General features: G+C 35.0%; 116 protein-coding genes, 1 tRNA gene, 1 rRNA gene, 1 other RNA gene, 2 pseudogenes and 2 other annotated features (2 of these 123 cut by a window edge). Of the genes and pseudogenes, 17 read left to right on the top strand and 104 right to left on the bottom strand.

Annotation, left to right across the window (positions count from 1 at the left end; genetic code table 11):
• The 3 genes from PY770_RS02925 to PY770_RS02915 all read right to left on the bottom strand — a co-directional run.
• A 16S ribosomal RNA gene (locus tag PY770_RS02925) occupies positions 1 to 497 on the bottom strand; it reaches 1,081 nt to the left of the window's first position.
• A gap of 345 nt (positions 498 to 842) precedes the next feature.
• Entirely contained in the window at positions 843 to 2,114 is a 1,272-nt protein-coding gene (locus PY770_RS02920) for a dihydrolipoyl dehydrogenase family protein (protein WP_275046096.1), read from the bottom strand.
• A gap of 46 nt (positions 2,115 to 2,160) precedes the next feature.
• Positions 2,161 to 3,173 (bottom strand): IS3 family transposase gene (locus PY770_RS02915; RefSeq protein WP_275046072.1). Its coding sequence is split into 2 segments (ribosomal slippage): positions 2,161 to 2,978 and positions 2,978 to 3,173, totalling 1,014 coding nucleotides; the frame shifts between segments, so codons are not numbered across the junction.
• A 489-nt stretch (positions 3,174 to 3,662) separates the two neighbouring features.
• Here PY770_RS02915 and PY770_RS02910 point away from each other — a divergent pair.
• On the top strand, positions 3,663 to 4,739 hold the full coding sequence (locus tag PY770_RS02910; RefSeq protein WP_103429115.1) for a hypothetical protein: 1,077 nt from the start codon (positions 3,663 to 3,665) through the stop codon (positions 4,737 to 4,739).
• A gap of 73 nt (positions 4,740 to 4,812) precedes the next feature.
• Here PY770_RS02910 and PY770_RS02905 read toward each other — a convergent pair whose 3' ends face one another.
• The 5 genes from PY770_RS02905 to PY770_RS02885 all read right to left on the bottom strand — a co-directional run bounded on the left by PY770_RS02905 (position 4,813) and on the right by PY770_RS02885 (position 9,665).
• A complete protein-coding gene (locus PY770_RS02905; RefSeq protein ID WP_103429116.1) occupies positions 4,813 to 6,429 on the bottom strand; it encodes an ArnT family glycosyltransferase in 1,617 nt (538 codons plus the stop codon).
• Between the two features lie 100 nt (positions 6,430 to 6,529).
• The gene (locus PY770_RS02900; RefSeq protein WP_163601608.1) at positions 6,530 to 7,330 is read right to left on the bottom strand and encodes an energy-coupling factor transporter transmembrane component T family protein; all 801 of its coding nucleotides are present in this window, start codon (positions 7,328 to 7,330) and stop codon (positions 6,530 to 6,532) included.
• The gene (locus tag PY770_RS02895) at positions 7,323 to 8,183 is read right to left on the bottom strand and encodes an energy-coupling factor transporter ATPase (RefSeq protein ID WP_156843388.1); all 861 of its coding nucleotides are present in this window, start codon (positions 8,181 to 8,183) and stop codon (positions 7,323 to 7,325) included. The genes PY770_RS02900 and PY770_RS02895 overlap by 8 nt, the downstream gene beginning before the upstream one ends.
• On the bottom strand, positions 8,168 to 8,998 hold the full coding sequence (locus PY770_RS02890) for an energy-coupling factor transporter ATPase (RefSeq protein WP_103429119.1): 831 nt from the start codon (positions 8,996 to 8,998) through the stop codon (positions 8,168 to 8,170). The genes PY770_RS02895 and PY770_RS02890 overlap by 16 nt, the downstream gene beginning before the upstream one ends.
• A 70-nt stretch (positions 8,999 to 9,068) precedes the next feature.
• Positions 9,069 to 9,665, bottom strand: coding sequence for an ECF transporter S component (locus tag PY770_RS02885; RefSeq protein WP_103429120.1), 597 nt, complete (start codon positions 9,663 to 9,665; stop codon positions 9,069 to 9,071).
• Between the two features lie 183 nt (positions 9,666 to 9,848).
• Between PY770_RS02885 and PY770_RS02880 the strand changes: the two genes are divergently transcribed.
• From PY770_RS02880 to PY770_RS02870, 3 genes are all read left to right on the top strand, one after another.
• Positions 9,849 to 10,949: a M24 family metallopeptidase gene (locus tag PY770_RS02880; RefSeq protein WP_103429121.1), complete on the top strand. Its 1,101-nt coding sequence runs from the start codon at positions 9,849 to 9,851 to the stop codon at positions 10,947 to 10,949.
• Positions 10,950 to 11,089: 140 nt separating this feature from the next.
• Positions 11,090 to 12,448 (top strand): FAD-dependent oxidoreductase, encoded by a 1,359-nt coding sequence (locus PY770_RS02875; protein ID WP_103429122.1) that lies wholly within the window; start codon positions 11,090 to 11,092, stop codon positions 12,446 to 12,448.
• Positions 12,449 to 12,538: 90 nt separating this feature from the next.
• Positions 12,539 to 12,889: a DUF805 domain-containing protein gene (locus tag PY770_RS02870; protein WP_103429123.1), complete on the top strand. Its 351-nt coding sequence runs from the start codon at positions 12,539 to 12,541 to the stop codon at positions 12,887 to 12,889.
• A 59-nt stretch (positions 12,890 to 12,948) separates the two neighbouring features.
• On the opposite strand, the gene PY770_RS02865 is transcribed toward PY770_RS02870, so the two are convergent.
• Both PY770_RS02865 and PY770_RS02860 read right to left on the bottom strand, forming a co-directional pair.
• Complete coding sequence (locus PY770_RS02865; RefSeq protein WP_275046071.1) at positions 12,949 to 13,926, bottom strand: ArgE/DapE family deacylase; 978 nt, start codon at positions 13,924 to 13,926, stop codon at positions 12,949 to 12,951.
• A 4-nt stretch (positions 13,927 to 13,930) separates the two neighbouring features.
• Positions 13,931 to 14,086 (bottom strand): hypothetical protein, encoded by a 156-nt coding sequence (locus PY770_RS02860; RefSeq protein WP_163601606.1) that lies wholly within the window; start codon positions 14,084 to 14,086, stop codon positions 13,931 to 13,933.
• A gap of 389 nt (positions 14,087 to 14,475) precedes the next feature.
• Between PY770_RS02860 and PY770_RS02855 the strand changes: the two genes are divergently transcribed.
• Positions 14,476 to 14,700 (top strand): ACT domain-containing protein, encoded by a 225-nt coding sequence (locus PY770_RS02855; protein WP_144011133.1) that lies wholly within the window; start codon positions 14,476 to 14,478, stop codon positions 14,698 to 14,700.
• 102 nt (positions 14,701 to 14,802) lie between these two features.
• On the opposite strand, the gene PY770_RS02850 is transcribed toward PY770_RS02855, so the two are convergent.
• The 14 genes from PY770_RS02850 to cdaA form a co-directional block, all read right to left on the bottom strand.
• Entirely contained in the window at positions 14,803 to 15,459 is a 657-nt protein-coding gene (locus tag PY770_RS02850; protein WP_103429125.1) for a class A sortase, read from the bottom strand.
• An 82-nt stretch (positions 15,460 to 15,541) separates the two neighbouring features.
• Complete coding sequence (locus PY770_RS02845; protein ID WP_103429126.1) at positions 15,542 to 16,945, bottom strand: MFS transporter; 1,404 nt, start codon at positions 16,943 to 16,945, stop codon at positions 15,542 to 15,544.
• 106 nt (positions 16,946 to 17,051) lie between these two features.
• Positions 17,052 to 18,446: an asparagine--tRNA ligase gene (asnS, locus tag PY770_RS02840; RefSeq protein WP_103429127.1), complete on the bottom strand. Its 1,395-nt coding sequence runs from the start codon at positions 18,444 to 18,446 to the stop codon at positions 17,052 to 17,054.
• 45 nt (positions 18,447 to 18,491) lie between these two features.
• Positions 18,492 to 18,696: a binding site (T-box leader), on the bottom strand.
• A 40-nt stretch (positions 18,697 to 18,736) separates the two neighbouring features.
• Positions 18,737 to 18,976: a hypothetical protein gene (locus PY770_RS02835; protein ID WP_103429128.1), complete on the bottom strand. Its 240-nt coding sequence runs from the start codon at positions 18,974 to 18,976 to the stop codon at positions 18,737 to 18,739.
• 20 nt (positions 18,977 to 18,996) lie between these two features.
• Positions 18,997 to 20,040, bottom strand: coding sequence for a lactonase family protein (locus tag PY770_RS02830; RefSeq protein WP_103429167.1), 1,044 nt, complete (start codon positions 20,038 to 20,040; stop codon positions 18,997 to 18,999).
• A 75-nt stretch (positions 20,041 to 20,115) separates the two neighbouring features.
• Positions 20,116 to 20,430 carry a hypothetical protein gene (locus tag PY770_RS02825; protein ID WP_056958252.1) on the bottom strand — a complete coding sequence of 105 codons (315 nt, stop codon included), beginning with the start codon at positions 20,428 to 20,430 and terminating at the stop codon, positions 20,116 to 20,118.
• A 16-nt stretch (positions 20,431 to 20,446) separates the two neighbouring features.
• Complete coding sequence (locus PY770_RS02820; RefSeq protein ID WP_014081844.1) at positions 20,447 to 20,581, bottom strand: hypothetical protein; 135 nt, start codon at positions 20,579 to 20,581, stop codon at positions 20,447 to 20,449.
• Between the two features lie 66 nt (positions 20,582 to 20,647).
• Positions 20,648 to 22,462 carry a glutamine--fructose-6-phosphate transaminase (isomerizing) gene (gene glmS, locus PY770_RS02815; RefSeq protein WP_103429129.1) on the bottom strand — a complete coding sequence of 605 codons (1,815 nt, stop codon included), beginning with the start codon at positions 22,460 to 22,462 and terminating at the stop codon, positions 20,648 to 20,650.
• A 283-nt stretch (positions 22,463 to 22,745) separates the two neighbouring features.
• A complete protein-coding gene (locus PY770_RS02810; RefSeq protein WP_275046070.1) occupies positions 22,746 to 23,060 on the bottom strand; it encodes an LPXTG cell wall anchor domain-containing protein in 315 nt (104 codons plus the stop codon).
• A 73-nt stretch (positions 23,061 to 23,133) separates the two neighbouring features.
• The gene (locus PY770_RS02805; RefSeq protein ID WP_225362462.1) at positions 23,134 to 23,736 is read right to left on the bottom strand and encodes a bacterial Ig-like domain-containing protein; all 603 of its coding nucleotides are present in this window, start codon (positions 23,734 to 23,736) and stop codon (positions 23,134 to 23,136) included.
• Positions 23,724 to 24,485 carry a hypothetical protein gene (locus PY770_RS02800; RefSeq protein WP_146039153.1) on the bottom strand — a complete coding sequence of 254 codons (762 nt, stop codon included), beginning with the start codon at positions 24,483 to 24,485 and terminating at the stop codon, positions 23,724 to 23,726. The genes PY770_RS02805 and PY770_RS02800 overlap by 13 nt, the downstream gene beginning before the upstream one ends.
• A gap of 624 nt (positions 24,486 to 25,109) precedes the next feature.
• The gene (gene glmM / locus PY770_RS02795) at positions 25,110 to 26,456 is read right to left on the bottom strand and encodes a phosphoglucosamine mutase (RefSeq protein WP_103429133.1); all 1,347 of its coding nucleotides are present in this window, start codon (positions 26,454 to 26,456) and stop codon (positions 25,110 to 25,112) included.
• Between the two features lie 23 nt (positions 26,457 to 26,479).
• On the bottom strand, positions 26,480 to 27,187 hold the full coding sequence (locus tag PY770_RS02790; RefSeq protein WP_103429134.1) for a CdaR family protein: 708 nt from the start codon (positions 27,185 to 27,187) through the stop codon (positions 26,480 to 26,482).
• Entirely contained in the window at positions 27,187 to 27,999 is an 813-nt protein-coding gene (gene cdaA, locus PY770_RS02785) for a diadenylate cyclase CdaA (protein ID WP_103423586.1), read from the bottom strand. The genes PY770_RS02790 and cdaA overlap by 1 nt, the downstream gene beginning before the upstream one ends.
• Before the next feature lie 192 nt (positions 28,000 to 28,191).
• Between cdaA and PY770_RS02780 the strand changes: the two genes are divergently transcribed.
• The gene (locus PY770_RS02780; protein ID WP_168852568.1) at positions 28,192 to 28,857 is read left to right on the top strand and encodes a DUF1361 domain-containing protein; all 666 of its coding nucleotides are present in this window, start codon (positions 28,192 to 28,194) and stop codon (positions 28,855 to 28,857) included.
• A gap of 18 nt (positions 28,858 to 28,875) precedes the next feature.
• Here PY770_RS02780 and murB read toward each other — a convergent pair whose 3' ends face one another.
• Entirely contained in the window at positions 28,876 to 29,772 is an 897-nt protein-coding gene (gene murB / locus PY770_RS02775) for a UDP-N-acetylmuramate dehydrogenase (RefSeq protein ID WP_041817670.1), read from the bottom strand.
• A 107-nt stretch (positions 29,773 to 29,879) separates the two neighbouring features.
• Between murB and PY770_RS02770 the strand changes: the two genes are divergently transcribed.
• Complete coding sequence (locus PY770_RS02770; RefSeq protein ID WP_168852570.1) at positions 29,880 to 30,650, top strand: exodeoxyribonuclease III; 771 nt, start codon at positions 29,880 to 29,882, stop codon at positions 30,648 to 30,650.
• Positions 30,651 to 30,663: 13 nt separating this feature from the next.
• Complete coding sequence (locus PY770_RS02765) at positions 30,664 to 31,197, top strand: 3'-5' exonuclease (RefSeq protein WP_103429138.1); 534 nt, start codon at positions 30,664 to 30,666, stop codon at positions 31,195 to 31,197.
• A gap of 19 nt (positions 31,198 to 31,216) precedes the next feature.
• Here the strand turns inward: PY770_RS02765 and PY770_RS02760 are convergent, their stop codons facing one another.
• The 11 genes from PY770_RS02760 to gap all read right to left on the bottom strand — a co-directional run bounded on the left by PY770_RS02760 (position 31,217) and on the right by gap (position 41,889).
• Positions 31,217 to 31,699, bottom strand: a complete 483-nt coding sequence (locus tag PY770_RS02760; RefSeq protein WP_103429139.1) for a GNAT family N-acetyltransferase — start codon at positions 31,697 to 31,699, stop codon at positions 31,217 to 31,219.
• Positions 31,692 to 32,165 carry a tRNA (adenosine(37)-N6)-threonylcarbamoyltransferase complex ATPase subunit type 1 TsaE gene (tsaE, locus tag PY770_RS02755; RefSeq protein WP_014081835.1) on the bottom strand — a complete coding sequence of 158 codons (474 nt, stop codon included), beginning with the start codon at positions 32,163 to 32,165 and terminating at the stop codon, positions 31,692 to 31,694. The genes PY770_RS02760 and tsaE overlap by 8 nt, the downstream gene beginning before the upstream one ends.
• A 6-nt stretch (positions 32,166 to 32,171) precedes the next feature.
• Complete coding sequence (gene pta, locus PY770_RS02750; protein ID WP_275046069.1) at positions 32,172 to 33,158, bottom strand: phosphate acetyltransferase; 987 nt, start codon at positions 33,156 to 33,158, stop codon at positions 32,172 to 32,174.
• 9 nt (positions 33,159 to 33,167) lie between these two features.
• Positions 33,168 to 33,860: a uracil-DNA glycosylase gene (locus PY770_RS02745; protein ID WP_103429140.1), complete on the bottom strand. Its 693-nt coding sequence runs from the start codon at positions 33,858 to 33,860 to the stop codon at positions 33,168 to 33,170.
• A gap of 100 nt (positions 33,861 to 33,960) precedes the next feature.
• Entirely contained in the window at positions 33,961 to 34,434 is a 474-nt protein-coding gene (gene smpB, locus PY770_RS02740; RefSeq protein ID WP_014081830.1) for an SsrA-binding protein SmpB, read from the bottom strand.
• 14 nt (positions 34,435 to 34,448) lie between these two features.
• The gene (rnr, locus tag PY770_RS02735) at positions 34,449 to 36,749 is read right to left on the bottom strand and encodes a ribonuclease R (RefSeq protein WP_275046068.1); all 2,301 of its coding nucleotides are present in this window, start codon (positions 36,747 to 36,749) and stop codon (positions 34,449 to 34,451) included.
• 123 nt (positions 36,750 to 36,872) lie between these two features.
• A complete protein-coding gene (gene secG, locus PY770_RS02730; protein WP_395350402.1) occupies positions 36,873 to 37,094 on the bottom strand; it encodes a preprotein translocase subunit SecG in 222 nt (73 codons plus the stop codon).
• A 158-nt stretch (positions 37,095 to 37,252) separates the two neighbouring features.
• Positions 37,253 to 38,572, bottom strand: a complete 1,320-nt coding sequence (gene eno, locus PY770_RS02725) for a phosphopyruvate hydratase (RefSeq protein ID WP_139562405.1) — start codon at positions 38,570 to 38,572, stop codon at positions 37,253 to 37,255.
• An 85-nt stretch (positions 38,573 to 38,657) separates the two neighbouring features.
• Positions 38,658 to 39,422 carry a triose-phosphate isomerase gene (tpiA, locus tag PY770_RS02720; protein ID WP_056958217.1) on the bottom strand — a complete coding sequence of 255 codons (765 nt, stop codon included), beginning with the start codon at positions 39,420 to 39,422 and terminating at the stop codon, positions 38,658 to 38,660.
• Positions 39,423 to 39,580: 158 nt separating this feature from the next.
• Entirely contained in the window at positions 39,581 to 40,798 is a 1,218-nt protein-coding gene (locus PY770_RS02715; RefSeq protein ID WP_056958219.1) for a phosphoglycerate kinase, read from the bottom strand.
• 86 nt (positions 40,799 to 40,884) lie between these two features.
• On the bottom strand, positions 40,885 to 41,889 hold the full coding sequence (gene gap / locus PY770_RS02710) for a type I glyceraldehyde-3-phosphate dehydrogenase (RefSeq protein WP_014081824.1): 1,005 nt from the start codon (positions 41,887 to 41,889) through the stop codon (positions 40,885 to 40,887).
• A gap of 242 nt (positions 41,890 to 42,131) precedes the next feature.
• On the opposite strand from gap, the gene PY770_RS02705 reads away from it, so the two are divergent.
• Positions 42,132 to 42,203, top strand: a tRNA-Arg gene (locus PY770_RS02705).
• Between the two features lie 144 nt (positions 42,204 to 42,347).
• Positions 42,348 to 42,941, top strand: a complete 594-nt coding sequence (clpP, locus tag PY770_RS02700) for an ATP-dependent Clp endopeptidase proteolytic subunit ClpP (RefSeq protein WP_103429146.1) — start codon at positions 42,348 to 42,350, stop codon at positions 42,939 to 42,941.
• Positions 42,942 to 43,000: 59 nt separating this feature from the next.
• Here the strand turns inward: clpP and whiA are convergent, their stop codons facing one another.
• The 19 genes from whiA to PY770_RS02605 all read right to left on the bottom strand — a co-directional run bounded on the left by whiA (position 43,001) and on the right by PY770_RS02605 (position 65,147).
• Positions 43,001 to 43,933: a DNA-binding protein WhiA gene (whiA, locus tag PY770_RS02695; protein ID WP_056958225.1), complete on the bottom strand. Its 933-nt coding sequence runs from the start codon at positions 43,931 to 43,933 to the stop codon at positions 43,001 to 43,003.
• Between the two features lie 15 nt (positions 43,934 to 43,948).
• The gene (locus tag PY770_RS02690) at positions 43,949 to 44,953 is read right to left on the bottom strand and encodes a gluconeogenesis factor YvcK family protein (RefSeq protein ID WP_014081821.1); all 1,005 of its coding nucleotides are present in this window, start codon (positions 44,951 to 44,953) and stop codon (positions 43,949 to 43,951) included.
• Positions 44,953 to 45,834, bottom strand: coding sequence for an RNase adapter RapZ (rapZ, locus tag PY770_RS02685; protein WP_103429147.1), 882 nt, complete (start codon positions 45,832 to 45,834; stop codon positions 44,953 to 44,955). The genes PY770_RS02690 and rapZ overlap by 1 nt, the downstream gene beginning before the upstream one ends.
• Before the next feature lie 196 nt (positions 45,835 to 46,030).
• The gene (locus tag PY770_RS02680; RefSeq protein ID WP_163601152.1) at positions 46,031 to 46,696 is read right to left on the bottom strand and encodes an ATP-binding cassette domain-containing protein; all 666 of its coding nucleotides are present in this window, start codon (positions 46,694 to 46,696) and stop codon (positions 46,031 to 46,033) included.
• A gap of 326 nt (positions 46,697 to 47,022) precedes the next feature.
• The gene (gene uvrA, locus PY770_RS02675) at positions 47,023 to 49,878 is read right to left on the bottom strand and encodes an excinuclease ABC subunit UvrA (RefSeq protein WP_139555196.1); all 2,856 of its coding nucleotides are present in this window, start codon (positions 49,876 to 49,878) and stop codon (positions 47,023 to 47,025) included.
• Between the two features lie 12 nt (positions 49,879 to 49,890).
• The gene (gene uvrB / locus PY770_RS02670; RefSeq protein WP_163601151.1) at positions 49,891 to 51,894 is read right to left on the bottom strand and encodes an excinuclease ABC subunit UvrB; all 2,004 of its coding nucleotides are present in this window, start codon (positions 51,892 to 51,894) and stop codon (positions 49,891 to 49,893) included.
• Between the two features lie 120 nt (positions 51,895 to 52,014).
• Entirely contained in the window at positions 52,015 to 52,947 is a 933-nt protein-coding gene (gene trxB / locus PY770_RS02665; protein ID WP_056958236.1) for a thioredoxin-disulfide reductase, read from the bottom strand.
• A 12-nt stretch (positions 52,948 to 52,959) separates the two neighbouring features.
• The gene (locus PY770_RS02660) at positions 52,960 to 53,466 is read right to left on the bottom strand and encodes a thiol peroxidase (RefSeq protein WP_056958237.1); all 507 of its coding nucleotides are present in this window, start codon (positions 53,464 to 53,466) and stop codon (positions 52,960 to 52,962) included.
• A gap of 116 nt (positions 53,467 to 53,582) precedes the next feature.
• On the bottom strand, positions 53,583 to 54,461 hold the full coding sequence (gene galU, locus PY770_RS02655; protein ID WP_275046067.1) for a UTP--glucose-1-phosphate uridylyltransferase GalU: 879 nt from the start codon (positions 54,459 to 54,461) through the stop codon (positions 53,583 to 53,585).
• A gap of 18 nt (positions 54,462 to 54,479) precedes the next feature.
• Positions 54,480 to 55,496, bottom strand: a complete 1,017-nt coding sequence (locus PY770_RS02650; RefSeq protein ID WP_103429153.1) for an NAD(P)H-dependent glycerol-3-phosphate dehydrogenase — start codon at positions 55,494 to 55,496, stop codon at positions 54,480 to 54,482.
• A 10-nt stretch (positions 55,497 to 55,506) separates the two neighbouring features.
• Positions 55,507 to 56,322, bottom strand: a complete 816-nt coding sequence (gene lgt / locus PY770_RS02645; protein ID WP_103429154.1) for a prolipoprotein diacylglyceryl transferase — start codon at positions 56,320 to 56,322, stop codon at positions 55,507 to 55,509.
• A complete protein-coding gene (gene hprK / locus PY770_RS02640) occupies positions 56,322 to 57,284 on the bottom strand; it encodes an HPr(Ser) kinase/phosphatase (protein ID WP_056958033.1) in 963 nt (320 codons plus the stop codon). Before hprK ends, lgt begins: the two co-directional genes overlap by 1 nt.
• A gap of 32 nt (positions 57,285 to 57,316) precedes the next feature.
• Entirely contained in the window at positions 57,317 to 57,667 is a 351-nt protein-coding gene (locus PY770_RS02635) for a phage holin family protein (protein ID WP_103429155.1), read from the bottom strand.
• 51 nt (positions 57,668 to 57,718) lie between these two features.
• The gene (locus tag PY770_RS02630; protein ID WP_275046066.1) at positions 57,719 to 58,876 is read right to left on the bottom strand and encodes a PDZ domain-containing protein; all 1,158 of its coding nucleotides are present in this window, start codon (positions 58,874 to 58,876) and stop codon (positions 57,719 to 57,721) included.
• Positions 58,877 to 58,891: 15 nt separating this feature from the next.
• A protein-coding gene (gene prfB / locus PY770_RS02625; protein ID WP_103429157.1) for a peptide chain release factor 2 occupies positions 58,892 to 60,002 on the bottom strand; the annotation gives its coding sequence in 2 pieces (ribosomal slippage) (positions 58,892 to 59,929 and positions 59,931 to 60,002; 1,110 coding nt in all).
• Positions 60,003 to 60,049: 47 nt separating this feature from the next.
• A complete protein-coding gene (gene secA, locus PY770_RS02620; protein ID WP_275046065.1) occupies positions 60,050 to 62,413 on the bottom strand; it encodes a preprotein translocase subunit SecA in 2,364 nt (787 codons plus the stop codon).
• 135 nt (positions 62,414 to 62,548) lie between these two features.
• Positions 62,549 to 63,082 (bottom strand): ribosome hibernation-promoting factor, HPF/YfiA family, encoded by a 534-nt coding sequence (hpf, locus tag PY770_RS02615; protein WP_275046064.1) that lies wholly within the window; start codon positions 63,080 to 63,082, stop codon positions 62,549 to 62,551.
• 87 nt (positions 63,083 to 63,169) lie between these two features.
• Positions 63,170 to 63,724, bottom strand: a complete 555-nt coding sequence (locus tag PY770_RS02610; protein WP_139562335.1) for a ComF family protein — start codon at positions 63,722 to 63,724, stop codon at positions 63,170 to 63,172.
• Positions 63,725 to 63,836: 112 nt separating this feature from the next.
• Positions 63,837 to 65,147 (bottom strand): ATP-dependent helicase ComFA, encoded by a 1,311-nt coding sequence (locus tag PY770_RS02605; RefSeq protein WP_103429161.1) that lies wholly within the window; start codon positions 65,145 to 65,147, stop codon positions 63,837 to 63,839.
• A gap of 40 nt (positions 65,148 to 65,187) precedes the next feature.
• Between PY770_RS02605 and PY770_RS02600 the strand changes: the two genes are divergently transcribed.
• Both PY770_RS02600 and PY770_RS02595 read left to right on the top strand, forming a co-directional pair.
• The gene (locus tag PY770_RS02600) at positions 65,188 to 65,826 is read left to right on the top strand and encodes a YigZ family protein (RefSeq protein ID WP_041817652.1); all 639 of its coding nucleotides are present in this window, start codon (positions 65,188 to 65,190) and stop codon (positions 65,824 to 65,826) included.
• A 148-nt stretch (positions 65,827 to 65,974) separates the two neighbouring features.
• A complete protein-coding gene (locus PY770_RS02595; protein WP_103429163.1) occupies positions 65,975 to 67,717 on the top strand; it encodes an ABC transporter ATP-binding protein in 1,743 nt (580 codons plus the stop codon).
• Positions 67,718 to 67,761: 44 nt separating this feature from the next.
• Here the strand turns inward: PY770_RS02595 and PY770_RS02590 are convergent, their stop codons facing one another.
• From PY770_RS02590 to PY770_RS02550, 9 genes and pseudogenes are all read right to left on the bottom strand, one after another.
• Entirely contained in the window at positions 67,762 to 69,600 is a 1,839-nt protein-coding gene (locus tag PY770_RS02590; RefSeq protein ID WP_103429164.1) for an APC family permease, read from the bottom strand.
• A gap of 15 nt (positions 69,601 to 69,615) precedes the next feature.
• On the bottom strand, positions 69,616 to 70,038 hold the full coding sequence (locus PY770_RS02585) for a hypothetical protein (protein ID WP_275046063.1): 423 nt from the start codon (positions 70,036 to 70,038) through the stop codon (positions 69,616 to 69,618).
• A gap of 120 nt (positions 70,039 to 70,158) precedes the next feature.
• Positions 70,159 to 71,778, bottom strand: a complete 1,620-nt coding sequence (groL, locus tag PY770_RS02580; RefSeq protein WP_014081801.1) for a chaperonin GroEL — start codon at positions 71,776 to 71,778, stop codon at positions 70,159 to 70,161.
• A gap of 38 nt (positions 71,779 to 71,816) precedes the next feature.
• A complete protein-coding gene (groES, locus tag PY770_RS02575; protein WP_014081800.1) occupies positions 71,817 to 72,101 on the bottom strand; it encodes a co-chaperone GroES in 285 nt (94 codons plus the stop codon).
• 111 nt (positions 72,102 to 72,212) lie between these two features.
• Positions 72,213 to 72,515 (bottom strand): DUF3021 family protein, encoded by a 303-nt coding sequence (locus PY770_RS02570; protein WP_275046062.1) that lies wholly within the window; start codon positions 72,513 to 72,515, stop codon positions 72,213 to 72,215.
• 44 nt (positions 72,516 to 72,559) lie between these two features.
• Positions 72,560 to 72,985: pseudogene (locus PY770_RS02565) on the bottom strand (ATP-binding cassette domain-containing protein); the annotation flags it as partial.
• Positions 72,986 to 73,204: 219 nt separating this feature from the next.
• Positions 73,205 to 73,789 carry a LemA family protein gene (locus tag PY770_RS02560; RefSeq protein WP_103429199.1) on the bottom strand — a complete coding sequence of 195 codons (585 nt, stop codon included), beginning with the start codon at positions 73,787 to 73,789 and terminating at the stop codon, positions 73,205 to 73,207.
• Between the two features lie 31 nt (positions 73,790 to 73,820).
• Complete coding sequence (locus PY770_RS02555) at positions 73,821 to 75,332, bottom strand: TPM domain-containing protein (RefSeq protein WP_275046061.1); 1,512 nt, start codon at positions 75,330 to 75,332, stop codon at positions 73,821 to 73,823.
• Between the two features lie 19 nt (positions 75,333 to 75,351).
• Positions 75,352 to 76,002, bottom strand: coding sequence for a redox-sensing transcriptional repressor Rex (locus tag PY770_RS02550; RefSeq protein ID WP_275046060.1), 651 nt, complete (start codon positions 76,000 to 76,002; stop codon positions 75,352 to 75,354).
• Positions 76,003 to 76,108: 106 nt separating this feature from the next.
• Between PY770_RS02550 and PY770_RS02545 the strand changes: the two genes are divergently transcribed.
• Positions 76,109 to 78,085 carry an ABC-F family ATP-binding cassette domain-containing protein gene (locus tag PY770_RS02545; RefSeq protein WP_156843392.1) on the top strand — a complete coding sequence of 659 codons (1,977 nt, stop codon included), beginning with the start codon at positions 76,109 to 76,111 and terminating at the stop codon, positions 78,083 to 78,085.
• Between the two features lie 27 nt (positions 78,086 to 78,112).
• Here PY770_RS02545 and PY770_RS02540 read toward each other — a convergent pair whose 3' ends face one another.
• The 21 genes and pseudogenes from PY770_RS02540 to PY770_RS02440 form a co-directional block, all read right to left on the bottom strand.
• Positions 78,113 to 78,715: a DUF1648 domain-containing protein gene (locus PY770_RS02540; protein ID WP_275046059.1), complete on the bottom strand. Its 603-nt coding sequence runs from the start codon at positions 78,713 to 78,715 to the stop codon at positions 78,113 to 78,115.
• Positions 78,712 to 78,981 carry an autorepressor SdpR family transcription factor gene (locus PY770_RS02535; RefSeq protein ID WP_014081794.1) on the bottom strand — a complete coding sequence of 90 codons (270 nt, stop codon included), beginning with the start codon at positions 78,979 to 78,981 and terminating at the stop codon, positions 78,712 to 78,714. The genes PY770_RS02540 and PY770_RS02535 overlap by 4 nt, the downstream gene beginning before the upstream one ends.
• An 85-nt stretch (positions 78,982 to 79,066) precedes the next feature.
• On the bottom strand, positions 79,067 to 80,107 hold the full coding sequence (tsaD, locus tag PY770_RS02530) for a tRNA (adenosine(37)-N6)-threonylcarbamoyltransferase complex transferase subunit TsaD (RefSeq protein ID WP_041817643.1): 1,041 nt from the start codon (positions 80,105 to 80,107) through the stop codon (positions 79,067 to 79,069).
• A 19-nt stretch (positions 80,108 to 80,126) separates the two neighbouring features.
• On the bottom strand, positions 80,127 to 80,726 hold the full coding sequence (locus PY770_RS02525) for a GNAT family N-acetyltransferase (RefSeq protein WP_056958076.1): 600 nt from the start codon (positions 80,724 to 80,726) through the stop codon (positions 80,127 to 80,129).
• Positions 80,710 to 81,435 (bottom strand): tRNA (adenosine(37)-N6)-threonylcarbamoyltransferase complex dimerization subunit type 1 TsaB, encoded by a 726-nt coding sequence (gene tsaB / locus PY770_RS02520; RefSeq protein ID WP_103434388.1) that lies wholly within the window; start codon positions 81,433 to 81,435, stop codon positions 80,710 to 80,712. The genes PY770_RS02525 and tsaB overlap by 17 nt, the downstream gene beginning before the upstream one ends.
• Before the next feature lie 12 nt (positions 81,436 to 81,447).
• The gene (locus PY770_RS02515) at positions 81,448 to 82,191 is read right to left on the bottom strand and encodes an acyl-[acyl-carrier-protein] thioesterase (protein WP_139554945.1); all 744 of its coding nucleotides are present in this window, start codon (positions 82,189 to 82,191) and stop codon (positions 81,448 to 81,450) included.
• A gap of 9 nt (positions 82,192 to 82,200) precedes the next feature.
• Positions 82,201 to 83,085: a 16S rRNA (cytidine(1402)-2'-O)-methyltransferase gene (gene rsmI / locus PY770_RS02510; RefSeq protein ID WP_275046058.1), complete on the bottom strand. Its 885-nt coding sequence runs from the start codon at positions 83,083 to 83,085 to the stop codon at positions 82,201 to 82,203.
• A 5-nt stretch (positions 83,086 to 83,090) separates the two neighbouring features.
• Complete coding sequence (locus tag PY770_RS02505) at positions 83,091 to 83,417, bottom strand: DNA replication initiation control protein YabA (RefSeq protein WP_014081788.1); 327 nt, start codon at positions 83,415 to 83,417, stop codon at positions 83,091 to 83,093.
• Positions 83,418 to 83,422: 5 nt separating this feature from the next.
• On the bottom strand, positions 83,423 to 84,451 hold the full coding sequence (holB, locus tag PY770_RS02500) for a DNA polymerase III subunit delta' (protein WP_014081787.1): 1,029 nt from the start codon (positions 84,449 to 84,451) through the stop codon (positions 83,423 to 83,425).
• Positions 84,451 to 84,777 (bottom strand): cyclic-di-AMP receptor, encoded by a 327-nt coding sequence (locus tag PY770_RS02495; RefSeq protein WP_056958086.1) that lies wholly within the window; start codon positions 84,775 to 84,777, stop codon positions 84,451 to 84,453. Before PY770_RS02495 ends, holB begins: the two co-directional genes overlap by 1 nt.
• A 9-nt stretch (positions 84,778 to 84,786) precedes the next feature.
• Positions 84,787 to 85,428, bottom strand: a complete 642-nt coding sequence (gene tmk / locus PY770_RS02490) for a dTMP kinase (protein WP_275046057.1) — start codon at positions 85,426 to 85,428, stop codon at positions 84,787 to 84,789.
• A 113-nt stretch (positions 85,429 to 85,541) separates the two neighbouring features.
• Entirely contained in the window at positions 85,542 to 87,473 is a 1,932-nt protein-coding gene (locus PY770_RS02485) for an ABC transporter ATP-binding protein/permease (protein ID WP_275046055.1), read from the bottom strand.
• Between the two features lie 143 nt (positions 87,474 to 87,616).
• On the bottom strand, positions 87,617 to 88,387 hold the full coding sequence (locus tag PY770_RS02480) for a MerR family transcriptional regulator (protein WP_275046054.1): 771 nt from the start codon (positions 88,385 to 88,387) through the stop codon (positions 87,617 to 87,619).
• Positions 88,388 to 88,494: 107 nt separating this feature from the next.
• Positions 88,495 to 89,391, bottom strand: a pseudogene (locus tag PY770_RS02475) (GRP family sugar transporter).
• Between the two features lie 136 nt (positions 89,392 to 89,527).
• Positions 89,528 to 89,773: a YaaL family protein gene (locus PY770_RS02470; RefSeq protein WP_014081782.1), complete on the bottom strand. Its 246-nt coding sequence runs from the start codon at positions 89,771 to 89,773 to the stop codon at positions 89,528 to 89,530.
• A 9-nt stretch (positions 89,774 to 89,782) separates the two neighbouring features.
• Positions 89,783 to 90,382: a recombination mediator RecR gene (gene recR / locus PY770_RS02465; RefSeq protein WP_014081781.1), complete on the bottom strand. Its 600-nt coding sequence runs from the start codon at positions 90,380 to 90,382 to the stop codon at positions 89,783 to 89,785.
• A gap of 13 nt (positions 90,383 to 90,395) precedes the next feature.
• The gene (locus tag PY770_RS02460; protein WP_081462397.1) at positions 90,396 to 90,716 is read right to left on the bottom strand and encodes a YbaB/EbfC family nucleoid-associated protein; all 321 of its coding nucleotides are present in this window, start codon (positions 90,714 to 90,716) and stop codon (positions 90,396 to 90,398) included.
• A gap of 13 nt (positions 90,717 to 90,729) precedes the next feature.
• Positions 90,730 to 92,457: a DNA polymerase III subunit gamma/tau gene (dnaX, locus tag PY770_RS02455; protein WP_103429186.1), complete on the bottom strand. Its 1,728-nt coding sequence runs from the start codon at positions 92,455 to 92,457 to the stop codon at positions 90,730 to 90,732.
• Positions 92,458 to 92,569: 112 nt separating this feature from the next.
• Positions 92,570 to 92,668: signal recognition particle sRNA small type (gene ffs / locus PY770_RS02450), an RNA gene on the bottom strand.
• Between the two features lie 35 nt (positions 92,669 to 92,703).
• The gene (gene tadA / locus PY770_RS02445; RefSeq protein WP_014081778.1) at positions 92,704 to 93,171 is read right to left on the bottom strand and encodes a tRNA adenosine(34) deaminase TadA; all 468 of its coding nucleotides are present in this window, start codon (positions 93,169 to 93,171) and stop codon (positions 92,704 to 92,706) included.
• Positions 93,172 to 93,175: 4 nt separating this feature from the next.
• Complete coding sequence (locus PY770_RS02440; RefSeq protein ID WP_014081777.1) at positions 93,176 to 93,781, bottom strand: class I SAM-dependent methyltransferase; 606 nt, start codon at positions 93,779 to 93,781, stop codon at positions 93,176 to 93,178.
• A 150-nt stretch (positions 93,782 to 93,931) separates the two neighbouring features.
• Between PY770_RS02440 and nrdH the strand changes: the two genes are divergently transcribed.
• The 3 genes from nrdH to nrdF are packed head-to-tail and all read left to right on the top strand — an operon-like array spanning position 93,932 to position 97,411.
• Entirely contained in the window at positions 93,932 to 94,171 is a 240-nt protein-coding gene (nrdH, locus tag PY770_RS02435; protein WP_275046052.1) for a glutaredoxin-like protein NrdH, read from the top strand.
• A gap of 41 nt (positions 94,172 to 94,212) precedes the next feature.
• Positions 94,213 to 96,381, top strand: coding sequence for a class 1b ribonucleoside-diphosphate reductase subunit alpha (gene nrdE / locus PY770_RS02430; RefSeq protein WP_139562329.1), 2,169 nt, complete (start codon positions 94,213 to 94,215; stop codon positions 96,379 to 96,381).
• A 13-nt stretch (positions 96,382 to 96,394) separates the two neighbouring features.
• Entirely contained in the window at positions 96,395 to 97,411 is a 1,017-nt protein-coding gene (gene nrdF, locus PY770_RS02425) for a class 1b ribonucleoside-diphosphate reductase subunit beta (protein ID WP_180337704.1), read from the top strand.
• A 44-nt stretch (positions 97,412 to 97,455) separates the two neighbouring features.
• On the opposite strand, the gene PY770_RS02420 is transcribed toward nrdF, so the two are convergent.
• The 19 genes from PY770_RS02420 to PY770_RS02330 all read right to left on the bottom strand — a co-directional run bounded on the left by PY770_RS02420 (position 97,456) and on the right by PY770_RS02330 (position 114,742).
• Positions 97,456 to 98,382 (bottom strand): L-lactate dehydrogenase, encoded by a 927-nt coding sequence (locus PY770_RS02420; protein WP_103429183.1) that lies wholly within the window; start codon positions 98,380 to 98,382, stop codon positions 97,456 to 97,458.
• Between the two features lie 64 nt (positions 98,383 to 98,446).
• Entirely contained in the window at positions 98,447 to 99,358 is a 912-nt protein-coding gene (mmuM, locus tag PY770_RS02415; RefSeq protein ID WP_041818062.1) for a homocysteine S-methyltransferase, read from the bottom strand.
• Between the two features lie 10 nt (positions 99,359 to 99,368).
• Positions 99,369 to 100,745, bottom strand: a complete 1,377-nt coding sequence (locus PY770_RS02410) for an amino acid permease (protein WP_163600940.1) — start codon at positions 100,743 to 100,745, stop codon at positions 99,369 to 99,371.
• 381 nt (positions 100,746 to 101,126) lie between these two features.
• Positions 101,127 to 103,679 carry a bifunctional lysylphosphatidylglycerol flippase/synthetase MprF gene (mprF, locus tag PY770_RS02405; protein WP_163600939.1) on the bottom strand — a complete coding sequence of 851 codons (2,553 nt, stop codon included), beginning with the start codon at positions 103,677 to 103,679 and terminating at the stop codon, positions 101,127 to 101,129.
• Positions 103,680 to 103,767: 88 nt separating this feature from the next.
• Positions 103,768 to 104,130 (bottom strand): 50S ribosomal protein L7/L12, encoded by a 363-nt coding sequence (gene rplL / locus PY770_RS02400; RefSeq protein ID WP_014081768.1) that lies wholly within the window; start codon positions 104,128 to 104,130, stop codon positions 103,768 to 103,770.
• Between the two features lie 35 nt (positions 104,131 to 104,165).
• The gene (gene rplJ / locus PY770_RS02395) at positions 104,166 to 104,675 is read right to left on the bottom strand and encodes a 50S ribosomal protein L10 (protein WP_014081767.1); all 510 of its coding nucleotides are present in this window, start codon (positions 104,673 to 104,675) and stop codon (positions 104,166 to 104,168) included.
• 26 nt (positions 104,676 to 104,701) lie between these two features.
• Positions 104,702 to 104,821, bottom strand: a sequence feature (ribosomal protein L10 leader region).
• A 59-nt stretch (positions 104,822 to 104,880) separates the two neighbouring features.
• On the bottom strand, positions 104,881 to 105,573 hold the full coding sequence (gene rplA / locus PY770_RS02390; RefSeq protein WP_163600938.1) for a 50S ribosomal protein L1: 693 nt from the start codon (positions 105,571 to 105,573) through the stop codon (positions 104,881 to 104,883).
• A 95-nt stretch (positions 105,574 to 105,668) separates the two neighbouring features.
• Positions 105,669 to 106,094: a 50S ribosomal protein L11 gene (rplK, locus tag PY770_RS02385; RefSeq protein ID WP_041817634.1), complete on the bottom strand. Its 426-nt coding sequence runs from the start codon at positions 106,092 to 106,094 to the stop codon at positions 105,669 to 105,671.
• A gap of 126 nt (positions 106,095 to 106,220) precedes the next feature.
• On the bottom strand, positions 106,221 to 106,775 hold the full coding sequence (gene nusG / locus PY770_RS02380) for a transcription termination/antitermination protein NusG (protein WP_056958119.1): 555 nt from the start codon (positions 106,773 to 106,775) through the stop codon (positions 106,221 to 106,223).
• A gap of 107 nt (positions 106,776 to 106,882) precedes the next feature.
• On the bottom strand, positions 106,883 to 107,059 hold the full coding sequence (secE, locus tag PY770_RS02375) for a preprotein translocase subunit SecE (protein WP_163600937.1): 177 nt from the start codon (positions 107,057 to 107,059) through the stop codon (positions 106,883 to 106,885).
• Between the two features lie 13 nt (positions 107,060 to 107,072).
• The gene (rpmG, locus tag PY770_RS02370; RefSeq protein WP_014081762.1) at positions 107,073 to 107,222 is read right to left on the bottom strand and encodes a 50S ribosomal protein L33; all 150 of its coding nucleotides are present in this window, start codon (positions 107,220 to 107,222) and stop codon (positions 107,073 to 107,075) included.
• A gap of 12 nt (positions 107,223 to 107,234) precedes the next feature.
• Positions 107,235 to 107,849 carry a hypothetical protein gene (locus PY770_RS02365; RefSeq protein WP_014081761.1) on the bottom strand — a complete coding sequence of 205 codons (615 nt, stop codon included), beginning with the start codon at positions 107,847 to 107,849 and terminating at the stop codon, positions 107,235 to 107,237.
• 163 nt (positions 107,850 to 108,012) lie between these two features.
• On the bottom strand, positions 108,013 to 108,552 hold the full coding sequence (locus PY770_RS02360) for a YacP-like NYN domain-containing protein (protein WP_041817633.1): 540 nt from the start codon (positions 108,550 to 108,552) through the stop codon (positions 108,013 to 108,015).
• 2 nt (positions 108,553 to 108,554) lie between these two features.
• The gene (gene rlmB / locus PY770_RS02355; protein WP_163600936.1) at positions 108,555 to 109,307 is read right to left on the bottom strand and encodes a 23S rRNA (guanosine(2251)-2'-O)-methyltransferase RlmB; all 753 of its coding nucleotides are present in this window, start codon (positions 109,305 to 109,307) and stop codon (positions 108,555 to 108,557) included.
• Positions 109,297 to 109,722 carry a Mini-ribonuclease 3 gene (locus PY770_RS02350; protein ID WP_056958124.1) on the bottom strand — a complete coding sequence of 142 codons (426 nt, stop codon included), beginning with the start codon at positions 109,720 to 109,722 and terminating at the stop codon, positions 109,297 to 109,299. Before PY770_RS02350 ends, rlmB begins: the two co-directional genes overlap by 11 nt.
• On the bottom strand, positions 109,722 to 111,140 hold the full coding sequence (cysS, locus tag PY770_RS02345; protein ID WP_163600935.1) for a cysteine--tRNA ligase: 1,419 nt from the start codon (positions 111,138 to 111,140) through the stop codon (positions 109,722 to 109,724). The genes PY770_RS02350 and cysS overlap by 1 nt, the downstream gene beginning before the upstream one ends.
• A 106-nt stretch (positions 111,141 to 111,246) precedes the next feature.
• The gene (gene gltX / locus PY770_RS02340) at positions 111,247 to 112,737 is read right to left on the bottom strand and encodes a glutamate--tRNA ligase (RefSeq protein ID WP_056958128.1); all 1,491 of its coding nucleotides are present in this window, start codon (positions 112,735 to 112,737) and stop codon (positions 111,247 to 111,249) included.
• 73 nt (positions 112,738 to 112,810) lie between these two features.
• Positions 112,811 to 114,193 (bottom strand): DNA repair protein RadA, encoded by a 1,383-nt coding sequence (gene radA / locus PY770_RS02335; protein WP_014081755.1) that lies wholly within the window; start codon positions 114,191 to 114,193, stop codon positions 112,811 to 112,813.
• Positions 114,194 to 114,205: 12 nt separating this feature from the next.
• Positions 114,206 to 114,742, bottom strand: a complete 537-nt coding sequence (locus PY770_RS02330) for a dCTP deaminase/dUTPase family protein (protein WP_103429176.1) — start codon at positions 114,740 to 114,742, stop codon at positions 114,206 to 114,208.
• Between the two features lie 147 nt (positions 114,743 to 114,889).
• On the opposite strand from PY770_RS02330, the gene rpiA reads away from it, so the two are divergent.
• Positions 114,890 to 115,343, top strand: partial view of a ribose-5-phosphate isomerase RpiA gene (rpiA, locus tag PY770_RS02325; RefSeq protein ID WP_139554935.1) — the 5' portion only. The gene runs 233 nt beyond the window's last position; 454 of the gene's 687 nt are visible here — the first part of the coding sequence; the start codon lies at positions 114,890 to 114,892; the stop codon falls past the right edge of the window.

Here is a 115,343-nt window from a genome sequence, read left to right as displayed (position 1 = left end):
TCTCACGGCTGTTCTTCTCTAACAACAGAGTTTTACGAGCCGAAACCCTTCTTCACTCACGCGGCGTTGCTCCATCAGACTTTCGTCCATTGTGGAAGATTCCCTACTGCTGCCTCCCGTAGGAGTATGGGCCGTGTCTCAGTCCCATTGTGGCAGATTACCCTCTCAGGTCTGCTACGTATCATTGCCTTGGTGAGCTATTATCTCACCAACTAGCTAATACGCCGCGGGTCCATCCAGAAGCACTAGCACAAAGGCCAGCTTTCAAACAAGAACCATGTGGTTCTTGTTGTTATACGGTATTAGCATCTGTTTCCAGGTGTTATCCCCTTCTTCTGGGCAGGTTACCCACGTGTTACTCACCAGTTCGCCACTCAGTCGGATCCAAAATCATCTTAGTGCAAGCACTAAGAATCAATTGGGCGACTTCGTTCGACTTGCATGTATTAGGCACGCCGCCAACGTTCGTCCTGAGCCAGGATCAAACTCTCATTTTAAAAATGAGAACTTTACTAGCTCTTATTTATTTGTTTTTGCAAATTGACATTGCATATTTGTTTAATCTTTAAACTAAGTTTAAAGATTATCCTTACACATATTGTAATCAAAATCTTGTTCAGTTTTCAAAGATCTACTCAATAACGTATCGTCACAAACGGTACTTTATTAATATATCACGTTGATCAAGAAAGGTCAAGAAATTTAATTAACTTTTTTAAATTAATTTATCTTCAAAAATTTTCCGCGTCAACAATATTTAACTATATACTAATGAAAATAAGATGTCAACAATTTGGTCGAAAAAAGTCAAAATATTTAACTGTTTATTTTACTTCATAAAATTACAATTTAGACCATGATTCAGAACCAATGGTTGGAAACAAACTAATCATGTGTTTAATCTGTTTAGGAGTTAGCTGGTATTCAATTGCAGGAAGAATCGTACTAATTGAATCTTCTGCTTGATCACTAACTTCAGTTGCTCCCACTAGCACCCCATGATTATCATAAATTAGTTTACTAGTTCCTTCATTTTCATTTTTAGTCATCTGAAACCAGTCAGTAGCCAAATCTACATCTTTAATAGTATATTTATTGGAATTTGTTTCATCCTCATCTACTGAAATACCCACTTGAGCAATTCTTGGCGTCGTAAAAACTGCACTTGGAACAGCTGGATAATCAATCGATTTATCAGTTACACCAGAAAATAAATCAGTTAGGTATTCTGATTCGAAAATGGCAGTTGGAGTTAATTTCCCAACCTTTTTATCTAATACATCACCAGCTGCATAAATACTAGGAATATTCGTTTGTAAATGATCATTAACCTCGATTCCTTGATGATTATATTTCACACCAACTTCATCTAACCCAATTCCTTCTACATTAGCTGGACGTCCCGTAGCATTTAAAACCCAATCAGCTTTAAAATCGCCTTGATTAGTTTTAACTATTAAGTCATCATCAATTTTTTCAATTGATTGAGGATTAACGTTAGTAACAAATTTAACATCTAATTCAGCTAACTTATTTAATACAACTTTTACAAATGGCTGATAGAATTTTCTCAAAGCAACGTAATGATGCATTAAAACCGTTACTTTGGTACCCAAAGCTGCAGCAATATTAGCAAATTCGAGTGCAATGTAACCAGAACCAATCACCGTCATCCGCTCGAGTTGGTTTTTTAAGGATAGAAAATCAGTTCCGTCATGAGTAAGTTCATTACCAGAAATATCTAATTTACGATAATGTGCACCAGTTGCAATCACAATTTTATCTGCAGAATATTCTTTATTACCTACTTTAATACTGTGGTCATCAACTAACTTGCCTTTGCCGTATATTAAATCTATTCCTGCATTAGTCATCATATTACCAATTGCTTCAGGCAATGGTTGAATCACTTCATCCTTATGTTCAACGTTATCTTTCCAATTAATTTCTGGAATTCCAGCTAATTCCGAGCCTTGCAATTCCTTAACATCATGTTGAGTGGTAGTAATCATATCAAGTAAAATTTTTGCATTACAGCCACGATTAGGACAAGTTCCACCAATCAAACCATCCTCAATTACACCAATTTTAAAACCTTTACTAGCTAAAGGAATAGCACCGTTAAACGTGCTCCTATGTCAATAAATGGCACAAATTTAGTTAGACAGCTATTCTAATTCTTTCCGTGTTGTACCAGTGAATATAATTTTCTGTTTTTAATACCACATCTTCAAAACTTGTAAATCTAGTTTGAAAGGCAAACTCACGTTTTAAGATTGAATGAAATGCTTCAATTGGACCATTGTCATATGGATGTCCTTTTTGTGAGTAAGAGTGCCTAATTTCATGTCCCTCAAGGACATGCTCAAATATTGAACTAGTATATTGGCTTCCCATATCTGAATGTAAATATTCTGGTTTTTTATTTTTCTTTAATGCTTCAATTAAAGTATGGCTTACTAATTTACTAGTCATATGTTTTGAAACCTTTTGAGATAAAATTTTATAGGTCTGGTCATCAAAGACGGTACTTAAGTAAACCCAGACACCTTTTTCTAATTGTAGATAGGTAATATCAGCACGCCAAATAGACTTTCCACTAAGATTTTTAATTAGATTTGGTCTTTGATCATAATCAACATGAATTCCTGGCTTTTTAAATCGTCTACACATAAGTGATCTAATTCCAAGCTCCTTCATCAAACGTGTAATTCTTCTAATACTAAAGTTAATCCCTAGCTCTCTTTGGAGAGCTACTTTAAGTCTTGGGGCTCTGTATGCTTTGTAGTTTTTAGACCATGCTTCCTTTAGGAATGGTTTGACTTTTTCCTCTAACATTTTTCTATAATTTGGAGTGTAATTTATCCAGTTATAATATGTTCTTCTGGGAACTTGAAGGGCCTTTAAAATAATAGTAAGGCGATGATTCTCAGCTAAAAATCGGTTGATTAATGGTAAATGTGTTTCTCGTTTGACTTTTTCCCTAAGATCATCGCCGCTGCTTTTAAAATTTCATTTTCTTCCTTTAAATCCTCATACTCTTTCTTTAGTTTTAAAAAGTCTTTTCTTGTGATTGGTTTTCCATCATCTACAGAGACTAATTTTTCATCATTGTACAAAGCCACAAGGCTTTGTTTAAATTCTAGTGAATATCTTTTTGAACGATTTTTCATATAAAAAAACTCCTATCTGATTATAATTTCACACAAATTGTCTAAGTATTTGTGTGCCAATTATCAGTATAGAAGCAAAATAACGTAACCGTTGATTTTCAAAACCAACCATTTTATGTATACTCTGCGACTGGATCAACAATTAACGTTAATTCTAATTCACAAGCAGGACGTTTAACAGTACAAAATGTTAACCTTCAAAATTCAGGTAGTTCAAATACTGCAAGTTGGATAGGAAGTAAATACTATACTACCAATAAAGGAATTTTATTTTCCTCTACTCAAAGCAATGGACCAACAGCAACTTCCCCAACAATTGTTTATAAAAATATTAACTATAATTTTCCTGGTGATTTAACTTATAATCAGCCACTGACTACAAACTCAATACCCGTTGAATTTCAAGGAACAAATAATTTTGTTACGGGGACAACGTCCAATCAATTAGCACAAATCCCTAACATCAAAGTAACCTCAGGAACGACCACCATGACTGGAAATGGAGCAAATACCTTTCCTTATGGACTAATTAATAATACCAATAACCAAGCTTTTCCAATTGAAATAGCTAATGGAGCAACTTTAAATCTTAATAGTAATTCTTCAAGAGGTCAGATGTTTAATTTTTGGAATAATAATCCACTCCAAATTAATAACTCCGGAACTCTAAACCTTAATGATAGTGGTACATCAGATGTATTTAAGGGTGTCAATGGGGTTGATTTAACCAACAATGGTCAGGTTAATTTAACAGCATACAATTCAATCTTTAACAGTTCCAGCATGGGAACAGCGCAAGTAAACATGGATCTATCATCTAATTCTCAAACGGTTTTAGCATCCACAAATAATGCTCCATTTTCAAATTTTGGGTCCTGGGGTTCTGGAAGTCTAATTAAATTCCATCCGAATGCTAAGTTCTTATCATATAGCGGAATGACTTATTCTGCCGGAGGATTAACCAATATTTTAGATGCTTACGTCCCAGTTGAATTTATCGATTCAGGTTCAGGATCAAATGGTTATAAAACTAACCAAGTTCCAACGAATGTAAATTCTTATAAGAATTTAACTCCGATTTCCAGTAAATATAACAGTGCAAATAAGGTTATAAGTTCTAGTGACTTATCTGTTTTTGATGCAAATGCCCTCACTTTATCTGGAAAAATTGCATTTGCCGATAATAATCCAAACACATACAATTGGGATTACTCCCTCGATAAGTTACCAACTCAGACTGGCTTTCTTCCACGAACAAGTAGTGATAACTTGAGTTTTAATGTGATTGATTCCATATCAAATAAAGCAAAATTCCAAATTAACGCTACTTATAAACCAAATCAAACCAATCAGCCATTTACAATGTGGTTTGTTAACCAGAAACAACAAAATCAATTAAATCAAAGTGCACAAACGATTTTAACCAGTGATCAAATGGATAAAAATGGTGATAATTACCAAAAGAATTTTACAAATGATCAAGGATTAGTCATTAAGACTAACAATAAAGCAAAATCTGGTCAATATTCAGGTGTAGTGGACTGGACCCTTCAGTCCGGAATTTAATTAAATAGAAAATGACCCACACGCTTTTATTTTGTGAAAGTGCATGGGTCATTTTTTGTTGATTAACCAAAGCTTATTTTAATTTATATAAAATATATTCCATATCATTACCTTGTGAAATTTGAGAATGATGAGCTCTCATTTCATAATTCTGGTTCAGAGCTTTTAATCCCCTACCATAGGCATTTTTCTTATATGTTGTTTCAATTTGATGTTGTAAATTACTGTTCGAAGTCGTTTTAACACAGATAACGACCCATTGCACTTTGCGGTGCTTAATTGCATTTGCAGCTGTATTCATCATTGTTGGTAACTTATGGTAAGAAATATTGTTTCGTTCAAAGTAATGAATTGTAGGATATGCCCCTGAAGTTGTATAAAATCCATTTTCTAAAAATCCAAACGCTAACAAGGTTGGTCTACCCTTACTTTCATGACGCATAATCCTTCCAAATTCGATTTGAGCAGAACTAGTTGGATGCTTAACACCTAAATTAGATGTGATTGCTGGATTATTGGGTATGAATCGTGAAAACTGTAAATTAGAGTTCACCGATAAAGTCATACATAAAGCGAATATCCAACTGAAAATGAACACACTTTGCCATTTTTTAAAGGCAGATAGTTTCAACTTGTGACTCAAAGCAATTATCAAAAGGACAAATAAAACTAAAATATAGGGAAAATATGACAACAAATAATATGGCCCAAACGTTCCCCCACATAAAGCCAAAAGAGCATTGGTAAACATCATAATCATTAATAATGATTTAATAATCCACCCTGCTAGAATTTTACGACTAAAGAAAACAAACAATAAGCCTAATACAATTACAAAAGTGATTACTGGGTTACTAAACAGTAATAATTGAACAAACGTCCAAAGTGACATGCTTAATCTTTCGAACCAGGTTCCATTTACGGATCCATATCTAAAAATATTAGTATAAAAATAAACGTTAAAGAACTGTTTTAATCCATGAACCATTTCAAAATAAATTAGCCAAGGAACGGTCGTTGTTAAAAACCCTAAACCACTTGACCAAATTAAATTACGAACATCATTCCAACGATGCTTAATTGTATAATACATGAACATAAAAATATAAAATGCAATCCATGAACCAAGTAAAGTGTATTTAGAGAAAAATACTATTCCAACTAAACATCCTTGAAAATACCAGGTCCATTTGGAAATTATAAACTGATGCTGTTGTGCTTTTAAACTAACATAAATCAACGATAACATTGCTGGATACAAAAAGAATTCAACCGTTGCCCCATAAGAATAATATGGTTCCATTAAAACAAAAACTGGTGCAAACAGTGCAATAACAAATGCAACCTTAGTGGATGAAAATAATTTTCCAATTTTAAAAGTTAGCCATAAAATCGCAAATAAAATTGCAATTTCAAAAATTGCAGATCCTAAGAAAGTATGAAAAGAAATTAGCGAGGCCAACCCATATAAAAGATAAACAAATGGTCCCTTTTGTTCAAAAACATCCTTGTATGGTACAAAACCATGCATCATTGCCTTTCCAACCGTCATATAATTATTATTATCGCCAGAATAGTTAAATTCATAAATCGGAGAACTATAAGATAATAATCCAATTAAAACGATACTTAATAATAGAAACATTCCGATAATTAAAAAAATAGATTTTTTTTGTAATTTTTCAATCATTATTTACACCTTTGTTTATTAATAAAACTGCCTAATTCACGTTAAAAAAGCCGCTCATATAGCATTATTCTTTTTTTTATTGCTGTCAATAGAATTTAGCTTAAAAATTAATATTTAAAGATAAGATTAAACCAAAAATTAATAAAACTACTATTAAAATTAAACTATCAAATTTACTCCAATTCGACTGGCGTATATGGGTACGATGTTTACCATCCGTATATCCCCGTAATATCATGGTTGCTGCTAATTGCTCAGCTCTACGAAAAACACTCATAAATAATGGTACTAAAATCGCAATATTACTCTTAATTCGTTTAATTATGGAACACTTTTCAAAATTTATTCCTCGTGATTTTTGTGCATTCCTAAGATTGTTAACTTCCTCAGTTAAAGTCGGCACAAAACGTAATGCAATTGCAGTAACTAACCCGATATCATCAAGGTTAACTCCCACAAATTTTAAGGGATAACAAATCCCTTGAATTGTTTGGGCAATTTTGGCTGGATTAGTTGTCATTAAATAGACAGTTAAAATCACTATGGCAACTAAAAATCGTAAAAATGCCAAGCTTGCGATTTGCAATCCAAAACTAGAAATCGTAAAAATGCCATAGTGCCAATAAATGGTTCCACCATTACTAAATAAAATTTGTAAAATTGAAGTTAAAAAAATCATATAAATAAAAAATTGAGTTCCTTTAATAAAGAAAATCCAGCCAACTTGAGAGACTTGAATTATTACACCGCAGATTCCCAATAAAATTATAAATCCAAGCAAATTATGGTTAATAAAGCTAGCAATTATTAGTAAAACTGATGCAATTAATTTTAATCGCGGATTTAGACGATAAATTAAGCTCTTACCAGGAATATATTGCCCAAAAATAAAATTATTCATGAGTACCTCCATTCGGCTTAAACTGCTTTAACAAACGATTAATTAGTTCAGTTTTGTTAATTGGCAATTCATTTTCAATCTGATGATTTTTCATTAACTTTAAATAGAATTGAGCTGCTTCTGGTAATTCAACCTTTGAATCATCCGTTGAAAATAATTCAATTGGCTTTGTTTGTCTGACTATTGCACCGTTTTTCATAACTACCACATGATCAGCAAATTCCGCCACATTTTCCATAGAATGCGTCACCATGATAATGGTCAATCCAAATTGACTTTGTAATTTTTTCAATAAACTCATCAAATTTTGATTACTAACATAATCAAGTCCGGCTCCAGGTTCATCTAAAACTAGTACTTTTGGTTCACAGGCTAGTACTCCTGCCAAAGCAACGCGACGCATTTGTCCCCCAGATAATTCAAAGGGAGCTTGTTCAAACAAATCTTTGTCAATTCCAACTTTTGCTAACCAAAATTTAGCCAACTCCACTGCTTCTTGTTCAGATTTACCAAAATTCAATGGTCCAAACATCACATCTTTTAAAACTGTTTCAGAAAACAGTTGGTTTTCGGAAAATTGAAATACCATGCCAACGTTTTTCCGGACTAAATTTAATTGTTTACTTTTAGTGTATTTGTCAATTACTTGGTTGCCAACTACAACTTCACCAGAAGTCGGGATTTCTAATCCATTCAACAATTTAATTAATGTGGACTTACCACTTCCTGTTTTTCCAATTATGGCCGTCAATTGATGTGCCGGAAAAGTTAGTGTAATGTTTTTCAAAGCAGTAAATGCCATGGGACTATTTAAATGATAAGTATAACCAACATTTTTTAATTTAATTTCCATAATTGTTTGATTAACTCCTCTTCATTTAGATAATCTTCAGAAAGTTTAATTCCATTTTTGCTAAAAGCTTGTTGTACTTGATACGTTAATGGAACTTCTAAACCACATTTTCTTAGTAATTCAGTTTGAACGTAAATTCGATTGGGATTGTCTTCTGCCACAATTTCACCCTGATTTAAAATGACGATTTTGTCTGAAAGCAAAGTTTCATTAATATCATGTGTAATCGCTAAAACTGTCGTCCCCTGTTCTTCGTGTAATCTATGAACAACCTTTAAAATTTTACTTCTAGTCGTTGGATCAAGCATACTAGTTGCTTCATCTAAAATAATTAAGCTTGGCTGCTGGGCTAAAACACTAGCTAAGGCTACTCGTTGATTTTGTCCTCCAGATAATTGGTTCGGAGCTTGATTAATAAAATCGTTCATTTCAACTGTTTCTAGAGCTTTTGCTACCCTTATTTTCATCTCAGAAGTTTTCATCCCTTGGTTTTCTAATCCAAAAGCGACATCGTCTAACACAGTTGAACTTACGAATTGATTTTCTGGGTTTTGAAAAACCATTCCAATATTTGATCGGATTTCATTTCCATTTTTATCATTCATAGTTTTTCCAAAAACTTGAATTTGCTGTTCTTCGTCATCTAATAATCCAACGATTAACTTTGCTAACGTTGATTTTCCACTTCCATTAGCCCCAATTAAAGATACCCAGTCTCCCCGATTAATGCTTAAATTAACCTTTTTCAAAATTAATTTTGTTTGGTTAGGATAATGATAAGTTAAATTTTTAATTTCAATTACTTTTTCATTCATTTTAAAAATCCTTTGTTAAATAAATAAAGAGCACTCCTCATTTAGAAGTTCTCTTTATTTTAACATGTTGTTATTTTATTTTACTGTGCTTCAACAATGGTAAACATACGATTGGAACAACTACCGCTGCTAATATCGTTTCTGGAATACTATTTGTTCCAACGGCAGTCATTAATACTTTTATAATTAAACTTGGATCACTAACACCATAAGCATGTGCTACAGCGGGGGTCCGATAAAACATGGCAATCATTCCTAAAACCAAAAAGGCATTCGTTAAACTACCAACTATTGCCGTAATAGCTAAAGAAATAGCCGGCTTTAATTTAGTTTTGGTTAAACCAATAAATAAGTAACCGGCCACAACGCCAATTAAAATTCGTGGCAAAATTGAAATAATTGGATTAGTAAAAACTAGTGGTTGTACGGGACTGGTGGGTGCTGTAAAAGCTCGAATAAATGATAAAATGCCCCAAACTCCACCAACAATTCCCCCATCAACTGGGCCTAATAAAATTGCAGCAATAATTACGGTGATATGAATCGTCGTTAAGTTAAGTGGTCCCACCGGAATATATCCAAATAGTGGAACAAAGTTTTGTACAATAATGATTGCAATGAATAACGCCAAAATTGAAATACGGTACGCTTTTGATTTTCTTAACACGAGTTATTTCCCCTTTGAATTAATACTCAAATTATACGCTAAAAATTGAGTATTTTTTGGATTAAATTATTTTCATACTGTTTAAACTGCATTTTATAATAACAGATTATCCAATATGTAACATCAATGGTTGTCTTTAAATTTCATTGTGCTAAAATAACGGAAAAACACGGAGGCTATAATATGGAAAAATTAAAAGAATTACAGAAATATGTTAAAGAACAAAACTTGGACGTCGCTTATATTAGTAATTATGAGGATGTTCAATATTTCACTGGGTTCGGTAGTGATCCAATCGAACGAGTTTTAGCTTTAATTGTTTTCCCAGATGCTGATCCATTTTTATTTGCACCAGCTCTTGAAGTGGAAGATATTCAAAAATCTGGTTGGCCTTACAAAGTTTTTGGTTATTTAGACCATGAAAAACCTTTTGCTATGATTGCTGACCATATTAAAGAAATCAATCCTAACCCAGTTAACTGGGGAATTGAAATGAACAACCTTGTTGTTGATCGTTTACACGCCTTAGAAAAAGAATTTCCAAGTGCCAACTTTAACCACGATTTAACTCCAGAAGTTCAACGACTTCACTTAATTAAAACGGATGATGAAATTGAAAAACTTCGTGCTGCTGGTCGAGAAGCTGATTTCGCTTTCAAAGTTGGTTTTGAAACCATTAAACCAGGTATTACCGAGGCAGATGTTGCCGCTGAGATTGAATATCAATTAAAAAAACGTGGTGTCATGCAAATGAGTTTTCCTACTTTAATTCAAGCTGGAAAACATGCCTCACAGCCTCACGGTGATACTAGTACTCGCAAAATTGAAGATAACGAATTAGTGTTACTTGATTTAGGAACCGTTCATGACGGATACATTAGTGATGCTAGCCGAACTGTCGCAGTAGGTAAATTAAATGATACTCAAGCTGATATCTATAAGGTCTGTCTTGAAGCCCAATTAGCTGCTCAAGCAGCAGTTAAACCTGGAATTACCGCCGCTGAATTAGATAAAATTGCCCGTGACATTATTGATAAAGCCGGCTACGGTAAATACTTCATTCACCGACTTGGTCACGGAATGGGAATGAGTGAACATGAATTTCCTTCAATTATGGAAGGAAATGATTTAAAACTTGAAGAAAACATGTGTTTCTCACTTGAACCAGGAATCTATATTCCAGGCGTTGCAGGAGTTCGAATTGAAGACTGTGTCCGAGTAACAAAAGATGGCTGCGAACCATTTACTCATACTGCTAAAATGTTGCAAACTGTATTTAAATAATCAGAAAAAGCTGACTTCGGTCGGCTTTTTTAATGAAATTTTATGATATGCTTTTCACAATTAGATTGTGTGATAATTAACAGCATGCTACAATCATTTATGTAAACGATCATAGAAGAACTCAAACGAGGTATGGATAAATGAAAGTTATTGTAGTAGGTTGTACTCACGCTGGTACTTTTGCAGTTAAGCAAACGATTGCCGATCACCCCGATGCAGATGTGACTGTATATGAAATGAATGATAACATTTCCTTTTTATCATGTGGAATCGCCCTTTACTTAGGTAAAGAAATTAAAAACAATGATCCCCAAGGGCTTTTCTACTCAAGTCCAGAAGAATTAAGCAATCTTGGAGCTAACGTCCAAATGCGTCATCAAGTTACAAACGTTGATCCAGAAACAAAAACAATCAAAGTTAAAGATTTAATCACCAACGAAGAAAAAACAGAAGCATATGACAAATTAATTATGACCACTGGTTCTAAGCCTACTGTTCCTCCAATCCCTGGAATCGATAGTAGTCGCGTTTACCTTTGTAAAAACTATAACGATGCTAAAAAGTTATTTGAAGAAGCTCCCAAAGCTAAAACGATTACTATCATTGGTTCTGGTTATATTGGTGCCGAACTGGCTGAAGCCTACTCAAACCAAAATTATAACGTTAATTTAATTGATGGTAATGAACGAGTTCTTTACAAGTATTTTGATAAAGAATTTACTGATATTTTAGCCAAAGATTATGAAGCTCATGGTGTTAACCTGGTTCTTGGTTCAAAAGTAGCTGCTTTTGAAGAAGTCGATGATGAAATTATCACTAAAACCCTAGATGGTAAAAAAATTAAATCTGATATTGCGATTCTTTGTATCGGTTTCCGCCCTAACACTGAATTACTTAAAGGTAAAGTTGCCATGTTGGATAACGGTGCAATCATTACTGATGAATACATGCATTCATCAAATCGCGATATTTTTGCTGCTGGTGATAGTGCCGCCGTTCACTACAACCCCACTAATTCTAACGCCTACATTCCTTTAGCTACCAACGCCGTACGCCAAGGGAGATTAGTTGGCCTAAATCTGACTGAAGACAAAGTAAAAGACATGGGAACCCAATCTTCATCTGGTCTTAAATTATACGGTCGGACTTATGTCTCAACTGGAATCAATACGGCTCTTGCTAAAGCCAATAATTTAAAAGTTAGCGAAGTAATCATAGCTGATAATTATCGTCCAGAATTTATGTTGTCAACGGATGAAATTTTAATGTCATTAGTGTATGATCCTAAGACTCGTGTAATTTTGGGAGGGGCGCTTTCAAGTATGTACGATGTTTCGCAATCAGCGAACGTCTTATCAGTATGTATTCAAAATAAAAACACGATTGACGATTTAGCAATGGTGGATATGTTATTCCAACCACAATTTGATCGTCCGTTTAACTACTTAAACATTCTAGGCCAAGCTGCTCAAGCACAAGCTGACAAAGCACATAAATAATTAGTTAAAAATGACAAAGTTAACCTAAATCCTTAACTTTGTCATTTTTTTGTTTTATACTGAGAAAATTGTTGTTTAGAAAGGAGTTTCATGATGATTAAAGCTTATCGTAATTTTTGGCACAATATTTTCAATTTTTTCGGAACCGCAACCCGGTTAGAATTTTTCACGCCCCTTATTTTTAATTTTGGGCTAGCAATTATCTTTGCTTGGATAATCGGCTTAACGGCTGGTTCAGTATTAGGTCAATTTGTGAAATCAGTCTACATGATTGTATTTGCATTGGTCTGGATTGGCAACCTTTCAGTGACAGTTCGTCGGCTTCACGCTTCAAATCATTCTGGTTGGTGGTTTTGGATTCAATTTGTTCCAATTGTTGGAACAATCTGGATTTTCATTTTAATGATTTTACCAAATACTGCAAACCGCTGGGCTAACTAAATTTTTAGCGAAAAAAGAGAAAGAACTAGAATTATAGTTCTTTCTCTTTTAATTTGGCGTTATTTTAGTCCTTCAATCATGAGCTGTTTATAAATCTCAATAAAATTAAAATACATGCTTTCATCAATGTATTCATTGGAACTGTGTAATGATTGGTTACCAGGTCCAAAAATAATCATTGGAAAATCATCCGGTTTATCGACCAAAAACTTAGCCGCATCTGTCGTATATGATCCACCGAATAAGGGAATCTTTTGATCAGTTACTGCTTCCCCAATTTTCTGCCCTAGTTTAATCAATGAATTATTTTTATCACCATCAACTGGTGGTAAATTCATTAAAATTTCCATATCAAATTGGTATTTTGGATCAGTTTTTTCTAATTGTTTAATTGTATTCTCAATGATGTTAATTACTTTTTTATTGCTAAAGTCATCAATTGTCCGTGAATTTAACTGAACTTCAGTCGTTCCAGGAATCGAATTAACTTGAGTTCCCCCTTGCATAACAGTGAAGTTAAATAAAAATTTACCAGTTTCTGGGTCAACAATTTCAGTATCACCAATTTCTTGATTAATCAATGTTACTAAATCAAGCATATTTTGCAAAGCATTATTACCTAAATCTGGCATTGAACTATGAGCAATTTTACCCATCGCTTTTAATTTAATGTCTAATGAACCTTTATGAGCATAGCAAATTTTGTAGCCAGTTGGTTCCCCAATAATCAAACCATCAACGTCATCCATGAAACCTTGTTCCGTTAATTGTTCCGCTCCAAACTCACCCACTTCTTCACCTAAAGTGATTAAAAGTCTAATGGTTCCCTTAAAAGGCATTTCACTTTGCTTCAATTCAATCATGGCAATTATCATGGCAGCTACTCCACTTTTCATATCGCAAGTTCCGCGACCATATAATTTGCCATATTTTCCCGTTAGTTGAAAAGGCTCAGTGTTCCAGTCACCAACAGCATCAACCACGTCTTCGTGTCCACTAAATGCAAGCACTGGGTGTCCGTTTCCAATCTCAGCCACTAGATTAGCTCGATGCGGTGGCATATTGGACAATTTCAGACTCAATCCCGTACTTGTCCAAAAAGGCCGCTAAATACTCGGCAACAGCTTCTTCATTGTCATTCATGGAACGAATTGCAACTAAGTCAGCTAACAGCTTAATTTTTTCATTTTTATTCATGATATTCGTCCTTTAGTTTTTTAAAGAATACATGAATTTTAAGTAAAAGTAAATTTTTCCATATTTTTTATAACAATATTGATATTTTATGTTCATTTTCTAATATCACTTGTTTTTAAAAAATAAACATATTATTATTAAATTATAATAACTTATCCTCAGAAAAGAGATGAATTACAATCGCTAAAAAATATATTGTTAACAAAGAACTCCTCCCAACTATTTTACCGAAAGTTGTCAAAGCATATAAATTATTAGACTCCGGAAAAGCTAAGAGTATCAGTAATGCCGCGAAACAAATTGGAATCAGTCGCGATGTAATTTATAAATATAGAGGTTTAATCTCTGACTATGATGACAGTGAGTTAAGTAAAAAAGTAATTTTCAGTGTGCGTATTAACGACCAGTATGGTGTCATGAGTAAAATCTTAACTGTCATATCAAAAAATGATGCGAGTGTAATCACAATCAACATGACTCTTCCAATTCATAAAGAAGCAGTCATTAATTTTACAATTGATACTCATCAACTCCGTGAATCGCTACATGAAATGTTAGACGAAATTAATGAGTTACCTGAAATTATAAGTGTAAATTTAATTTCAGCAGAATAAGAATTGAATTAACAAAAAAGAGAACTTACGATTTTTGTAAGTTCTCTTTTAAAATCAATTGAGTTAAAAATTATCTTTTTTGAATCAAATATTTATAATGCATCATTTAATTAATTCTCCCGTAACAACAATTCTTTCGGTAATTCCAGGGATTGGTTTAGTACAAGTAATTAAAGTAACTTGCTTTTTACCAGGTACATCATTTACCACACCAACATCTTTTTCATTAACATTCTTAACACTGGTAACTTTATATTTGTAAGTTTTACTCAAATCTGAAATTTCAATCAACTGGCCTTTTTTTGCCTTAGTTAATGGCGAAAATAAACGTTTAGGATCATCCATGTGATGACTTGCTAATGCGTAATTTCCTTGACCCATTTTTTGATTAGGTTTCATAGTTCCTGCACCTAAAAAGAGTGTTTCCGAATTCAATCCCTTATAAATTGGCAAATCGATTCCAACAGCAGGATATTTAATCTTACCAATGGCATTTTCATGGCTTGCCTTTTCACTCTCCATAATTGATTTAGCAGAAACGGCAGAAACCGCTTTGTAATTATAATTTCCAGATTTTGCTTTTCCTTTTTTAATTTCAGATTTTGTCAAACTATTTACTTTTTGTTCAGATCGCATTCCTAACCAAAAACTTTCAATTTGAGAATTAAAGGTTAGACACAAACCTACTACCAACAAAATAAATAAAAAGAGATAAGTAAATACTTTTTTGATTCGGTGTTTCTTTGTTTTAACTGTCATTTAAATTCTCCCTTAAAAAACAGGCCATTAAAATAACGGCCTGTTTTGTCTTATTTATTTTTATAATAGCACAAACTTAGAATTATTTACTATCTTTTTTCGTATTCCGAATCATCATTGCAATAACTAAACCAATAATGGAAATTACAAAGAAAGTGATATATACAGCGTGAAAACCGAATTGATTGGCAACTGGTAACGATTTACCTGAATTACTTGCCATCTTAGTGAAGTTAACTAGGATTAAAGTGGCTACTGTTACACCAGTTGAACCTAGCACTTGACGAATTGTCGTGATTACCGCAGTCCCATGTGAAATTAATTCATCAGGAAGTGAGTTGGCACCCAAGGTAACCGCAGGCATCATAACGAACGCGTTTCCACCTTCAATTAACATGGCAATTAAGATCATGCCCCAAATGTTTGTTAAATGTAAGCATGTTAATAATCCCCAACCAATCACAATCATACACATTCCAAAAATCATAGTTGATTTAAAACCAAACTTATCAGCTAAAGTTCCAGTTAGCGGATTTAAAAAACTAAGTAAAGCTGCACCTGGAACTAATGCCATTCCAGAAATAAATGGTGACACGTGAAGAACTTGTTGGTAATAAAGAGGGAAAATAATCGTTACCACAATTAAAGAAATGTAAGAAAACCCAGTTAAGAGAACTGATAGATCATAATTAAAGCTCTTCATTACCCAAAGATCTAATAACGGATTCTTAATGTGAAGTTGACGATAAACGAACAAAGTAAGCATTACTAATGAAACTACTAGAATAATACCTAATTCAGTGTAGTTAGCGTTTCCACGTCCAATTTCAGAGATGAAGTAAAGTAGCCCAACTAAACCTAAAGTATAGAAAATTGATAACCAATCTAGCTTAGTTTCTTTTCTTGCCATCACATCTTTCATAACGAAAAATGAAACAATCAATATCAAAGTAATTACGGTCATGAAGAAAACAAATAGTCCTCTCCAAGTGGTATAGTGCAACACAATTCCTGAAATAATTGGACCACATGCTAAAGCTGAACCCATGACTAATCCAGCTACTCCCATGATGGTTCCCCGTTTTTTCTCGGGGGTAATTTCTAGTAATACTGTTTGATATGAAGGGAAAAGTACCCCAACGGCAGCAGCTTCCATCACACGTCCAAGCATTACAATCGGAAAATTATTTCCCAGATAAATAATTAAAGTCCCAAAATCAAATAATATCAATACTAAGGCAAATAAGCGTTTAAAACTCATATTATTTAATAGCCATGGACTGATTGGCATCGTAATACACATGACAATCATAAAGCCAGTCGTTAACCATTGAATCGTGTCTGCTGAAACTCCAAAGTAAGTCATTAAAGTTGGATAAGCAGTTGATAACGATGATTGACTAATGGACATCGTAAAAGTTCCAATTAACATCGTTGCAATAAACAAGAAACGAGTTAAGGGACTCATCGCGTGTTTTGTTTCCATAAATTACATCCCTTTCAAAATCAGTCTATATTATAATTATTACAAATTACATTATACTATAATTTTAGCCATAAAAAAAGAACGCAAATTGCGTTCTTTAATGTTTTTAGAAATTAATACTACCTTGAACTCGAGGATAAGGAATCACGTCACGAATGTTATCCATTCCAGTAACATACATTAAAAGACGTTCAAAACCAATTCCAAAACCAGAGTGTTTTGTTCCACCATATTTACGAAGGTCTAAGTACCATTCGTATTCTTCACGTGGTAACCCAAATTCTTTCATTTTAGCTTCTAAGACATCTTCACGTTCTTCACGTTGGCTTCCACCAATTAATTCACCAATTCGAGGAACTAGTAAATCAACAGCAGCAACAGTCTTACCATCTTCATTATCACGCATGTAAAAGGCTTTGAAATCACGTGGGTAATCAGTAACGAAAACTGGTTTACCAAATACTTTTTCAGCTAAGTATTGTTCATGTTCAGAGTTAAAATCAATTCCCCATTTAACTGGGAATTTAAAGTCAACATCCGCTTTTTCTAATAATTCAATTGCTTTTGTATAAGTAATTCTCGCAAAATCTTCATCAACTGTTTTGTGTAGTAAATCTAACAAATCGTGGTCAACATTATCATTTAAGAATTGTAAGTCTTCTGAAGCATTCTCCAATAAGTATTGAACAACATACTTCAAAAGTCCTTCAGAACGATCTAAAACAGCTGGAAGTTCAGCAAAAGCCATTTCTGGTTCAATCATCCAGAATTCAGCAGCATGACGTTTAGTATGTGAATCTTCGGCTCTAAAAGTTGGCCCAAAAGTATAAACATCTCTAAATGCTAAGGCAAATGGTTCAACTTGAAGTTGTCCACTAACGGTTAAATTAGTTTCTTCACCAAAGAAGTCTTTACTGTAATCATTTTTACCATCATCCGTTTTAGGTGTGTCTTGATCATCTAAAGTCGTTACACGGAACATTTCTCCGGCTCCTTCAGTATCACTACTTGTGATGATAGGAGTATTAACGTACACGAAACCATTTTTTTGTAAGTATTCATGAATCGCAAATGCTGCTAAAGAACGAATCTTAAAGACCGCATAAAAAGTATTTGTCCGAGGACGTAAATGTGCAATTGTTCTTAAATATTCAAGTGAATGAGCTTTCTTTTGAAGCGGAAAGTCTGGATCTGACACCCCTTCAATGTCAATTGCTTCTGCATGTAATTCAAATGGTTGTTGAGCATCAGGTGTTTCAACTAATTTACCAGTAACTTTTAAGGTTGAACTAATTGGTAATTTAGTTACATCTTCATAATTATCTAAACCATCTCGTTTAGCAATTACCTGAATATTCTTGATGTATGTCCCATCGTTTAATTCGATAAACGCAATTTTCTTTGATGATCTTGTGGTCCGAATCCAACCAGAAACGGTAATTGATTCATCGCCAAAATCACGTGGCTTAGTATATAAATCTTTTACTAAAACGTCCTTCATGATAATCTCTCCTTTAATTTTTGACAAAACAAAAAGACTCCGTCTACAAGGGACGAAATCTTCGCGGTACCACCCAAATTGTTTAAATTAATAAACCAACTTATTTACAACGTTAACGAGCTGCAACCGTTGGCCTTTCAACCAAAATAACCTGGGATGTTGTTCACTTAGAAATCTAGTTAAGCTTTCACTATCCTTAACTCGCTACATAGAAATCAACTAAGCTACTATTCCACTGTTTGTCATATTTATCTTATTTAAAATATACAATACCAAACTTAATTTTGCAATTATTTATTTGAAGTAAAAAGCACTTCGTTAATTTGATGACGTAAATCACCAAAATCTTGAAAAGCTTCACGAACTGCATCGACGGGTTCTGCCCCATCGGTAACCTTTACAGCAGCATCTTGCATCAATGTCCGTTTGATTTCAATTTTTAGCATTTCCAAACGAGGAGTTAAGGGATAATCAGCAAAAATTTTGTCTAATTTTCCTTGAATTGCAATTTCTACATCACTTTCAGCCATGATAATAACTTCTTTTAAATTTATTTTCTAAGCATTACACAAGTTCCCTCTGGAACTGAAAAACCTTTTTGAATCATCGCTAATTTACCTGTATCAACATTTCGTTGGTACAAGGTTGCATTATTAGTATTTTGGTTAACTGCTACCACAAATTTTTGATCACTATTGAAAGTAAAATCACGCGGAAATTCACCTTCAATGGAAATTAATTGAATTAATTTTACATTTCCATCTTCTTGAATTTCAAAGACTGCTAAACTGTCATTGCCTCGATTTGAAACATAGACAAAGCGATTATCATTAGAAATGCGAATTGCAGCAGCTCCATTATGAGAGGTCCATTCTGCCGGAATTGTTGAGACGATTTGTTGAACCGCTAATTCACCAGTTTCTTCATTATAGTCAAGGACAGCTAGCTTACTTGAAAGTTCACCAACTAGATATGCTTTACCAGTTTTTTCGACAAATTGAATGTGACGAGGACCAAAACCAGGTTCCATTGTAGTTTCACTAACTAAATGAAGTTTGCCTTGATCTGATAAATCATAGAGATAAACCTTATCCAATCCAAGATCACAAACCGCAATCCGATTATCATAAGTTAAATCAATATAGTGAGGATGTGGACCGCTAGCTTGTTCAGGACGGGGACCAACTTCCCCAATATCATGAATTCGGTCAGTTTCAGTTAAGGTTCCATCATCGTTAATTTTAAAAACGTGGACATTTCCAGTATGGTAATTAGCCGTATAAACATTCTGATGAAGTTCATCGACAGTTACATAGGCAGGACTGCTACCTTCTTCAGTTACATCCTGAATTTCTTTAAAGGGAATGTTAGCACTGTCAAAAGCTAACAAACCACCCACTGTTTTATCATTTTTAAGTTCTTTATCAATCGCATAAACTTTATGAGCCTTTGATTCAGCCACATAAGTTGGTGAACCTGCCTTGGCGACCAATTCAGCATTTTGTAATTCTTTTTTGTCAGTATCTAATTCAATTTGATAGATACCTTGACTTTGATGTTTAGTATATGTACCAACTAAAAACTTTTCAATCATCATTGCTACTCCTCCAACTCTTTTTTTATATTATCCCATATTCAACGAGTACGGTAAAGAAAACGGTTTCACAAATTACCCAATATGGTTTTCGTGTAAAATAGCAGAAAACTCTTTATCCATTTCAGGAGTCTTTTTCCATTCCGTGAATTTGGTCATAGCTTCCGTAGGCATTTCATAATTTTCGTTAATATAATTTTCGTAATTAATCACATGAATTGAATGAGGAATATTAATTTGTAAAATGCGAACTTGCTTGATATAACCTCGTTCTGCCGCTAATTCAGCCCGACCATTTTGCACCATGTTACTAATTTCTAAGTATTTACTATCATCAAGTCTAGTAATTTCTTCAATTAAAGTTAATGTTTCATTACTCTTTTTTGTCATTTAATTCTCCACTATTTTACCAATGTTGTTTAGTGACTGACTTAACGCCTTTTCGATTGGCGTTTAATTTATTTTGTTGGTCTTTAAATTTATTCCAAGTTTCTTCTTTTCGATCGTGCTTTTTTTGTTTGTTGCGTTTTGTAAATTTCATTTTATTCACCTCAATTTTGCTACAAAAAAAGAATTGTTTTCACAATTCTCTTTTTAAAACTTAATTCTATTCTACAGTAACACTCTTGGCAAGGTTTCGCGGTAAATCAACGTTCAATCCTTTGTTTAAACTAGTATAATAAGCCAATAATTGGGCTGGAATTACACTAAGAAGTGGTGTTAATAGTTCATCAACATCGGGAATTACAAAAGTATCATCATCTTGTGCAAGACTCTTTCTCACAATGGTTAACGTCTTAGCACCACGAGCTGCGGTTTCCATCAAGTTACTCCGAGTTAATCCCGCAGTGAATCCTTGAGTAATAATTCCTATAACTGGAGTTCCATCTTCAATTAAAGCAATTGTTCCATGTTTCAATTCACCAGAAGCGAATCCTTCAGAATGAACATATGAAATTTCTTTTAATTTTAAGGCAGCTTCTAGTGAAACTGTGTAGTCAATTCCTCGACCAATGTAAAATGCTTGAGTGGCATTAACAAAATAATCTTGTGAAATTTCATCAATTTTGTCTTTTTCATCCACAATAGTTTGCATTCCTTGAGCAACCAAACTTAATTGTGCTTTAAGATCGAAGTCTTGTGCTCGTTGATCTCCAAGATGTTCCCCCAATGCTTTAGCCAAAATTGCTTCTAAAGCAATTTGAGCAGTATAGGCTTTAGTTGAAGCAACAGAGATTTCAGGACCAGCATCTAATAATAAAGTAAAGTCTGATTCACGAGATAAAGTTGAATTAGCAACGTTTGTGATGGTTAAACTTGGATAATGATCCTTGTTAACATTAACTAATACTTGGCGACTATCAGCAGTTTCTCCACTTTGAGATAAGAATAAAAAGAAAGGTTTCTTAGAAAAGATTGGCTTCTCATACGCAAATTCTGACGCAACGTGAACTTCGGTAGGAATGCCAGTCAAAGTTTCTAATTGTTTCTTCCCTACTAGTCCAGCATGATAACTGGTACCAGCTCCAACGATGTAAATTCGATCAGAATTTTTCATAACATCCAATAATTTTTCATCGATTACTGGAGTTCCATTTTCGTCTAAATATTTTTTAGAAAGTTTTCGCATTACATTGGGTTGCTCGTCAATTTCCTTAAGCATGTAATATGGATAAACACCTTTTTCAGAGTCACTTGGATCAACGTCAACTTCAAATTGTTCCCGTTCAACCGCATTGTTATCAGCATCAATCACCACGACGCTATCTGGTTTGACAATCACAACATCACCATCTTGAATTTCCATAAAAGTATGAGTGACGTCTAACATTGCAATTGAATCAGAACAAACCACGTTACAGTCATCGCCTAATCCAATTAATAAAGGACTCTTATTTTTGGCAACGTATAAAGTATTTGGTTCTTTTTTATCCATTAAAATAAAAGCATATGAAGAATTTTTTAATAAAGAAATTGTTTTATTAAAAGCATCTTTAGTACTCATACCTTCCTTAGAAAACTTGTCAATTAATTGAACTACTACTTCAGTATCAGTTTGACTGTGAAATTTAACTCCTTGAAGGTAATCATTCTTTAGTTGTTGGAAGTTTTCAATCACACCATTATGGACTAAAAAGAAACGTTCATCATCGGAAAATTGTGGGTGAGCATTTTCGATTGTAACTCCACCATGAGTTGCCCAACGAGTATGTCCAATTCCTGAAGTACCTTGAACTTCTGGTCCAATTTTCTTACGAAGATCAGCAATACTACCAGTTGTTTTAACCAAAAAGTCTGGTCCCTTTTCACTATCAATAAAAACACCCGCAGAATCATATCCACGATATTGTAACTTTTCTAAGCCATGTACTAAAATTTCAGTTGCATTATCATTTCCTGCAACTCCAACTACTCCACACATATTAAAATCCTCTTTTTAAAATTGGTATAGATGTATACCATTTAATTTTTATTTTTGCAACAACTAATATAATAGTGTTTTACCGAACTTGTGTCAATGATTTTGTCATAATTGGTATATGTCTAAAAGTCACAAAATTAAATCAAATCGAAATCTTATAAATAACTTTTTAAAAAGAGAAAATAAGACCCCCAGGCATAATTAGAAATATTTAAGATAGTGAATTATTTACTAACACCTAAAAATTTCCAAAAGCTTGAGGGTCTTAAATTTTAATGATTAATTAATTCTTTTTAAACTTCTTAAACCCAATCAATCCAAGAAATCCTAAGATACTTGCACCAATTAACTCTAGTAAACTTGCATTTTGTTGTCCAGTATTTGGCAAAGTACCAGATTTCTGATTGTTATTTGAATTTTCTTTTGATTGTTGATATTGATTGTTACCATTCAAATTTGTTTCTTTATTTTGTGAATCATGGTCTGAAGCCTTCCCATTGTCTGAGGCTTTCCCGTTATGGTTTGAATCATTGCCATTATCTGAGTTTTGTCCATTATGATTTGAATCATTACCATTGTCTGGCGTTTCTTTTGGCAAAACAATTATGTTAACTTCTTTGGTTTGTCCATCTGCTACAGTAATCTTAACTGGATATGTTCCAGCAACTTCATTATTTTACTTTTGAAGTATCAACCGTTACGCCAATTGCTTTACCATCTTCATCAATTACTGATGCTCCAAAGGCACTTGCGTCAGGAACTTTATCTCCAGCATGAATTGTAATATCCTTTGCAGTAACACTACTTCGATCTTTAAGTACGTGCAATGTCTTTTTGATCTTCAATCCATTAGCGATTGTAAAGGTTACATCGTAATCACCAGGTTCATTTGCTAATTCACCTTGTTGGTTCTTATCATCAACTGAAACTGTCACAGGAATTGGATTACCATTGTCATCAAGTGCAGTAGCTTTATAATCTGCTACACCTGTTGGAATCTTTTGTCCAACGTAAATGGTTGCATCTGAAGCTTTTAATTCAAAAACATTAACTGCAAACGTTCTAGAAACCATATCTGGTAAATAAGTATAGGTTACATGGTAAACTCCAGGTTTTTCATTGTTAAGATCAGAAGTAACCTTGATATCTGTAGAATCGAAAGGAACAACTATTCCTTTATGATCATAAACCTCAATTCCATTTGTAGAATAATTGTCACCAGTAAGGATATTTTGATCACTTGCCGCAGGATCAACAGTAACTACTTTACGAATTTGAATGTATAATCCTTACCAGGTACATAAGGAGTTCCATTTTGATTTACTAAGTCTGCTTGAGTTCCAGAAATTCTATATGCATAATAATCTGCTACTTTTCCATTAGTACCAACCCCTACTGAATAACCCAAATTAGCCAAATATTCCTTAATTTTACTTAAATTAACGTAAAATGAACCTCCAGTATAGGCTCTCGTATCATGCGCATTTTGTGGTCCTTGACCAAAGTTACTGATACTAATTTCATGATCAGCATTCATTTGAGGAATGATGTTTTGAACATCTTCAGGGGCAACTGTATATATACCATTACTATAGTAAGTTGCTAAGTACTTAGCATCGCTATCAGCTGGTGATTTAACCTGGTTAGCAAATCTAAAATATGCGGTTGCTGTACTTGCAGTATTCACATTACTATCGAAAAGCCAAGCACCAATGTTGTTAAAAGAATTATTATATAAATCTTGATCAGTAAGTCCACTTGCCTGAAGGTTAATATTAAAAGCAAGCTTTTCATTTGGCTTTAGCTTTCCTTTAATTTGAATTTGTCTTAAATTTGCAAAATTAGAACTGTCACCATTATAAGCTGGAAATACTTGAAAACGGGTCATATCAATTCCAGCATTCTTAATAATTTCATCAAGGGTTTCAGTTGTAACTAAGTTTTGAGAATTACCATAAGCATAAAATTTTGGCAATAAGATAGTTAATGTCTTGATCAGTATCAGTAGTGTTTGTAATTTCACTATGTTCAACTACTTGGCCTTTACTGTCATCATAATTAACAATTGATTCAGAATTTACAGCTGGTTGGTTTGAGGCTACATTTAATCCTTTTTCAACTGTGCCATTTGCGTCTTTGTAAGTAATATAAGTAGTTGAATCTAAGCCGTTGGTCGTTTGGCTAAAATTAGCTGATTTGAATCATTACTACTTTGACTGTCAGTTACTGGTTTTTCAGCTGGTGTAGTAACCGCTGCATTATTGTTAGCAGCGTCACCTACTGAAGTGGTACTGCTAGAACCATCACCATTATTAGTTGTATTTACAACTGCTTGACTAGCTTGGTTTGTATCTGCATGTGCGGATACAAAATAACCACTCCCACAAACGATGGTTGTCGTAGTAATTGCTGCAAAAATTCAGTTCTTTCCAGCTTTATACATTTTGTAATAAACTTTCTTGGAATTATTCATTCTTATTCGCTCCTCATATGCTTATTAATCAGACACGACTGTCCGTAATTGTTTTGTATAGTAACATATTAATTAACAAAAGTTAACTTTATATTAAAAAAATAATAAAGAAAATAAAAATTATAAAAAAGAACTTATTCCGATAAATTATCGGAATAAGTTCCTAAAAAGTTTTTATTTGTTATTCTTTTCAACTACGTTAGCAATTCTTTGCGCGTATTCGTTACTTTCTTTTTGGGTAGGTGCTTCTACCATCACTCGAAGTAAAGGTTCAGTTCCACTAGGTCTAACTAAAATTCGACCATCACCATGCATTTCTTTTTCTACTTCTGTGATGATATCTTTTACAGGTTGTGGATCCATGGCATGCTTTTTATCTTTAACGGTTACGTTCACTAAACTTTGAGGATATTTAGTAACTTCATCCGCTAATTCAGAAAGTTTCTTACCAGTTTCTTTCATAATTGACATTAATTGAAGACTAGTCAACATTCCATCACCAGTTGTTACAAAATCAAGAAAAACAATATGTCCAGATTGTTCCCCACCTAAGTTGTACCCATTTTTGTTCATTTCTTCAACAACATAACGGTCACCAACTTTGGTTTTAACACTCTTCATTCCATGAGCTTCCATGGCCTTGTACATACCAAGATTACTCATTACCGTAGTAACAATCGTATCGTGTTTCAAGCGACCATGTTCATCCATGTATTTTCCACAAATGTACATAATCTTGTCACCATCAACAATATTTCCCTTTTCATCAACAGCAATACAACGATCTCCGTCACCATCAAAGGCAATTCCTAATTGTGATCCATTTTCCACAACCATTTTTTGCAATTGTTCTGGATGCGTTGAACCAACGTTATCATTAATATTAATCCCGTTAGGTTTCGTGGCCATGGTTTTAAAATCGAGCTCTAAATCAGCGTATAATCGTGGCATTAATGCACTAGTTGCACCGTTAGCAGCATCAACAGATACTTTAATTCCTTCTAAATTATCCGGAATACTTTGGGCTAAAAAGTGAAGATATTTTTGACCAGCTTCATTATATGCAGCAGCGGTTCCTAACCCTTCTGCAGAAGGACGTGGTAAATTATCAACATCACTTTCAAGCATGGCTTCAATATCTTCTTCAATTTCATCAGATAACTTATATCCGTCTCCACCAAAAAATTTAATTCCATTATATTCAGCAGGATTATGTGAAGCAGTAATCATGACCCCTGCATCCGCGCTTTGATCACGTACTAAGTATGCAACTCCAGGAGTAGTAACTATTCCAAGTCGAATAACTTCAATTCCAACTGACAATAATCCAGCTACCAATGCATCTTCTAACATTTGACCTGAAATTCTCGTATCTCTAGAAACTAAAACTCGAGGTTGATGAGCTTCGGAACTACGTTTAGTTAAAGCATAGCCTCCTGCTCGTCCGGCACGAAATGCAAGTTCTGGAGTTAATTCTTGATTTGCAACTCCACGAATTCCATCTGTTCCAAAATATTTCATAACTTATCCATCCTAACTTTAATCTAATTACTATTCTTTTCAATTTGAAGTTTTACCATGGTGGTCGATGGTGAAATTACAACGTTAATTGTCCTTCCATGTTCATCGAGTGCATCAATTACAGTTGTTTGTTTAACGGATTTATTGGTATCACGATTTAATTTAACTTTAGCCATAACCTGGCTAATCTTCTTCATTTCATCTTTAGGACCAGTTACTTCTACTTTATTAACATCTTTAGAAACCTTGTTAACTTTATATCCACTTGCAATGTGCTTAGTCCGATACGAAACTTGAACGGGATAACTCTTATTTTCACGTTCTTGAATATTTACCGTAATTTTCTTAGGTTTGATATCGGATTTTAATTCCGAATTCAAGCCAGATTCTTTTAATTTAACGGTATGCTTGCCTGGACCCAAATCACTTAAGTCAGCTAAAATTTTAAAATTTTGCGTATTCGAAGTAGTCGCAACTAAAGCTGAAGGTCCAGTAAGCTCTACTTTAACCTTATTGGGATATCCAATTACAAAATACTTATCCGAATTAACGTTCAACTGGAGTGGTACTTCAACTTCACGAGTTTCGTTTGAAGTTAACTGTTGATCATCGCTTTGCGTACTAGAATTAATTTGGCCTAATTTATAATCATGCACCATAAAAAACAAAGCCAGAGAAATTACTAATGAAATAATTAAACAGAAGGGTTTACTTTCAAAAAATTTTTTCATTATTTACCTCCCCCAAAACGTTTGTTGAAAAATTCAGCAATTTCACTATAAAAGGTTTGGTGATTTTTATCATTAACAATCAATTGACTACGTAAGTATTTCAAATAATCATTTTGTGTCATTCCACGGAGTAATTCATTGTTTCTGGTGATGGAAACTTCACCAGTTTCTTCAGAAATCACAATGGTAATTGCATCAGTGACTTCTGAAATTCCAACAGCTGCCCGATGTCTCGTTCCTAATTCTTTTGGAATCAAATTACTTTGTGACAAAGGCAAATAGGAAGCAGCTGAGGCTACTCGGAAATCTTTAATAATTACGGCACCATCATGCAAGGGCGTATTAGGAATGAAAATGTTAATTAACAATTGACTAGAAACATCCGCATCAAGTGCAATTCCAGTTTCGATGTATTCTTCCAATCCTGTTTTCATTTGAATGCTCATCAATGCCCCAATTCTACGTTTTGACATGTATTGAATGGCACCATCTAATGCCTTGATTAACTTCTCAGCTTTGGCATTTTCCTGTTGTGATTGTTTAAAAATTGAACGACGACCTAATTTTTCTAATGCTCTTCTAATTTCGGGTTGGAAAACCACAATAATTCCAATTACACCCCAATTAATGACTTGATCTAAAATCCATGAGGTCATAGTTAGACCTAAATATAAACTGATTACTTTTGCAAGAATTAAAATTACAATTCCACGAAGTAATTGAATGGATCTTGTCCCGCGTAAGAGCATGATCAATTCATAAATCAATACCCATACGACCAGGATATCCAAAATGTTACTTAAATTATGCATTGTTAAAATGTTACCCCCAATCGATTCCCATCAGTCGGCATTCCTCCCTGAAAATATTCTTCCTTATTATACCACTATCAAAGATTCTCTTATACCTTGCTATTAAACTGGTGTAAATTAAAAAAACAAATTAATAGTTTTTTACCGCCATTTGCGGTTTAATTTAGCTATGATAAGTATGAGGTGATTTTTATGACAAAAAGCAAAATTTGGCAAATTAGATTATTTTTTCTAATTTGGCTGGTTTTTATTAAATTATTCATTAAAGATTCAATTTTTGGGTTTTTACTATTAAATACGTTTCTTGGTTACATCCCGATTGAAGTGAGTTTTCATATTGGCGATAAGCCAAAACAAAATATTATTGTATTTTGGCTTTTAACTTTGATTTGGTTAATGTTTTATCCAAATGCTCCTTATATTTTAACAGATTTACTTCATTTATCATGGTTACACCCCAATGGTTTAAATGGTTTGTTAAAATTAGATAGTCATATTTGGTTCTTATACACTAGCCTCTTAATCAGTGCATTAACTTGTGCTTTCATCGGATTCTGGGGAATGATTAATGTTGCTAAGGCAATTAACAAACGTTTGCATCTCGAAAATCGGTTTACTGATTTCATTATGACATCTTTATTGATTTTTTTGAGTTCGGTCGGCTTATATATTGGACGATTTTTAAGAGTACATACAGTTTACTTACTAGCAAATCCCAAATTCTACTTTAAGCTTTTCTTGAATATGTGGAATCAACAAATGGTGATTTTCGTAATTTTAATGACGATTATTCAATTAATTATTTACTGGATATATACAATAATTGCAACAAACAATTATAAAAAGGTTGAGAAATAAAATTTCTCAACCTTTTTTCTATGCTTTTCCGATAATCCGAACTTCTGTTTGTAAATGAATCCCTGAATCTTTAAAAACTGTTTCTTGAACATGTTTAATTACATTTAAATAATCAGTAGCTGTTGCATGATCAACGTTAACGATAAACCCAGCGTGCTTAGTTGACACCTCAGCACCACCAGAACGATAACCTTGTAATCCTGCATCATGAATTAACTTGCCAGCAAAATGCCCTACTGGTCGTTTAAATACACTTCCACAAGAAGGATATTCTAGTGGTTGTTTTGATTTACGTAAATAATTTAAGTGATCCATTTCTGCTTGAATTAAAACTTTATTACCTTTTTCTAATTTAAAGGTAGCCGCTAAAACCACTCCACCGCTATCTTGAATACTGCTATGCCGATAACCAAAATCCAAATCATCGTGACCCATTTCCACAATGTTGCCGGTATTCGTTAAAACAGTTGCTGATTCCAATATGTACTCAGTTTCTCCGCCATAAGCACCAGCATTCATGTAAACTCCACCACCGATACTACCAGGAATTCCAGCAGCAAATTCCATCCCAGTCAAGCCTGCTTTTTGTGCAACTTTGGTGGCTTCAATATATGCAGCTCCCGCTTCAGCAATTACGTGATTTCCATCAACATGAATGTCATTCATATCAGTTAAAATCATCGTTAAACCACTGATTCCACCATCACGGACAATCAAGTTACTTGCATTTCCTAAAACAGTCATTGGAATTTGATTTTCGTTAGCAAACTTTAATAAGGTTTCTGCCTCTTGATAATTTTTGGGAAAAGCCAAATAATCAGCTTTTCCCCCAGTTTTGGTCCATGAATAATTTGATAATGGTTCGTCTTTTAATATTTTAATTTCTTTAAATTTATTGCGTAAGTCAATTGCCATTTTTATTTTCCTTTCGTTAAGCATATATTATTTTATCACTTAAGAAGAACGAAAACCATTCAACAATGCAAGAGTGCTATACTAAAATAATTAAGGGGGTTAAAATGATGAATTTTATTACATGGAACGTTAATGGTATTCGTGCCATTTTGAAAAATAACTTTTATGAATTTTTTAATGCAGCAAATGCTGATTTATTTAGTGTTCAAGAAACCCGGGTTTCCCCAGGAGAAGTTAAATTAGACCTTCCAAGTGATTATTATCAATATTGGAATGATGCTGAACGTCCTGGTTATGCTGGAACCGCTGTTTTTACCAAGCATCAACCACTTAAAGTAATGTTAGGGTTAGATGGTAATGATCAAGATCCTGAAGGACGCGCAATTACCCTCGAGTATCCTAATTTTTATTTGGTAAATGTCTATGCTCCAGCAGCTGGAGAAGAATTACAGAGATTAACCTTTAAAGAAGAATGGGACCAAAAATTAATTACATTTGTTGATAAATTAAAAGCAACAAAACCTGTCATTATTAATGGTGACCTAAACATTGCTCATGAACCAATTGACATTTATGCACCAGAAGAACATCGTCATGCAGCAGGATTTACAGATGCTGAACGTCAACAAATGACTCAACTTTTAGATAGTGGCTTCACTGATATTTATCGTGCAACCCATCCTGATGAACCTAACAAATACACTTGGTGGAGTTATCGTGGCCATGCCCGCCGAGACAATCATGGTTGGCGACTAGACTACTTTATCATTTCTAACAATCTTGTCAAAGATGTTAAAATTACCACGATTATGGATACGGTTTCTGGATCTGACCACTGCCCACTACAATTAATTTTAAATAATTTAACCACCGAATAGGAGCTTAATAGAGATGAACTTTGTCGCAATTGACTTTGAAACTGCCGCTAGCCAGCGTGCAAGCGCCTGCTCGGTAGCTCTGACCGTTGTTCGTGATGATCAAGTTGTAAATGAATTCTATTCGTTAATTAATCCAGAAACTGATTTTAATTGGCGTAACATTCAAGTTCATGGGATTCATAGTGAAGACGTTGCTGATGCACCAACTTTTCCTGAAATTTGGGAAATTATCAAACCATTTTTCAGACGGAATCGACTCGTGATCGCTCATAATAACCGTTTTGACAATAGCGTCTTAAGAAAAAGTATTGAACGTTATCGTTTACCGATGCCTCACTATCAAACCTTAGATACTGTCAAAACCACTCGCAAATTTTATCCCAACTTTGAAAATCACAAATTAAATACCGTTAGTGTTAATTTAGGGATTGATTTGGAACACCATCACAATGCTTTGGATGATAGTTTAGCTTGTGCCAACATCCTCATTCATGAACACCAACAATTTGGTAATGATGCCATTCGCCCCTTTGTCACAACAATCTAAAAAGAATCTGAAGATTCTATTAATCTTCAGATTCTTTTTTCATCCAAATTGTTTGTTTAGTTTCAGATTGATTTTTAAATCCTAATTTATGATAGATATGAATAGCCGGTCGATTATCCTTTTTGACTTCCAAATTAAGTTTAGTCAATTTACTGTAGTTAGTCTGCCAATTGATTAATTCATCAACTAACATGGTTCCTAAACCAATGTTTTGAAAGTCATTTAAGACAGCAATCCCGATTTCACCAGCATCATCATTAATTTGTTGTACAGTACCAATTCCAATTAAATTCTCATCAGCTGTAGCAAGTAAAATAATATTAGTTCCAGAACCATTTAACAATTCAATTTGTTGTGCTTCACTTTGCGGAGTAACTTCATCAATCTCAACGTCTAATTCAAAAAAATCAGATTCACTTTGAAGTTGTTTTAGTAAAGCTAACATTGCACTAGCATCAATTGGTTCAGCTGATCGAATTCCAACTTCTACTTCATTACTCATCTAAACTTAATGCCCCCGACGCTAAAATATCATTAAAATGTTGTCCTTTTGCTGTAAATTCAATTTCACGATTGTTATCACCTAACTGATCTTGACGCGTAAATTTAAGCCTCAAATAATTAGCTGGTAGTTCATCTTCAGCAAATTTCGACCACTCCACGACGCTCACACCATCACCATTAAAATATTCATCTAAACCAAGTTCATCGCTACCACCGACTTCAAGTCGATAAACATCCATATGATAAAGGGGAATCCGCCCGTCTTGATATTCACGAATAATGGTAAAAGTCGGACTTTTAATATTTCTTTTAATTCCTAAGCCATTGGCTAACCCTTTGGTAAAGGTCGTTTTCCCTGCCCCTAAATCACCATCAAGCAACACGACATCGCCTGGTTGTAACTGGGCAGCTAACTCCTCACCTAAACGCTTAGTTTGACTAGGGTCTGTAACTGTAAACTTCATTTTGCTTTAATCCTTATCTGCTAATGCTTGAGTAGCAGTAATAATTGATACTTTATAAACGTCTTCAGCATTACATCCACGTGAAAGATCGGAAACTGGTTTGTTTAAACCTTGTAAAATTGGTCCAATTGCTTCAAAACCCCCCATTCTTTGGGCAATCTTGTAGCCAATGTTTCCAGATTGTAGTTCAGGAAAAACAAAGACCGTTGCGTGACCAGCAACTTTAGAATCTGAGTATTTCGCTTTGGCAACTGCAGGTACAAACGCAGCATCAAATTGCATTTCACCATCAATTGGCATTGCAGGATCCATTTCTTGAGCTAACTTAGTGGCATTATGCACTTTTTCTACCTCTGGACTCTTGGCAGAACCGTTAGTTGAAAAACTCAATAAAGCAACTCGTGGGTCAATATCAAATAGCCGAGCAGTTTTACCACTTTCAACTGCAATTTCAGCTAGTTGAGTTTCATTTGGGTTAATGTTGATGGCACAATCAGCAAAGAGATAACGTTGATCTCCCTTTTGCATTACAAATGAGCCACTAATTAAGTTAACACCGGGTTTTGTTTTAATGATTTGAAGAGCAGGACGCACAGTATCACCAGTTGGGTGAGCAGCACCTGAAACCATTCCATCAACATCATCCATATAAACCATGGTAGTTCCAAAATAATTAGGATCTTTAAGCCATTGAGCTGCTTGGTCAGCAGTAGTTTTTCCTTTACGTCGTTCAACAATTGCTTGTACCATTTGTTGACGAACTTCACCAGGAACATTTTCAATATCAACAATTTCAATGCCATCAAGTGATACGTTAAGAGCATCCGCCGTTTTCTTAATTTCAGCTTCGTTACCTAATAAAACTGGAATTGCTAAATCATCATTAGCTAAGCGACTAGCTGCTGAAATAATTCGTTCGTCTTCCCCTTCAGGAAAAACTAATTTAATTTTACGATCTTTAATTTTACTTTTTAAAATTTCAAATAAATCCATAATATTCTCCTATCGTTCCATTTCAACATTTTCCGGTAGTTGCCAATTGATTGGTCTTTCTCCCATAGCTTTCAAAGCAGCATTCGTCTTTGAAAATGGACGAGAGCCAAAGAATCCCCGATTGGCAGACAAAGGACTTGGGTGAGCAGATTCTATAACAATATTAGTATCAGTATTAATTAGATTAACTTTCTTACGAGCAGCATTACCCCATAATATAAAAACGACAGGCTCAGGTCGTTCAGATAATTGATGAATTGCATAATCAGTTAAATTTTCCCAACCTTCGTTACGATGTGAAAAAGCCACTCCATCTCGCACGGTCAAAACTGAGTTTAGCAATAAAACCCCTTGTTCAGCCCAGCTTTTCAAATAACCATGATTAACTGGTTTAATTCCTAAATCACTATCTAATTCTTTATAAATGTTTCGTAATGACGGTGGAATTTTCACACCGGGCTCTACTGCAAAACTAGTTCCAATTGCTTGATGTGGTCCGTGATAAGGATCTTGTCCTAAAATAACCACTTTCGTTTTGCTAAATGGGGTCCATTCGAACGCTTGAAAGATATGATTCATTGCTGGATAAATCTTATGATTCGAATATTCTTCCACCAAAAACTTTCGCAATTTTTGGTAATATGGTTTCTCAAATTCTGGCTCTAACACTGGCCACCAGTCGTTATCAATAAATCTTTTCACCCTTTTTCACCTCGTGAATATTTTAACATAGTTTTCACAAAAAAGTGATTGAACTCAATTAGAATTCAATCACTTTTTGTTTATTTAACTTTTAAACTGATTAATAATGTTTCATTACTCGATCAATTTGACGTTTTTGATCACGAGCTTTAATGTCGTGACGTTTGTCATATTCATGTTTACCTTTAGCAACACCAATTAGTACTTTTGCAAAATTATGTTTCAAGTACATTTTTAGTGGTACCACGGTTACACCTTTAGTTTGAACTGCATCAGAAAGCTTTCTAATTTCTTTCTTATGCAAGAGCAACTTCCGATTGCGTAATGGATCATGATTAAATTGGTTACCTTCAGTATATTCATTAATATGAATATTTTGAAGAAAGGCTTCTCCATTTCTAAAAGAAACGAATCCATCTTTCAAAGTAACCCGACGTTCTCTTACAGATTTTATTTCGGTCCCGGTTAATGCAATTCCTGCCTCAAAAGTCTCTTCAATAAAATAATCATGACGAGCCTTTCGATTGGTAGCCATTACATTATCGTTATTTGGCTTACTCTTCTTTTTGACCATTTTAAAATCAATCCTTATTTACGTTTTTTAATTGTAAAACTATGTGATGATTTATTTCCATTACCACGTTTTTGGTCATGGCTATTATTGCTCTTGTGGTTATTAAAACGACCACGGGTATGATTTTGTTGTTTCGGTAAAAGATCACTAATTGGAGTCTTTTCAACTTCAAGAATTTCAAAATCAACAGAACTTTGGTCAACATCAACACCAACACATTTAACTCGAACATCTTGTCCAATCTTAAAGGTCCGTTTTGTGTTACGACCAACTAAAGCCATGTACTTAGGTACATATTGGTAATAGTCATCTTTCATTCGACTAATGTGCACAAGTCCTTCAACCGTATTTGGTAATTCGATGAAAAGTCCAAATTTCATTACTGAACTAATTACTCCATCGTATTCTTCACCAATGCGATCACTCATGTATTCAGCTTTCATCATTGCATCCACAGCACGTTCAGTATCAACAGCCCGACGTTCTGTTTCTGAACAATGAACCGCTATTTCACCGACAACATCAGCATATTTAGCTTTAGTTGTGTCATTAATTCCGTTTTCTTCGTAGTAATGAATCAAACGGTGAATGAACATATCAGGGTAACGACGAATTGGTGAAGTAAAGTGAGTATAGTATTTAGCACCTAAACCAAAGTGACCAACACATTTATCACTGTACTTAGCTTGTTGCATACTTCTAAGCAACATTACTGAAACCATTGCTTCTACAGGTTTGCCAGCAACTTTAGATAAGATGTTTTGTAAGGTCTTTGGTTCAAGATGATCTGGATCAGCTTTAATGTTAATTCCAAATGCAGTTAAGAATTCAAAGAATTCCTTAACTCTTGTAGCGTCAGGCACTTCATGAATACGGTAAATGAATGGAACCTTAAGCTTATTGTAAGTTTCAGCAACCGTTTCGTTAGCTGCTAACATGAATGATTCAATTAAACGTTCTGCAGTTCCACGAGTTCTCAATTGAATATCAATTGGGTGTCCTTCTTTATTAACAATGATTTTTGCTTCATTATCATTAAAGTCGATTGCTCCACGTCTGCGACGAGCATTGTAAAGAATTTTATGCAATTCATTCATTGTTTCAAACATTGGAACTAAATCAGCATATTTCTTACGAGTATCTGCATCTTTATTTTCAATGATTTCGTTCACAGCGTTATAAGTCATCCGTGCTTTTGAACGCATTACACTAGGATGAACACGTGATTTAACAACCTTACCTTGAGGGGTAATTTCCATGTCACAACTCATACATAAACGAAGTTCACCTTCGTTTAATGAACAAATTCCATTTGATAAACGTCTTGGTAACATTGGAATAACTCGATCAGTTAAGTAACAAGAAGTCCCACGTTTGTATGCTTCACGATCAAGCATCGTTCCAGGCTTTACATAGTGACTAACATCAGCAATATGAACACCTAAATGATAGTTACCATTTGGTAATTTCCAAGCTGTAACAGCATCATCTAAATCTTTTGATTCTTCGGCATCAATAGTAACTAAGTCTTGGTCAGTAATGTCTTCACGACCATTAGTTTCTTCTGGGAGAACATGATCAGGAATTGCATCAGCTTCTTGCATAACATCTTCTGGGAATTGTGATGGAACATCATGTGCATATACAATTTGTAAAATGTCGATACCAGGGTCATCAACACTACCAATGATTTGCTTAGCAACCCCAACCATTGCATCGTGATGCTTTTCATTAGGATATTCAGTAATATCAACTAACACAACTTCACCAGGAGTGGGGTTAATTCCAGCATCAGTAACATAACATCTGTAACCAGCTAACTTTTTATCTTTTAATTTAATTTGACCAATGTAACCTTGATCATCTGTAGTTTTAAAGAATTCACCAACTACATGAGTGTAATGACGTTCAAGAATTTTGATTACTTTTCCAGCAGGGCCACGGTCACTACCCTTTTCAGCTGGTTTAGTGATTTGAACTTCAACTCGGTCTATGTTCATTGCATTCATAGTGTCATCTGGTGCAATAAAAGCATCTTCTGAATCATCATCAAAACCAACGAATCCGAAACCTTTTGAATTTGAGTGGAATACTCCTTCAATTTTCAATTCACTAGAATTGATTTTGAAGTTTCCATCATGAGTTACAACAACAGCACGTTCTCTTTCAAGAATGGCCAATTCTTGTACAATTAATTTGAAGGCAGCTGATCCATGATATTTCAATGCATCAGCAAGGTCTTCAACGCTATACGGTTTTTCTAGGTGAGATACAAGTTCATTCTTAATCTCATTTTTTAATTTATTATCTTCCAATATTTTTTCCTCTTCTACGTTTTACTTTATGTAATACATACATTATAAATGTTTTAATTTTTTCTTTAAATATTAAGCCCTTATAATACAAAAAAGCTCCTGTAATTAGACAGGAGCTTTTCTCTAATGCTGTGATATCCACATTAAAACTAATGCAATGGCAAAAAACAAAAAGCCTAAGATTATCGTAACTCTTTGAATAAATGATTCAAATCCACGTGATTTTGATTCTGAAAATAAATCGCTAGCGCCACCAGTAAATGATGACATAGCATCGTTATTTTTTGATGGTTGCATCAAAACAGCGCCAATAATCAATACGCTAACAATCCATAATAATATCATTAAGAAGTCAGTCAACGAAAATTCCTCCTACCCAAGTAAAAAGGGTCTATTAACTCATATAATCATTATATCACAGGTTTAAATATAATGCTAATTAGCATTATTAGGCACAAAAAAGAACCCCTAGCAAAGCTAGAAGTTCTTTTTAAAGGGTATTACTATTTGTTCATAATGTTTTCACGTGCTTGACGTGATAAGTTATAGAATGAGTGAATACCTTTGTATTCGGCAACTGAGCCTAATTGATCTTCGATTCTCATTAATTGGTTGTACTTAGCAATTCTTTCACCACGACTCATTGAACCAGTCTTGATTTGACCTGCATTAAGTGCAACAACTAAGTCAGCAATTGTAGTATCTTCAGTTTCACCTGAACGATGTGAGATAACTGCAGTGTAACCTGCTTCTTTAGCCATGTTAACAGCGTTAACAGTTTCAGTTAAAGTACCAATTTGGTTAAGTTTGATAAGGATTGAGTTTGCAACATCCATTTCGATTCCCTTTTCAAGGTAATCAGTGTTTGTAACAAATAAATCATCACCAACGATTTGTACTTTTTTACCAAGTTTTTCAGTAGCAACTTTCCAGTCTTCCCATTCGTTTTCATCCAAAGGATCTTCGATTGAAATGATTGGGTATTTGTCAACGATGCTTTCAAGTAAGTCAACAAATTCTGAAGCAGTGTATGAACGACCATCACCAACTAAGTTGTATTTCTTAGTTTTTGGATCGTAGAATTCTGATGAAGCACAGTCAAAGGCAATTGCAACGTCTTTACCTGGCTTGTAACCAGCACGTTTGATAGCTTCAATAAGAATTTCAAATGGTTCTTCGTTGTTCTTCAAATCAGGTGCAAATCCACCTTCATCACCAACAGCAGTTGAGTAACCTTTTTCGTTTAAAATGGCTTTCAATGCGTGGAAAGTTTCAGAACCCATACGAACGGCTTCTCTAAGTGTTGGAGCACCAACAGGCATAATCATGAATTCTTGGAAATCAACCTTGTTGTTAGCGTGCTTACCACCATTGATAACGTTCATCATTGGAGTAGGTAATACGTGAGCATCAAAACCGCCTAAGTAGTTGTACAAAGGAGTTCCAAGTTCATCAGCAGCAGCTCTAGCAGCAGCAATTGAAACAGCTAAGATAGCGTTAGCACCTAATTTAGCTTTGTTAGGAGTACCATCAAGTTTAATCATAGCTTGGTCAATTCCTAATTGATCAGTAACATCGTATCCAATAACTTCTTTGGCAATCTTATCGTTAACGTTAGCAACGGCTTTTTCAACACCTTTACCACCGAAACGGTCTTTGTTACCATCACGTAATTCAACGGCTTCGTGTTCACCAGTTGAGGCACCTGAAGGAACGATTCCACGTCCCATTGCACCATCTTCGGTGTAAACTTCAGCTTCAACAGTTGGGTTACCACGTGAGTCTAAGACTTCGCGTGCATATACATCAGAAATAAGTGACATAATAAATCTCCTTGGTAGTTTAATTAACTATATTTAATTTACAATTAAATTCTACATTTTTAAAATGAACAATGCAATCATTTAATCAACTATTAAGCATTTTAAAATTTGCAAGCTTAACAAACTCGGAAGCACTAAGGCTTGCTTTACCTGCTAGAACCCCATCAATATCATTTTCTTTCATCAAAGATTTGATATTTTTTTCAGTGACACTACCACCATAAAGTACCCGAATTTGATCAGCAACTTCATCAGAATAGATATCAGCGAGTGTTTGACGAATTAAATAGCAGCCTTCTTCTGCTTCGGCAGTTGAAGCACTGTGACCCGTTCCAATTGCCCAGCTGGGTTCATAAGCAATAATAATCTTAACGGCATCTTCTTCAGAAACTCCTTGAACAGCTGCTGTAACTTGACTAACCACCCAGGAAAAATGATCGCCGTTATCAACTCTTCCCATTGTTTCATCGCAACAAATAATTGGAATCATCCGATTGTTTAAAACAGCATGGACTTTTTTGTTAATAATGTCATTAGTCTCATTAAAGTAGCGTCGTCGCTCAGAATGACCAACGATTACATAACCAACACCCATTTCAGAAAGTGCTAATGGACTGACTTCACCAGTATATGCTCCACTATTTTTATAAAAACAGTTTTCAGCAGTGATTTTCAAAGGACTCTCAGCATTATGTTTAATCATCGATTCTAAAAAGAGAGGTGACGCAGCAATTGCCGTTTCCACTTCGCTTGCAACTGGTAATTTATCTTTAATTTCTTCGACAAACTCAACCGCTTCATTAAGTGATAAGTTCATCTTCCAATTTCCACCAATAAAAGGAATTCGCATTTTAAAACCTCCTCTCGCTTCTCTATTTTAATTCTAGCCGAATTTATCTTTAATAACTAGTAAACATTCTAATTAAAAAGATAAATAAAATTAGGCGACCTATTTACTGACAGACTATCAGTAACAAATCGCCTAATGATTAAAGCATTTAATTTAAATTAATCTTTGTTAGAAACACATGCAATCCCAGGTAAAGTTTTACCTTCAAGGTATTCAAGTGAAGCTCCACCACCAGTTGAAATGTGGGTAAGCTTGTCAGCTACACCTAATTCTTTAACAGCAGCAGTTGAATCACCACCACCAACGATTGTAGTAGCATCTTTTAAAGTACCTAAGAAACGACCAATTGCTAAAGTACCTTCAGCAAATTTAGGCATTTCGAAGACACCCATTGGTCCATTCCAAACAACAGTTTTAGCATCTGCAAGGACACCTTCGAAAAGTTTGATTGATTTAGGTCCAATATCAAGAGCCATGTAACCGTCAGGAATTGCTCCATCAACGATTTTAGCATCAGCATCATTTGAGAATTTATCAGCAACTACAGAGTCAACTGGTAAAACAATCTTGTTTCCGCCCTTTTCAAGGATTTGTTTAGCAACATCAATCTTATCTTTTTCAACAAGTGAGTTACCAATTGAAATTCCTTTAGCAGCGTAGAAAGTGTAAGTCATTCCACCACCGATAATAATCTTATCAGCTTTATCTAATAAATGATCAATAACACCAATCTTATCAGAAACTTTTGCACCACCTAAAATGGCAACAAATGGGTGTTTTGGATTGTCAACAGCATTACCAAGGAATTTGATTTCTTTTTCAAGCAAGAAACCGGCTGCAACTGGTTTGCCAGCTTTTTCCATGGCAGTTGCAATTCCAACGTTAGAAGCGTGACTTCTGTGAGCAGTACCGAAAGCATCGTTCACAAATACGTCACCTAATGAAGCCCAGTATTCACCTAATTTAGGATCATTTCCAGATTCACGTTTAACGTTTTCACCGTTAACAACATCTTGGTAACGAGTGTTTTCAGCTAACAAGATTTGACCATCTTGCATTTTATCGATGGCTTCTTCTAATTGAGGACCTTCGTTAACTGGTACAAAGATAACTGGTTTTTTGATTAATTTTGAAAGCTTTTCTGCAACGGGACGAAGTGACAAACCAGGTTTGTCATCTTCTGATTTAATCCGACCTAAGTGAGAAAGTAAAATTGCTTTTCCACCATGGTTAATTACCCATTCAATTGAAGGTAATGCAGCAACGATACGGTTATCGTCACCTACAACACCATCTTTAACGGGAACATTAAAATCAACCCGCATAAGGACATCTTTACCTTTAAGGTCTAAATCATCAATGATTAATTTACTCATTATGCAATTCCTCCAATATTAATTGATAAAACAAAAGACGCAGGAGGTTTAACCTCCTCCGCCCTTTTCAAACTACAATTTAATGATTAAAGAGTAGCAAAGTGTTGTAAAGTACGAATCATGTTACAAGTGAATCCCCATTCGTTATCGTACCAAGCAACAGTCTTAACTAATTGAAGATCACCGTTTTCAGTGATTTCAGTTTGACTTGGGTCAAATACTGAACCGTGTGAGTCTCCGATAACATCAGTTGAAACCATGAAGTCGTTAGCGTAACCAAAGGCATCGTTTTCGTGTTTCTTCATAGCTGCGTTGATTTCATCAACAGTAACTTTCTTGTCGAGAACTGAAACTAATTCAGTTAATGAACCGTCAATAACGGCAACACGTTGTGCATGACCTTTTAAGATACCATCAAGTTCTGGAACAACAAGACCAATAGCCTTAGCAGCACCTGAACTGTGAGGAATAGTGTTAACAGCAGCAGCACGGTTGTTAGCAAATTTAGCGCTACGAGGTCCATCTTGAATTGCTTGAGTAGCAGTGTAAGCGTGAACAGTAGTCATAGTACCAACTTTAAGGCCAAATTCTTTGTTAAGCCAGTTAGCCATAGGTGCTAAACAACTAGTAGTACATGAACCAGCAGATACAATTGTGTCACTTGCGTTAAGAGTATCAAGGTTAACACCAGGAACAACAGTCTTAATATCACCAGCTGGAGCTGAGATCAAGACACGTTTTGCGCCAGCATCCAAGTGAGCTTGTGATTTTTCTTTTGAAGTGTAGAAACCAGTACATTCAAGTACAAAGTCAACACCATCGTTTTTAACCCAAGGAATGTTCTTTGCATCACGTTCTGCGTAAACAGGGATACGTTTACCGTCAACAATGATTGCATCTTCAGTTGATTCAACTTTACCAGGAAATTTACCGTGAACTGAATCATATTTCAATAAGTAAGCTAACATTGAAGGTGTAGTTAAATCGTTAATTGCTGCAACTTCAATATCTTTTGAATCCAATTCGTGGATACGTCTAAATGCTAGACGACCAATTCTTCCGAAACCATTAAGACCAATTTTTACAGTCATAATATGCTTCCTCCTTTAGGAATGTTTTATTTTAAATACATGTCATATCTTACCACTTTTACCTAAAAATGTCAGCGATTTCATTGCAGACTCCTAGATTCAGCGGCAAGCATAGCGATAACGTAGTAATCTTACCTACGGCCTTAGTATAGCAAATCAAAAATTTAATGAAAAGCAATTACATTTTTGATAATAACTTGAATAATTAAAGGTTTTACTTTAGAATAATAGATGCAAGTTTTGCAACCCTAGTGTAATGGATAGCACGTAAGATTCCGGTTCTTGAGATGAGAGTTCGACTCCCTCGGGTTGCATTTTAGACCTTAATTTTTAAGGTCTTTTTATTTTGTCCCTCTATAGGTTCAAATAATTGACCTTGGTTGACCAATATTATAAGATAAAGCCATGAATTTAGTTATTCAATATTAATTTTATTATAGAAAGAAGAGGAAGTTATTATGCCTTTAGTTCCAACAGTTGTTGAAAACTCACCACAAGGTGAACGTGCATATGACATCTACTCACGGCTTTTAAAAGATCGCATTATTATGCTTTCTGGTGAAATCGAAGATAACATGGCCAATGCAATTATTGCCCAATTATTATTCCTAGATGCCCAAGATTCAGATAAAGATATTTACTTATACATTAATTCACCAGGTGGTGTGATTACATCTGGAATGGCAATTTACGATACCATGAACTTCATCAAATCTGATGTTCAAACTATCGTAATGGGAATGGCTGCTTCAATGGCGTCCGTTCTTGCTACTGCCGGTACCAAGGGTAAGAGATTTGCCCTCCCACATTCACAAATTATGATTCACCAACCTTCTGGTGGAGCACAAGGTCAACAAACTGAAATTGAAATTGCGGCTAAGGAAATCCTTAAAGCCCGTAAGATGATTAACAAGTTATTGGCTGATCACTCTGGTCAACCACTTGAAAAGATTGATCGTGATACTGAACGTGATAATTATCTATCAGCTCAACAAGCCGTTGATTACGGTTTGATTGATGGAATCATGACTAACAGTGCCGATAAAAAATAATTCATCGTATTTTAAAAGCAGCTAAGCTCTGATTAATTTCAGAACTTAGCTGCTTTTTTTTATGCATTTTCTCGTAATTGATCAGCTAAATCATTAATTTTATGAAGCCGATGATTAACTCCGGACTTAGAAATTGGTCCACCTGGAATTATTTCACCTAATTCTTTCAAACTAACTTCTTGATTATTCATCCGTGTAATCGCAACATCACGCAACTTTTTAGGTAAACTATCAAGCCCTAATTTTTCTTCAATAAATTTAATATTTTCAATTTGTTTCGTTGAGGCATTAGCAACTTTATTCATATTAGCGTTTTCACAGTTTACTAAACGATTAACTGAATTCCGCATATCGCGAACAATGCGAATATCTTCAAATTTCAACATTGAATTAGTGGCACCGATTAATTGTAAAAAGTCGGCAATCTTCTCTGCTTCCTTAATATAAACAATGTAGCCACTACGGCGGGCCGTTTCTTTGGCACCCAAGTTATATTTATTCATCATTTCAGCCATCATTTGATTATGATCATCGTAAAGAGAATAAATTTCTAAGTGGTAGCGAGATGTTTCCGGATTGTTAACAGATCCTCCCGCTAAAAAAGCCCCACGTAAATAAGAACGAACCTGCATATCATTTTTTAAGAGTTCAACTGGAACTCGTTCTAAAATCTTTTCTCCGTCAAAAATTCCTAAATCTTCCAATACATCCCGAACATTTTGATTCAAACGCACAATATAAAGATTATTTTTTTTGAGCTTCATTTTACGACGCACAATTACATTAGCTTCTACTTGATAAAATTTAAGCAATAAACTATAAACACGACGCGAAATTGCGGAATTTTCTGATTGAAACTCCAACGCTAATTTACCATTGGAAATTTTCAAAGTCCCATTCATTCTAATTAATGCCATTAATTCTGCTTTGGCATTCTCTCGATGAACTTCTAAATTCGTCAATTCTTTTTTTACTTCGCTAGCATATGACATTGAAGTGAACCCCTATTAATTAAATTTTGGTTGTCCCAAGAGTCGAATTAATTCATTTGTAACTAATTCACCATTATGAAAAGCACCATGATCACGTAATTCCAAAAAATCAGATGAAATCACACGACAGCCTAAAGCTTTCAAACCTCGATAATCAGGGATAACAGGTTCAGATTCATCACTCCACCGTTGTCGATCAATGTATTCACTTGGAACTGGTTGATTATTAACTAAAACTGTATCAACGAACTGATTTCCTAGTTGACAATCTAAAACCCGGACATGATCAGCATCGGTAAAGTTCGTGGTTTCGCCACGTTGTGTCATAATATTACAAATATAAACAACCTCAGCAGGCGTATCAATCACGGCTTTTCCAACGTTACTAACCATTAAATTGGGTAAGATACTCGTATATAGACTTCCGGGTCCTAACACAATTTGATCCGCATTCATAATCGCATCAATTACTGCCGGCACTGCTTCTGGCTTTTTATCTCCATTTGCAGATTCTACCCAAACTCGTTTAATCATCTTGTCGGCCTTAGTAATTTCAGACTCTCCCGTCAAAGTTGTGCCATCAGTAAATTCCGCGTGTAAAACCAAACTTTCATCACACACTGGATAAACGTGACCGTCGACTTTCATCATCCTAGTTAACATTTGAACCGCATCAAAAAAGCCGTCTTCCATCTCAGACAAGGCCGTAATGATTAAATTACCAATGGCGTGTCCAGACAAAAATTTATCAGTCGATTTAAACCGATATTGAAAAATGTCTAAATCAATTTGCGGTAAATTAGAAAGACTAACTAGCACATTTCGGATATCTCCAGGTGGTAACACATTAATATAATTACGTAAAATTCCAGATGATCCACCATCATCAGCTACAGTTACGATAGCAGTAATATCAACATCTCTTTTTTTTAAATTTTGCAAAATAACTGGTAACCCAGTTCCCCCACCAATTACGACCATTTTAGGTCGACTAATTTGTTTGGCTAATTTATTTACCATTAAATATTGGCCCCTTTATAACGACCGATTTCACGATGAGTAATGTTAACTCGGAATCCCAATTTTTTTAAAGCAAGTCCTAATCGTTCTGTCATCGCAATCGAGCGGTGTTGACCACCTGTACATCCGATTGCAATTGTTTCACTTGCCTTAGAAGTTCCCTTGATTTTGGGAAGTAAAAATTTCATTAAATCATAAACTTTAGCAAAATATTCATCAGCATTCTCTTGTTGCATAACAAAGTCATACACTGGTTTATCTTTACCAGTTAAGTTACGTAAACTTTCTACATAATATGGGTTAGTCAAAAAGCGGACATCAAACACCATGTCAGCATCAATGGGAATTCCATATTTAAAGCCAAATGACATTAATTCAACGTGAAACGGTTCTTCTCCATAATTTTCAAATTTTTCAATCAATTCTTGCCGAAGTTGTTTAGGCGAAAAGTCAGTAGTATCAATTACCAGATTAGCTGCATCTTTTACTGGTTCCATTGCCTTACGTTCTTTTTTAATTCCATCAATTAGACGACCATTGCGGGCTAAAGGATGGTCCCGTCTGGTTTCTTCATAGCGAGTTACAATCTTATTGTCAGACGCATCTAAAAAAATAACGTTCTCATTTTTATTTTTGTTATGTGCAATTTCAACTAAAGTATCAACCACATCATTAGCTGAGCCTGGGGCACGTAAATCAATTACCAATGCAACCTTATTGATTTCACGTGAAGTTCTGATTAATTCAGAAAACTTATAGATTAAATTTGGTGGCAAATTATCTACACAAAAATAGCCCAAATCTTCAAACGTTTGGATTGCACGAGTTTTTCCCGCACCACTCATTCCTGTAATAATTATCAATTGATCATTATGTGTCATTTTAATCCCCCCAAGCTTTCGTCAAGTATAACATACCGGGCGTTTCACTTAAAACAAAAACAAAGACTCAATCCAGTTATATTTTATCCAACTGGATTGAGTCTTTCATTAGCATTAATAATTTTTTTAATTAACAAATAATAACCATTCTCTTTTCGACTATAACGTTAACACCTCAGTAGTTTTCAAAAATCAATCATGATTTACTTTCTCCAGATTTAAAATAATTTGAAAAATCCAAATTTTTATCTATTTTAACTTTTTTAGGTAAATTATGTGAAACGATAATTATTATCTTGTCTTTGAAAATCTCAATTATATTTTCCCAAATCTTATCAAATGTTTTATTATCCAAAGCACTAAATGATTCATCAAAAATCACAATCTCGGGAGTTGGTTGATTAATCATTAACCTTGCGATTTCAATTAGCTGTGCTTCTCCACCAGAAATTTTATTTTCATCAATTAAATCATCTAATCTTACTAATATTTTTTTAGAGAATCCATAGCCTTTTAATTTTTTAATCAATTCTTCTTTACTAATATTTTTTCCTAAAAGGATATTGTTCATTATTGTATCGTTAAAGATAATGGGCTTTGATGTACTTAGGAAAACATTGATATTTTCTTTTTTTAAACACTTGGTTAATATATCTAAAACCGTACTTTTTCCTAATCCTACACTACCTTTTAGTTGATAGATTCTTCCGTATCTTAAAGATAATTTTTTATTGATGATAAATTTACCTAATTTTCCAGAAATTATATTTATTCCATTATCAGCTAAATTAATTTTTGTTTGATAAATTGAATTTTCATATTTTAAATGATCAAATTCATTAATATTATTAATTTGTGGCACTATGCTAAAGAACGATAAGATTATTTGAATTAAAAGTGTTAAAGACGGTAATAACCATAAACTAACTTCATATGTAGCGACAAGAGTTCCTATTTTATGAATGCTTCTATACTGATAAACGATATAGGTTTAAAAAACAATTATCTTTAAAGTAATTAGTTGACTAAATTCAGAATGATTTTGGTCGATTTTTGTATAAAATTTTGAAAAATAATTAATCGAAAAAAGAACTTATTCCAATATAATATTGGAATAAGTTCTTAAAAATTGCCTAACCTTTTTAACAATTCAACATCATCGTTTTCACATAATGAATACAAAAAGTCTTATTTTTCTGCTGCTAAAGTTCGTTGATAATCTTTTTCTAGAATTGGTTTCAAATACTTACCAGTAACACTTTCGGGAACTTCAGTAATTTCTTCTGGTGTTCCAGTGGCAACAACTCGACCACCTTTATCTCCACCATCAGGTCCCAAGTCAATGACATGATCTGCTTGTTCAATTACTGCCATATTGTGTTCAATAATTAAAATTGTATTACCAGCGTCAACTAATTTTTGTAAGACACCTAACAAACGTTTGATGTCATCCGTGTGTAACCCAGTTGTTGGTTCATCAAGAATGTAGAAATTCTTTCCAGTGGAACGTTTGTGCAACTCAGAAGCTAATTTCATTCGTTGTGCTTCACCACCAGAAAGTGTAGTTGCTGACTGCCCAAGCTTTACATAGCCTAAACCAACATCGGAAATCGTTTGTAATTTACGCGTAATTTTAGGAATTGCTTTAAAGAATTCTAAGGCTTCGTTAACCGTTAAATCTAATACTTCAGCAATGTTTTTGCCTTTGTATTGAACTTCCAAAGTTTCAGAATTATAGCGTTTTCCATGACAAACTTCACAAGGAACATAGACGTCTGGCAAGAAATCCATTTCGATTTTTAAAATTCCATCTCCACGACAAGTCTCGCAACGTCCACCTTTAATATTAAAACTGAAACGCCCTTTTTGATAACCACGTAATTGGGCTTCATTTGTTTTGGCAAATAAGTCACGAATATCATCAAAGACCCCAGTATAAGTTGCCGGATTACTCCGAGGAGTTCTACCAATGGGACTTTGGTCAATACTTACTAATTTTTCAATGTTTTTATAACCAGTAATTGACTTATATTTCCCTGGTTTTTCTGAGTTATCATTTAATTTTTGAGCAAGAGCTCGTTTTAAAATGTCATTAACTAGCGTTGATTTACCTGATCCAGAAACACCAGTCACAACGTTAAATTCACCTAGTGGGAACTTAACGGTAATATCTTTTAAGTTGTTAGCTTGAGCGCCTTTGATTGTGACAAACTTTTTATTACCTTTACGGCGTTTTAAAGGAACTGGAATAAATTTCTTTCCAGATAAATATTGTCCGGTTAGAGAATTTGGATTCTTAGCAACCTCTTCAGGAGTTCCGGTTGCCATAATTTTTCCACCAGCTTGGCCAGCACCAGGTCCAACATCGACTAAATAATCGGCTGCCATCATCGTATCGTGATCATGTTCAACAACGACTAGAGTATTGCCTAAATCACGCATCTTTTTCAATGATTTAATCAATCTATCATTATCACGTTGGTGCAATCCAATTGATGGTTCATCAAGTACATATAAAATTCCAGATAAATTAGAACCAATTTGAGTTGCTAACCGAATTCTTTGTGCTTCTCCCCCAGATAAAGTTCGAGCAGACCGGGATAAAGTTAAATAACTTAAACCAACATTCAATAAAAATTCTAATCGATCTTTAATTTCCTTAATTACAGGTTTAGCGATTGCTGTATCTTTTTCACCAAATTTAGCTTTGGTAAAAAAGTCGAATTCATCTTCAATGTTCATCTGACAAACTTCGGCGATATTTTTTCCCATAATTTTAACAGATAACGCTTGTTGATTTAATCGATAACCATGACAAACTTGGCAGGTTAATTCACGCATATATTTCCGCATTTGATCACGCGTGAAATCACTGTTTGTTTCCTTGAAACGGCGTGCAATATTATTAATAACCCCTTCAAAAGGAACATCAACGTCTCGAACTCCACCAAAATCATTTTGATAGTGGAAATGAAATTCTTTTCCTTTTGAACCATATAAAATTAAATCACGTTGTTTCTTTGGTAATTTTTTAAAAGGCGTGTCCATATCAATCTTAAATGCTTTTGCGGCTTGTTCTAAGAGCTCTGGGTAATACTTTGAACTAATTGGATTCCAAGGTTCAATTACTCCTTCATTCAACGTTTTGTTGGGATCTGGAATTACCAAATCTTGATCAACTTCAAGTTTAACCCCTAACCCATCACAAGCAGGACATGCTCCTTGAGGTGAATTAAATGAAAAAAGACGTGGCTCTAATTTACCAATCGTAAAACCACACAAAGCGCAAGAATAATGTTCAGAAAAAAGCATTGGATCTCGTTTACCAAGAAAATCAATGTTGGCATATCCCTCACTTAAACGAAGCGCTGTTTCAAGTGAATCAGAAAGACGAGAATTAATTCCATCTTTCACAACAATTCGATCAATTACAATACTGATAATATGCCGTTTATTTTTATCCAAATCAAAGTCATCGGAAATATCGTGCATTTCGCCATCAACAATGACCCGCACAAATCCTTCTCGTTTAATTTGTTCAAATATTTTTTGATGCTTCCCCCGCTTATCGCGCACGATGGGAGAAAGAATTTGGAGCTTTGTTCGTTCTGGTAATGCCATAATCCGGTCAATCATTTGATCAATTGATTGACTCTCAATCACCGTTCCATCATTGGGACAAATTGGAGTTCCCACACGTGCCCATAATAATCGTAAATAATCATTAATTTCGGTTACTGTTCCAACCGTCGAACGTGGATTTTTGGAAGTCGTTTTTTGATCAATTGAAATTGCCGGACTAAGTCCCACAATTGAGTCAACATCTGGCTTATTCATTTGTCCTAAAAATTGACGAGCATATGATGAAAGACTTTCAACATAACGACGCTGTCCTTCTGCATAAAGTGTATCAAACGCTAATGAACTTTTACCAGATCCAGATAAACCTGTCATAACCACTAATTTATCTTTCGGAATATCTACGTCAACATTTTTTAAATTATGTTCACGAGCTCCTCTAATTTTAATTTTGTCATTTTCCATTTGTTTTTCACCTCACATATCTTTTTTTAATTTTTTAATTGTGTCTCGAAGTGATGCAGCTTGTTCAAAGTCTAATTGTTTAGCAGCTTCACGCATTTCATCACTTAAGTTTTTAATCATTTGTTCCTGTTCTTTATAACTCATTTGTTCAAAATCAGTTTCTGCAAATGGTTTTTTCTTATTGTACTTATCATCTTCATCCTGCTTGTAAGCCGAAATGGCCTTAGAAATTGGTTTGATAATAGTTTTGGGCGTAATATGATGTTCTTTATTATATGCAATTTGAATTTTACGACGTCGAGTTGTTTCATCCATGGCAGCTTGCATCGAGTCTGTTACTCGATCAGCGTACATGATAACGTGTCCGTTTTCATTTCGGGCAGCCCGACCAATCGTTTGGATAAGTGAACGTGGATTACGTAAAAATCCTTCCTTATCAGCATCTAAAATCGCAACTAATGAAACTTCCGGAACATCAATTCCTTCCCGAAGCAAGTTAATTCCAACAAGCACATCAAATTTACCTAAACGAAGATCTCGAATAATTCGAGTCCGTTCCAAGGTTTTAATGTCACTGTGAAGATAACGAACTTTAATCCCTAAATCTTTCAAATAATCAGTCAAATCTTCCGACATTTTCTTCGTCAAAGTCGTAACAAATGTCCGTTGGTTTTTCTTAATTCGTTCGTTAATTTCTCCAACTAAATCATCCATTTGATCCTTTGTAGGACGGACTTCAACCGTGGGATCTAATAATCCGGTTGGTCGGATTATTTGTTCAACCACTTGGCTACTATTTTCTAACTCGTAAGTCCCTGGTGTGGCTGACATATAAATAACTTGGTGAATATGTTTTTCAAATTCAGTAAAGTCTAACGGACGATTATCGTAAGAACTAGGTAATCTAAATCCATAATCAATTAATTGTTTTTTTCGCGCTTTATCCCCTTTAATCATTCCGTGAACTTGAGGAAGCGTCTGGTGAGATTCATCGACAAACATCAAGAAATCTTTTGGAAAGAAATCAAGCAATGTATAAGGTGGTTCTCCTGGTTTACGACGATCCATATAGCGTGAATAATTTTCAATTCCAGTGGTATATCCCATCTCACGCAACATTTCAATATCATATGTCGTTCGTTGTTTGAGTCGTTGTGCTTCCAACAATTTCCCTGATTTTTCCATGGCAGCCACTTGTTTTTCCATATCGGTTTTAATTTCAGGTAAAGCCACGTTCATCACTTCATCATTGGTCAAGAAATGAGTCGCAGGGAATAAAGTAACTTGTTCTGGATTTCCGAGTACTTCACCAGTTAGAGTATTAACCTGTGTAATCTTATCAATTTCATCTCCAAAGAATTCGATTCGATAAGCATTTTGCGTGCCAGATGCCGGAAAGACTTCGACAGTATCTCCGTGCACACGAAAACGACCACGATCAAAGTCAATATCATTACGTTGGAATTGAATGTTAACTAATTTACGTAATAAAACATCACGTTCCATTTCTTCTCCAACGTGAAGTGTAACTGTATGGTCCTGGTATTCTTTAGGACTACCTAATCCAAAAATTGAAGAAACTGAGGCCACGACAATTACATCATTACGTGATAACAATGCACTAGTTGCCGCATGTCGGAGTTGATCAATTTCGTCATTAATCGAAGCATCTTTTTCAATGTAAGTATCACTTGAAGGTACATATGCTTCGGGTTGGTAATAATCATAATAACTAACAAAATATTCAACAGCATTATTTGGGAAAAACTTTTTTAACTCTGTATATAATTGCCCAGCTAGAGTTTTATTATGAGCCAAAACTAAAGTAGGACGATTCTGATCTCTAATGACATTTGCCATTGTAAAAGTCTTCCCAGTTCCGGTTGCTCCTAGTAAAGTTTGTTCTTTATCACCCGCAGCTAATCCTTGATCCAATTTCTTAATGGCTGACGGTTGGTCCCCTGTTGGTTTATATTTTGATACTAAATCAAATTTTTTGTGTGATTTTGTAACCATCTTATACCTCTTTTTCAATTCGTAAGCGGGAATATTTCCCTATAATAGTATTATCCTAGCATACGAACATACTTTCGCCAAACAAAAAGAAGTAGTTAAATAACTACTTCTTAAATTGAATTATTTATTTGATTTTAAACTTTCAACGTAATCAAAAACACCTTGACCGGCAATTCCACCATCACCGACTGCAGTCGTAATTTGACGAAGATGCTTCTTACGAACATCACCAACAGCAAAGATTCCAGGAACCTTCGTTTCCATTAATTCGTTCGTATCAATCCAACCGGCTTCATCAGTAATTCCAATGTTACGGAATGCATCTGTCATTGGCAAAATTCCTACGTAAACAAATACCCCAGCAGCAGGAACAACTGTTTCTTCACCAGTTTGATTGTTTTTAATTTTAACATTAGTTACTTTACGATCATCACCTTGAATTTCTTCAACTGTACTATTCCAAATGAAATCGATATTATCACGATCAAAAGCGCGTTCTTGTAAAATTCGTTGAGCTCGCAATTGGTCACGACGATGAACCACTGTCACTTTCGCAGCAATGTTTGCTAGATAAGTAGCTTCTTGAATGGCAGAATCTCCACCACCAACAACGATTACATTATCGCCTTTAAAGAAAGCTCCATCACAAACAGCACAATAAGAAACTCCACGTCCACCATATTCTTTTTCGCCAGGTGCACCAAGTTTGCGATACTCAGAACCAGAAGCAATTACAACTGCAGAAGATTCGTACTCATCATCAGCTGTTTTTACAATTCTTTTATCACCATCGATTTCAATTCCGGTAACTTCCCCGTATCCATATTCCACTCCAAATTGAGTACTACTCTCATACATTTCTTCAGAGAGTTTAGGACCAAGAATTGACTTAAAACCAGGATAATTTTCGATTTCAGCAGTGTTGTTCATTTGACCACCATAAACACCACGATCAAGCATTAAAACTGATAATTCAGCTCGCGATGCATAAAGTGCAGCTGTCATACCCGCAGGCCCAGCTCCGATTACAATCACATCATATTTTTTTGTCATCTGAATCAACTCCTATTTATTAGTTAATTTTTCTAATTCTTTAATTACTAAATCATAATTAGGCTCGTGTGATACTTCGTGAACCATTTGTTCATAGACAATTTTACCGCTTGCATCAACAATATAGACTACCCGAGCTAAATGATCAAAGCCTGGAATATAAAGATGCATTGCTTTTCCAAATGAACCGTTAGCATCAGATAAAATTTCCATTCCATCAGCATCATGAGCAGCACACCAGTTTTTTTGACTAGCAACTGGATCATTAGAAACGGTGATAAATTTAATTCCTTTAAAATCACTCGCAACTTGATTAAAGTGAGCTGTTTCTAAACTACAAACGTCAGTATCAAGACTAGGAACCACACTTAATAAGGTTAATTGGCCTTCTAAGTCTTTTGTGGTCAATGTTTGACCATCTGCGTTAGTTAAAGTGAAGTCAGGTAAAAAGTCGTCATAATGAAGTTGATCATTACCCATTTTAGAACCAAAATCTTCGCCACCAATTGTTAATTTCATAATATTTTCTCCTCAAATTTTCTCTACTGCAATTATATTAACACATTTGCTTACTTTTATTTAGTAAAGTGATTAAAAAAAGATACTGACTAAGCAGTATCTTTTTTATTTGATTTTTATTTTTCTAATTTGTTAGCTAAATCAATGATATAAGCCTTCAAATCATCACTTAAATCTTGACGACGTAGTGCAAACTCAATGTTAGTTTCTAACCAACTAAGTTTGTTACCAGTGTCGAAACGATCGCCTTTGAATTCATGAGCATAAACTTTTTGGGTTTTGTTCAAAGTATCAATGGCATCAGTTAATTGAACTTCGTTACCTTTACCAGGTTTCGTAGTTTCCAAAACATCCATAATTTCTGGAGTAAACAAGTAACGACCAATGATAGCTAAATCACTTGGTGCATCTTCTGGAGCTGGCTTTTCCACGAATTGTTTAACGTCGTACATACCGTCGCTAACTTCTTCAATGGGATCGATCACACCATATTTAACGGTTTCTTCGTGTGGAACTCGCATTACAGCAAGCGTTGAAGCACCCGATTTTTCGTAACTATCAATCAATTGTTTAGTTAAAGGAACTTTATCAGTCATCAAATCATCACCAAGCATGACAACGAAAGGATCGTTCCCAACAAATGTTTTAGCAGTCAACACTGCATCTCCCAAACCTTTAGGATATGCTTGACGAATAAAGTAAATGTTCATATCATTCGTTTTTTGAACAGCTTTCAATATTTCATCTTTACCTTTTCTTTCAAGGTTTTGTTCTAACAAATAATTAGATGAAAAGTGATCTTCAATTGAGCCTTTTCCTGAACCAGTCACAATGGCCAAATCTGTAATACCAGAAGCCTTAGCTTCTTCAACAATGTATTGAATTGTTGGTGTATCAACAATTGGTAACATTTCTTTGGGAACTGATTTAGTTTCTGGTAAGAAACGAGTTCCTAAACCAGCAGCAGGAATAATTGCTTTTGTAACTTTTTTCATTTTGTAGACTCCTATGTATTATCCGATTTCAGAGCGGCCTTCACGAGTCATTAGTTTCATAATAGCATCTTTAACCGTTTCTTCATTATTTAACACGGAATGAATAGCATTTGTAATTGGCATTTCTACACCACGAGTTTTGGCCAAATCATAAGCGGCTTCACTAGTGGCAATTCCTTCAATTACCATTCCCATGTCTGCAACAATCTCATCGAGTTTTTTGCCTTTACCAAGTTGATATCCAGCACGCCAGTTACGTGAATCTTTACTGGTAGCAGTAACAATCACGTCTCCCATTCCAGATAAACCTGTAAACGTAAGCGGGTTAGCACCAAAAGAAACTCCTAAACGAGAAATTTCAGCTACCCCTCGTGTCATTAGTGCGGCTTTTGCATTGTCACCATATTCCAAACCATAAAGAGCACCTGCTCCTAAAGCAATGATATTTTTCAATGCACCACCAAATTCAACTCCAATTATATCACTATTGGTATAAACACGGAAATAGTCATTCATAAACAGTTTTTGGAAATGTTCTGCCGATCTCATATCTTCACTAGCAACTGTAATTAACGTAGGATCATGTTTGGCAACCCCTTCAGCTTGACTAGGTCCGGAAATAACTGAAACTGTCTTTCTATTTTCTGGATTAATTTCTTCTTCTAGAACTGTTGAAATTCGGTCAAAAGTTCCCTTTTCTAATCCTTTACTACCATGAATGATATAAGGCTTGATTCTTTTTTTAGCTAAAATTTGGTTAACCACTTTAGCAACGGAACGAGTTGCTTGAGACGGAACGATAAATAAAACATCATCTACGCCATCAAGTGCATCTTTCAAAGAGTCTGTTGCTTTCATTGATTCTGGAAAGGTAAAATCTTTTAAATAATGAGAATTTGTATGTTGGGTGTTAAATTCTTTAACTTGTTCAGGATTACGAGCATATAAACGAACATCGTTTCCATTTTGATGAAGAATATAAGCTAGCATACTACCCCAAGATCCAGCACCTAACACAGCAATTTTTTCAGTCATTGTAACTCCTTTAATTTTGGTAATCATACCAAACTAGATTATTAATTTTATTGCGACGATAAATCATCAATCCCATTGCTCCAAAAAACAAGAAAATTGACAAAATTTGTGAAATTCGTAGCGGCCCAAACATCAAACTATCAGTCCGCATTCCTTCGGTAAAAAAGCGACCAAACGAATACCACATTACATAAGCAAGAAAGATTTCTCCCCGTTTAAATAATTTATCAGAATGACGCATAATCATCAATAGTGCAAACCCAGATAAATCCCAGATTGATTCATATAAAAAAGTAGGCTGACGATAGAATCCGTCAATAAACATTTGTTGAATGATAAAGTTTGGTAAATGCAAATGTTCCAAAAATGTAAGGCTCGTATGTGCTCCAAAGGCTTCTTGGTTCATAAAATTACCCCAGCGACCAATTCCTTGTGCCATAATCACGGTTGGTGCAGCAATATCAAAAATCTGCCAAATATTTAACCCATGATTTTTGCAGAACCAGTACATAAAAATTCCGCCACCAATTAGTGCTCCATAAATAGCGATTCCACCGTCCCAAATGGCAATGATTTCACTAGGATGCTGAGCATAATATGGCCATTGGAAAATCACATAATAACAGCGAGCTGAAATAATGGAAATTGGAATTGCCCATAAGATTAAATCGTACAAATAATCTTCGTTTAATTTTTGACGTTGAGCTTCTTTCATTGATAGATAAATGGCAATCAACACAGCCGAAGCAATAAAAATTCCATACCAACGAACATGAAACGGACCAAAATTAAGTGCAATTGGACTTAAAGTTAAAAAATCAACCACTAATTATCACCCTTTTTCAATTCTTTAGTATCTCGGCTACCATTATCTTTAATTAAGGTATTTAATTGGTTGTCAAAAACGTCTAAAGCATTATATCCCATTGAATTTGCTCTAAAGTTCATCGCAGCCGTTTCAATAATAATCGCTAGGTTACGACCAGGTTTAACTGGAACGTTTATTTTTTTCACATCAACATCAAAAATCTGAACAGAATCTTTTTCAGTTCCTAAACGATCATATTTAGTATCTTTATCCCAAATATCTAGGTGAACAATTAAATCAACCTTAGTTTCAGAACGAACCGCACCGGCACCAAACAATGTCATCACATCAATAATTCCAATTCCACGAATTTCAAGTAAATGACTCAAAATTTTAGGGGCAGTTCCAATTAAAGCTTGTTCATCTTGTTGGTAAACTTCTACTCGATCATCAGCAATTAAACGATGTCCCCGCTTAACTAATTCAAGTGCAGTTTCACTCTTACCAATTCCAGAATCACCTGTGATTAAAACACCCAATCCGTAAACTTCCACTAAAACTCCATGAATTGACTTACGTGGAGCTAATTTAGCTTCCAAAAAATCAGTCATGTTACTCAAAACACGCGAAGTATTAAGCTTTGATTCTAAAATTGGAATATGTGCATTTTTACAAGCTTTTACTAATTCAATTGGTGGTTCAATATCTGTTGAAATCACAAAAGCAGGTGTGTCTGGTTGACACATTTTTGTCATATCTGCAGTTAATTCTTTTTCTGGCAAATGTTTTGCAAATGAGGTTTCAGTAATTCCTAATAATTGAATTCTTTCAGAAGGATAATAATCAAAATAACCGGTTAATTCAAGTCCTGGACGAGAAATATCACTAGTTGTGATAGGACGATCTAAATATTCTTTTCCCCAAAAAACATTGAGATGGGTATTATCAACTAGTTCCTTTACGCTAACACTTTTAGTCATAAAAAAACCTCCTTTAATTTAGTTTAATTTTATCACTTTTGATCCCAAAAATAGCTAGAAATCGCATAGTTACAAAGTGACATTAACAAGGAAATCACAAAAACTACCCCGAATGATGAGAAATAGAAATTGCTTCCAATGAACCAAGCAGTTAATTCCAAGATTAAAGCGTTAATAACAAAATTAAACAATCCAAACGTTAATAAATTAATTGGTAAAAATAATAAGCTTAAAATTGGTTTAATAAAAATTTCTAAAATAGTTAAAATAACTGAAGCGACAAGTGCCACCGTCCAACTTCCTAAAAAGAATTGCGCAGGAAAAAGACCCGAAAAAGCCATAAATAAAATAAAATTAAGTAAAATTCGACTAAAAAATTTCATAATTAGCTCCTAACCAATTTAATAAAAAAAGAGCCTTTTCAGGTACCCTTCTTAGTTTCTGGGAAAAGTAACAATGCCAATCTCATGAGGAGCATCTGCAAAAATAGCAGCTTCTTTCAACTCAAGGCGACCATTACGGTTTTTGATTTTCAAACGACAATAAGTGGGATTACTTTGTAACGCTTTATATAGTTGATTTTCATTACGAACTTGTTGTCCATTGACTTCTTGAATTAGATCACCAATTTTCAAATTCATTTTACTAGCCGGTGTATCATTCTTAACGCCAAGAATCCGAATCCCATCAACTGCTTGTTCAACTTGTTTATCAACTTGTTTATCAACTTTTTTATAGTGATGTAGAACTAAGAAATAACATAAACCAATCAAGAGAACTGACATTAAATCAAACATGGCATTTTTCCAAAGAAAGGCATCCAAAGTAAGTCCTAAACTTAACCAACACAATCCGCCAATTGCTTTGGTAATCTTTTTCAAAATCTTTTCTGAAGCTTGACCTAAAAATTTAAAGTTGAATCCAATTAAAATTGGTACCACTAAAATTGATAGTTTAACTCCGAAAATTTTAAAAATTGGCCAAAAAGCACTTGTACTAGTAAGTAAATTTCCAGGAACAAAGAGTATCAATGGAACAACAGTTAACTTGTCGAACAAGTATGAAGCAACCTTATTCCCCCGCACATTTTTTTGAATGATTGGTGATGTAAATGATTTAACGTTCAACTTTAAGAATAAGTATTGAAGGATCATCACAACTGTCATTAAAGCCAAAAAATCCATGTTCATTGAAGTATGTTCTGGTAAAAAATTTGAAAAATTCCAGGAAAGAATTAAGTAAAGGAATTGATCTCCAAAAAGCACTAAAATAATTATCGAAATTAGCATTACAGTAAAGGGAAACATTAATCCTGGAATTAACAAGCAAAGCGTAGCAAGACCTTCGTAAAGGAAAACCCAAGAATAGTTAACTTCAATTCCAAGCAATGATGTTAACAACGAGCCAATGATTCCTAAAACAATTAAGCCAATCATAAATGATTTGAATTCAGTATGGTTGGGATTGATTGCACTATCAAACAACTTTCTTTCCCGCGTAACTCGTCTTCGATAAATTAAATGAGTTCTAATCAAACCAAGCCAGAAAACTGGCATGATAAAGAAAAATAAAATGTTAACTGCTAATTGCATAATTTGTCACCTTTATTAGTTATTTTGTTTTAACTTCCATTGTAAGTAATCATTAATAAATGGATTCAAATCACCATCCATAACAGCTTTTCCATTAGCTGTTTCATGTCCAGTCCGGTGATCTTTAACCATTGTGTATGGATGAAAAACATAAGAACGAATCTGAGAGCCCCAACCAATCTCAAGTTGCTTTCCTTCGATTTTGGCTTTTTCTTCTGCTTTCTTCTCTTCTTCTAATTCATACAACTTAGATTTTAACATATTCATTGCAGTCACTCTATTTTGAAGTTGAGAACGTTGTGCTTGACTAGATGTTACAATTCCAGTTGGTAAATGAGTGATTCGTACTGCTGAAGATGTTTTATTAATATGCTGTCCACCTGCTCCACTAGAACGGAAAACATCAATTCGTAAATCATCAGGATTAATATCAACATTAACGTTTTCATCAAGTTCTGGCATGACATTAACGGATGCAAATGAAGTATGACGACGGCCAGCTGAATCAAATGGTGAAAGCCGCACTAACCGATGAATTCCCTTTTCTGATTTTAGATAACCATAGGCATTTTGTCCACTAACTGTAAAAGTCACACTACTAAGTCCAGCTACTTCACCAGGCTGATAATCGTCAACTTCAACTTTAAATCCGTTTTGATCAGCCCAACGCGTATACATCCGCAATAACATATCAGCCCAGTCTTCAGCTTCTGTTCCACCAGCACCCGGGTGAATTTCAACGATGGCATTATTTTTATCATACTTTCCATTCAACAAAAGATTCAATTTATAATTCTGAATGTGCTTCTCAACTTTTGCTAATGTTTCATTGAATTCTTCTTCCAATTCAGCATCATCTTCAGTCGAAATTAAAGATAGAGTGACCTCTAAATCTTCATATTCTTCTACTAATTGGTGAAAAGTATCATACTTAGCCTTTAATTCATTATTTTCATCAATTACTTTTTGTGCTTTTCTTTGATTATCCCAAAAACCAGCCTCAGCCATTTTACCTTCATTAATTGAAATTGCTTCATTCAAATGGTCTAAGTCAAAGAGACCCCCTAAAGTCATCAATGTCTTTTTTTATTTCCGCCACTTTTGCTTTTTGTTCACTTAATTCCACGATTATTCCTCCGCTCAAAAAAAGGAGAACCGTTAGTTCTCCATTTTTTATCTTTGAATATTTTGTCTAATTTCAGCTTTCATGAATAAACGAGTTACCCCGTAATCAATGTCAGCAACCATTTCTTCGAACATCCGTGATCCTTCACGTTGATATTCAACTAATGGGTTTAATTGACCGTAGCCACGAAGACCAATTGATTCACGTAATTGGTCCATTGCATCAATATGATCAGTCCAGTGAGAATCTACCACTCGTAAAATAACTACTTTTTCAAATTCAAGCACTTGAGCTGGATCTTGAAGTTCTTTTTCTTTTTCTACATATTGTTTTTCTGCTAATTCCATCAAAAATTCTTTAATTTGATCTGCAGACTTACCTTCTAACATATTCATACTAATTTCATTAGGACTAACTAATGAACTAGTGGCGAAATCAAGGATGGTTTGTAAATTCCAATTCTTTTGATCGCCTTGAGTATGTAAATCGACAATATGATCAATCGTTCGTTTAATCATAGGCATAAGCACCCACTTCAACGATTTCTTTTCTTCAATAACTCGATTACGTTCGCCATAAATCACATCACGTTGTTCTGACATGACGTTATCATACTTCAAAACGTTTTTCCGTGAATCGTAGTTATTACCTTCAACTCGTTTTTGAGCTGATTCAACTTGTTTGGTAATCATTCGACTCCGAATTACAGCATCATCATCTTCAACTTTAAGCGTCTTCAAAACATTCTTGATTCTGTCAGAACCAAAACGACGCATCAAATCATCTTCAAGTGAAAGGTAGAATTGTGAATAACCTGGATCACCTTGACGACCAGCACGTCCCCGAAGTTGATTATCAATTCTTCGTGATTCATGACGTTCAGTACCAATTACGGCTAATCCACCAACTTCAATTACGCCAGGTCCAAGTTTGATATCAGTACCACGACCAGCCATGTTGGTAGCAATCGTAACTGCACCTTTTTGACCAGCATTAGCAACAATATCCGCTTCTTTAGCATGGTTTTTAGCATTCAAAACAACATGTGGAATTTTTTCTTGATCCAAACGTTGAGAAAGGTATTCTGATGTTTCAACAGCAACCGTTCCTAACAAAATTGGTTGTCCACGATGATGTAATTCTTTGACTTTATCAATTACAGCATCAAATTTTGATTGTAAGGTTGGGTAAAGAACGTCAGATTCATCAATTCTAATAACTGGTTTGTTAGTAGGAATTGAAACAGCATTCATATTGTAAATTTCACGGAATTCTTCTTGTTCTGTCTTAGCAGTACCAGTCATTCCGGCAAGCTTACGATAACGTCTAAACAAGTTTTGGTAAGTAATGTTAGCCATTGTCTTACTTTCTTCTTGAATCGTAACGCCTTCTTTTGCTTCAAGCGCTTGGTGAAGACCATCAGAGAACCGACGACCTTCCATAATCCGTCCAGTAAAGGAATCAACGATTAAAACTTCATCATCTTTAACCACATAATCTTTATCAAGTTCCATGACATAGTTAGCCCGAAGAGCTTGATCAATATGATGAGTTAAGGCGGTGTTATCAGTATCATAAATGTTTTTTAAGTTGAAGAATTTGTCAGCTTTACGAATTCCAGTTTCCGTTAATGAAACTGTCTTAGTTTCCAAATCAACCTTATAGTCAGTTGTTGCCTTTAGAGTCTTGGCAAATTGGTCAGCTTGTTTGTACATTTCATTTGCACCATGAGCTTGTCCAGAAATAATTAATGGAGTACGAGCTTCATCAATTAAAATTGAATCAACTTCATCAACTAGCGCAAAATTCAAAGGACGTTGAACCCGGTCTTCTTCATAAACAACCATGTTGTCACGAAGGTAATCAAATCCAATTTCACTATTAGTTGAGTAAGTGATATCAGCATTATAAGCAGCCCGTTTTTCTTCTGGGCTCATATCTGATTTGTTAACCCCAACAGTTAGACCCAACCAGTTATAAAGTTGTCCCATTTGTTCGGCATCACGTTCTGAAAGGTATTCGTTAACTGTAACCACGTGTACCCCTTTACCTGAAAGAGCGTTCAAGTATACGGGCATTGTAGCTGTCAAAGTTTTTCCTTCTCCAGTCTTCATTTCGGCAATATTACCTTCATGAAGCACAATTCCACCCATTATCTGAACCTTAAAAGGCGTTAATCCAAGTACTCGATGAGCACTTTCACGGGCTACTGCAAACGCTTCTGGAAGTAAATCATCTAGTGATTCACCAGCTTGGTAGCGTTTTTGAAATTCTGCAGTTTTTGCTTGTAATTGTTCATCACTTAACTTACTGTATTGCTCTGCATAAGCACTTACACGATCAGCAATTTTTCCGAGTTGTTTAACACGACGTTTGTCGCTTTCAACCCATTTTTTTAATACATTCGCCATCTACAATTTTCTCCTAATAGTAAGCTTTTATTTTTTATTGTTAATTAGATAAATTTTATCTTAACATTTTATTGACTTAATTAAAAATTTTGATTACTAACATTAATAAAAAGAGATTTATAAAATAAATCTCCTTTATTTTTCAGTTGTAATTAATCCATAATTTTCATCTTTACGTCGATAAACAATATCAGTAGTTCCATTATCAATATCTCTAAAAATATAAAAATCATGACCAAGTAAGTCCATCCGCAAAATAGCTTCATCAGAAGTCATCTGCTTTAAAGGAACTCGTTTTTTACGTACAATTTTAAACTTGTTTTCATCAATCTTAGTATCCTTGAAAATTCCATTTTCACCATGCACCTTAGATTTTTCATTAATACGGTTTTGATACTTTTCAATTCGCTCCTTGATATGTGTAATTGCCGCAGCCACACTTTCATGGTATCCTAATCCACTAGCTTCACCACGAAGTAATAAGAAAGAAAAAATAATTGTTATTTCAGCCTTGACATTACCATTTTTAAATCCAAACAAATTAACGTGAGCCACTGCATTTACGCCTTCAGCAAAGTAAGGATCTAATTTTGCTATTTGATCCGTTACATAACTGCGAAGGTTGTCTGTAATTTCAACGTCGTCGCCTCTTAGATTATAAGATAACATTTCATCTCTCCTTTCGGCTAACATAAGTCGATTTTAATTAACCATCTAACTTCCATTATAGTTAATAAAAAGAAAAATAACAATTAATCAGCGAGCTAACGTAATACTTCGAACAGATTGGGCACCATTTTCACGCAAAAGCTGTGCTGCGTAATGTAAAGTTGTTCCAGTAGTATAGACATCATCAATTAAAACAACCTTCTGACTTTTAATCTTACTAACCAGTTTCTGATTAATTTCAAACGGTTGTTGGGCATTAATTCGTTCGTTTCTTCCCTTTTCAGATTGTGCTTGCGCTTTTGGTTTAGCAACTAAACAATCCAGAAATTCAATTTCTCCTAGCATCCCCGTCACTTGATTAAAATGACGCTGTTTCATGGTGCTTTTAGTCACTGGAATTGGAATCACGAGTTCGTCGGCGTCAATTAAGGAATTAATTCGTGTTTGAAATAAACTATGTAGGCGATAGTCACCCTTAAATTTATAACGTTCTAAATATTCTTTGATAATGCCGTGATAAAGATATAAGGCTTGATTATTTAACTGTTGTTTTTGATTTAACCACTTTTCGCAATCTTGACAGCGTTTTTGACTAGCTTGAAAACGACCACAATCAACACAGCTTTCTTCTCTGCTTGGCAATGTAAACAAACTTTCACATTTATCGCACAATGTTTTTGGAATGAACGGTTTAAAGCTTAAAATAAAATGAATTTTTAAATTTGAATTTAAGAAACCCCCACACCAACGACAATTATCCAAGGGCTTTCCCCTTTCGATTCATTTCGGCAATTTGTTTCCGGGCTTCTGCAACATTGCTTGAATAACTGCCAATGTAACAATCAACGTCTCCAGTTGGTCGACTAGCCTTCCGACCGACTCGTCCAGCAATTTGAACTAAGGACGCCACGGAAAAAACACGTTCATCTCCTCCAAAGATAATCACATCAATTCCTGGAAAGGTCACTCCCCGTTCTAAAATGGTCGTTGTAATCAAAAAGAGGACCTTTTCATCACGCATTGCTTGAACTTTTTCCATCCGTGCTTCATCTGCCGAATAAACAGTTTTCCAACATTTTTCACCATGATATTTTTTACTCAAAATTTCGTCCACAACTTGTAAATCTTTAATTCGTGGAACAAACAAGAGAAAACGTTGTTGTCGTTCAATTTTTTGTAAGACTTTAAAAATGACTTTTTGGGGGATTTTGCCAGCGTAGATTTTACGCTTCCAGTTAAAGCAAAAATGAATTTTAATTTTAGGCAATAAATGACGATGAAAACGAAGTGGTAAATAACTAACTTGGTATTGTTGGCGTAGCTTGGGACTGGGGGTCGCGGTCATTAACAATAAAGAGCCGTGCTTTTTGACCGATCGTTTAGCCGCCATTTGTAAAGAATCGTTGTTAGCATAAGGAAAGGCATCGACTTCGTCAATAATTAAAACGTCAAAAGCATCTTGAAAACGTAATAGTTGATGGGTTGTACAAATTGTCAGCTGTCGATATTGATATGGTTCTTCGCTTTTTCCATGTAATAAAATCATGCTAGTATTTGCAAATGCCGCTTGATAACGGGGATAAAGTTCGACACAAACATCTACTCTGGGAGAAGCAATTCCTACTCGTAATCCCTGTGCCAAAGCCCAGGCAATTCCCGCAAAAGAAATTTCAGTTTTACCAGCCCCAGTCACAGCCCATAATAATTTATTTTGGTGTTCTTGAAAGGTTTTCACCACTTCATCAGAACATTTTTGTTGTAACTCAGTTAGCCGACCCTTCCACGTTAAAACTGGATGAACAACTTCAAATTGATTAATTCCTGGTAAATGAACTAATTTCATAGAACTGTCTAACCGTCCAAGGTTAAAACATTGGTAACAAAAATAAGTTTCATCTGGCAATTGAGCTTCAGCTTTTTCACAATCACTGGCACATCTAGTACAATGGATAGTAGTGTGATTAATCTGGATAGCCGGTTGAAACTGTAATGCATGATTGTTTAAAATCATTTCATCACAAGCAGTATCTGGCAGTAAACGTCCAGTTATATCTAATTGATTCATTAAATCACCTCACTCTTAAATACGAATTAAGGAACTTAAAATGACAAACCAATTTTTAACCATCGCTCATAGTGGCACGCATGAATTTGAAATCAAAAAATCTAAATTTATTGCAAACGTCAAACGAGTTAATAATGAAGCAGAAGCAAAACTTTTCATCGAAGAAATTAGTGCTACGCACAAAAAAGCCAATCATAATTGTTTTGCCTATCTCATTGGGGAAAATGATAACATTCAACGAGAAAGTGATAATGGTGAACCTAGTGGAACTGCCGGAGTCCCTATTTTAGAAGTACTTAAAAATAATCAACTGCATGATACCATAATCGTTGTAACCCGTTACTTTGGTGGAATTAAACTGGGTGCCGGCGGACTGATTAGAGCTTATAGTAACTCGGCTTCTCAAGTAATTGAATCAGTCGGAATTGTGGAAAAATTATTGCAGACCCAAGTTGTGTTAACCGTTGTCTATAGTCTTAATGATAAATTACAGTATTATTTAAAAGAAAATGGTTTTCAAATTTCAAAGGTTGATTACGGTAGTGAAGTTAAAATTACCACTGCCGCACTAACTAGCGAACTTGAAAATTTTAAAACCAATATTACAAATTTATTAGCAGGAAAAGTTAATATCAAAACAAAAGATGAACGATATTTTGAAGTTCCCTACCATAAATAAACCAAAAGAAGATTAACCCAAAACGGTTAATCTTCTTTTACTATCCACTTTAATTGACAGCCACAAGTCTAATCATTAAACTTAACTCTCGTTAGTTAAATTGCTGTCATTTTTTTAAACTTAAAAAACGTTAAAAAGGGGTATGCTTATGGCTCATTCAAAAAACAAAAAGGATAATTTTAATTTTAAAAGTTTTATTAACTTAATTCGTCAAACTAAGCCAAAATATTGGCAACTTTGGGCAGGACTTGGATTAGGCTTAATTGCAACGACCGTACAATTATTAGTGCCAAAAGTCGCTCAATCAATGGTTAATAACTTCTCTAAGGGTGTAAGTGGTGTTTTAATCTCCGGTGTCATCGCCCTCTTCATCATTAGTGCTTTAGTCAACGCCTTGTCAGGAACACTCTTAGGGTTCTTTGGCGAAAACGTGGTTGCTAACTTACGAAAACTATTGTGGAATAAAATCTTACGTTTTCCCGTTAACTACTTTGATAATGTCAAAACGGGAACGTTAACCTCACGTCTGGTTAATGACTCTGATCAAATTAAAAACTTGTTATCAGTATCATTTCCTAGTTCAGTGACCTCCATTTTCCAACTCACTGGGGCATTAACCATTATGTTATTTATGGATTGGCGGATGACTTTAATTATGTTCATCGCCGTTCCGTTAGTAATGACGGTCATGCGTCCTTTGATGCGGAAAACCCGTCAAGTTGGTCGACAACGTCAAGATGAGCTCGCTGACTTTTCTGGTAAAGCAGAAGAAACTTTAAATGAAATTCGCTTGGTTAAATCTTCAAACGCCGAAAATTATGAAGCAAAAAGTGGAAATCAGATGGTCAATAACCTATTCAAAATTGGGTTAAAGGAAGCCATTTATGATTCAATCGCCAGTCCTTTAATGGGAACGGTCATGATGGCATTAATGGTCGGAGTCCTTGCGTACGGTGCTCATCGGGTTGCAACAGGAACAATGACGATTGGAACCATGTTTGCTTTTCTAATGTACCTTTTCCAAATCATCGGACCTGTTAGTATGATGGCTCGTCTCTTCACTGATTTGTCAAAAGCTAATGGAGCGACTGATCGAATTCAAGAACTTATGAGTGAACTTGAAGAAAACTTCACTGCTGGTAAAACTTATGATGTCGCTGGTAAGCCACTTCAAATGCAAAACGTTAATTTTGCTTATGAAAAGAGTCAACCAATTTTAAAAGATGTTAGTTTTACCGCCAATCCTAATTCAACGGTAGCCTTCGTTGGCCCTTCTGGAAGTGGGAAATCAACTATTTTTAGTTTGATTGAACGTTATTATCAGCCTACTTCAGGAAAAATTACTATTGGCGACATGGAAATCGATCAAATCAGTCTAGAAAATTGGCGTAAACAAATTGGATTTGTTTCCCAGGATTCAGCCATTATGGCTGGAACAATTCGCCATAATTTAACATATGGACTCAATGATAATTACACTAACGAACAACTTTGGCAAGTGCTTAAGCTGGCTTATGCGGATGGATTTGTTAAAGAAATGTCAGATGGTCTAGATACCCAAGTTGGTGAACGGGGTGTGAAGGTCTCTGGTGGTCAACGACAACGGTTAGCCATTGCAAGAGCCTTTCTACGTGATCCAAAGATTTTAATGCTTGATGAAGCAACCGCTAGCTTAGACTCTGAATCGGAAGCCATGGTACAAAAAGCTCTTGCTAAATTAATGAAGGGTCGTACTACTTTAACAATTGCCCATCGGTTAAGTACCATCGTTGATTCAGATGATATTTACTTCATTGATCATGGAAAAGTCTTAGGTCATGGAACTCATGAAGAATTGCTTAAAGAATTGCCACTCTACCAAGAATATGTTCACATTCAATTCAAACAATAAATTGCATACTAAAAGCGCTCGTCAATGTGACGGGCGCTTTTATTTTAGTCTTGTAAATGATAGTTAAACGTTGAAACAATAATGTTTTGGCGAGAGTTCAAAGCTGCTCTTAACTTCAAACCAGTTTGGTTATGAAGCACTTGTTGCCAATGATGCTTAGGCACAAATTGAGGAACTAAGACGGTTGTTGAATAATTGCGAGCATCATCTTTACGAGCCACAACATCACAGAATCGAATTACTGGACCATTAATCGAACGGTATGAAGTATGAATGTTAACAAATCGAATATCAGGATACTCTGCTTTGAATTTTTCTTCATTCTTCTTTTCGTGTTCAAGGTTAGAGTCCATTGAAACGTGAACCGCAACGACCTCATCCCCAATTGAACGGGCATAACTAAGTGCCTCACGAGTCACTTGTGTAACGTTACCAACTAATACTAAGACAGTTGATCCAACGTAGTGACGTTGTTCTTGTTTTTCAAACTTGTTCTTAACTCGAAGTTGTTTAGCAACTCGAACGTAATGAGCATGAATTCGATAAAACATAGTCAAGATTAATGGCATGATTACCAAGTATGGCCAAACGTCCTTGAAATGAAGGCCAAATAAGAAGACCACTAAACCAAGCGAAATAAATGCTCCAATAAAGTTGATGAAAATCTTTCCAGGCCAAAAACCTGTTCGTTCTCGTAACCAATGCACAATCATTCCAGATTGTGACAAAGTAAATGGCACGAAAACCCCTACCGCATAAAGTGGAATCAAAAGATTTGTTTCACCGTTAAAGACCGCAATTAAAATAATTGCCCCAATTGCTAAGGAAATAATCCCGTTAGAATAACCTAAACGGTCACCCTTATCAAGATATGCATGGGGAAGATATTTATCTTTTGCTATGTTATAAGCCAAAATTGGGAAGGCTGAGAATCCAGTATTAGCCGCAACTGCCAAAATTAAAGCCGTTGACATTTGAAGTAGGTAATAGAAAATTCCGTGACCGAACACACCAATTCCGATTTGTGATAAAACCGTATCTTTGGCACTAGGAATAATTCCCATGTAGTAACTTAAGAAAGTAATTCCTGAGAAGAATGCTGCTAAAATGATGGCCATTAAGGCTAACGTGTTAGCGGCGTTTTTACGTTTTGGCTTTTTAAAGTTAGGAACGGCATTACTAATCGCTTCAACCCCAGTTAAGGAAGCTGAACCAGATGAGAAAGCCTTGAAGAATAGCACTAAGGTCATTCCTTGAACCGAAGCATTAAGCGGTGCATAGGCGTGGTACATGATTTTACCTGTCATGATGTTATAGGCACCCAATCCAATCATGAAAATAATCATGAAAATGAATAGATACACTGGAACCACTAAGAAAGCGGCTGAATCCCGCATTCCCCGTAAGTTCAAAATCATGATGGCAATCACGATCACAATGGCAATCTGAACTTGGTAATTGTATAGGGCAGGAATCGCTGAAGTAATTGCTTCAGTTCCAGACGTCGTTGAAACCGCCACAGTCAGCATATAGTCGACTAATAGAGATCCACCAGCAACTAGTCCCGTTGCCTCACCCCAGTTGGTTCTAGCAACCACATAAGCTCCCCCACCAGATGGGTAAGCATAAATAATTTGTCTGTATGACAAAGTAATGGCAGCAAGTAAAACCAAAACTAATAAAGCAGCCCACATTTGATACATCAACGCAGCCGTTGATAAAGTAATCAACACTGCTGTAATTTGTTCAGTACCATAAGCAACTGATGATAAAGCATCAGATGACAATAATGCCAACCCTTTAAATTTTGTTAATGACTGTCCTGACTCATCAGTGCTTTTGAGCGGACGTCCGATAATCAATCTTTTTAAATATCGCCACATGAAACTTGCTCCTATTTAATAATTAATTTGTATTTTCAACATGGTGTTAATTGTACTACAAATCTTAATGAAAAAAAAAGAAAGCTCACAAATTTGCGAACTTTCCTTAAAAATTTTATATGTCACATTACTAATTATTTCTTCTAAAAAATCATATGCATAACTTTCAATTTTATTTATTTTAGTATTATCCATTGATTTTTCATCGAATTCATCAATATAGTTATTAATCTTTTCCCGTTTTTCTGGCTCTAAAACAGCTACCATACCCAAAAATACATTCATATTATATTCAATACGTTCAAGTTCATTTTCTGAATTGCTATTAGAAAAATCTTTAAATTGTATAAAATATTCATTAAGATATGGTTTACTCATAGAAAGTCCAACTTGACTATTAAGATAATTTATAACTATTAATTCAAGATTTTCAGCCATTTTATTATCAATATTTCATTTAGCATAGCTAGACTCCTCTATATCCATTAAACTAATGTACACATAGGACAAGTTATTAACGAATTTAACAATTATCTTTTACATACTAGTTACATGTTTTTACATCATTCCAGGCATTCCTTGTGGCATAGCAGGTGCAGCATTGTTTTCTTCTGGTTTTTCAGCAACGACTGCTTCAGTTGTTAATAACAATGATGAAACAGATGCAGCATTTTGAAGTGCTGAGCGACTAACCTTGGTTGGATCAACAACTCCGGCAGCAATCATATCTTCGTATTTGTCATCCGCAGCATTGTAACCAATTCCTGGTTTTTCTTGTTTCAAGTGATCAACGACCACGGCACCATCAACTCCCGCATTAGCAGCAATTTGTTTTACTGGTGCTTCTAAGGCCCGACTGACAATTTCAACTCCAGTCTTTTCATCACCAGTAGCTTCAACTGCATCAACGTCTTTAAGAATGTTGATGAATGCAGTACCACCACCGGGAACAAAGCCTTCTTCAACGGCAGCACGAGTTGCGTTCAAAGCATCTTCAATGCGGTACTTGCGTTCTTTTAATTCAGTTTCAGTAGCAGCACCAACTTTGATAACAGCAACACCACCGGCTAATTTAGCAAGGCGTTCTTGAAGTTTTTCCCGATCAAATTGTGAAGTTGTAGCAGCTAATTGAGTTTTAATTTCGTTAACTCGTTTAGCAATGGCTTCTTTGCTTCCCTTACCTTCAACAATCGTAGTCTTGTCTTTAGTAACGTTAACTTTGTTAGCTTGACCTAATTGTTCAAGGGTAGTGTCCTTTAATTCAAGACCTAAGTCATCAGTAATGACAGTTGCTCCAGTCAAAACTGCAATATCTTGTAATTGAGCTTTACGACGGTCACCAAAACCAGGTGCTTTAACAGCAACTACATTGAAGGTTCCTCTCATCTTGTTTAATACAAGGGTTGGAAGAACTTCACCACCGATATCATCGGCAATGATTAACAATGAACGACCTTGTTGCACAACTTCTTGAAGAAGTGACATGATATCTTGCATGTTGTTAATCTTTTTATCGGTTACCAAAATGTATGGATTATCAAGATCTGCTTCCATCTTTTCTTGGTCAGTTACCATGTATTGTGACATGTAACCACGGTCAAATTCCATTCCTTCAACGACATCAAGGCTGGTTTCAACCCCTTTAGAGTCTTCAATGGTAATGACTCCGTCGTTACCAACTTTTTCCATGGCATCTGCAATTAATTTACCAACTTTTTCACTGGCAGATGAAATTGATGCGATTTGAGCAATATCTTCTTTGTTTTCCACTTTGTGACTCATCTTGTGAAGCCCAGCAACGGCAGCTGCAGTTGCTTTTTCGATTCCACGACGAACACCAACTGGGTTAGCACCAGCAGTGACGTTCTTCATGCCTTCTTTAACAATTGCTTGCGTTAAAACCGTAGCAGTTGTCGTACCATCACCAGCAACATCATTAGTTTTTGATGCAACTTCAGCGACTAGTTTAGCACCCATGTTTTGGAAATGATCTGGCAATGAAATTGCACGAGCAATCGTAACCCCATCATTAGTAATGGTTGGGTTACCAGCTGTTTCTTCCAAAACGACATTCCGTCCCTTAGGACCCATTGTAGTTTTAACTGTATCTGCTAATTTGTCGACCCCTTTAAGCATTTCGCTACGGGCGTCATCAGAAAATTTAATCTCTTTAGCCATATTAATTACCTCTTATTCTTCATTAGTTGTTCTTTAGATTATTTAATAATTGCAAGTAAGTCATTTTCGTGCATTACCAAATATGATTTTTCGTCATATTCAATTTTAGTTCCGGCGTATTTATCAAACATCACAACGTCCCCTTCTTTAACTACAGGGGCAATTTTTTCACCGTTGTCTAAAATACGACCAGTTCCAACTGCAACAATCTTACCTTCTGTTGGTTTTTGTTTAGCATTTTCTGCCAAAACAATGCCACCAATATTCTTTTCTGCTTGAGCTTTAACCTCAATAATTACACGATCACCAATTGGTTGTAACATATCTAAAACCTCCAAAATTTCTTTTTTAGCACTCACAAATAAAGAGTGCTAACTTCACTTACTAATATAATACAATCTTAGCTAAATGACAAAATAAACGTCCTAAACTTTTTATTTCTGATTAAATTTATTCAGCTGTTTATTGGTTTCCTTAGCACTAGCCTTATTCCAAACAATAATTCCTAACCATACTAGAAGATAGATAACAAAAAAATTAATAACTACAATGAGTAATCCATGCCAACTATTAATCCAACCATTAACGTAGAAAGTCCCTAAAAAAATCACTGATATTAGTCCAAAATGAATTAAATAAGTTAGTCCAGCTGAAATTTTTTCATTGCCAATCATTTGTGAAATGACCCCAGTAATAATGTTAAAGCGTGTATCGGTAAAAGTTTGTGCTTGTGTCATTCTTACTAACAAATAGCAAAACGAACCGATTAATAGTCCGGTTACCTCACTTTTAATCCAGTCGTTGGTTCATCTAAAAATAAAACTTCTGGTCGATGTAATAGTGCTCTCGCAATATCAACCCGTCTGCGTTGTCCTCCCGATAAAGTTCCATATTTTTGTTTAAGAAAATTATCAATCCCAATTAAATGGGCAATTTCTAAAATATCAGCTGGGGTAACGTTTTTGTACATCTCAGCTCTTAAGTATAAATTATCTTGAACTGACAATTTGCTATCTAATACGCTATTTTGGAAAACAATCCCAATTTTAGTTCGATATTCCTTTTTAGTGGGATTAATCTTTTCTAACTGAATCGAACCGGAAGTTGGTTGTAAAAGTCCTGTCAACATTTCAATCGTTGTCGACTTTCCCGCACCGTTTGGCCCTAAAATTGTCACAAATTCACCCTTTTCAATTTGTAAATCAATCTTATCAACTGCTACTTTATTCTTGTAAACTTTGGTTAATTATTTTGCATTTAAAAAACTCATTTTTATCCCCCTTAATTGGTGTTTACAATTTAACCTAAAATAATGATTTTGTAGTCAAAAGTAAGGTATGAGGTCAAAATATCGGTTTTAGTGGTCAAAAAAATAGCTCCAAAACTAAAGAAAAACTCTAGTTTTGAAGCTATTTTCATTTAAATTTTAATTATCTAAATCAACTTTTGGTGCTTGACTAGCAGTCGGAGCACTTTGGAAAAATGGCTTAGTTTTCATCCCGGCATTATTAGCAACAATGCTACTTGGGAAAGAAACTACTTTTCGGTTATAAACTTGAACCGCATCATTGTAATCGCGACGAGTTTGACTAATTCGGTTTTCTGAACCTTCAATTTGCGTCATCAAATCATTAACATTTGATGAACTGGCCAATTCAGGATAATTTTCGTGAACAGCATTAATCAAAACTTGCGTTTGTTTGTTCAAATTATCGGCTTGTTTAACTTTATCAGCTGGGGTACTAGCATTGTCATATTGTTTTCTAGCATCCGCAATCTTCCCGAAAATCTTTTGTTCGTTCTTCATATTACCTTTAACGGCTCCTACCAATTGAGGAGTTAAATCTGCCCGTCTTTGCAATTGAACCTCAACGTTACTCCATTGTTGGTCAACATTTTGTTGTTGAACTCGCAAACTATTTTGGGTCATGATAAACCACCCACCGATTGCAATTACCAAAAAGACAATTACTCCAACAATACTTAAAGTTATTTTTGTATTTTTAGTCATATTCTTTTTCCTTTATCTATAATAATTGTGATTAAAAATTAAATCCGCCACCATCATCATCGCCAGACCCACCGAAACCACTTCCGAAGTCAGAAGCGTCAAATCCTGAATCTCCACCAAATCCACCACCAAATGGAGGAAAATTATCATCATGCCAATCAGAATTGGAATGACTTAATAAACTAAGTGCTCCCAATAACAGAGCAGTGTTCACTAAGCCATTGGTTACAAAACGTTTCTTTTGCTCATCTGATAAATCATTGATGTATTGATCTGGATTATGAATGCCAGCTCTTTTCATTTTAGCACGTAAACTAGCATCATTATCAATCTGGTAGTGCAAAGTTGCATCTGCCAAACTAATTTCTAAGGCATTTTGTAAACTAGTTTGAAATTCAGCGGTCGTAGCTGGTAAACCGAACCAGGTTAACTGGGCAATTTGGCGAACGGTATCATTCACAAATTGATTTACATCGCCTGGAAAATGATGTTGCACGGCATACTGCTGAGCTGCTTGGACCACAACTTGAAGATTTGCTTGTTTCCGTTGTTGCAGTTGCGTTTGATAACTTACTAGTGTTTGACTGGAAATTAGTTGTTGCTGATAAAGCGGATTGCCCTTTTCCATTTCTAACTTAGGATTTTGAGCTAAACTAATTGGCTGTTTTAAATGAAGCGAGTTTAACAAATACCACCATTCCGGATTACTTAAGTGTCTGATGTTAAAACTTTGATTTTGTTGCAACTCATCCGTTACAAATTGATTTAAACTTTTTAATAATTGATTGTCCGTAATTCCTGTTTTAGCAAAGCGTTGCTGTACTAAGGTATGCTGATCCCGATTCCGAAGCTTGGGAAAAACTAACTTAGCTACTGCGAAACCAACTAATCCAAAACAAATTGCTAAAAATAAAATGAATGCCACACTTGCTTTGTTTCTTTGTAAGACAGCTGCTGCACTATTATCTTCAATTCCCGGAGTCGCAGATTGTGAATCATTCACATTATTCGGCTGACTAATTTCACTTTGGTGCACGGCTAAATATTGATAAACCTGATTAGTTAGCTGACTCACCCCTAGATTGTAATCATGCTGCTGAAAAGCTTGCTGAATTTTCTCATTGACTAAGCTAGATTTCGCCCCATCTGGTAAAGCTGCTTCTAATCCAGTACCAACTTCCAATCGATTAACGTGATCTTTGGTATCAATCACTAACAACATCCCGTTATTCCAACCTTTTTGACCAATTCCTAACTTTTTCATTTGATCATGGACATAATCTTCAATGCTACTTTCCCCATTGGGCAGACCATTAAGCGTAATTACCGCTAATTGAGGGTGGCCTTTAATTTTTTTCAAGCTAGTCTTGTTGAGATGATCAATTTGATTAATTGTCGTTTGATTTAGGACCTGGGCATTATCTTTTACCCACGCTGATTCATGAATTCCATCAGCCTTAACAGCTTGAAATCCAATAAAAAAGACAAAAAATGATAATAAAAAAAGAGCTACGGTAAAATATTTTTTAATTGGCTCGCACAAATAAATTACCCCCACTCTTTTATTCGTCTTCATCACTCTTTTTATCATAATGATCGATAAAATAAATTAAAGTTTGAAGCTCATTAGTTAAGTCAACATTATGAACCCGAATTCCAGCTTGTACGTTTAAACGAATTGAAGTAAAATTCAAAATTCCATTAACGCCAGCTTGAGCCACTTGATTAGCGACTTCTTGAGCAACGTTTGATGGAACCGTCAAAATCACTACGCTAATTTGTTGTTCCTTTAACTGAGCGACAATTTGATCCATTGGATAAATGGGAACTCCACCTTGAATGGTGTTAATGTTTTTGGGATTCGTATCAAAAGCTGCTGAGATACGAATATTACTGTCTTGATGAAAATTGAAGTTTAATAATGCATGTCCCAAATTACCGACCCCAATTAAAGCAACATTGGTTAATCGGTCTTGATGAAGAATATTTTTGAAAAACTCAATTAAATCATCAACATCATAACCGTAACCTCGCTTACCTAAGGCACCAAAATATGAAAAATCTCGTCTAATTGTTGCAGAATCAACGTGAATTGCTTCCGCTAATTCATTTGATGAAACCCGATCTTTTCCACCATCATGGAGAATGTTTAAATAACGATAATAAAGCGGTAACCTTTTAGCGGTGGCACGTGGAATCTTGGTCTCTGTCATTGCCTTTTGCTCCTTAAAATTTAAATATCTTTTACACTATATCTTACCATAAAACTAAAGTTTGTGAAATTTGAACTTTTTAAATTCACAAGCCATTAGCGATAGTATGGTAAAATTGACAGAGAAAGAAGGCGATTTTGTGATTATTTTACAAGCAAATAATCTAACCAAGAGATTTAATGGTGAACCCATCTTTTCTGATCTTAGTTTAACGATTAATTCTAATAGTAAAATTGGGTTGGTAGGCCAAAACGGAGCTGGTAAATCAACACTTTTAAAAATGCTAGTCGGTGAAACATCTCCGAGTGAAGGCACTATCAACCAAAAGAAAAATTTAACGATTGGTTACCTTCCCCAAAATACAGGCTTACATTCTGACCGCACCATTATCGCTGAAATGCGATTAGCTTTTTCGACGATTATTCAAGAAGAAGCCCAACTTCACAAACTTGAAGAACAAATTAGTGATCCTAAAATTAATAGCAACCCTGCTAAATTGGCTGAAGTATCAAAAACCTATGATCAATTACAAGCAGATTTCACATTAAAAAATGGTTACGGTTATCGTGCTGAAATCCGAACCGTTTTAGCTGGTTTTAGTTTTTACGAAGCTGACTATGAACGAAACATCAGTGAGTTATCTGGTGGACAACAAACACGGCTCGCTCTAGCAAAACTCTTGTTGGAAAAACCAGATTTATTGGCGCTAGATGAACCAACGAACCATATTGATATGGAAACGACAGCGTGGCTTGAAAATTATCTTCAATCATATAATGGAGCACTCTTAGTAATTTCCCATGATCGTTATTTTATGGATAAAGTAGTTAACGAAATCTATAACTTAGATCACGGAGTCATGGATTACTATAAAGGTAATTACACGCACTACGTTGCTGAAAAAGTCCACCGTCAAGCAATTGCGGAAAAAAACTTTGAAAAGCAACAACGGAAAATTAAAAAAGAAGAAGAGTTCGTGCAAAAAAACATTGCGCGAGCTTCAACTACTAAACGAGCTCAAGCACGGCAAAAGCAACTTGATAAAATGAACGTGATCAATAAGCCTAAAGCAACGCATGGAACCGCCCACTTCCGTTTTACTCCAGAAAGAAAAAGTGGAAACGTAGTCTTAGATGTTGATGATTTAGGCGTTGGCTATGACGACGTTGAATTAAGTTATCCAATTAATTTACATTTAAAAAATCATCAACGGATGGCGATCTTTGGTCCCAATGGAATTGGAAAATCGACCTTTTTAAAAACAATTTTGGGTAAATTATCGAAAATCCGAGGAACCTTTCAATTTGGAACTGGCGTCAGCGTTGGTTATTACGATCAACAACAAGCAAGTCTTCATCCTGAAAAAGATGTTTTACATGAACTCTGGGATGATTACCCTACTATTCCAGAAGGTGAAATTCGTTCAATTTTAGGAAGTTTCCTTTTTAGTGGATCGAGTGTTGAAAAAAGCGTGGCAAACTTATCTGGTGGTGAGCGGGCTCGGCTTCTCTTAACTAAATTATCCATGAATAAAGATAACTTTTTAGTACTGGATGAACCCACCAACCATTTAGATATTGATAGTATTGACGTCTTGGAAAAGGCCCTCTTGAACTTTGCGGGAACAATTTTATTCATTTCCCATGATCGCTATTTCATTAACAGATTAGCAACTGATATCATGGAACTTGGTGCAGACGGTTCCAAAATTTACATGGGTAATTACGATTACTATGCGGCCAAAAAAGCCGAAGAAGCTGAAATTGAAGAGCATGAAAACGAAACTAACCCAACCGTTACCAAAGCTGAACCAGTTTCTGACACCAAACAACGTTATCAAGCTAATAAAGCCGCTCAACGAGAAAAAAGGAAATTAACGCGTTTAATCGATGAGTTAGAAACCAAGCTGACCAAAATTGATGACCAAAAAAGTGAAATTGAACAAGCAATGACATTACCAGAAAACTATAATGATAATGAAAAGAGTCAGGCATTACAAACTCAACTCGATGAAGTCACAAAAGCACAAACTGCAGCTGAAACCAAGTGGGAAAATGCTAGTTTGAAATTAGAAGAATATTAAAAAATAAAGAACCCAATCCTGGGTTCTTTATTTTTTTAGGACATTAATTATCACGATGACTAAAGTGCTTAGCATGATTCCAAAAGCAACTTTGCTTGAAAATAAAACAATTAGTAACATCAAGAGTCCACCGAAGAAAAACGATTTACCTAAAACTCGTTTGGTTCTATTCCAACTAAGCTCAGTTCCGCGATAAAAAGGATGCGTTTGTTTTTCAAATTGATATGAAACGGTTGGAAGATAGTTTCCAATCAACATGAACATCATCCCCACGATGATTATCGCCATTTCAGTCGTGTGAACTGCAAAGCCCAAATTGTAATAAATGATTGATCCAGTGGTTAAAATACTAATTAAAGGAATTAACCATAATAAATTACTAAATTTAACGTTAGAGTTTGGGGTCCTTTTAAGTGCATAAATGGTTAGGAAAATCACTAAGAAGTCTAGCAAAATAAATAAAACTGGCATGCCAATTACTGCCACTCCTTTATTTAAATAGCCATTGGCGACCCCCTTAAAATGGGTCGCCATTTTATTTGGTAAATTTTGACAATAATACATTCCCAACATTAATGGAAATAGACTTAAAATGACCATAATCCATGCAGTGCGTTTTGCTTTTCTCATTTTGTTCCTCCCCTTAATTCTGCAAACCAATGCAAAATATCCTCAAAGACGGTGGTATTCAAACTATAATAAATGAAATTTTTAACTTTGGTTTCAGTGACAAAACCCGACTGTTTCAATATTTTTAAATGATATGAAACGGTCGCGTTCGTCAAGGCAAATTCATCCGCAATTTCACCAGCTGTTTTTGATCCCGTCTTTAAATTTTCTAAAATTTGGCGACGAACGGGATCAGCTAACGCCTTCATCGACTCATTCATTCCCATTTTAATTCTCCATAACTATTTAGATGATTATCTAAATAGAGTTTAAAATAAAAGCAGTTTGAAGTCAATCTCAAACTGCTCAAGCTTATTGGGCTTCATTTGCTTCCCATTCAAATTCTAAACCGGGATCAGCATTTAACGACATATCTGCTTTAGCACCATGACGTTGCAACATTTCCGCTGCAGCACCAATCATAGCCGCATTATCCCCACAAAGTTTTAAGGGAGCTTTGACAAACTCAATGTCGCGTTTACTTAATTCTTGGTCTAATTTTTCCCGTAAGCCTCGATTAGCAGCGACTCCACCAGCCAAAATAAATTCTTTAGCTGGATATTTGTCTAGCGCCCGCATTGCCTTAGCAACTAACACATCTGTAACTGCATTTTGGAAACTAGTTGCCAAATTAGCATGATCTAAGGTTTCGCCCACTTGATCGGCATGATGCACGGTATTAATGAAGGCACTCTTCAATCCGCTAAAACTAAAATCAAAGTTATCGTCTTTCATCATTGCTCGAGGAAAATCAAACGTGTCTTGGCCTTCATGGGCTAATTTATCAACGGTTGGTCCAGCTGGATAATTAATCCCCATGACCCGTCCAATTTTGTCGTAAGTTTCGCCAGCAGCATCATCACGAGTTTCCCCGATAATTTTAAATTCTCCTTCTTGAGGCATCCAAACTAATTCCGTATGCCCACCAGAAACGACTAAAGCTAGGGCCGGAAATTCAATTGGATGTTCAAAATTAGTGGCATAAATGTGTCCGACAATATGATTAACCGGAATCAATGGTAAATGATGAGCCCATGCCACTACTTTAGCAGCTGTAATTCCGACTAATAACGATCCAACTAATCCTGGTCCATATGTAATTGCCACACCTGTCAAATCAGCATAGGTAACATGAGCTGATTCTAAGGCCTTATTGATACAAATCGTAATTTGTTCAATATGATGACGACTAGCAACTTCTGGAACTACTCCTCCAAAGCGTTGATGACTTTTAATCTGAGTCGCCACAATATTAGTTAATATTTCAGTTCCATCTTTAATCACAGCGACACTAGTTTCATCACAACTAGTTTCAAATGATAAAATCAAACTTGTTTGTTTAGCTTTATCCATCTTATTTATTTCACCACTTTTATCTTCCAAAGTTTTTTGAACCAATGTAATTAATTTTATTTAAGTGTAATTGTAAACAAACAGCGTCACTACCATCTTTATAAAAGTCTGGTTTAATCCCGGCCTGTACAAAACCTAAATCTTTAAAAAGATCTTGCGTTTTAATATTTTGTACACGGCAAGTCATATCAATTTGTTTTAAGCCCATTTGCCGAGCACGTTGTACAACCGTTGTTACTAAGAAATAACCTAATCCTTGTCCTTGAAGACCAGGTTTGATTGCCAAATTTTCAATATGGGCACATTTTTCATCGCGACAAAGTGAAATACAAATAAAACCAACCAATTCATCATTTTTCCGAAGAATTAAATAAAAAGAATTTTTGCTATTTTTTAATTCATCTAAAAAGCGAGCTTTACTCCACTTCATTTCACTACCATAGGCATCTTGGTCAAGCTTCAGAATTTCAGGAACATCCGTCATCATTCCCTTACCTAGGAAATATTTAATATCACTAATGGTAACGATTTGATTTTTAAATTGTAAAGCTTCATCAATTTTTTCTTCTTTACGCTTTCGTTTATATTTTAAATAAAGTTGCTTACACTTGTTCAACATAAGATTCGTGACCTTCTCCTGGATGTAATTTTTGCCAATCTGCTTCTGCTTGAGTTAAACGAAGATACTTTGGCACTAGGCTATCAATATCTGTCAATGGTAACTGCTTTTCTCCATAAATCCCTAATTGGGCAGCTTGTGGAAGATTATCAATTCCAACCATTTTTTTAAAATGATTACCAAAAATAGTTTGTAACCGATCTGCATATTTGTCAACATCTTCACCTAAGAAAACAATTGGTTCGTCATACTGCTTAACTTGTGCCACAAAATCATCGAAAGCAACATGTTGATCAGGAATTACTTCGATTGGACCGTTTGCTGATGTCCGATAAAGTCCCGTAAATAAAATATCATTGCGAGCATCAAAAAGTGGCATCACTAATTGACCTTCTTTTTGGACATTTAATGCTAACGTTAACAAACTGGAAACCGATACTAATTCAATCTGGAGGGTGTCAGCAAGCACTTTACCAATAGTGACTGCGACCCGCAATCCGGTATATGAACCAGGACCATCAGCGACAACAATTCGATCTAAATCTTCTGGTTGTAACTTAGCTAACTTAACTAAATTTTCCACAATTTGCATCGCATAAGCTGCGTGTTTCCGTTGAGTCGTCATAGTTGTGGTTGCTAAAACCTTCTCACCATCTAAAACCGCAATTGAAAGCGGACGATTAGAGGTATCAATTGCTAAAACTTTCATTATTTCACTCTCTTAGTTTATTTTCTTCCAAGTAATTTCTGCCATCGAACAGGCTTTCCCATCGACCATAATTTGATGAACAGTGGTATTCCCATCATCAATAATATTTACTTCACTAGTGACTTGGTCACCATAGCGAACTTCATCTTCAAACTTAATGCTAAATCCAGTTGGAAGTCGACCCTTTTGAAAATCAAAGGACAACGTATCGCTCATCCAATTGATATATCTCGTATTGCCGACATGACCGTTAAAATCAATATCATTAAAAGTAACAGGAAATTTCATTTTTTTAGCATTATCAACATCAAATTTATGTAATTTATGAAGTCGTTCAAGACGTTTAACTTTTTCACTTCCATAAGGTGTAACTGCTGATTCAGGAATCCGCACCATTTTTCGAGTAGTCAGGTTCATCATCACCCATAAGCTTTTTACTTCTACTAAAATATGGCCGTCCATATCACGAATCCAAAAATGACGATTAGCAAAACTCTTGGTATAACTAGTTCCTTGAGTTTGAAGTTTAACTGGTTGTCCCGCCTTAGGTAGCTCTTTGATATCTACATCATACTGAATGACAACCCAAGTAACTCCATTTTCTTGTACTTTCTCAGTTCCTAAATTAATTGCTTGGGATTGGTCTTCAGAGGCTTGAACAATCACATCTAACAAATATTGTAAGGTAATGGTTCCGTGAAGATTAGTTTCAAAATTAGTAATTTTATAATCTTCTGTAAAAATTTCTGCTGCCATGTTGACCCCCTATCCAATCTTATGAAATTGATTATAGACATCCTGGCGAACTAACTGATTGAGCTTAGCGACCTGTTTAATTGCAGCATTGGTTTTTTCACCAGAGTCAATCAATTTTTGCACTTGATCTTCAATACTTAATGCTAAAAGTGCGTCTTCATCAGCATTATCAACTAGGGTTCCATCTGGGTTTCCAGCAACCATAATCACAAATTCCCCACGAATTTGAGTATCTTGTGACCATTGTACTAAGTCATCTAGAGTTCCCCGAATGTACTCTTCATAACGTTTCGTTAGTTCCCGTCCTAAAGTTGCTTTTCGATTGCCTAATACTTTTTGTAAATTAACCAAAGTTTTCTTCAATCGATGTGGTGCTTCATAAAAAATCAGAGTTGGTTTTTCTTGAGATAATTCCTCTAATTCAGCTCTTTGTTCTTTCGGTTTACGATTCAAAAAGCCATAGAATAAAAATGGCTGGGGGCTTAATCCAGATGCAATTAAACTGGTCATTCCGGCACTTGGACCAGGAATGCTAACAACGGGAATCCCCATTTCAATACAACGTTCTACTAACTCATGTCCCGGGTCACTAATTGAAGGCATCCCAGCATCACTGACTTGACCAATATTTAAGCCATCTTTCATTTTTTTAATTAATTCTGGAATTCGTGACTCTGTATTATGTTCATGAAAACTAATTTGTTTTGTTTTAATTTCAAAATGATTTAAGAGCTTTTGGGTATTGCGAGTATCTTCAGCAGCAATTAAATCTACTTCTTTTAATAAATTAACTGCTCTAAAAGTCATATCCTCTAAATTACCAATGGGAGTCGGAATTAAATATAACTTACCTGTATCATGCTTTTCAAAACTCATTTGCGTGCGTAAAGTCATTTTATTTACCTTTCTCCATAGATAATTTGAGTACAAAAAATACAACTTTCATCTTGCAACCGTCGTTTCCCATACGATTCGTTGCATACATGAAATCCCTGATTATATAACTTTTCCAAAAGTTTCTTAGATTTCGAAAGTTCCTGAACTCCTTCATTTTTTTTGCCGGAATTTTCTAATAATTCTCGCAAATGTTCATTTTCAATTTTTAATTCTGAATTTTCTTCAAGAACAGCGTTAATTTGTTCACGCAATTCTCCAATTTTAGTAACCATTTGTTTAAATTGAACGGATAATTTATCCATTCCATCATTCATTTCATTAATATCCAATTTGGCTACTCCTTAATTTGATTCAAACAATCCAACGTAATTACTTCCAAAATATTTTGAAAACTAACATTAATTTGTTGTTTTTTAGCACTTTCAAGGATGTCATCAATGATACAAATCAATTGATTATCCGACAAATGATTGGCCATCTGACTAATTAAATCATAAATATTTCCAAACGCTAACTCACTAGCCGGAGTATTTTTGAATTTAACGTTAAAAACATCTCGAAAAATCAAACACATCATCTCAATTGTTACTTTTTGATCTTCACGATCACGTAGTAACGGTAAGAAATTGGTTTGAATTAACGTAAATGCTTGATAGTCGCCTTTTGATAACATACTAAACCACGACTCTACTTGTTGTTTCATAGAAATCAACCAATTATCTTCACATAAACGATCGATAAACATTACGTCACTAGTTAATTGTAAAACTAAATTAAGTGCTGTTTTAGTAAGTTGCTTACTTTCTGCATATTTTATCAAAAGTTGGGAGTCAATTTTAGGAAATTCAACCAATTGGGTCCGCGACTGAATCGTTGGTAAAATTTTGTGATAGTCATCCGTTAAAAGAAATGAATTGACGTTGCCAACCGGTTCTTCAATAAATTTCAATAAACTGTTAGCGGCCCCGTTAGTCATCAAGTCAGCTCCATTAATAATGAAAACTTTGCGATTTCCTTCCACGGCACTTTTGGAAAATTCTTGTTTCAAAGTCCGAATTTGATGGACTTTAATACTTTGTCCCTCAGGTTCCACTAACATCACATCAGGATGTTCATTTTTAGCAATTCGTACACACTCATTGCAAGCCCCACAAGGCATTCCATTTGGTTGAACATTTTTACAAAATAGACGCATTGCAACTGTTTTAGCTAATTCAAGTTTTCCTAATCCGGCAAAACCAGAAAATAAATAGGCATGACTTAAATCTTGATCATGAACCACCTGCATAAAATGTTTAGTTAGTTTCGGTTGGGTAAGTTCTGCTTGTTTAATTAATTTTGTTGCTTCAGTTTCTGTCATCATTAGAAGCGGTAAAAACTATCCATGGGAAGAACCATGACCGTTGCTCCACCCACTTGAACTTCAACTGGATAAGAAGTGTCACTAATACTTCCTGGCAACTCAATTGCAGGCGTAACGTATTGATCACGAGCTTGACAAGATTCTTTAATAATATCAAGCACTTCTTGAACTCGTTCTTCATCAATCCCAATCATAAAAGTTGAATTTTTTGCTTTCAAAAAACCACCTTTAGTTGGTAATTGAGTAAATGTTATTTTTTTATCATTTAGTGAAGCTTGTAAAGTTGAAGCATCTTTTTCTTGAATAATTGCCAGCATTAATTTCATGACTATCTCCTAATTAAAATATTCTGGAACTCGTGATTTAATCAACTTTAAAACATCTGCTACGACCTGGTCAATTGGTTGACTTGCATCAATTTTTACAATTTGATCAGGGTGTTCCTCCGCCATTTTTTCATACGCATCATGAACTTTTACATAAAAGTCATGGTGTTCTCTATCTAAACGATTAATTTCATTGGTCCGATGTTGCATAATTCGATTTAAACCAACTTCAATGGGAACATCAAAATAAATCGTTAAATCCGGTTTTAAACCATTTGTAGCGAATTGATTTAAATCCCAAATTGCTTGTTCGCCAATCCCACGGGCAGCACCTTGATAAGCAACTGAACTTTCAACGTACCGATCACAAAGAACTAACTTTCCAGCATCTAAAGCTGGAATAACTTCCTCAATTAGATGTTGGCGTCGGGCGGCAGCAAACAATAACGCTTCTGTTTTAGCATCCATACTATCATTTTTACTATCCATAATAATATTACGAATTTCTTCAGAAATAATATTTCCACCAGGTTCACGGGTTGTCATTAATTGATTGCCCAGTTGTGGTTTGATCTTTTTAATAATTTCATTTAAGGCCGTGGTTTTTCCAGCACCTTCACTACCTTCAAAAGTAATTAGTTTTCCGTTCATGCTTCACCATTCCTATCGTTTCTTACGTTAATTTAATTGTACTTTAAGTTAAATTCAATGTCTATTTTCAGCCAAACAAAAAAAGACTAAAATATTAGTCTTTTTTGTATTTTCTATTCAGCACTTAAACTGACTACCGGATCAACTTTAGCTGCTTTACGAGCTGGAGCTAAGGCAGCAAGTAAACAAATTACCACTGAAACAACAATTCCAAAGATGGCATTGCCGGCTGTAATTTGCACGAGTGAGTAATGGACCGCAGATTCAGAAACATGATTAATTCCAAATTCTATTAAGTAACCAATTACGTCAGCCAAAATTGCAGCAAATAATCCAATAAAGAATGATTCAAAAATAAAGAGATCTCGGATGTTTCGTTTGGTAAATCCTAAGGCTCTCAAAATTCCAATTTCTTTCGTTCTTTCAGAAACACTAATGTAAAGAACTACAATAATCATAATAGCCGATACTATTAAAGAAATGGCTGCAATGGCAGTTAATACTGAAACTGCAAGATTTACATAAGTATTCAATGTGGAAACAATACTTCCAGCACCAGTAATCATAAGATTATGCTTACCTTGACTGTTCTTGATTGATTTAATTGAATCTTGTACTGGTTCAACATTTTGTACTCCACCTGCAATATCAACGGCTAAGAAGTTTGGTTTGAAGGTTAAGTGGTCAGCTTCAAACATTGATTTCAAAGTGTCATATGAAATTGATGATCCCTGTCCATCAGTAACTCCACTAACCTTAACTTGTCTTGAAACAATTTGTGGTTGTGAATTTTTGCCGACAACATTTACATATAAGGAAATAGTTTTCCCCTTCATGGCATACGGATGCTTTTTATTTAGCTTTTCGGCGTCACTTTTACTAATTAAGATTTCATCTTTACCAGGAACAGTCCCTGTTTTAAGGGTATTTTTCTTGATGGTGTTATTAAAAGTTTGTAAAAAGCTTAGACTAGCACTCTTGTTTCCATCTTTTAATTGACCACTACCCATAGCGTAGTATCCATTAGTAACCTTTTTAACATCTTTAATTTTTTTAATGCTATTAATATCGTGCTTACTAAAATTAACTTTAGAAGCTTGATCATCATTAGCCGTTTTCTCAGTAACTTGGATGGTATTAGGATTGATTTGGGAATAGATTTCATGATTAATGTAACCCTTAACTCCATTACCAAGTCCCAACATAATAATCACACTAAAAATACCAATTGAGGCACCAAATGTAATTAACAAGTTTCGTTTTAAATTATAAGTAAAATGATGCCATGCCATGACAGCAATTGATTTAGCACTCGCAACTTTTGCTTTAAAAGGACGTGGTTCATCTTTAACGGGAAAAGCTGGTTTCAATACTTTATCGTCATCAATAAGTCCATTAGCAAGATGCACAATTCGAGTTCCATAATCAGCTACGATTTGAGAATGAGTAACAGCTAATACTAATTTCCCATCTTTGGCAATGTCATTCATCAATTCCAAAATTTCATCGGTATTTTGTGCATCTAAGGCACCAGTTGGTTCATCAGCAATGATGATATCTGGATCAGATGCCAATGTCCGGGCAATGGAAACTCGTTGTTTTTGGCCTCCTGATAATTGGTTTGGATATTTGTTTTTATGATCTGCTAAACCAACTTTATCAAGTAATTCGTCAGTCCGTTCCAATTGTTGCTTATGAGAAAGAGTTGTCATCTCTAATGAAACTAAAACATTTTCCCGTACCGTTAAGTGACTAATTAAGTTAAAACTTTGAAAGATAAACCCAATTGTACTCCGACGATATTCGTCTAATTGTTTGGTTGTATCATGCTTTAACGATTTACCTTCAATTAAAACATCTCCAGAATAATCACTATCTAATCCTGCGATGATATTCATTAAAGTAGTTTTACCACCACCAGATTCACCTAGGATGGAAACAAATTCACCACGTTCAAAACTCAAGTTAATTCCCTTTAGAACTTTAAAGTCTTGGTTATCAACATGATATGTTTTTTTGATATCTACCAGTTGCAAATAAGCCATGCTTTTTCTCCTTTTGTAATGCAAGTTTACATTTATGTTATTGTACATGAACTATGAAATATGACTTATCACAAAACAATTTATACATAATTATTTTTTTATTAAGATAATTTATGATGTTTTTAATAGAATCTTATCTATAATTATTTAGCATAATTTCTTATTATTTTTGTTAAAGTGGCTGCAACATCGGTTTTACTTTGTGAATTATAATGTTTAGCAAAACGTTTATCAGTTTCATACAAAGTTGCCATTGCTAAGTGATAATCTTTTGTATATTTATCATTAAAAATTTTTAACCACTGTTGGTGTTGTTCAAATATAAGTTTGCCTAATTCACTATTAATTGGCAAATTACTTTCATTAATTTGATCTAAATTTTTAATCAAATCATGTTCTAAATCCTTACTAATCTGGTAATCTGATTCAGTTAAATTTTTGAATTTTTCTATTCCCTGCTGATGTTTTACTTCACCATACTTCTCACTGACTTCTTTTCCATACTTTTCTTCATTTTGCATAATCAACTCATTTTTAAAAACTTTAAATTTTTCTAAATTAGTCATATTAATTTCTCCTTTGTAGTATTTAACTGTTTGTTTTAAATTGTCTAATAAGATTTGTTTTCGTTTAACTTCTTTAGCAAGTAATGCTTGCTGATGTTCTAAAGAAACGACAATATTATAATCATCTGCATCAATCATGGTTTTAATTCTGGCTAATTCAAAACCAAATTGTTTAAAATATAAAATTTGTTGTAACCTATTCAGTTGCTTCAGATTATATTTTCGATAACCATTTTTATCAATCAAAGTTGGCTTTAATAAATCGATTTTGTCATAATATCTAATGGTTCTGGGAGTTATTCCTGATAAATTCGCTAATTGTGAAACCGTGACTAAGTCTTTTTTCATTTTTAATCCTCCTTTTATTTCAATATAAATGATGACGTAACGTTAATGTAAAGCACAAAATAAAAAGATCTCATCGTATCGATGAGATCTTCTTTAAAAATCATTTTTTAAGCATGAATAAAACTAATCATAATTCCACCAATAATTACTAGTGAAAGTCCTACAGCAATATAAATCATTTCACGTTTGGTCTTATTCTCATGAAGAACCACAATTCCACCAACTGTTGAAATTACCACACACAATTGTGACAAAGTAAATCCGGTTGCAACTCCATTAAGTCTAGTAGAAATTAGATAGAACAAGGCACCGAATCCAAAGAGAAATCCTGTAATAATGTTTTTATATGAAGTAATTTGTTTAAATGGATTAGTTTTGTTTTTGATCAACATACTAATTCCAAAAATGGTTCCCATAACTAACATTCCAATTGTTTGAGGTAAGAAAGCTTTAAACCCATCAGCATTTGAGACTTTCGGAAAAGCTGAATAACCAATGTATCCTAATGTACCAATAAACAAGATAAGAAGGCCGCTGGTCATATTTTTATTGATTTCAGTTTTTTCAGTAGCTGAGATTTGTTGAACATTTTCTGAACGTTTGGTAGTTAAAATAATCCCGCCAACAATCAAAATAATTGCTGCAAAACCAGAAAGTTTAGGCAATAATCCAGCCCATTCACCAAAGAAGATAATTCCTGTTAGTGAAGTTCCAACTAACTGCATTCCAGTTGAAATTGGCATTGTCCGTGATACACCCATTTTTTCAAATGCAATGTACTGGGTAAATTGGCCTAAAGTCCAAGACATTTCTGATAAGAAACACTAGAAAAATGAAGACATAGAAAGTTCAGGTCTCGTAAATGCGTATAATCCAAGGGCAATAATAAATGCCCCATATGTAGTTCCTAGTAATTGATTAACTGGTTTTCCACCAATTAAACTGGTTGCAATTGGAAGGATTCCCCAACCAAGTGCTGGAAGTAATGCAATTAAAATATTCACTAAAATCACCTTTCATTTATCTGTCTACTATAAATATCTACAATCATGCAAAGCATATCATAATCAGATCCAGAATTAAAATTGATAACTCAAATAAAAAACAGGTCCGTCAACAATGACGAGCCTGTTTGGCTACCTAATGATCATAGACATTAGATTGAATCCAATTATTTTTCAAGTTTCGTTTCCGAATTTGACGGTACATAAATTCATATTTTTGTTTTGCTAACTCTGTTTGCGCAATGATTTGATCATCTACATCAGCAACAGCCATTTGTGTTTGCTGCGCTTGATTCCAATCACGCTTTAAAAGATTAATCGACTTTAATAATTCTTCATCATAAATCTGTTTAAAATCTTTTCTTTTATTAAATCCAAACATTTGCATTCCTCACATCTCAGTCCGACCTTCAACTGCTTTGAACAATGTCATTTCATCAGCATATTCAATATCACTACCGACAGACAAGCCCCGAGCAAGTCGTGTTACTTTAATTCCAGCCGGTTTCAACAAACGGGCTAAATACATTGCCGTTGCGTCACCTTCGGGAGTTGCGTTAGTTGCCACAATTACTTCTTGAATTGCTTCATTTTTTTGTAAGCGCTGGATTAATGAACTGATATTAATATCGTCAGGTCCTTTACCTTCCATTGGCGAAAGTACCCCATGCAAAACGTGGTATAACCCTTTGTAATCTTTCATTTTTTCCATTGTAGCAACGTCTTTCGGTTGCTCGACAACAAGAATTTTTGATTGATCGCGATTAGGGTCAGCACAGATATCACATGGGTCATTTTCTGTGATATTGCCACAGATTGAACAAAATTTAAGCTTTTCTTTTGTATCAGTTAAAGCTTCAGCAAAATTAAGCACATCATCTTTGTTCATATCAATCGTATAAAAAGCTAACCGTGTGGCGGTTTTTTTACCAATTCCAGGCAAGTGCATATAACTATCAATTAACTTTGCAACTGGTTCTGGATATTGCATTTAATTTTCCTCTTTATAATCCAGGAATATTCATTCCTTGCGTAAATTGACCCATCTTACTTTGAGTAGTGTCATCAATCTTAGCTAAAGCATCATTCACAGCACTTAAAACTAAATCTGATAACATATCAGGATCATCTGGATCAATTGCTTCTGCTTTAATTTGCATATCTTTCATTCGACGGTTACCACCAAATGTTACAGTAACTAATTCTTCTGGTGAAACTCCTGTAAATTCACTGTTTTCGATTTCACTTTGTTGTGCTGCCATTTTCTTTTGCATTTCTTGGGCTTGTTTCATAATCTTACCCATGTTCATACCATTCATACCCATGTTAAGTTCTCCTTTAATTATCTTCTACTTTTACTATATCATTTCCAAATAATTCTTGGGCCTTTTCAACCGCTTCATTTTTGGTTTGTTGCTCTTCTGTTACATTTTCTTTTCCAGGTTTGGAATGTTTTTCCACTGGATTATTGGCTAAGTATTCTTTTCTAATTCCAGGCCACTCATCAATTGGAACAAATATAATGTCTGGAACTTTACCAAATACACGATCCATCGCGTTTTGTAACGCATCCATTAGATCATTATCAGTACCCGCTTTTTGATAAAGAAAAGCATAATCAAATGCTACTACGATTCCATCAGCACTTGCAGCTACTGGTTTTGAAACATGCATCAATGCCCTTTGAGTAACTGACAAGAGGTTCATAACATCATCCCATTGACTTTGATATGCAGTTAAATTAGCACGGGTTGCTGACCCTAAAACCTTAGAAACTCTTTCAAAATCAACGGTTGCTTTGGGATTGTCATTTTTTGTGGCGGTTTCTCGAGGAACTGGTTTAGTCATGGTTTGAACGGGGGCTGCGTGCTTAACTTGTTCTAACTGTTTGGTTAACGCATCAATTTGCAACTGTAATTTTGAAACAACTTCTGTATCAACTGTTTTTTTAACATTTGGTTGGCTGACTGGAGTAGTTTCCGCCGGTTGATTAGCCAATTTAACTGTCAAAATATCGAGGTAAACATCTGGATGATAAGTTGAACGCAATTGACGCTGTACATCATTCATTGTTTCTACATAATAATAAACCTTAGAAGATTTGACCTTCTCAGCAATTTCTTTGAAATCATCACCAAGCAAACCTAATTCACTAGCTTCAACCATTTCTGAATCTTGTTTGTATAACAAAATATTTTGGCAATAATTAATTAGATCTTCAATAAACTGACTGGCATCTTTTCCATTATTTAAAATCGCTTGGACTTCTTTTAAACCAACACTTACGTCACCGTTGATAATTGCTTGCATGTAAGCTTGCAAATCATCGCGAGCAACACTTCCAGTCACTTGTAAGGCACTGTCATAAGTAATTTCATCATCACTGTAAGAAAGCACTTGGTCCAAGATACTCAAAGCATCCCGCATTCCACCTTCAGCACTTTTAGCAATAACTTTTAAAGCACGATCATCGTACTTAATTTTCTTTGAATCTAAGATTTTCTCCATTTGTTCTAAGATATCTTTGGCTTGAATCCGTTTAAAGTCAAATCGTTGGACCCTAGAAATGATGGTAGCAGGAATCTTATGTGGTTCAGTTGTTGCTAAGATAAATATCACATGTTCAGGAGGCTCTTCCAAGGTCTTTAATAAGGCATTAAAAGCCCCAATGGAAAGCATATGAACTTCATCAATAATATAAACTTTATATTTTGCTTCAGTGGGAGCATATTTTGCCTTATCGCGAATGTTACGAATCTCTTCAACCCCATTGTTAGAGGCAGCATCAATTTCAATCACATCATTAAGTGAACCGTTGTTAATGGCAACACAAATGTCACATTCATTACAAGGTTCCCCATCTTTTAAATGTTCACAGTTAACCGCTTTAGCTAAAATCTTTGCAGTTGAAGTCTTCCCAGTTCCACGAGGTCCGTTAAACAGATAAGCATGGCTAATCTGGTCAGTTACCAAAGCATTTTTTAATGTTTGTGTAATGACCTGTTGACCAACAATTTCATCAAATCGTTGGGGTCTCCAGACCCGATATAAAGCTTGATAACCCATGAAGAACTTCCTTTCTTTTCGTTTTTAGACTGTTACTATTATAGCTTGATTACGATTTAAATACCAAATTAATTCACATGAAAAAAACTTCCAGTCGAATGACTGAAAGTTTATAAGCATAAAAAAAGAAGCACAAGACAGAGAAAACTTAGTGCTGCTTCCTTCCGGACCTGACACGGTTCGTAATTCCATCTTTGCTTCATGCCTTGCGGCAAATACTATATTATCTTATTCTCTGTTTTTTGTCTAGTGATTACGTCGTTTTCGCTTACTTTTAAAAAATTTCTTCATTATATGAGCAGAATTATCTGCTTTTACTCCAGCAATTACTTCTACTTGATGGTTTTGTCGTGAATCAGTAAGGACATTATAAAGACTACCAACTGCCCCACCTTTTTGGTTCATAGCGCCGTAAACAACTCGATCAATCCGAGCATTTAAAATAGCACCTGCACACATTACGCAAGGTTCAATCGTTACGTAAAGCGTGCAATCAGTTAACCGCCAACTCTTTAATTCAGTACAAGCTGCTTCAATTGCAATGATTTCAGCGTGTTGCGTAGCCATTTCACTATGTTCACGTAGATTATGCGCAGTCGCAATCACTTTTCCATCTTTAACGATGGCAGCCCCAATTGGTACTTCTCCGATTTGAGCCGCAAAGTTAGCCTCACGCAAAGCAACTTCCATAAACTTTTGATCAATTTCTGTCATCTATTTAATCCACTTTTCTACTTAACAAAATGTAATAACCTTTGTCACGAGTTACAATTTCAACATTACCAAAAATCTTTTTCATTAATTTTTTGGCAGACGGTGCTCCTTGTTTTTTTTGTAATACAACCGTTAACGTTCCATCTTTTTCTAAATGATCGTATGATCCAGTAATCATTGCATCTACGACTTCTTTTCCTGCTCGAACTGGTGGATTAGTAATGATGGCAGCAAATTTACCTTCTACGTTTTCATAAACGTTCGAAGCAAAAATCGAAACATTTTCAATTTGATTCTGTTCTGCATTTCGTTTTGCTAAAGATAAAGCTAAATTATTTACGTCAACCATGGTAAAATTACGGTCTGGGTTATTTTTTGCTAAAAACAAACCAATTGGTCCATAACCACAACCTAAATCTAAAACATTACCAGCTGGAATGTTTTTTAAATCAACTGCGTTAATCAAAACTCGTGATCCATAGTCAATGGTGCTTTTAGAAAACACACCGTTATCTGAAACAAAACTAAGCGTGTAATTCAATAAGGTATATTCCCAATGTTTTTCATCATGTTGAACATCTGGATTTTCTGTGTAATAAAAGTTGTTCATGATAGCACGTCCTCAAAAATATTTTTTAGTTTCACACACTATATATAGTGTGTTTCTCAAGTGTACACTCCATATATGGTGTGTTTTCATTTGAAAGATTAAGTATTCGTAGTAAAATCTATTATATCGTATAAACAGGAGATGAAGATTATGAATTCAATTACAGTATTTACTAAAAACAATTGTATCCAATGTGAAATGACTAAGCGTTTCCTTGAGGAACACAACATCGATTTCGTAGAAAAAAACACTTCTGAAAACCCAGAATTTGTTACCTACTTAAAAGAGTTAGGTTTCCAAGTAGTTCCAGTTGTTGAAGTCGAAGGTGCCGAATCATTTACTGGTTTTAGACCTGATTGCCTAAACAAACTAGTAGCAGAATTCGCTTAACATTATATTACCTATTATACACAACAAGGAGCACTAGGAATATGTCGCTAAAAGACCAAACTGATGTTAGTTATTATAGATTAAATAACGAGATCAACATCCCATCAAAAGATGGAAAAATTAGACTAGAAAAAGATAAAGAAGCCCTAGATGCTTTTATTAAAGAAAACGTGATTCCTAATACCGTAAAGTTTGATTCTTTAAAGGATCGTTTGGATTACTTAACTAAAAATAACTACATTGAAGCTAGCTTTTTAGAAAAGTATCCTTTTTCATTTATTGAAAAACTTTACCAATACTTAGAGGATCAACATTTTACCTTTAAATCATTTATGGCTGCCTATAAATTTTATGCACAATATGCCTTAAAAACAAATGATGGTAATCAATATCTTGAAAGATACATTGATCGGACTGCAATGAACGCCCTCTTTTTAGCTGACGGTGATCAAGAATTAGCAATGCGTTTAGCTGATGAATTAATTCACCAACGTTTCCAACCAGCTACGCCAACTTTCTTAAACGCTGGAAAAAAACGGCGTGGAGAATTAATTTCATGTTTCTTAATCCAAACTACTGATGATATGAATAGTATCGGAAGAACCATTAATTCGGCCTTACAACTCTCTAAAATTGGTGGAGGTGTAGGAATTAACCTTTCTAACCTTCGTGCTGCTGGAGATCCAATTAAGCACATTCAAGGCGCTGCTAGTGGAGTAATGCCAGTCATGAAACTGTTAGAAGACAGTTTTACCTACTCAAATCAATTAGGCCAACGTCAAGGTGCTGGTGTTGTTTATCTTAGTGTCTTTCATCCTGATATTATTGACTTTCTTTCAGTTAAAAAAGAAAATGCTGATGAAAAAATTCGAGTTAATACCTTATCTTTAGGACTAACCGTTCCTGATAAGTTTTATGAACTTGCTAAAAATGATCAAGATATGTATCTCTTTAGCCCTTATGATGTGGAAAAAGAATATGGAGTTCCATTCTCTTACGTTGACATCACTAAAGAATATGACAATTTAGTTGCTAACGAAAACATCCGCAAGAAAAAAATGAAGGCTCGTGATTTAGAAACCGAAATCGGTAAATTACAACAAGAATCCGGTTATCCTTACATCATGAACATTGATACTGCTAACCGGGAAAACCCAGTTGCCGGTAAAATTGTCATGAGTAACTTGTGTTCTGAAATTATGCAAGTGCAAACCCCATCAATCATTAATGACTTGCAACAGTATGACCAATTAGGGACTGATATTTCATGTAACCTAGGTTCAACAAACGTCGTTAATTTGATGAAATCAGATGATTTTGGTGAATCTGTTGACACAATGGTGCGTGCCTTAACCTACGTGACCGATGAAAGTAAAATTGATGTTGTTCCTTCAATTAGAAGAGGAAATGATTTAAGCCATTCGATTGGACTTGGTGCCATGGGTCTTCACTCATTTCTCGCTTTAAATCATATGTATTACGGTTCGCCTGAATCAATCGAATTTACTGGTGTTTACTTTATGCTCTTGAACTACTGGACTCTAGTTGCATCTAACAAGATTGCTAAAGAACGCGGTAAGTCATTCCATAACTTTGAAAACAGTAAATATGCAGATGGTACTTATTTTGATAAGTACACCGCCAAAGATTGGGGTCCCCAATCAGAAAAAGTTAAGGACCTCTTCAAGGGTACCTTTGTGCCTTCTGAAAAAGACTGGGAAGAGCTTAAGAAGTCAGTTATGACTTATGGTTTATATCATCAAAACCGGATGGCAGTTGCTCCTAATGGTTCAACAGCCTACATTGGTGACGCTACCGCAAGTATTGCCCCAATCGTTAGTCGAATTGAAGAACGACAAGATGCTAAAATTGGAACAATTTTTTATCCCGCTCCTTACCTTTCAAACGATACCCTTCCATATTATGAATCAGCTTATGATATTGATATGCGTAAAGAAATCGATATCTTTGCTGAAGCCCAAAAACACGTTGATCAAAGTTTAAGTATGACCCTCTTCATGCGTTCTACCATTCCTGAAGGGATGTACGAATGGAAAAATGGTCGTGATCCAAAGATGTCAACACGTGATTTAACAATCTTAAGAAATTATGCTTACCATAAAGGCATTAAATCAATTTACTACGTTAGAACTTTCACTGATAACAACGACACAGTTGGTGCTAACGAATGTCAAAGCTGTGTCATTTAGGAGGATTATATCAATGAATATGAACGAAATTTTAACGGGTAAGTTAAAGGGTAATTACAAAGCCATTAACTGGAATCGAGTTGATGACGATGTTGATAAAGCAACCTGGCACAAACTTACAGAACAATTTTGGTTAGATACCCGAGTACCAGTTTCTAACGATTTAAAAGATTGGCGTGAACTTGATGACGATCACAAATGGCTCGTTGGACATGTCTTTGGTGGATTAACTTTATTAGATACCCTTCAATCTCAAGATGGAATGGCATCATTAAGAGCAGATGCACATACTCAACATGAAGTTGCGGTATTAAATAATATTCAATTCATGGAATCAGTCCATGCTAAAAGCTATTCTACAATCTTTTCAACTTTAAACACTCCTAAAGAAATCAATGAAATTTTTGACTGGAGTGATTCTGAAGAATTTTTACAAAACAAAACCAAAAGAATTTATAACCTTTATCATAATGATGAACACCCATTAAAAAAGAAAATTTCAAGTGTATTTCTAGAAACCTTTCTCTTTTACTCTGGATTCTTCACCCCACTTTGGTATCTAGGTCATAATAAATTGACCAATGTGGCTGAAATCATCAAGTTAATTATTCGGGATGAATCAGTTCATGGTACCTATGTTGGTTACAAATTTCAGATTCAATTTAATCAATTAAGTCCTAACGAACAAGCTGAACTTAAAGATTGGATGTATAACTTCCTTTATGACTTATACGAAAACGAAGTTAATTACACCCATCTTTTATATGATAAAACTGGTTTAACAGATAAAGTGCTTACTTTCATCCGTTACAATGCCAATAAAGCTTTAATGAACTTGGGTCAAGACCCAATGTTTCCAGATACTGCTGAAGATGTTAACCCCGTTGTGATGAACGGAATTTCAACTTCAACAGTTAATCATGACTTCTTCTCAGAAGTTGGAAATGGTTATCGTCTTGGTAATGTTGAAGCAATGTCAGATGATGATTATCTATTTGGTTCTTGGGAAGATAAACACAAAAATAAATAAATTTTAAATAGTAAAAGAGCCACTTCAATGAAGTGGCTCTTTTACTATTTTTCACTATATTTCTTAAAATTAGTTTTAATAAAATCAGCTGAATTTTGTAATTTTTCTTTTTCCTCATCCGTTAAATTAAGTGATACATCATCTAAGACACCATCACGTCCAACTACCACAGGATATGACAAATAAGAATCATAGTCTTCTCGATAATTAGAGACTGGTAAAACAGTATGTGCGTCAGAAAGAACCACCTTAGCTAATCGAACTGCTGCAGTAGCAACTCCATAACTTGTGTACCCTTTTCCTTTAAAAATGGTATAACCTCCATGACGGGCTTCGTTATCTAAAGCATCTAAATCTAAGTGACGTTCTTTTGCTAATTCGGTTAATGGCTTATCTAAAGCACGAACCGTTGACCAAGCAGTAAATTGAGAATTACCATGTTCACCTAGGTTATATCCTATTACCGAACGGGAATCAAGATTTAGTTTTTCGGCGACAGCACGTTTCATTCGCGCTGAATCCAAGAGCGTTCCAGTCCCAATCACATGCTTTTTAGGCAAGCCAGTAATCTGCTGATAAAGTGAAGTAATCACATCAACTGGATTAGTAATGGCAATGATGATTCCATTAAAGCCTGAATCACGGATCTTAGCTGCCACGGATTTAACTTGTTCACTATTGTAAGCAAGTTCAGAAAAACGATCTTCTTTGGCACCATCATTCAAGCGGATATTTCCTAAAGCAGAAATAATTACATCAGCATCTTTTAAAGCGGCATAATCATTAACTGTGATATTAGTGTGAAATGGTAAATTGGGCATTGCTTCTCGAAAGTCAATTGCATCTGCATTTACTTTAGCCTCATTTTTATCAATTAAAACTAAATCGTCGGCAAAGCCATTTGTCACAATATAATGTGCTACTGTTGAACCAACGTGTCCATCTCCGATAATTCCAATTTTTCTTGTCATATTATAAATATCCTCCTATTATTATCATTGCTAATCATTTTAACAGTTTATTTTTAAAATACCATTAATTTTTAATGATTTCAGTTATTTGTTCGATATCTTGGGGTATAGTACGGCAGCAACCACCGATAATGTTCGCTCCTTCTGCAAGCCATCGCGGTACTTCCTGTTCAAAAGTATCAGTATGAGGGACTGAAGTCCAAGTTTTAGTTTGCGGATCATAAATATCACCCGGATTAGGATAAACTACAATTGGTAAATCAGTGAGATGATGCATCAAACTTACAATGGGAGTAATATTTTCAATTTTGGTGCAATTTACTCCAATTCCACTAATGCCTGATTGCTTCCCTAACCAAATAATTACATCACGTAAAGGAGTCCCATCACTTAAAGTATTTTCATCTTTCACACTTAAACTAATCCAATACGGAATTTTATTCGGTAAATCATTAATTATTTTTACCACAGATTTAATTTCTGCAAAATTAGGCATTGTATCAACGGAAATTAAATCAGACCCAGCATTAATTAGAGTTTTAATTTTTTCTTGATGAAACTTTTGGTATTCAGCAAATGATAAATCATATGTACCTGTATATTCTGCCCCATTAGCTAAATAAGCTCCGTAAGGACCAACACATCCAGCAACTAAACCAGCTGGATTAAAATCATCACGCGCTTGTTTAGCTAGCTCTACACCCTTTTTAATTAGGTCAAGTGCTTGATCGTGATTAATTCCAACTTTAGCAAAAGCCGCAATATTAGCTTGATAAGTATCAGTAATCGCAATGTCTGCACCTGCTTTAAAATAGTCCGCATGAACTTGATAAATTGATTTTTGATTATTAATCAAGGCATTTGCTGACCACAACAAATCATTGGTTTTTACACCTAATTTTTCTAATTCAGTTCCCATTGCCCCATCTAAGACAAGTTTCTCTTGTAATCGTTTTTCAACTGAAGTTTTAGTCATTTTTGATTTCTCACTTTTTATCATATCTAATTTTAATTTCATAAAAAACATAACAAATTACAACAAATGGAACGGTGTAATAAAGCGCTACCCTTTGATTAGAATCAAACCAAATCAATATACATGATAAGAAACATAAAATAAATGCTGCTAATGGTGTCCATGGATAAAATGGGGTTCGATAAACTAAGTCACGAACGTCTTTTCCACTTGCAACATAATGCTTTCTAAATTGTAATTCTGACAAGGCAATTGCCATCCAAACAAAAACCACTGCTAAACCAGAGATAGAAACTAGAACTAAATAAACTGATCCAGCCGCATATACCGTTGAAAATAGTGCAAAAACTCCTCCAATCATACTGGCAATTAAAGCATAAATAGGAATTTCTTTTCGATTAGTTTGCTTAAAAATTTTAGGAATAATTCCTTCATTTGCTAATGACCATAACATTCTTGTTGAGGCATATAATCCAGAATTAGCAGCCAAAATAATGGCAGTTAAAACCACAAAATTCATAATATCGGCGGCAAACGGAATTCCCATCTCAGAAAAGATTAAGACAAAGGGACTTTGAGTAACTCCAGTTTGTTTATACGAAATCAAGGAGCTCATCACGATCATACTCCCAATAAAAAAGATAATTAAACGCCATAAAGTCGTTTTAATTGCTTTTGGAATTGTGGTAGCTGGATTTTTAGTTTCTCCTGCAGTAATTCCAATTAACTCAGTTCCTGAAAAGGCAAAGTTAACGGTTAACATGGTTGTGAATACTCCACCAAAACCATTTGGAAACAAACCATGTTCATAAAAATTTTTGAATCCAATCAGTTGATGGTTTCCATGAAAACTAAAGATTCCAAAAATGGCACCTGCCCCTAATAAAATAAACGTAACAATGGCAGCAACTTTGATACTTGAAAACCAAAATTCGGTCTCAGCAAACCATTTTACTGAAAAAGCATTAATCGCAAAAATTAAAATCATGAATAACAAGCTCCATATCCAAGTGCCAATATTGGTAAACCAATGTTGCATAATCAATCCGGCAGCCGTAAATTCAGGACCTAATGCAATTGTCCAAGTTAGCCAATATAAGATAGCGACGACAAAACCAGCACTCTTTCCTAAATATTTTTGTGCATAAACATGAAATGATCCAGTTTCTGGCATTGCTACTGAAAGTTCTCCTAAACAAAGCATTACTAAGTAAACAATTACTGCCCCAATTAAATAAGCCAAAATTGTTCCAACTGGACCTGCTTCATGAATTGTATAACCAGAGCTTAAAAATAAACCCGTTCCAATTACTCCTCCAAGTGAAATCATTAGTACTTGTCGTGAGGTCATTGCCCGTGATAAATGATTTTTATGTTCTTCTGCCATGCTATTCTCCTTTAAGATGTATCAAAAACAATAAAAAAACACCCATCCTAATCAAAGGACGAGTGCGCTCGTGTTACCACCTTAGTTCATATATTTTTTTCAAAATATATCTCTATAAGTTACACCGTTTAAAATGGTATAACTTTGTAATGGTATCGGTAACAAACCCGCTATTAGCTAACTATTCACTAATAAAGTATTTTAAAGCCCATTTTCCAAATTGCTATTTCATTCTTTCACACCAACCAAGAATTTTCTGAGAAATTTTCATTTGTACTTAACTTTTACATCAATTATTTAATTATTATTGTTATTTTAAATAAGTGAAAACGAATTGTTAAACGAATAAAACAAAAATAATTCGGAATAATCCGAATTATTTTATTTTTTCAACAGTGGACGTTCGTTAACAATTTGAAGAAGCTGTAACATTGTGAACACAAGTGAATTATTTTTACGATAAACGAAATATTTTGATTCCCATTTATCGACATATTTTTGTTTGTAAGACCGAAGTCCTTGGAAACTATAGAAAGCATCCCCATATTCATAAATTAAATGAGCAATTTTTTCGTTAATAAAACTAAAACGAGAATTACCCACATTTGCTAACGGAGCCATTCCTAAGTTAAACCAACGATAACCTTCTTCTTTAGAATAATTAAACAAATTAATGAAAATTCCATCCATAATTCCCGAAGGTGCTTCTTCACTTGATCTCATTAAATCAATTGAAGTCATGACATGATCCCCAGTTGGCATAATGTTAGCGAATGCAACAATTTTGTCATTTTCATCACAAATTACAGCGATTGGAGCTTGGTTAAGGTAATAAGGATCAAAGAATCCTAATGAGAATCCCTTTTCATCACGGCCCTCTAACCATTCATCTGAAATTTTCTTCAAATCATTCATAGTTTCAGCAGAAAATGGTGGATTAATAATTTTAAATTTAAAACCATCTCGCTCAAACTTATGCATTAATGCACGTTCACCACGATGTTTTTTACCGACTAAAGTAAATGTCTCCAAGTCAACGTGTCCTTCTTCACCAGCTTTGATGAAATCAAAACCTTTATCATGAAGTAACATCGTTAATGATTCACCAACTTCATAAAATACCAAAGTTAGATCAACATTATCTGCATCAATCATAAATTTATCAATGGCTTTATCTAATTTAGCTTGATTACCAAACGGTTCACCCATCACAATTAGCTTATTAGCTTTTTGTTTGTACATAAACACAATCTGGTCTTCGCCATCTTCAGTATAGAAATACACCTTTTTATCGCGAAGAAAAACTAAGTGACTAACTTCATTTCCACCAAATTGATCAATTACTTTTTTTACCCGTTCTTGATCAAATGGTTGGTTCATCCAAGGAGTATCGGAGTAAGAAAGAAAACGAATCAAACCATAAAGGATACAAATGGCAATGATAAATCCAATTAATCCAATTACCCAGCCTTGTTGTGAAGGAAGTAAATATTCATTCGACATTTTAATGCCACCATGATCATGTCCCAGCACAAAACCAACTAAACAATAAACTGCAAAAGAGACCACAAAGATTCCCGCATCTGTAATAGCTGCTCCCCAAGAGTATGTTAAGCGATCACGGTACATTCCCTTACGAGAAAAAATTAAACAAATTAAAATAAATGCTAAGAAAATCGCTAATCGAATTGGAAAGTCTTCTTTCCAAAGTGTATTTCCAATTGCAAAAAGCAAAAGAAATACAGTTGGCCAAAACGCTTTTTTAACTCGCGAACCTACTCCTCTAGCTAACCCAATTAGCAAGCATCCAATGATTACATTGGAAAGTTGGCTTAAGAAATATAAGGCAAATGGTGCCAACGAATTATAAAGCGGATTTAACAAGACCATGTTAGGAACAGTAGCCAATAAAATCATCATAATCCCAGAAAAATACATAAAAATCGTAATAATTAACTGGGATGACCTTTGAATAATACTAGCAGGAATTTCATCTAAAAACTTGTTAAAACGGCCGGCTAATTCAATTCCAAACAAAAATGCTCCGATTCCAAATGGAATAAAGTAATAAAAAATTCGATAGAGTAATAGCCAAACGGTTGCAAGGGTTGGAGAGATTCCTAATTCACTAAGTCCAAGAATCATCATGGTATCAAAAGTTCCAAGTCCACCTGGAAGCATTGAAATAACTCCAAAAACATTGGCAGCAAAAAACATTGGAATCACATTCCAGATGTCAATATGAAGATTCATAAAATCCCCAATCACTAAGAACAAAGCTACACACGAACCCCATTCTAAACATGATCCAAGAATTAATTTAAGTTCTCTTCGAATCGTTAAATCAGCAAAAAATTCAGAATTGCTAAATCTAGTAAATAAGAAAACAATTGGGAAATATGCTCCCCCACCCAATAACCAAATCCAATCTCCGGCAAAGCGATTTCCAATCCCAAAACCGAAAATCAGCACTAATGAAATTAAACAATAAGTTGACAATCCCGCAAGTAAAAATAGGGCCACTTTAGAAATTGCATAAACAATTTGTTTCTTACTAGCGTCTTTACTATAAAAGTTAGCTCGCAAGCTGGCTCCTAAAAAACCACCAAATCCAGCGATATTAGTAAAGGTGTTAGTTATCCAACCACTTTTTATTACATACAAAGGTTTAAACTTAGCAGGTAAAAATTCTGTAAAAGTAAAATCATAGATTAGCATGGGAGTAACAGCAAGTAAACCCAAAATTGTTAAAATTAATAAGTGCTGTGGTGACTGTGAAGACAAGCTTTGTTTCATTTGTTGTCCATTAATTTCTTTTAAAATACTATGGGCTTCAAATACAACGAAAGCTGCTACCACTATTAAAAAAATAATTTTAATTACGTTTAGATACTTATTAAAGAAATCAATAAATTTTTTAAAGAATGCTTTCAAATGGTTCCTCCAAAAAATCTTTAAATAACGATAGGTAGTAAAAAAGGATGTGTGAAATCACACATCCCTTTTATATAAAGACTAGTTACTATTTAAGAGTAACAGTTGCGCCTTGGGCTTCAAGTTTTTCCTTGATGTCGTTAGCTTCGTCTTCTGAAAGACCTTCTTTAACCATTGATGGTGCGTTATCAACAATTCCTTTACATTCTTTAAGACCAAGACCAGTGATACCTTTAAGTTCCTTGATAACTTTGATCTTACCAGCACCAGCAGAAGTTAATTCTACATCGAAAGTGCTCTTAGCAGCAGCGGCACCAGCAGCACCAGCAGCAGCAACTGGAGCAGAAGCTGAAACGTCAAATTCGTCTTCGATTGCTTTAACCAAATCGTTTAAATCAGTGATTGAAGCATCTTTTAATTGAGCAATAATGTTATCTTTTTCAAAAGCCATGTTAAATTCCTCCTAATAGGACATTTATATTTTTATTATTCAGCGTCTTCTTCAGACTTGCTGTCTGCAACAGCCTTAACGGCATATGCAACGTTACGAACAGGTGCTTGTAAGATATTTGCAAGAGTAGCAAGTAATTCTTCATGACTTGGTAATGTAGCAAATTCATTAATCTTTTCAATACCTGCAACTTCACCTTCGATAATTCCACCCTTGATTACAAGAGCATCATTTTCATCAGCAAATTTTTTCAAAATCTTAGCAGGTGCAACGGCATCTTCGTGAGAAAATGCAACGGCACTTGGTCCATTAAAGACTGATTTTAAATCATCATGACCACTTTGATCAGCAGCACGTTCTAAAATCTTGTTTTTAATAACCATAAGTTTAACACCACTATCACGTAATTCCTTACGTAATTCAGTGTCTTGAGCAACAGTCAAACCACGAGAATCAACTACAATTGCTGAAACAGCTTCTTCAAAGTCTTTAGCAATTTCGTCAACCTTTTTGGCTTTGGCATCAATAACTTCTTTTTTTGGCATAAATTTTCACCTCCCAATGAAATTTGGAACCTATAAAAAAATCCCTATGTTCGCCAAAACATAGAGAAAAGTCGTTAAACTCCTCGGCAGGCATTAATTAAGGCTTTAAAAGCCACCTGAGTCTTAGGCGAATCATATTATACTAATAATTTACCATAGGAAAATTAATTAGTCAATACAGGGATTTAATTTTTAGGTCAGTACTTTAAAATGATTCAGGTGAAACTTTAACACCAGGACCAAAAGTTGATGAAACAGAAATGTTTTGAATGTAAGTACCGTGAACAGAAGCAGGACGGTTTTTAACCAAAATGCTTTCAACAGTCTTAAAGTTTTCAACTAACTTATCTGTATCAAATGATTTTTTACCAATTGCAACAGCAATGTTACCATCACGATCAGTACGGTAAGTAACCTTACCAGCTTTGGCTTCAGAAACGGCCTTTGTAACATCCATAGTTACAGTACCAGTCTTAGGGTTAGGCATTAAACCTTTAGGTCCAAGCACACGTCCTAAACGACCAACTTGAGCCATCATATCAGGAGTTGAAACGGCAACATCAAAGTCCATCCAACCGTCCATGATCTTTTGTGCTAAGTCTTCTTCACCAACAACGTCTGCACCGGCTGTTTCAGCTTCTTTAGCTTTATCACCCTTGGCAAATACAATAACTTTTTGATCTTTACCAGTACCATTAGGTAAAACTACGGCACCACGTAATTGTTGATCAGCTTGTTTTGTATCAACGTTTAATTTAATAACAACTTCGATTGAATCATCAAAGTTGGCAACATCTAATTTTTGAACAAGTGCAACTGCTTCATCGACTGGGTATGCAATACTCTTATCGATTTGTTCAGCAGCATCTCTATACTTCTTACCTCTTTTACGAGCCATGTGATTTCCTCCTTGCAATGTGGTCCAACGGAATCAAGTTCCTCCCACTTCAAGTATTACCTTTTGATAATACAGCGACTACTACGGGTTTAGAATTAACCTTCGACAGTGAATCCCATACTACGTGCAGTACCTTCAATCATACGCATAGCTGCTTCAACATCAGCTGCGTTTAGATCTTGCATTTTAGTTTCAGCGATTTCCTTCACTTGAGCTTTGGTTACGCTAGCAACCTTCTTAGTGTTAGGTTCACCAGAACCAGATTCAACACCAGCAGCTTTCTTTAAAAGAATAGCGGCAGGTGGAGTCTTAGTAATGAAACTAAATGAGTGATCTTCAAATACGGTAATTACAACCGGAATAAGCATTCCTGCTTGATCAGCAGTACGTGCATTAAAATCCTTTGTAAATTCCATAATGTTCACACCAGCTTGACCCAATGCAGGTCCAACTGGAGGAGCAGGTGTTGCTTTACCCGCTGCAATTTGTAACTTTACAATATCTACTACTTTTTTAGCCACGAGACAAACCTCCTTAAGTCCGTGTGTGGTAAATGAAGATGAAATTTCTTCTCCCACGTTGATTATGCACAAAGTACACTGGAAAATTATAGCATAAGCAATCTCAGATTACAACAATTACTATGATTAATTATTTTCCAATGGCTTTACTTGCTTGAAATCTAGTTCGGTACTAGTTTCTCTACCAAACATATCAATATTAACTTTTAACTTACCTTTTTCATTATCGATACTAGTTATTTTACCTGAAAGACCATTGAATGCTCCTTCAATAATTGTAACAGTATCACCAACTTTACTATCCAAAGGTTGAATGTTTTGCTTCATTCCAAGTTGAGCCATCACATGTTCAACCTCTTCTGGAAGTAACGGATTTGGCTTTGAACCTTGTCCATGTGATCCGATAAAACCAGTTACACCTGGTGTATTACGAACAACATACCAAGCACGATCAGTCATTACCATTTGAACAAGCACGTAACCTGGAAAAGTCTTATCCATTACCACTTTTTCTTTACCATTCTTAACTTCATGCTTTTCAGTTTCTGGAACAACAACATCAAAGATGTAGTCTTGCATCCCCATTGAATCTCTTCTTGATTCAAGGTTTTCTTTAACTTTATTTTCGTATCCAGAATAAGTATGAAGCACATACCATTGTTTTTCAGCTGATTCTACCACTGCAATAATCTCCTTTACTAAATCGACCAAAATAAAAAACCTCGCGCAAACGAAGTTCGTAATTCAACTATAACAGAAAATTAAATAGTTATCTAGTTTAACAAGTTCTAAAGCTTAATAAGTAATGTTTGGACTGCCCAATCAATAATTCCAAGGAAGGCAGTGAAGAAAATCGTAGTCCCAATAACTGTAACAGTATCGGTTCTAGTTTGTTTAGCGTTAGGCCAAACCACTAACTTCATTTCAGCTACAACACTCTTAAAAAATTTCCAAAGTCTTACCATTAATCAAATCTCCTTAATGCGTTTCTCGATGAATTGTATTTTTACCACAATGTTTACAGTATTTTTTTAATTCTAATCGCGTTTCACGGTTAGGCTTTGCAGTAATGGTGTAATTACGTGAACCACAAATTGTACATGCTAATGCAACCTTTTTCTGTGACATAATTACACCTCCTTAATTAACCTTAACTTTATCATCTAATTTCAGTTGCGTCAAACGGGTATGATCATCATATTTTCTACGACAACGCATTAAAGCATTTTTTACTTTTAAAACTGTAACTTGTTCACGTTGTGCAATTTGCTCTGGGCTAAAGTGACGTAAAGAATCAGTTAAGACACATTTTTCAAATTTAGAACAGGTCCAACTAACTTGTTCAATTTGCTCATAGAATTCATAAATTTCATAAGGATTAAAAGCTGTCGTATCTGAAATCGTATCAGCATAATATTCCGCAAATCGATTTAAAGATGTTTGTGCATTAGTTGGAACTCGTTTTTGTGCCTTCCGTTTTCTAATCAAATCAAATAAGCGATTTTTCAAGCTAGCTTTGTAAAATGAACCAAAAGTCACTTTCTTACTAATATCGTACTTATTGACAATCTTAATTAAGACCATCGCTGATTCTTGACTCCAATCAGCCAAATCCATATCTGAGACATAAAATTCATGCCACAACTTTAAATAAACTGGTGAAAATTGTTGAAATAGTTGATAAAACCGATCACCATCAGTTTTGGCGTCAATAATTAATTGTGGATCACAGTTGCAAACATTGCTTGAATTCATATATGGAAATCTCCTTGTAAGTGCTTGATTAATAAATTACAAAGAATAACAGCCTCTCACAAGCGAACAATTGTTCCAAATAGAAGACAGCTATCATACCAATTTTAGCTTATTTATTTTCTAATAAAATTGTAAATTTTTTCAAATAAAAAAGGACGAGTATTTACTCATCCTTTGATAATTTATCCCTTAATTGCGTCAACTTATCTAGCTGACCTTCATTAAAAGTTACCCGATTACCAGTTAAATTACTATTATAATTTTTTGCTTCGTTACGAATTTCTTTCTTGGTTCTTCGCACCGAAACTAACAATTCTTGTGCTGGTACTCGTAAAGCGCCTGCCGAAAAAATCGTCCATTGCTCTGCATGATCACTTGTTGCGACTTCAACTTGCATGAACAATGACTGCTCGCGTGCTGCCAATGCTTCAATATAGGTATCAGCAGTTTCATTTTTATTCGTCCAGACCACTTTAATGTTGTTAACTTGCTTTGATTTTGCTAATCCAGGAACATACATAGCGTCAAAAACGACGATAATTTCTTTACCACTATATTTTTGATATTCCACTAATTCACTGATTAACTCATCACGTGCTTCTGGCAACTTATTATCTAGCTTTAAGCGATTTAAATGTTCCCAATTTCCAATCACATTATAAGCATCAACAATTAGTAATTCAGTTTTAGCTAATTTTGCCATGATTATAATGGGTGTCGAGAATTAAAGCCTTGATACATCAATAAACCAGCAGCTACTGATGCATTCAAGCTTTGAATATTTCCAATCATGGGGATAGTTAACATTTCATCCACTTGTTTCTTTAATAATGGGGAAATTCCCTTTCCTTCACTGCCAATAATTAAAGCAGATGCCCCTTCGGCATTCCAACGACGATAATCAGTTCCTTGCATATCGGTTCCAAAAACCCAGACCCCACGATCTTTCAAATCGTTAACAGTATTTACCAAATTAGTAACTTTGGCAACGGGTACTCGTTCAATTGCTCCAGCTGATGTTTTAGCAACTGTTGAAGTTAAGCCAACTGAACGATGCTTAGGAATAATTACACCATGAACTCCTGCTGCATCCGCTGTTCTTAAAATTGATCCCAAGTTATGTGGGTCAGCAATATTATCAAGAATTACAAAAAATGGAGCTTCGTTCTTTTTTGCGGCATTCTCAAATAAATCATCAATCGTGGCATATTTAAAAGCTGCAATGGCTAGCATTACTCCTTGATGATTTTGGTGGTCAGACATTAAGTCTAATTTTGACTTAGGAACATTGGAAATCACCAAATGACGTCCTTTAGCTAATTTAAGAATGGTTTGAACAGTTTCATCATCCTTGCTAATCCCATTTTGGAGAAAAACTTTGTTAATGTCTTGTTCTTGATTTCTTAAAGCCGCAACGGCCGGATGACGGCCAATGATAAAATCTTCATTATTTTTCATAAACTACTCTCCCAGATTCAACTTGATTTATGCACCATTGTGCAAGTTCAGTTAATCTTTCTTCTTGTCCACTCAAAGATAAAAAACCAAATAAGGCTTCAAATCCGGTAGAAACACGGTAAGTTACAACGCTGGTATTTTTGGCATGGGTATAACTCTTAGCGTTACGTCCCCTTTTAAAGAAGTATTGTTCTTCTTCACTTAATAAATTATCTTCTTCCATCAAAGAAATTAATCCCGCCTGCGCTTTTGCAGATACATATTTAGTTGCCTTACGCTGTAAATGATTAGGCCGGGTAACTCCTTCATCGATTAAATGACGTCTAATGTACACTTCATAAACTGCATCACCAAGGTAAGCTAAAGCTACTCCATTTAATTGTTTAAATTCTATATTTTTATCAGATTCACTCATTAACGCTTATTTTCCCTTCTAAACCGAGTTCCTTGTGGTGTATCCTCAAGGACAATTCCTTGTTCTTTCAATTCATCCCGAATCTCATCACTTCTTTGAAAATTGTGATCAGCTCGAGCTTGATTACGTTCTGCAATTAATTTTTCAACATCCGCATCATTAAAAGCTGTCGCACTAAGTTCAATTCCAAAGATTGATGACAATTGTTTCAAGCGTTGCATAATTAACTCAATCGTTTCTTTGAAAACAAATGGCCGTTCTGCATAAACGTTCCCTAATTTAGCAATCTCATAAACTTTTGCAATTCCATTTTGGACATTAAAATCATCATCCATGGCATCTTGAAAATCAGCTTGAAGTTGGCGAATTTCTTGGTCAACTTTTGGATCACCGTCTTCTTCTGCATCTTTTAAGCGATATTCCAAATTAGTATAAGCAGTTTGTAATTTCTTTAAGTTTGCTGTGGCCTCGTCTAAGCCAGCTTGACTAAAGCGAATAGGCCGACGATATTGAGTAGTTGACATCATAAACCGTAAGACTTGTGGGTCAATTTTCTTAATTAAATCATGAACAGTCACAAAATTACCTAACGATTTACTCATTTTTTCGTCGTCATCACCAACTGTCACAAAACCGTTATGCAACCAGTAATTAACAAACCGTTTGCCAGTCTTAGCTTCACTTTGAGCGCGTTCGTTTTCGTGATGAGGAAATTCAAGATCAATTCCACCACCATGAATATCAAAAGTATCCCCTAAGTATTTTGTTGACATTACGGAACATTCTATGTGCCAACCTGGACGACCTTTTCCCCAAGGGGAATCCCATGAAATTTCATCTGGCTTAGCTTTTTTCCACAAAGCAAAATCAATTGGATCTTCTTTTTTAGCTAGTTCATCGGCTGAAACATGTTGGCTAGCTCCACTTTCTAAAGTATCAAGATTTTCGTGTCCAAGTTCACCATAAGTTTTAAATTTACGTGCCCGATAGTAAACATCTCCATCAACACTGTAGGCATAGCCTTGGTCAATCAAGGCTTGCACAAATTTAATAATGTCTGGAATGTTTTCCGTTGCCCGAGGATTTAATGTAGCTGGTTCAACGTTTAAAGCTTTAGTATCTTCAAAATAAGCTTTAATAAATTTATCAGCAACCTCCGGAACCGTAATTCCGTCTTCTTTGGCTGCTTTAATCATCTTGTCGTCAACATCAGTAAAATTAGAAACATAATTTACATCATAACCAAGATATTCCAAGTATCTTCTAATGGTATCAAAAGCTACGATACTACGTGCGTTACCAATATGGATGTAGTTATAAACGGTAGGACCACAGACATACATATTCACTTTACCTGCCTGAAGTGGTTCGAAAACTTCCATTTCATTATTTAATGAATTATAAACTTTTAATCCCATAACTACCTCCTACGTTTTTCACTTAATGATATCATATCGACACTAATTTTTCCCAAAACAAAAGGCCTAGTATGCAACTAGACCAATCATTTTAAAAATATTTTAATTATTTGCTAATTTGATCAAGTGTTTGTTGTAAATGCTTCAAAGTCTTTTCGCGACCAATCAATTCAATTGATTCAGGTAGTTCAGGGCCTTCCATTTCATGAGTTACAGCAATTCGAATTGGCATCCATAATTGACGACCCTTAATCTTAGTTTCTTTTTGAATTGACTTAATGGTTTTCAAAATTTCAACTTTATCAAAAATTGGTAGTTCTTTGATTTTTTCGGCAAAGGCTTTTAAAACAACAGGAGCTGTTTCGTTTTCAATTTCTTCGAGTGCATCCCCTTTAATCAACTCAGGATCTTCAAAGAAAACATTAGCCATTTCATTAATTTGAGCCATGTAACTCATTTGTGGACGGTAAACATCAATCAATTTACGAGCCCATTCAATGGTTAAAGCATCTGGATTTTCTGGTAACTTGCCACCTTTAATTAATTGACGTAATGCCAAATCAACAATGGTGTCTTCGTCAGAATTCTTAACGTATTGGTTATTAATCCATTCTAGCTTCTTACTATCAAAAGTAGCTGGTGATTTACTCAAACGTGATTCATCATACATTTTAATGAATTGACGTTGGTTAAAGATTTCATCTTCACCCACTGGTGACCAACCCAATAACACAATGAAGTTAAACAAAGCGTCTGGTAAGTAACCTAATTCATGATATTGTTCGATAAATTGAAGCACTGTTTCATCACGTTTACTTAATTTCTTACCGGTATCGGCACTAATAATTAAGCTCATGTGACCAAACTTAGGTGCTTGCCAACCAAAAGCTTCATAAATCATTAATTGCTTAGGGGTATTGGCAACGTGATCATCACCACGGAAAACATGACTAATTTGCATGTTATGGTCATCCGCAACTACGGCAAAGTTATAAGTAGGCATTCCGTCACGTTTAACAATGACGAAATCTCCACCAATACTATCTGAATTAAAGGAAACATGACCTTTAACGAGGTCGTCCCATTCGTAAGTATGATCCTTAGGAACTCGGAAACGAATAACTGGTTTTAAACCTTTAGCTTCAGCATCTGCAATCGCAGCTTTGCGTTCGTCTTCAGTCATGCCGGCAAATTCGTATTCATAGTGAGGCATTACCCCACGAGCCTTTTGTTCTTCACGTTCGGCTTCAAGTTCTTCTTCAGTTTTGTATGAATAGTAAGCTTTATCTTCGTCTAAAAGTTTTTGAATCAAAGGATCATAGGTAGCGCGACGTTCTGATTGACGATAAGGACCAAAATCTCCCCCAACATCAGGACCTTCATCCCAGTCAAGTCCTAACCATTTAAGGTTGTCCAATTGACTCTTTTCACCATCAGCGACATTACGTTTTGTATCTGTATCTTCAATTCGAATGATGAATTTACCCTTGTAATGACGGGCAAAAAGATAGTTAAAAATTGCAGTTCTTGCGTTCCCAATATGCAAATGTCCAGTTGGACTTGGTGCATAACGAACACGAATTTTATTATTTGCCAATTAAATCTCTCTTTTCTTTATCTAGTCTAATTTAATTTTACAATTATTTGGCTTAAAAATAAAGCTGTGACCACTATTTCTTTAAAGCAACTTTCAAAGCTTCGCGGATGGTAGTAACTCCAACCACATCAATATCAAAATCCATTTTTAATCCATCTAAATTATGTTTGGGCACAATCACACGGGAAAAACCTAATTTAGTAGCTTCACGAATTCGTTGCTCAATTCGATCAACCCGACGAATTTCACCAGTCAAACCTAATTCACCAATATAACATTCTTTTGGATCAGTACTAATGTCTTCATAACTAGAAGCAATACTGATTGCCATTGCTAAATCAATTGCAGGTTCAACTAGCTTAACGCCTCCAGCAGCTTTTAAATATGCATCCTGGTTTTGTAACATCAAGCCTGCTCGTTTTTCCAAAACGGCCATAATCAAAGAAACCCGATTTCGGTCAACTCCTGTCGCAGTTCGTTGGGCATTCCCAAAGACTGAGGGCGTGATTAAAGCTTGGATTTCAACTAAAATGGGACGAGTCCCTTCCATCGCAACTACAATCGCGGAACCGGTAGCGTTATGCAACCGTTCTTCTAAAAAGATTTCAGATGGATTAGCAACTTCTTTTAGTCCTGTATCAACCATTTCAAAAATTCCTAATTCATTAGTTGAACCAAATCGATTTTTAACGGCTCGCAACAAACGATAAGCATGATGCTTGTCACCTTCAAAATACAAAACGGTATCAACCATATGCTCTAAAGTCTTTGGTCCAGCAATCGCTCCACCTTTAGTCACATGTCCCACGACAAAAATGGTAATATTGTTAGTCTTCGCAATGTTCATTAAATCAGCCGTCACGCCACGGACTTGTGAAACAGAACCAACTGCTGATGCCACGTCGCCTTCTTGCATCGTTTGCACTGAATCAATAATGACAACATCTGGTTTGACATTTGCAATTGCTTCCCGAATAGCCGTCATATCAGTTTCTGGGAAAACATATAAATTATCAAGATGCTTAACACCAAGTCGATCCGAACGCATCTTAACTTGATCCGCACTTTCTTCTCCAGTAACGTACAAAACTCGTTTACCATAATGACTTAATTGTCCAGAAACTTGTAATAACAACGTTGACTTTCCAATTCCTGGGTCACCACCAATTAAAACTAAAGACCCTGGAACTACTCCACCACCCAATACACGATTTAATTCGTTCGATTCGATTTTATAACGGGGTGCATCGTGAGCGTCAACATCATCAATTAAAGTTGGTCTTGATTTCTTCCCTTCAAATGAAACTCTGGTTACATTGGCTGTTTTCGTATCGTTTTTGGTAACCGTTTCTTCTTCAAACGTATTCCACTCACCACAGTTAGGACAACGTCCCAAATAAGTGGGTGAAACATAACCACAATTAGAACAAACAAATCGTGTCGATGCCTTTGCCATTCAAGTCCCTCCTTATTTTCCTGATGAACCAAATCCACCCGTTCTGGTTGCTTTTGGTCCCTCATCATCATCTGCCAGTAAAAATGGCATAAAAATTCCTTGTCCGATTCGTTCACCTTTTTTAATGTGACAATCCGTAATTCCAAAATTCATCATTTGGACAAATATTTCGCCTTCATTATTATCATTATCGTAATAATCTGCGTCAATCACACCAATTCCATTGGGAATAATCATCCCGCGTTTTAAAGGATTACTAGAACGATTAGCAATAATTAAAACTTCATTTTCTTGCATGTAAGCCTTAATCCCTGTGGGAATTAGATAGGGTTTTAATACTTTACGAGCCATTTCAGCATCAGTTTCTGATAAGTTTTTTCCCATTAAAATTACTTTGAGCGCCTTTAAAAGGCCTAATTTCCAAATTGATGGCAAAGTCATATCTACTGAACTAGCAAAATCATAACCCGCTGCATTTTTGGTAGCTCGTTTCGGTAATTCTAATCCTAACCCTTGATCTTTTGATACAATTTTGAATCCTCTTTTCATTTGTAAAACTCCTAACCTTTAAATAATTGGATACTACCATTCTAACAGTGTTTACGGCCTATTTACATAACTTGACAAAACAATAAAATCAATGGAAAATAGCCTTTAGAATTAAACAAAACGAATGTTCAATTGAGGGGATAATTCATGGATAGTGAAGCCGTAAAAAAACAAAAAGCCGAAGTTGGTCGTGAAGCGGTCGACTTCATCAAAGATGGAATGATTGTTGGAATCGGGAGCGGTTCCACAATGTGGTACCTCGTCGAAGCACTAGGAAAACGTGTGCAAGCTGGTTTAAATATCATAGGTGTACCCACCTCTAAATATACCAGAGAACACGCAGAAAGATTAGGCATTATGATGAAAAACGTTGACGAAGTTGATCACATCGATTTAACAATCGACGGTGCTGACCAAATTGACGAAAATTATCAAGGAATTAAAGGTGGCGGTGCTTCTCACCTAATGGAAAAAATTGTGGCCGTTAATTCTCGGAAAAACATGTGGATTGTTGATGAAACCAAAATGGTAAAAACTTTAAGCTATCCAGTTCCACTTGAAGTTATTCCTTATGGAAGCAAACAATTAGAAAAACGGCTTG

It is taken from the genome of Fructilactobacillus sanfranciscensis (genome assembly GCF_029023685.1).
Lineage (GTDB): Bacteria > Bacillota > Bacilli > Lactobacillales > Lactobacillaceae > Fructilactobacillus > Fructilactobacillus sanfranciscensis.
The sequence above is the reverse complement of the archived record's forward strand: the minus strand, read 5'-3'. Positions and strand labels throughout refer to the sequence as shown.

Excerpts from the sequence above, each read along its gene's own strand:
- trxB (WP_056958236.1), bottom strand. The coding sequence starts at position 52,947 with ATGACAAAAAAATATGATGTGATTGTAATCGGAGCTGGGCCTGCGGGT.
- clpP (WP_103429146.1), top strand. The coding sequence starts at position 42,348 with ATGCCTTTAGTTCCAACAGTTGTTGAAAACTCACCACAAGGTGAACGT.
- nrdH (WP_275046052.1), top strand. The coding sequence starts at position 93,932 with ATGAATTCAATTACAGTATTTACTAAAAACAATTGTATCCAATGTGAA.
- PY770_RS02910 (WP_103429115.1), top strand. The coding sequence starts at position 3,663 with ATGACTGGAAATGGAGCAAATACCTTTCCTTATGGACTAATTAATAAT.
- tadA (WP_014081778.1), bottom strand. The coding sequence starts at position 93,171 with ATGACAGAAATTGATCAAAAGTTTATGGAAGTTGCTTTGCGTGAGGCT.
- glmM (WP_103429133.1), bottom strand. The coding sequence starts at position 26,456 with ATGAAATATTTTGGAACAGATGGAATTCGTGGAGTTGCAAATCAAGAA.
- PY770_RS02480 (WP_275046054.1), bottom strand. The coding sequence starts at position 88,387 with ATGAAAAAAGACTTAGTCACGGTTTCACAATTAGCGAATTTATCAGGA.
- PY770_RS02585 (WP_275046063.1), bottom strand. The coding sequence starts at position 70,038 with ATGGCTGAAAATCTTGAATTAATAGTTATAAATTATCTTAATAGTCAA.
- rplA (WP_163600938.1), bottom strand. The coding sequence starts at position 105,573 with ATGGCTCGTAAAAGAGGTAAGAAGTATAGAGATGCTGCTGAACAAATC.
- secE (WP_163600937.1), bottom strand. The coding sequence starts at position 107,059 with ATGGTAAGACTTTGGAAATTTTTTAAGAGTGTTGTAGCTGAAATGAAG.
- PY770_RS02780 (WP_168852568.1), top strand. The coding sequence starts at position 28,192 with ATGACAAAAAGCAAAATTTGGCAAATTAGATTATTTTTTCTAATTTGG.
- PY770_RS02570 (WP_275046062.1), bottom strand. The coding sequence starts at position 72,515 with ATGACACAAGCACAAACTTTTACCGATACACGCTTTAACATTATTACT.
- glmS (WP_103429129.1), bottom strand. The coding sequence starts at position 22,462 with ATGTGTGGAGTAGTTGGAGTTGCAGGAAATGATAATGCAACTGAAATT.
- radA (WP_014081755.1), bottom strand. The coding sequence starts at position 114,193 with ATGGCAAAGGCATCGACACGATTTGTTTGTTCTAATTGTGGTTATGTT.
- galU (WP_275046067.1), bottom strand. The coding sequence starts at position 54,461 with ATGAAAAAAGTTACAAAAGCAATTATTCCTGCTGCTGGTTTAGGAACT.
- PY770_RS02350 (WP_056958124.1), bottom strand. The coding sequence starts at position 109,722 with ATGAGTGAATCTGATAAAAATATAGAATTTAAACAATTAAATGGAGTA.
- hpf (WP_275046064.1), bottom strand. The coding sequence starts at position 63,082 with ATGTTATCTTATAATCTAAGAGGCGACGACGTTGAAATTACAGACAAC.
- PY770_RS02905 (WP_103429116.1), bottom strand. The coding sequence starts at position 6,429 with ATGATTGAAAAATTACAAAAAAAATCTATTTTTTTAATTATCGGAATG.
- PY770_RS02790 (WP_103429134.1), bottom strand. The coding sequence starts at position 27,187 with ATGAAAAAATTTTTTGAAAGTAAACCCTTCTGTTTAATTATTTCATTA.
- tpiA (WP_056958217.1), bottom strand. The coding sequence starts at position 39,422 with ATGCGAATTCCTTTTATTGGTGGAAATTGGAAGATGAACTTATCACTT.
- groES (WP_014081800.1), bottom strand. The coding sequence starts at position 72,101 with ATGTTACAACCAATTGGTGATCGTGTAATTATTGAGGTTAAAGCTCAA.
- PY770_RS02880 (WP_103429121.1), top strand. The coding sequence starts at position 9,849 with ATGGAAAAATTAAAAGAATTACAGAAATATGTTAAAGAACAAAACTTG.
- rpmG (WP_014081762.1), bottom strand. The coding sequence starts at position 107,222 with ATGTCACAGAAAAAGGTTGCATTAGCATGTACAATTTGTGGTTCACGT.
- murB (WP_041817670.1), bottom strand. The coding sequence starts at position 29,772 with ATGGCAATTGACTTACGCAATAAATTTAAAGAAATTAAAATATTAAAA.
- uvrB (WP_163601151.1), bottom strand. The coding sequence starts at position 51,894 with ATGGTTACAAAATCACACAAAAAATTTGATTTAGTATCAAAATATAAA.
- mmuM (WP_041818062.1), bottom strand. The coding sequence starts at position 99,358 with ATGACTAAAACTTCAGTTGAAAAACGATTACAAGAGAAACTTGTCTTA.
- cdaA (WP_103423586.1), bottom strand. The coding sequence starts at position 27,999 with ATGCATAATTTAAGTAACATTTTGGATATCCTGGTCGTATGGGTATTG.
- smpB (WP_014081830.1), bottom strand. The coding sequence starts at position 34,434 with ATGGTCAAAAAGAAGAGTAAGCCAAATAACGATAATGTAATGGCTACC.
- uvrA (WP_139555196.1), bottom strand. The coding sequence starts at position 49,878 with ATGGAAAATGACAAAATTAAAATTAGAGGAGCTCGTGAACATAATTTA.
- PY770_RS02540 (WP_275046059.1), bottom strand. The coding sequence starts at position 78,715 with ATGAGAAAAGCAAAACGCACTGCATGGATTATGGTCATTTTAAGTCTA.
- PY770_RS02860 (WP_163601606.1), bottom strand. The coding sequence starts at position 14,086 with ATGAATAAAAATGAAAAAATTAAGCTGTTAGCTGACTTAGTTGCAATT.
- PY770_RS02550 (WP_275046060.1), bottom strand. The coding sequence starts at position 76,002 with ATGACAGAGACCAAGATTCCACGTGCCACCGCTAAAAGGTTACCGCTT.
- PY770_RS02595 (WP_103429163.1), top strand. The coding sequence starts at position 65,975 with ATGGCTCATTCAAAAAACAAAAAGGATAATTTTAATTTTAAAAGTTTT.
- whiA (WP_056958225.1), bottom strand. The coding sequence starts at position 43,933 with ATGTCATATGCTAGCGAAGTAAAAAAAGAATTGACGAATTTAGAAGTT.
- PY770_RS02460 (WP_081462397.1), bottom strand. The coding sequence starts at position 90,716 with ATGGGTATGAATGGTATGAACATGGGTAAGATTATGAAACAAGCCCAA.
- PY770_RS02605 (WP_103429161.1), bottom strand. The coding sequence starts at position 65,147 with ATGAATCAATTAGATATAACTGGACGTTTACTGCCAGATACTGCTTGT.
- secA (WP_275046065.1), bottom strand. The coding sequence starts at position 62,413 with ATGGCGAATGTATTAAAAAAATGGGTTGAAAGCGACAAACGTCGTGTT.
- PY770_RS02765 (WP_103429138.1), top strand. The coding sequence starts at position 30,664 with ATGAACTTTGTCGCAATTGACTTTGAAACTGCCGCTAGCCAGCGTGCA.
- gap (WP_014081824.1), bottom strand. The coding sequence starts at position 41,889 with ATGACTGTAAAAATTGGTCTTAATGGTTTCGGAAGAATTGGTCGTCTA.
- rsmI (WP_275046058.1), bottom strand. The coding sequence starts at position 83,085 with ATGACTTTACGCACGCAAATGAGTTTTGAAAAGCATGATACAGGTAAG.
- PY770_RS02440 (WP_014081777.1), bottom strand. The coding sequence starts at position 93,781 with ATGAACAACTTTTATTACACAGAAAATCCAGATGTTCAACATGATGAA.
- PY770_RS02525 (WP_056958076.1), bottom strand. The coding sequence starts at position 80,726 with ATGTTGAACAAGTGTAAGCAACTTTATTTAAAATATAAACGAAAGCGT.
- tsaB (WP_103434388.1), bottom strand. The coding sequence starts at position 81,435 with ATGAAAGTTTTAGCAATTGATACCTCTAATCGTCCGCTTTCAATTGCG.
- PY770_RS02420 (WP_103429183.1), bottom strand. The coding sequence starts at position 98,382 with ATGACAAGAAAAATTGGAATTATCGGAGATGGACACGTTGGTTCAACA.
- PY770_RS02560 (WP_103429199.1), bottom strand. The coding sequence starts at position 73,789 with ATGACTAAAAATACAAAAATAACTTTAAGTATTGTTGGAGTAATTGTC.
- PY770_RS02660 (WP_056958237.1), bottom strand. The coding sequence starts at position 53,466 with ATGAAATTAACAATTGGTGGCGAAGATTTTGGTTCTAAAATGGGTAAT.
- PY770_RS02715 (WP_056958219.1), bottom strand. The coding sequence starts at position 40,798 with ATGAGTAAATTAATCATTGATGATTTAGACCTTAAAGGTAAAGATGTC.
- groL (WP_014081801.1), bottom strand. The coding sequence starts at position 71,778 with ATGGCTAAAGAGATTAAATTTTCTGATGACGCCCGTAGCGAAATGCTT.
- dnaX (WP_103429186.1), bottom strand. The coding sequence starts at position 92,457 with ATGGGTTATCAAGCTTTATATCGGGTCTGGAGACCCCAACGATTTGAT.
- PY770_RS02535 (WP_014081794.1), bottom strand. The coding sequence starts at position 78,981 with ATGGGAATGAATGAGTCGATGAAGGCGTTAGCTGATCCCGTTCGTCGC.
- rplJ (WP_014081767.1), bottom strand. The coding sequence starts at position 104,675 with ATGCCAAAAAAAGAAGTTATTGATGCCAAAGCCAAAAAGGTTGACGAA.
- PY770_RS02590 (WP_103429164.1), bottom strand. The coding sequence starts at position 69,600 with ATGTGGCGATATTTAAAAAGATTGATTATCGGACGTCCGCTCAAAAGC.
- holB (WP_014081787.1), bottom strand. The coding sequence starts at position 84,451 with ATGATGACAGAAACTGAAGCAACAAAATTAATTAAACAAGCAGAACTT.
- PY770_RS02470 (WP_014081782.1), bottom strand. The coding sequence starts at position 89,773 with ATGTTTGGATTTAATAAAAGAAAAGATTTTAAACAGATTTATGATGAA.
- rplL (WP_014081768.1), bottom strand. The coding sequence starts at position 104,130 with ATGGCTTTTGAAAAAGATAACATTATTGCTCAATTAAAAGATGCTTCA.
- PY770_RS02495 (WP_056958086.1), bottom strand. The coding sequence starts at position 84,777 with ATGAAATTAATGCTGGCAATTATTCAAGAAAAAGATGCTTCAACTTTA.
- PY770_RS02820 (WP_014081844.1), bottom strand. The coding sequence starts at position 20,581 with ATGAAATTTACAAAACGCAACAAACAAAAAAAGCACGATCGAAAAGAA.
- nrdF (WP_180337704.1), top strand. The coding sequence starts at position 96,395 with ATGAATATGAACGAAATTTTAACGGGTAAGTTAAAGGGTAATTACAAA.
- nrdE (WP_139562329.1), top strand. The coding sequence starts at position 94,213 with ATGTCGCTAAAAGACCAAACTGATGTTAGTTATTATAGATTAAATAAC.
- PY770_RS02650 (WP_103429153.1), bottom strand. The coding sequence starts at position 55,496 with ATGACTGAAAAAATTGCTGTGTTAGGTGCTGGATCTTGGGGTAGTATG.
- PY770_RS02890 (WP_103429119.1), bottom strand. The coding sequence starts at position 8,998 with ATGAATGAAAAAGTAATTGAAATTAAAAATTTAACTTATCATTATCCT.
- PY770_RS02410 (WP_163600940.1), bottom strand. The coding sequence starts at position 100,745 with ATGGCAGAAGAACATAAAAATCATTTATCACGGGCAATGACCTCACGA.
- hprK (WP_056958033.1), bottom strand. The coding sequence starts at position 57,284 with ATGACTAAAAGTGTTAGCGTAAAGGAACTAGTTGATAATACCCATCTC.
- PY770_RS02690 (WP_014081821.1), bottom strand. The coding sequence starts at position 44,953 with ATGGTAAATAAATTAGCCAAACAAATTAGTCGACCTAAAATGGTCGTA.
- PY770_RS02635 (WP_103429155.1), bottom strand. The coding sequence starts at position 57,667 with ATGAAATTTTTTAGTCGAATTTTACTTAATTTTATTTTATTTATGGCT.
- PY770_RS02330 (WP_103429176.1), bottom strand. The coding sequence starts at position 114,742 with ATGAAAAGAGGATTCAAAATTGTATCAAAAGATCAAGGGTTAGGATTA.
- recR (WP_014081781.1), bottom strand. The coding sequence starts at position 90,382 with ATGCAATATCCAGAACCAGTTGCAAAGTTAATTGATAGTTATATGCAC.
- tmk (WP_275046057.1), bottom strand. The coding sequence starts at position 85,428 with ATGAACGGAAAACTAATTACTTTTGAAGGTAGTGAAGGTGCTGGAAAA.
- PY770_RS02360 (WP_041817633.1), bottom strand. The coding sequence starts at position 108,552 with ATGGCAAAATTAGCTAAAACTGAATTACTAATTGTTGATGCTTATAAT.
- eno (WP_139562405.1), bottom strand. The coding sequence starts at position 38,572 with ATGTCACTTATTTCTGATGTATATGCACGCGAAGTCTTAGACTCACGT.
- PY770_RS02835 (WP_103429128.1), bottom strand. The coding sequence starts at position 18,976 with ATGGCTGAAAGTGATGTAGAAATTGCAATTCAAGGAAAATTAGACAAA.
- PY770_RS02760 (WP_103429139.1), bottom strand. The coding sequence starts at position 31,699 with ATGAGTAATGAAGTAGAAGTTGGAATTCGATCAGCTGAACCAATTGAT.
- PY770_RS02845 (WP_103429126.1), bottom strand. The coding sequence starts at position 16,945 with ATGGAAACAAAACACGCGATGAGTCCCTTAACTCGTTTCTTGTTTATT.
- PY770_RS02365 (WP_014081761.1), bottom strand. The coding sequence starts at position 107,849 with ATGAATTCAAGCAATGTTTGCAACTGTGATCCACAATTAATTATTGAC.
- cysS (WP_163600935.1), bottom strand. The coding sequence starts at position 111,140 with ATGGGATTAAAAGTTTATAATTCATTAAATAATGAAATGGAAGTTTTC.
- tsaD (WP_041817643.1), bottom strand. The coding sequence starts at position 80,107 with ATGGATAAAGCTAAACAAACAAGTTTGATTTTATCATTTGAAACTAGT.
- PY770_RS02870 (WP_103429123.1), top strand. The coding sequence starts at position 12,539 with ATGATGATTAAAGCTTATCGTAATTTTTGGCACAATATTTTCAATTTT.
- PY770_RS02825 (WP_056958252.1), bottom strand. The coding sequence starts at position 20,430 with ATGACAAAAAAGAGTAATGAAACATTAACTTTAATTGAAGAAATTACT.
- PY770_RS02600 (WP_041817652.1), top strand. The coding sequence starts at position 65,188 with ATGACAAACCAATTTTTAACCATCGCTCATAGTGGCACGCATGAATTT.
- secG (WP_395350402.1), bottom strand. The coding sequence starts at position 37,094 with ATGATATTATTATGGATTGTTAGCGTATTGATTATTGGCGCTGTTTTG.
- PY770_RS02875 (WP_103429122.1), top strand. The coding sequence starts at position 11,090 with ATGAAAGTTATTGTAGTAGGTTGTACTCACGCTGGTACTTTTGCAGTT.
- PY770_RS02545 (WP_156843392.1), top strand. The coding sequence starts at position 76,109 with ATGGTAAAATTGACAGAGAAAGAAGGCGATTTTGTGATTATTTTACAA.
- PY770_RS02850 (WP_103429125.1), bottom strand. The coding sequence starts at position 15,459 with ATGACAGTTAAAACAAAGAAACACCGAATCAAAAAAGTATTTACTTAT.
- PY770_RS02895 (WP_156843388.1), bottom strand. The coding sequence starts at position 8,183 with ATGGAAATTAAATTAAAAAATGTTGGTTATACTTATCATTTAAATAGT.
- PY770_RS02515 (WP_139554945.1), bottom strand. The coding sequence starts at position 82,191 with ATGGCAGCAGAAATTTTTACAGAAGATTATAAAATTACTAATTTTGAA.
- rapZ (WP_103429147.1), bottom strand. The coding sequence starts at position 45,834 with ATGACACATAATGATCAATTGATAATTATTACAGGAATGAGTGGTGCG.
- pta (WP_275046069.1), bottom strand. The coding sequence starts at position 33,158 with ATGGATTTATTTGAAATTTTAAAAAGTAAAATTAAAGATCGTAAAATT.
- tsaE (WP_014081835.1), bottom strand. The coding sequence starts at position 32,165 with ATGAAGTTTACAGTTACAGACCCTAGTCAAACTAAGCGTTTAGGTGAG.
- PY770_RS02630 (WP_275046066.1), bottom strand. The coding sequence starts at position 58,876 with ATGCAATTAGCAGTTAACATTTTATTTTTCTTTATCATGCCAGTTTTC.
- rlmB (WP_163600936.1), bottom strand. The coding sequence starts at position 109,307 with ATGAAAAATAATGAAGATTTTATCATTGGCCGTCATCCGGCCGTTGCG.
- PY770_RS02485 (WP_275046055.1), bottom strand. The coding sequence starts at position 87,473 with ATGGCTTATTTGCAACTGGTAGATATCAAAAAAACATATCATGTTGAT.
- PY770_RS02770 (WP_168852570.1), top strand. The coding sequence starts at position 29,880 with ATGAATTTTATTACATGGAACGTTAATGGTATTCGTGCCATTTTGAAA.
- asnS (WP_103429127.1), bottom strand. The coding sequence starts at position 18,446 with ATGAAGGACGTTTTAGTAAAAGATTTATATACTAAGCCACGTGATTTT.
- PY770_RS02830 (WP_103429167.1), bottom strand. The coding sequence starts at position 20,040 with ATGATTGAAAAGTTTTTAGTTGGTACATATACTAAACATCAAAGTCAA.
- PY770_RS02900 (WP_163601608.1), bottom strand. The coding sequence starts at position 7,330 with ATGAATAATTTTATTTTTGGGCAATATATTCCTGGTAAGAGCTTAATT.